General features: G+C 43.8%; 100 protein-coding genes and 1 pseudogene (1 of these 101 running past the window's edge). 50 read left to right on the top strand and 51 right to left on the bottom strand.

What is annotated here, in order from left to right; all coding sequences use genetic code 11:
• Positions 1-227: the 3' end of a low-specificity L-threonine aldolase gene (gene ltaE / locus A1QO_RS03135; protein WP_017041368.1), read on the top strand. Its footprint begins 778 nt before the window's first position; the window shows 227 of its 1,005 coding nt (coding positions 779-1,005); its start codon lies off the left edge, out of view; its stop codon occupies positions 225-227.
• A gap of 87 nt (positions 228-314) precedes the next feature.
• Here ltaE and A1QO_RS03130 read toward each other — a convergent pair whose 3' ends face one another.
• Together A1QO_RS03130 and A1QO_RS03125 are read right to left on the bottom strand one after the other, a co-directional pair.
• Entirely contained in the window at positions 315-809 is a 495-nt protein-coding gene (locus tag A1QO_RS03130) for an AAA family ATPase (RefSeq protein ID WP_017033549.1), read from the bottom strand.
• 146 nt (positions 810-955) lie between these two features.
• Positions 956-1,441 carry a hypothetical protein gene (locus tag A1QO_RS03125; RefSeq protein ID WP_017033548.1) on the bottom strand — a complete coding sequence of 162 codons (486 nt, stop codon included), beginning with the start codon at positions 1,439-1,441 and terminating at the stop codon, positions 956-958.
• Between the two features lie 501 nt (positions 1,442-1,942).
• On the opposite strand from A1QO_RS03125, the gene A1QO_RS03120 reads away from it, so the two are divergent.
• Positions 1,943-2,266: a c-type cytochrome gene (locus A1QO_RS03120; RefSeq protein WP_017041367.1), complete on the top strand. Its 324-nt coding sequence runs from the start codon at positions 1,943-1,945 to the stop codon at positions 2,264-2,266.
• 22 nt (positions 2,267-2,288) lie between these two features.
• Here the strand turns inward: A1QO_RS03120 and A1QO_RS03115 are convergent, their stop codons facing one another.
• Entirely contained in the window at positions 2,289-2,981 is a 693-nt protein-coding gene (locus A1QO_RS03115) for an aspartate/glutamate racemase family protein (protein WP_017037370.1), read from the bottom strand.
• A gap of 365 nt (positions 2,982-3,346) precedes the next feature.
• On the opposite strand from A1QO_RS03115, the gene A1QO_RS03110 reads away from it, so the two are divergent.
• The 3 genes from A1QO_RS03110 (at position 3,347) to A1QO_RS03100 (ending at position 6,853) form a co-directional block, all read left to right on the top strand.
• Entirely contained in the window at positions 3,347-4,894 is a 1,548-nt protein-coding gene (locus A1QO_RS03110) for a DUF1800 domain-containing protein (RefSeq protein ID WP_017041366.1), read from the top strand.
• 12 nt (positions 4,895-4,906) lie between these two features.
• On the top strand, positions 4,907-6,226 hold the full coding sequence (locus A1QO_RS03105) for a DUF1501 domain-containing protein (RefSeq protein WP_017041365.1): 1,320 nt from the start codon (positions 4,907-4,909) through the stop codon (positions 6,224-6,226).
• A gap of 375 nt (positions 6,227-6,601) precedes the next feature.
• Positions 6,602-6,853 carry a YgjV family protein gene (locus A1QO_RS03100; RefSeq protein WP_026026529.1) on the top strand — a complete coding sequence of 84 codons (252 nt, stop codon included), beginning with the start codon at positions 6,602-6,604 and terminating at the stop codon, positions 6,851-6,853.
• A gap of 105 nt (positions 6,854-6,958) precedes the next feature.
• On the opposite strand, the gene A1QO_RS03095 is transcribed toward A1QO_RS03100, so the two are convergent.
• The 3 genes and pseudogenes from A1QO_RS03095 to A1QO_RS03085 form a co-directional block, all read right to left on the bottom strand.
• Positions 6,959-10,114 carry an efflux RND transporter permease subunit gene (locus A1QO_RS03095; protein ID WP_017041364.1) on the bottom strand — a complete coding sequence of 1,052 codons (3,156 nt, stop codon included), beginning with the start codon at positions 10,112-10,114 and terminating at the stop codon, positions 6,959-6,961.
• Positions 10,115-10,125: 11 nt separating this feature from the next.
• Positions 10,126-11,262, bottom strand: a pseudogene (locus A1QO_RS03090) (efflux RND transporter periplasmic adaptor subunit).
• A 105-nt stretch (positions 11,263-11,367) separates the two neighbouring features.
• Positions 11,368-11,925, bottom strand: coding sequence for a GNAT family N-acetyltransferase (locus A1QO_RS03085; protein ID WP_017033540.1), 558 nt, complete (start codon positions 11,923-11,925; stop codon positions 11,368-11,370).
• A 168-nt stretch (positions 11,926-12,093) separates the two neighbouring features.
• Here A1QO_RS03085 and A1QO_RS03080 point away from each other — a divergent pair, with 168 nt between their 5' ends.
• On the top strand, positions 12,094-13,239 hold the full coding sequence (locus tag A1QO_RS03080) for an acyl-CoA desaturase (protein WP_017041361.1): 1,146 nt from the start codon (positions 12,094-12,096) through the stop codon (positions 13,237-13,239).
• 77 nt (positions 13,240-13,316) lie between these two features.
• Here A1QO_RS03080 and A1QO_RS03075 read toward each other — a convergent pair whose 3' ends face one another.
• From A1QO_RS03075 to A1QO_RS03060, 4 genes are all read right to left on the bottom strand, one after another.
• On the bottom strand, positions 13,317-14,273 hold the full coding sequence (locus A1QO_RS03075; RefSeq protein WP_017037376.1) for a glycosyl transferase family protein: 957 nt from the start codon (positions 14,271-14,273) through the stop codon (positions 13,317-13,319).
• A 196-nt stretch (positions 14,274-14,469) separates the two neighbouring features.
• A complete protein-coding gene (locus A1QO_RS03070; protein ID WP_017041360.1) occupies positions 14,470-15,090 on the bottom strand; it encodes a hypothetical protein in 621 nt (206 codons plus the stop codon).
• 194 nt (positions 15,091-15,284) lie between these two features.
• Positions 15,285-16,577 (bottom strand): alpha/beta fold hydrolase, encoded by a 1,293-nt coding sequence (locus A1QO_RS03065; protein WP_017041359.1) that lies wholly within the window; start codon positions 16,575-16,577, stop codon positions 15,285-15,287.
• A gap of 502 nt (positions 16,578-17,079) precedes the next feature.
• Complete coding sequence (locus A1QO_RS03060; protein WP_017041358.1) at positions 17,080-17,820, bottom strand: flagellar brake protein; 741 nt, start codon at positions 17,818-17,820, stop codon at positions 17,080-17,082.
• A 261-nt stretch (positions 17,821-18,081) separates the two neighbouring features.
• On the opposite strand from A1QO_RS03060, the gene A1QO_RS03055 reads away from it, so the two are divergent.
• Positions 18,082-18,552 (top strand): hypothetical protein, encoded by a 471-nt coding sequence (locus A1QO_RS03055; RefSeq protein WP_017033534.1) that lies wholly within the window; start codon positions 18,082-18,084, stop codon positions 18,550-18,552.
• Positions 18,553-18,653: 101 nt separating this feature from the next.
• Here A1QO_RS03055 and A1QO_RS03050 read toward each other — a convergent pair whose 3' ends face one another.
• From A1QO_RS03050 to A1QO_RS03040, 3 genes are all read right to left on the bottom strand, one after another.
• The gene (locus A1QO_RS03050; protein ID WP_017041357.1) at positions 18,654-19,271 is read right to left on the bottom strand and encodes a glutathione S-transferase family protein; all 618 of its coding nucleotides are present in this window, start codon (positions 19,269-19,271) and stop codon (positions 18,654-18,656) included.
• A gap of 15 nt (positions 19,272-19,286) precedes the next feature.
• Complete coding sequence (locus A1QO_RS03045) at positions 19,287-20,318, bottom strand: NADP-dependent oxidoreductase (protein ID WP_017033532.1); 1,032 nt, start codon at positions 20,316-20,318, stop codon at positions 19,287-19,289.
• Between the two features lie 114 nt (positions 20,319-20,432).
• Positions 20,433-21,026, bottom strand: a complete 594-nt coding sequence (locus A1QO_RS03040; RefSeq protein WP_026027066.1) for a TetR/AcrR family transcriptional regulator — start codon at positions 21,024-21,026, stop codon at positions 20,433-20,435.
• Positions 21,027-21,208: 182 nt separating this feature from the next.
• On the opposite strand from A1QO_RS03040, the gene A1QO_RS03035 reads away from it, so the two are divergent.
• Positions 21,209-21,553: a YajD family HNH nuclease gene (locus A1QO_RS03035; RefSeq protein ID WP_017033530.1), complete on the top strand. Its 345-nt coding sequence runs from the start codon at positions 21,209-21,211 to the stop codon at positions 21,551-21,553.
• Positions 21,554-21,655: 102 nt separating this feature from the next.
• On the opposite strand, the gene A1QO_RS03030 is transcribed toward A1QO_RS03035, so the two are convergent.
• Positions 21,656-22,123 carry a GNAT family N-acetyltransferase gene (locus A1QO_RS03030; RefSeq protein ID WP_026026489.1) on the bottom strand — a complete coding sequence of 156 codons (468 nt, stop codon included), beginning with the start codon at positions 22,121-22,123 and terminating at the stop codon, positions 21,656-21,658.
• Between the two features lie 250 nt (positions 22,124-22,373).
• Between A1QO_RS03030 and A1QO_RS03025 the strand changes: the two genes are divergently transcribed.
• A complete protein-coding gene (locus A1QO_RS03025; protein WP_017041354.1) occupies positions 22,374-23,681 on the top strand; it encodes a DEAD/DEAH box helicase in 1,308 nt (435 codons plus the stop codon).
• Between the two features lie 20 nt (positions 23,682-23,701).
• Positions 23,702-23,953 (top strand): hypothetical protein, encoded by a 252-nt coding sequence (locus A1QO_RS03020; RefSeq protein WP_017033527.1) that lies wholly within the window; start codon positions 23,702-23,704, stop codon positions 23,951-23,953.
• A gap of 114 nt (positions 23,954-24,067) precedes the next feature.
• On the opposite strand, the gene A1QO_RS03015 is transcribed toward A1QO_RS03020, so the two are convergent.
• Entirely contained in the window at positions 24,068-24,544 is a 477-nt protein-coding gene (locus A1QO_RS03015; protein ID WP_017041353.1) for an RDD family protein, read from the bottom strand.
• A 163-nt stretch (positions 24,545-24,707) separates the two neighbouring features.
• Entirely contained in the window at positions 24,708-24,956 is a 249-nt protein-coding gene (locus A1QO_RS03010) for a hypothetical protein (protein WP_017041352.1), read from the bottom strand.
• Positions 24,957-25,053: 97 nt separating this feature from the next.
• Between A1QO_RS03010 and A1QO_RS03005 the strand changes: the two genes are divergently transcribed.
• Positions 25,054-26,292 carry a DUF1611 domain-containing protein gene (locus A1QO_RS03005; protein WP_017041351.1) on the top strand — a complete coding sequence of 413 codons (1,239 nt, stop codon included), beginning with the start codon at positions 25,054-25,056 and terminating at the stop codon, positions 26,290-26,292.
• A complete protein-coding gene (locus tag A1QO_RS03000; protein ID WP_026027065.1) occupies positions 26,289-27,383 on the top strand; it encodes an alanine/ornithine racemase family PLP-dependent enzyme in 1,095 nt (364 codons plus the stop codon). The genes A1QO_RS03005 and A1QO_RS03000 overlap by 4 nt, the downstream gene beginning before the upstream one ends.
• Positions 27,384-27,399: 16 nt before the next feature.
• On the opposite strand, the gene A1QO_RS02995 is transcribed toward A1QO_RS03000, so the two are convergent.
• Positions 27,400-28,326, bottom strand: a complete 927-nt coding sequence (locus A1QO_RS02995) for a LysR substrate-binding domain-containing protein (protein WP_017037074.1) — start codon at positions 28,324-28,326, stop codon at positions 27,400-27,402.
• Between the two features lie 101 nt (positions 28,327-28,427).
• Between A1QO_RS02995 and A1QO_RS02990 the strand changes: the two genes are divergently transcribed.
• Complete coding sequence (locus A1QO_RS02990) at positions 28,428-29,681, top strand: D-amino acid dehydrogenase (RefSeq protein ID WP_017041349.1); 1,254 nt, start codon at positions 28,428-28,430, stop codon at positions 29,679-29,681.
• Between the two features lie 182 nt (positions 29,682-29,863).
• Here the strand turns inward: A1QO_RS02990 and A1QO_RS02985 are convergent, their stop codons facing one another.
• The 4 genes from A1QO_RS02985 to A1QO_RS02970 form a co-directional block, all read right to left on the bottom strand.
• Complete coding sequence (locus A1QO_RS02985) at positions 29,864-31,462, bottom strand: phospholipase D family protein (RefSeq protein WP_017041348.1); 1,599 nt, start codon at positions 31,460-31,462, stop codon at positions 29,864-29,866.
• Positions 31,463-31,641: 179 nt separating this feature from the next.
• Positions 31,642-33,261, bottom strand: coding sequence for a methyl-accepting chemotaxis protein (locus tag A1QO_RS02980; protein WP_017039804.1), 1,620 nt, complete (start codon positions 33,259-33,261; stop codon positions 31,642-31,644).
• Between the two features lie 346 nt (positions 33,262-33,607).
• The gene (locus A1QO_RS02975; RefSeq protein ID WP_017033518.1) at positions 33,608-35,761 is read right to left on the bottom strand and encodes a heparinase II/III domain-containing protein; all 2,154 of its coding nucleotides are present in this window, start codon (positions 35,759-35,761) and stop codon (positions 33,608-33,610) included.
• The gene (locus A1QO_RS02970) at positions 35,762-37,918 is read right to left on the bottom strand and encodes a heparinase II/III domain-containing protein (RefSeq protein WP_017041347.1); all 2,157 of its coding nucleotides are present in this window, start codon (positions 37,916-37,918) and stop codon (positions 35,762-35,764) included.
• Positions 37,919-38,227: 309 nt separating this feature from the next.
• Here A1QO_RS02970 and A1QO_RS02965 point away from each other — a divergent pair, with 309 nt between their 5' ends.
• From A1QO_RS02965 to A1QO_RS20545, 9 genes are all read left to right on the top strand, one after another.
• Positions 38,228-38,563 (top strand): cupin domain-containing protein, encoded by a 336-nt coding sequence (locus A1QO_RS02965; protein WP_017033516.1) that lies wholly within the window; start codon positions 38,228-38,230, stop codon positions 38,561-38,563.
• 32 nt (positions 38,564-38,595) lie between these two features.
• Positions 38,596-39,528 carry a sugar kinase gene (locus A1QO_RS02960; RefSeq protein WP_017033515.1) on the top strand — a complete coding sequence of 311 codons (933 nt, stop codon included), beginning with the start codon at positions 38,596-38,598 and terminating at the stop codon, positions 39,526-39,528.
• Between the two features lie 55 nt (positions 39,529-39,583).
• The gene (locus tag A1QO_RS02955) at positions 39,584-40,207 is read left to right on the top strand and encodes a bifunctional 4-hydroxy-2-oxoglutarate aldolase/2-dehydro-3-deoxy-phosphogluconate aldolase (protein ID WP_017039802.1); all 624 of its coding nucleotides are present in this window, start codon (positions 39,584-39,586) and stop codon (positions 40,205-40,207) included.
• Positions 40,208-40,702: 495 nt separating this feature from the next.
• On the top strand, positions 40,703-42,463 hold the full coding sequence (locus tag A1QO_RS02950) for a sodium:solute symporter family transporter (RefSeq protein ID WP_017037066.1): 1,761 nt from the start codon (positions 40,703-40,705) through the stop codon (positions 42,461-42,463).
• Positions 42,464-42,686: 223 nt separating this feature from the next.
• On the top strand, positions 42,687-44,765 hold the full coding sequence (locus A1QO_RS02945; RefSeq protein WP_017037065.1) for a DUF4962 domain-containing protein: 2,079 nt from the start codon (positions 42,687-42,689) through the stop codon (positions 44,763-44,765).
• 300 nt (positions 44,766-45,065) lie between these two features.
• Positions 45,066-46,403 carry an ABC1 kinase family protein gene (locus A1QO_RS02940; protein ID WP_017039801.1) on the top strand — a complete coding sequence of 446 codons (1,338 nt, stop codon included), beginning with the start codon at positions 45,066-45,068 and terminating at the stop codon, positions 46,401-46,403.
• 156 nt (positions 46,404-46,559) lie between these two features.
• Positions 46,560-47,492, top strand: coding sequence for a helix-turn-helix domain-containing protein (locus A1QO_RS02935; protein WP_241790386.1), 933 nt, complete (start codon positions 46,560-46,562; stop codon positions 47,490-47,492).
• A gap of 60 nt (positions 47,493-47,552) precedes the next feature.
• Positions 47,553-48,932, top strand: a complete 1,380-nt coding sequence (locus A1QO_RS02930; protein ID WP_017039799.1) for an amidase — start codon at positions 47,553-47,555, stop codon at positions 48,930-48,932.
• Between the two features lie 232 nt (positions 48,933-49,164).
• Positions 49,165-49,347, top strand: coding sequence for a hypothetical protein (locus A1QO_RS20545; protein WP_241790385.1), 183 nt, complete (start codon positions 49,165-49,167; stop codon positions 49,345-49,347).
• Positions 49,348-49,465: 118 nt separating this feature from the next.
• On the opposite strand, the gene A1QO_RS02920 is transcribed toward A1QO_RS20545, so the two are convergent.
• The gene (locus tag A1QO_RS02920) at positions 49,466-50,188 is read right to left on the bottom strand and encodes an NAD(P)-binding oxidoreductase (protein WP_017041346.1); all 723 of its coding nucleotides are present in this window, start codon (positions 50,186-50,188) and stop codon (positions 49,466-49,468) included.
• A 96-nt stretch (positions 50,189-50,284) separates the two neighbouring features.
• Here A1QO_RS02920 and A1QO_RS02915 point away from each other — a divergent pair, with 96 nt between their 5' ends.
• A complete protein-coding gene (locus tag A1QO_RS02915; protein ID WP_017037059.1) occupies positions 50,285-51,196 on the top strand; it encodes a LysR family transcriptional regulator in 912 nt (303 codons plus the stop codon).
• A 120-nt stretch (positions 51,197-51,316) separates the two neighbouring features.
• Here the strand turns inward: A1QO_RS02915 and A1QO_RS02910 are convergent, their stop codons facing one another.
• Positions 51,317-51,733, bottom strand: a complete 417-nt coding sequence (locus tag A1QO_RS02910; protein WP_017033510.1) for a GFA family protein — start codon at positions 51,731-51,733, stop codon at positions 51,317-51,319.
• A 62-nt stretch (positions 51,734-51,795) separates the two neighbouring features.
• Positions 51,796-52,188, bottom strand: coding sequence for a hypothetical protein (locus A1QO_RS02905; protein WP_017037057.1), 393 nt, complete (start codon positions 52,186-52,188; stop codon positions 51,796-51,798).
• Positions 52,189-52,350: 162 nt separating this feature from the next.
• Between A1QO_RS02905 and A1QO_RS02900 the strand changes: the two genes are divergently transcribed.
• On the top strand, positions 52,351-53,118 hold the full coding sequence (locus tag A1QO_RS02900) for a helix-turn-helix transcriptional regulator (RefSeq protein WP_017033508.1): 768 nt from the start codon (positions 52,351-52,353) through the stop codon (positions 53,116-53,118).
• 218 nt (positions 53,119-53,336) lie between these two features.
• Here A1QO_RS02900 and A1QO_RS02895 read toward each other — a convergent pair whose 3' ends face one another.
• From A1QO_RS02895 to A1QO_RS02880, 4 genes are all read right to left on the bottom strand, one after another.
• Positions 53,337-54,791 carry a lytic polysaccharide monooxygenase gene (locus tag A1QO_RS02895; protein WP_026027064.1) on the bottom strand — a complete coding sequence of 485 codons (1,455 nt, stop codon included), beginning with the start codon at positions 54,789-54,791 and terminating at the stop codon, positions 53,337-53,339.
• Between the two features lie 499 nt (positions 54,792-55,290).
• Positions 55,291-56,238: a bile acid:sodium symporter family protein gene (locus A1QO_RS02890; protein WP_017033506.1), complete on the bottom strand. Its 948-nt coding sequence runs from the start codon at positions 56,236-56,238 to the stop codon at positions 55,291-55,293.
• 363 nt (positions 56,239-56,601) lie between these two features.
• Entirely contained in the window at positions 56,602-58,725 is a 2,124-nt protein-coding gene (locus tag A1QO_RS02885; RefSeq protein ID WP_017041344.1) for a TonB-dependent siderophore receptor, read from the bottom strand.
• A 205-nt stretch (positions 58,726-58,930) separates the two neighbouring features.
• Positions 58,931-59,839, bottom strand: a complete 909-nt coding sequence (locus A1QO_RS02880) for an AraC family transcriptional regulator (RefSeq protein ID WP_017041343.1) — start codon at positions 59,837-59,839, stop codon at positions 58,931-58,933.
• A 435-nt stretch (positions 59,840-60,274) separates the two neighbouring features.
• On the opposite strand from A1QO_RS02880, the gene A1QO_RS02875 reads away from it, so the two are divergent.
• The 3 genes from A1QO_RS02875 (at position 60,275) to A1QO_RS02865 (ending at position 64,867) form a co-directional block, all read left to right on the top strand.
• On the top strand, positions 60,275-60,616 hold the full coding sequence (locus A1QO_RS02875) for an ArsR/SmtB family transcription factor (RefSeq protein ID WP_017033503.1): 342 nt from the start codon (positions 60,275-60,277) through the stop codon (positions 60,614-60,616).
• Positions 60,617-60,721: 105 nt separating this feature from the next.
• Positions 60,722-61,780: an ACR3 family arsenite efflux transporter gene (arsB, locus tag A1QO_RS02870; RefSeq protein ID WP_017033502.1), complete on the top strand. Its 1,059-nt coding sequence runs from the start codon at positions 60,722-60,724 to the stop codon at positions 61,778-61,780.
• 450 nt (positions 61,781-62,230) lie between these two features.
• Positions 62,231-64,867 carry a cellulose-binding domain-containing protein gene (locus A1QO_RS02865; protein ID WP_017041342.1) on the top strand — a complete coding sequence of 879 codons (2,637 nt, stop codon included), beginning with the start codon at positions 62,231-62,233 and terminating at the stop codon, positions 64,865-64,867.
• Positions 64,868-65,328: 461 nt separating this feature from the next.
• On the opposite strand, the gene A1QO_RS02860 is transcribed toward A1QO_RS02865, so the two are convergent.
• The 4 genes from A1QO_RS02860 to A1QO_RS02845 form a co-directional block, all read right to left on the bottom strand.
• Positions 65,329-66,372 carry a GMP reductase gene (locus A1QO_RS02860; protein WP_017039792.1) on the bottom strand — a complete coding sequence of 348 codons (1,044 nt, stop codon included), beginning with the start codon at positions 66,370-66,372 and terminating at the stop codon, positions 65,329-65,331.
• Between the two features lie 601 nt (positions 66,373-66,973).
• Positions 66,974-67,423 carry a PAS domain-containing protein gene (locus A1QO_RS02855; RefSeq protein WP_017033499.1) on the bottom strand — a complete coding sequence of 150 codons (450 nt, stop codon included), beginning with the start codon at positions 67,421-67,423 and terminating at the stop codon, positions 66,974-66,976.
• Positions 67,423-68,427, bottom strand: a complete 1,005-nt coding sequence (locus A1QO_RS02850; RefSeq protein ID WP_017033498.1) for a response regulator — start codon at positions 68,425-68,427, stop codon at positions 67,423-67,425. The genes A1QO_RS02855 and A1QO_RS02850 overlap by 1 nt, the downstream gene beginning before the upstream one ends.
• Positions 68,428-68,656: 229 nt before the next feature.
• Positions 68,657-69,118 (bottom strand): TetR/AcrR family transcriptional regulator, encoded by a 462-nt coding sequence (locus A1QO_RS02845; RefSeq protein ID WP_017033497.1) that lies wholly within the window; start codon positions 69,116-69,118, stop codon positions 68,657-68,659.
• 431 nt (positions 69,119-69,549) lie between these two features.
• Between A1QO_RS02845 and A1QO_RS02840 the strand changes: the two genes are divergently transcribed.
• Both A1QO_RS02840 and A1QO_RS02835 read left to right on the top strand, forming a co-directional pair.
• Positions 69,550-69,849 (top strand): DUF406 family protein, encoded by a 300-nt coding sequence (locus A1QO_RS02840; RefSeq protein ID WP_017033496.1) that lies wholly within the window; start codon positions 69,550-69,552, stop codon positions 69,847-69,849.
• 208 nt (positions 69,850-70,057) lie between these two features.
• Positions 70,058-70,657 carry a hypothetical protein gene (locus tag A1QO_RS02835; RefSeq protein WP_017033495.1) on the top strand — a complete coding sequence of 200 codons (600 nt, stop codon included), beginning with the start codon at positions 70,058-70,060 and terminating at the stop codon, positions 70,655-70,657.
• A 222-nt stretch (positions 70,658-70,879) separates the two neighbouring features.
• Here A1QO_RS02835 and A1QO_RS02830 read toward each other — a convergent pair whose 3' ends face one another.
• Positions 70,880-71,983 carry a 1-acyl-sn-glycerol-3-phosphate acyltransferase gene (locus tag A1QO_RS02830; RefSeq protein WP_017033494.1) on the bottom strand — a complete coding sequence of 368 codons (1,104 nt, stop codon included), beginning with the start codon at positions 71,981-71,983 and terminating at the stop codon, positions 70,880-70,882.
• Between the two features lie 178 nt (positions 71,984-72,161).
• On the opposite strand from A1QO_RS02830, the gene A1QO_RS02825 reads away from it, so the two are divergent.
• On the top strand, positions 72,162-72,776 hold the full coding sequence (locus A1QO_RS02825; protein WP_017039791.1) for a hypothetical protein: 615 nt from the start codon (positions 72,162-72,164) through the stop codon (positions 72,774-72,776).
• 81 nt (positions 72,777-72,857) lie between these two features.
• Here the strand turns inward: A1QO_RS02825 and A1QO_RS02820 are convergent, their stop codons facing one another.
• Complete coding sequence (locus A1QO_RS02820) at positions 72,858-74,219, bottom strand: alpha-amylase family glycosyl hydrolase (RefSeq protein ID WP_017037441.1); 1,362 nt, start codon at positions 74,217-74,219, stop codon at positions 72,858-72,860.
• A 295-nt stretch (positions 74,220-74,514) separates the two neighbouring features.
• Here A1QO_RS02820 and A1QO_RS02815 point away from each other — a divergent pair, with 295 nt between their 5' ends.
• Entirely contained in the window at positions 74,515-75,150 is a 636-nt protein-coding gene (locus tag A1QO_RS02815; protein WP_017033491.1) for a DsbA family oxidoreductase, read from the top strand.
• A gap of 175 nt (positions 75,151-75,325) precedes the next feature.
• Positions 75,326-76,246 (top strand): M14 family metallopeptidase, encoded by a 921-nt coding sequence (locus A1QO_RS02810; protein WP_017033490.1) that lies wholly within the window; start codon positions 75,326-75,328, stop codon positions 76,244-76,246.
• Between the two features lie 34 nt (positions 76,247-76,280).
• Here the strand turns inward: A1QO_RS02810 and A1QO_RS02805 are convergent, their stop codons facing one another.
• Together A1QO_RS02805 and A1QO_RS02800 are read right to left on the bottom strand one after the other, a co-directional pair.
• Positions 76,281-76,514, bottom strand: a complete 234-nt coding sequence (locus tag A1QO_RS02805) for a hypothetical protein (protein WP_241790383.1) — start codon at positions 76,512-76,514, stop codon at positions 76,281-76,283.
• 68 nt (positions 76,515-76,582) lie between these two features.
• Positions 76,583-77,680 (bottom strand): alkene reductase, encoded by a 1,098-nt coding sequence (locus tag A1QO_RS02800; protein ID WP_017037444.1) that lies wholly within the window; start codon positions 77,678-77,680, stop codon positions 76,583-76,585.
• 212 nt (positions 77,681-77,892) lie between these two features.
• Between A1QO_RS02800 and A1QO_RS02795 the strand changes: the two genes are divergently transcribed.
• Positions 77,893-78,816, top strand: a complete 924-nt coding sequence (locus tag A1QO_RS02795) for a LysR family transcriptional regulator (RefSeq protein ID WP_017039790.1) — start codon at positions 77,893-77,895, stop codon at positions 78,814-78,816.
• Between the two features lie 221 nt (positions 78,817-79,037).
• Here the strand turns inward: A1QO_RS02795 and A1QO_RS02790 are convergent, their stop codons facing one another.
• A complete protein-coding gene (locus A1QO_RS02790; protein WP_017039789.1) occupies positions 79,038-80,048 on the bottom strand; it encodes a metal-dependent hydrolase in 1,011 nt (336 codons plus the stop codon).
• A 295-nt stretch (positions 80,049-80,343) separates the two neighbouring features.
• On the opposite strand from A1QO_RS02790, the gene A1QO_RS02785 reads away from it, so the two are divergent.
• The 3 genes from A1QO_RS02785 (at position 80,344) to A1QO_RS02775 (ending at position 83,683) form a co-directional block, all read left to right on the top strand.
• A complete protein-coding gene (locus tag A1QO_RS02785; RefSeq protein WP_017039788.1) occupies positions 80,344-80,763 on the top strand; it encodes a VOC family protein in 420 nt (139 codons plus the stop codon).
• 605 nt (positions 80,764-81,368) lie between these two features.
• Entirely contained in the window at positions 81,369-82,700 is a 1,332-nt protein-coding gene (locus tag A1QO_RS02780) for an MFS transporter (protein WP_017041341.1), read from the top strand.
• Between the two features lie 101 nt (positions 82,701-82,801).
• Positions 82,802-83,683, top strand: coding sequence for a DMT family transporter (locus tag A1QO_RS02775; RefSeq protein ID WP_017037449.1), 882 nt, complete (start codon positions 82,802-82,804; stop codon positions 83,681-83,683).
• A gap of 53 nt (positions 83,684-83,736) precedes the next feature.
• Here A1QO_RS02775 and A1QO_RS02770 read toward each other — a convergent pair whose 3' ends face one another.
• A complete protein-coding gene (locus A1QO_RS02770) occupies positions 83,737-84,531 on the bottom strand; it encodes an AraC family transcriptional regulator (protein WP_017033483.1) in 795 nt (264 codons plus the stop codon).
• Positions 84,532-84,630: 99 nt separating this feature from the next.
• Here A1QO_RS02770 and A1QO_RS02765 point away from each other — a divergent pair, with 99 nt between their 5' ends.
• Positions 84,631-85,527 (top strand): DMT family transporter, encoded by an 897-nt coding sequence (locus tag A1QO_RS02765; protein WP_017039411.1) that lies wholly within the window; start codon positions 84,631-84,633, stop codon positions 85,525-85,527.
• Positions 85,528-85,557: 30 nt separating this feature from the next.
• Here the strand turns inward: A1QO_RS02765 and A1QO_RS02760 are convergent, their stop codons facing one another.
• The 4 genes from A1QO_RS02760 to A1QO_RS02745 form a co-directional block, all read right to left on the bottom strand.
• The gene (locus tag A1QO_RS02760) at positions 85,558-86,187 is read right to left on the bottom strand and encodes a LysE family translocator (RefSeq protein ID WP_017033481.1); all 630 of its coding nucleotides are present in this window, start codon (positions 86,185-86,187) and stop codon (positions 85,558-85,560) included.
• 202 nt (positions 86,188-86,389) lie between these two features.
• A complete protein-coding gene (locus A1QO_RS02755; protein WP_017033480.1) occupies positions 86,390-86,686 on the bottom strand; it encodes a Dabb family protein in 297 nt (98 codons plus the stop codon).
• A 39-nt stretch (positions 86,687-86,725) separates the two neighbouring features.
• The gene (locus tag A1QO_RS02750) at positions 86,726-87,115 is read right to left on the bottom strand and encodes a hypothetical protein (RefSeq protein ID WP_241790381.1); all 390 of its coding nucleotides are present in this window, start codon (positions 87,113-87,115) and stop codon (positions 86,726-86,728) included.
• Positions 87,116-87,225: 110 nt separating this feature from the next.
• On the bottom strand, positions 87,226-88,404 hold the full coding sequence (locus tag A1QO_RS02745) for a YcbX family protein (protein ID WP_017039409.1): 1,179 nt from the start codon (positions 88,402-88,404) through the stop codon (positions 87,226-87,228).
• A 260-nt stretch (positions 88,405-88,664) separates the two neighbouring features.
• Between A1QO_RS02745 and pyrC the strand changes: the two genes are divergently transcribed.
• Positions 88,665-89,702, top strand: coding sequence for a dihydroorotase (gene pyrC / locus A1QO_RS02740; RefSeq protein ID WP_017039408.1), 1,038 nt, complete (start codon positions 88,665-88,667; stop codon positions 89,700-89,702).
• Positions 89,703-89,840: 138 nt separating this feature from the next.
• On the opposite strand, the gene A1QO_RS02735 is transcribed toward pyrC, so the two are convergent.
• Complete coding sequence (locus A1QO_RS02735; protein ID WP_017039407.1) at positions 89,841-90,761, bottom strand: DMT family transporter; 921 nt, start codon at positions 90,759-90,761, stop codon at positions 89,841-89,843.
• 175 nt (positions 90,762-90,936) lie between these two features.
• Positions 90,937-91,137: a hypothetical protein gene (locus tag A1QO_RS02730; RefSeq protein WP_017033475.1), complete on the bottom strand. Its 201-nt coding sequence runs from the start codon at positions 91,135-91,137 to the stop codon at positions 90,937-90,939.
• A 469-nt stretch (positions 91,138-91,606) separates the two neighbouring features.
• Between A1QO_RS02730 and A1QO_RS02725 the strand changes: the two genes are divergently transcribed.
• Genes A1QO_RS02725 through A1QO_RS02700 form a run of 6 tightly spaced genes read left to right on the top strand, consistent with a single transcriptional unit; the run spans position 91,607 to position 98,528 of the window.
• Positions 91,607-92,563, top strand: a complete 957-nt coding sequence (locus A1QO_RS02725; RefSeq protein WP_017037823.1) for an AAA family ATPase — start codon at positions 91,607-91,609, stop codon at positions 92,561-92,563.
• 3 nt (positions 92,564-92,566) lie between these two features.
• The gene (locus tag A1QO_RS02720) at positions 92,567-93,508 is read left to right on the top strand and encodes a DUF58 domain-containing protein (protein WP_017041340.1); all 942 of its coding nucleotides are present in this window, start codon (positions 92,567-92,569) and stop codon (positions 93,506-93,508) included.
• Positions 93,509-93,988, top strand: coding sequence for a DUF4381 domain-containing protein (locus A1QO_RS02715; RefSeq protein ID WP_017033472.1), 480 nt, complete (start codon positions 93,509-93,511; stop codon positions 93,986-93,988). It abuts the gene before it with no gap.
• The gene (locus A1QO_RS02710) at positions 93,981-94,949 is read left to right on the top strand and encodes a vWA domain-containing protein (RefSeq protein ID WP_017033471.1); all 969 of its coding nucleotides are present in this window, start codon (positions 93,981-93,983) and stop codon (positions 94,947-94,949) included. The genes A1QO_RS02715 and A1QO_RS02710 overlap by 8 nt, the downstream gene beginning before the upstream one ends.
• Positions 94,942-96,831: a VWA domain-containing protein gene (locus A1QO_RS02705; RefSeq protein WP_017041339.1), complete on the top strand. Its 1,890-nt coding sequence runs from the start codon at positions 94,942-94,944 to the stop codon at positions 96,829-96,831. Before A1QO_RS02710 ends, A1QO_RS02705 begins: the two co-directional genes overlap by 8 nt.
• A 2-nt stretch (positions 96,832-96,833) precedes the next feature.
• Entirely contained in the window at positions 96,834-98,528 is a 1,695-nt protein-coding gene (locus A1QO_RS02700; protein ID WP_017039403.1) for a BatD family protein, read from the top strand.
• A 311-nt stretch (positions 98,529-98,839) separates the two neighbouring features.
• On the opposite strand, the gene A1QO_RS02695 is transcribed toward A1QO_RS02700, so the two are convergent.
• Entirely contained in the window at positions 98,840-100,963 is a 2,124-nt protein-coding gene (locus A1QO_RS02695) for a sensor domain-containing diguanylate cyclase (protein ID WP_017033468.1), read from the bottom strand.
• Between the two features lie 321 nt (positions 100,964-101,284).
• Here A1QO_RS02695 and A1QO_RS02690 point away from each other — a divergent pair, with 321 nt between their 5' ends.
• Positions 101,285-101,926, top strand: coding sequence for a L,D-transpeptidase family protein (locus A1QO_RS02690; protein WP_017041338.1), 642 nt, complete (start codon positions 101,285-101,287; stop codon positions 101,924-101,926).
• A 106-nt stretch (positions 101,927-102,032) separates the two neighbouring features.
• On the opposite strand, the gene A1QO_RS02685 is transcribed toward A1QO_RS02690, so the two are convergent.
• Positions 102,033-104,393: a Lon protease family protein gene (locus A1QO_RS02685; RefSeq protein ID WP_017033466.1), complete on the bottom strand. Its 2,361-nt coding sequence runs from the start codon at positions 104,391-104,393 to the stop codon at positions 102,033-102,035.
• A 225-nt stretch (positions 104,394-104,618) separates the two neighbouring features.
• Here A1QO_RS02685 and A1QO_RS02680 point away from each other — a divergent pair, with 225 nt between their 5' ends.
• The 3 genes from A1QO_RS02680 to A1QO_RS02670 all read left to right on the top strand — a co-directional run bounded on the left by A1QO_RS02680 (position 104,619) and on the right by A1QO_RS02670 (position 108,031).
• On the top strand, positions 104,619-105,113 hold the full coding sequence (locus tag A1QO_RS02680; protein ID WP_017033465.1) for a hypothetical protein: 495 nt from the start codon (positions 104,619-104,621) through the stop codon (positions 105,111-105,113).
• A gap of 378 nt (positions 105,114-105,491) precedes the next feature.
• The gene (locus A1QO_RS02675) at positions 105,492-107,219 is read left to right on the top strand and encodes an RluA family pseudouridine synthase (protein ID WP_017039401.1); all 1,728 of its coding nucleotides are present in this window, start codon (positions 105,492-105,494) and stop codon (positions 107,217-107,219) included.
• A 104-nt stretch (positions 107,220-107,323) separates the two neighbouring features.
• Positions 107,324-108,031, top strand: coding sequence for an SDR family NAD(P)-dependent oxidoreductase (locus A1QO_RS02670; protein WP_017039400.1), 708 nt, complete (start codon positions 107,324-107,326; stop codon positions 108,029-108,031).
• Between the two features lie 34 nt (positions 108,032-108,065).
• Here the strand turns inward: A1QO_RS02670 and A1QO_RS02665 are convergent, their stop codons facing one another.
• Positions 108,066-108,533, bottom strand: a complete 468-nt coding sequence (locus A1QO_RS02665; protein WP_017039399.1) for an ASCH domain-containing protein — start codon at positions 108,531-108,533, stop codon at positions 108,066-108,068.
• A 62-nt stretch (positions 108,534-108,595) separates the two neighbouring features.
• Positions 108,596-109,138 carry a GNAT family N-acetyltransferase gene (locus tag A1QO_RS02660; RefSeq protein ID WP_017039398.1) on the bottom strand — a complete coding sequence of 181 codons (543 nt, stop codon included), beginning with the start codon at positions 109,136-109,138 and terminating at the stop codon, positions 108,596-108,598.
• A 271-nt stretch (positions 109,139-109,409) separates the two neighbouring features.
• Between A1QO_RS02660 and A1QO_RS02655 the strand changes: the two genes are divergently transcribed.
• The gene (locus A1QO_RS02655; protein WP_017037816.1) at positions 109,410-110,036 is read left to right on the top strand and encodes an esterase/lipase family protein; all 627 of its coding nucleotides are present in this window, start codon (positions 109,410-109,412) and stop codon (positions 110,034-110,036) included.
• A gap of 11 nt (positions 110,037-110,047) precedes the next feature.
• Here the strand turns inward: A1QO_RS02655 and A1QO_RS02650 are convergent, their stop codons facing one another.
• The 3 genes from A1QO_RS02650 to A1QO_RS02640 all read right to left on the bottom strand — a co-directional run bounded on the left by A1QO_RS02650 (position 110,048) and on the right by A1QO_RS02640 (position 113,317).
• The gene (locus tag A1QO_RS02650; RefSeq protein WP_017033459.1) at positions 110,048-110,902 is read right to left on the bottom strand and encodes a mechanosensitive ion channel family protein; all 855 of its coding nucleotides are present in this window, start codon (positions 110,900-110,902) and stop codon (positions 110,048-110,050) included.
• A 167-nt stretch (positions 110,903-111,069) separates the two neighbouring features.
• Complete coding sequence (gene tdh / locus A1QO_RS02645; protein WP_017039397.1) at positions 111,070-112,101, bottom strand: L-threonine 3-dehydrogenase; 1,032 nt, start codon at positions 112,099-112,101, stop codon at positions 111,070-111,072.
• A gap of 19 nt (positions 112,102-112,120) precedes the next feature.
• Complete coding sequence (locus tag A1QO_RS02640) at positions 112,121-113,317, bottom strand: glycine C-acetyltransferase (RefSeq protein ID WP_017039396.1); 1,197 nt, start codon at positions 113,315-113,317, stop codon at positions 112,121-112,123.
• 369 nt (positions 113,318-113,686) lie between these two features.
• Between A1QO_RS02640 and A1QO_RS02635 the strand changes: the two genes are divergently transcribed.
• Positions 113,687-115,318: a methyl-accepting chemotaxis protein gene (locus A1QO_RS02635; RefSeq protein WP_017039395.1), complete on the top strand. Its 1,632-nt coding sequence runs from the start codon at positions 113,687-113,689 to the stop codon at positions 115,316-115,318.
• The last annotated feature ends 25 nt before the right edge of the window (positions 115,319-115,343 follow it).

Genomic DNA, 115,343 nt, shown 5'->3' with positions numbered 1-115,343 from the left:
AAAAAATAAATCAGCTTAATGGGTTTACGGTTAACGTAGAAAAGATTGAAACCAATATTGTTATTGCAAAACTTGCAGAACATATTGATATTCAGTCAATCGCTCAACAGTTAGAAAAACAAGGGATCCTGATTTCAGCGGGTAATCCTGTGCGCTTCGTGACTCATCGAGACGTTTCTTCTCAAGATATTGAGACATTAGTAGCAAAAATCGCCGAGCAGATATAAGTAATCTTGTCCCTAAAATTTATTATAAAAACAGACAAACTTGGAAATTGTCTGTTTTTATAAGTTGCGATTTATATTTAGTCACGATTAAGCGTTGACTTTACAGCCATATCTCAATTCTTGTTCATCAGGTACTTCAAACCTAGGTTCCATAAAATTAAACATAGCGTTTGTGACTTCAAAAGCATATACATCAGGGTCTTGCTCAAGATTCCGCTTATTAACACGTTGCCTACGTATATCTGTTGGTGCATCCAGATAATGGATTTCAGCATTTACCCCTAACGCCTTTGCCAAAACAACAAAATGCTGTCGTTGCGCTTTTGTAGTAAAGCCAAGGTCTAGGACAACCGCACCATCAAGGGTAAGAATTTGCTCACTGATCTCCCAGATTTGAACATAACACCGATTGATGCGTTCCATCATCCAATCATAATCCAGCGTAACCATATCTTTAGAGAATAAGTTTTGCATCCATGGATCAATTGAAAATCGTAGTGCATTGATTCCTTTACAAAGTGCGAGCGAATAAGTAGTTTTTCCTACCCCAGTAGGCCCGCAGACCATTATTAATCTAGCCATCGTATTGGGATTCCTTTTACATCGGTATTATTCGTCCACCTGACAGTGATAACCAGTAACTCGACTTATGGGGTATGTTTATCGACCCAATAGCTAAGCATAACCACCCCAGTAGAGCTAAACTACTGCCACTTTCAAATGTGAGGTTAGCACTCATCTGCACAGACCTCATTGCTATTATTGGGAATAACAACGGCTTGCTGGCCATAAGTTAACACCCTACCGCCCATTTTTTTTGCATACGCTTGAGCTTGTTGTTCCGAAGAAAACCACAAGTTCAGTGTCGCTATGTCATTACCGTTATGGACTGAATTTACGAAAGCTTGCTCTGGCCTTGTTAATAACACTGGTTTGTATTTTTCCCAACTTGTGTACCCAGCTTCAAGCGCTAATACCCTAAGAAAGTGCTTACGTTGTAGCGTGTTACGTTGATTAAATAGGCTTGAAATAGATTGGTCATGACAAGCACCAGACGCTTTTATTCGCCGTAAGATAGGTAAGGCTTGAGTTATAGACCCCGTCCTTGCTGCACGATGTAATACGCGAGCTTCTCGCAATAGGGTTTCAATTTGATGATTGGTTTTTTGCTGTTTCTTGGGTATTGACCCATGAGGTATTTTTCGACTATGCATACAAACTCCATCGAACTGTTGGCCTATCTCGTTGGGGGCCGATTCATAGAGTGAGTAAGTTTTCTTACACAACAGGTGGATTAACTTTCACGAGGAGGGCGTCCTGCAAACCCTAAAACAAGCATAACAATCTCATGCAGGAGTTGTAAATAACTTTTTTGTGGTAGCAATGCTAAGCAATATGATACTGATAAGCCGTACAATTTTAATGGCGAGGTTGAAGATGTTTTTCACGTAACATATTGACTGTATCGGCTTGATGCAGGTTTAAAAAACTCCGTTGTGATTATTATAAATCAATATATTAGAATATTTTTATCCAAGGTATTATCTGGTCAACCACGAATGGCACACCCACCAGAATCAGCGGCCCTTCAACTTCTAATGCAACGCTTAATATTGGGTCAAGTGGACCAATAATAAAAAATGACATAGTTGTATTGAGCTTCCCCTAGGGGGAGGCTTTATCATTGTTTTTTCTTACTAAAACGAACACCTAGAATGAAAAAACACTCTATTGCATTCCTTATTTTACTAAGCACTCCGACCCTTGCGAGTGATTTTGGTGACGCTTTTGGTGACGCAAAGCTTGGCAAGATCAAATCACCTAGCTGTATCTACTGCCATGGAACCAATGGGATCACAGACAATACCTCTTACCCTAACATTCAAGGACAGGACCCTACCTATCTCTTCAATGCGATGAAAGCGTATCAAAACGGAGAGCGGGCCGGTCCATTAGCAAGCATGATGCAAGCGCAGCTTCAAAAACTAACTGACGATGACCTAAAAGACATTGCCGTCTACTATTCTGAATCGCAGTGATATTTGATTCTGTAATACGTGTCTATGCCAATGCACGAATGACCGCTTGCTCTGCATGAATCGCGGCCGTATCGAACAACATAATGCTGTTATCTTGTTGCTGGATAAGCAAACCAATCTCAGTACAACCTAATATAACGGCTTGCGCTCCTTGCTGATGAAGGTCTTGCATGATGGTCTTAAAATCATGCTTTGTTCGGCCAGAAAAGATGCCTTTACACAATTCATTATAAATGGAATCGTGGACGAGACGTCTTTGCACACCGTTAGGAACAATCACCTCGATGCCATATTCTCGTGTTAAATACCCTTTATAGAAATCTTCTTCCATTGTGAAGGCCGTCCCTAAAAGGCCGACTTTTTTTATCTCATGAATTTGCAACTTTTGACCTGTAGCGTCTGCAATATGAAGCAAAGGGATGTTCACTTGAGATTGCACTTTTTCAGCCACTTTATGCATGGTGTTAGTACATATCAAGAAAAAGTCCGCTCCGGCTTTCTCTAGCACTTGAGCAGCGTTGGCTAACAGCTCAGACGCTTTGTCCCAATCGTTATTCGCTTGGTACTTTTCGACTTCAGAAAAATCGACACTCACCATAACTATGTTTGCAGAATGCAGCCCACCCAAAGCATGGTTAATACCTCGATTAATCGACTGATAGTAGGTTACCGTGGACTCCCAGCTCATACCGCCAATCATTCCTATAGTTTTCATTTAATTCCCTTTGATTCAAGCAAATACCGTTTCTATACCATCAGATTCATCGAGCCGTTGCAATTTGAACGGCATGACTTTTCGTCTCAAAAATAATAATCACTTAGAACAAGCGTTGTTTCTAGCCTAGTAGATAAATTCATACTTTTTATTTTTTGTCATTGAATACAGCCACATAGAGTAAGTATTTCAAGCTATCTCTACTGCAACAACATAATTCACTCACCTAACATACTAATTACTCTATAATTTATTTCGAAACGAATATTTAACTAAATTCTCAATAATAAGACAAATATTTCGTTGACATGGAAATTAGACCCTTACTAACAGAATATTGTACAACTGTACTAAGTGAGATTCAGATGATCAGAACTCAATCCATTTTCGGATGGTTGCTGACATGCTCTATATTTGTCAGTTTATCGGGAATAGGGACAATTAGAGCTGAAGAGCCCTTTCTTTCCGACAAGCAAGCTTATCGAACATTAGAACAAACCACGTTCGGACCCACACAAAATGATCTAAGCACAATACGATGGATGAACGTAGAAGGATGGATTGAGCACCAAACGTCATTACCAGCAACCTCCCACCATCAACTGTTTAGAACACCATTTCCTGGACAGGCACAGCGTAACCATAAAAACGCATGGTATCAAATTGCACTCTATTCGGATGATCAATTTAGACAAAGAGCGGCTTATGCGTTGAGCCAGATACTCGTCGTGTCAAGGGCTCATAAAAAACTGAGCTCTCGCTCTGAAGCATTAACTATTTACTACGACATCCTAGTAAACAATGCCTTTGGAAACTATCGAGAATTACTCGAAAAAACAGCTCTTCATCCTGTAATGGGCACTTATTTATCGATGAATGGCAGCAAAAAAGCGGATCTAAAACTGAATAGCTTTCCCGACGAGAACTTTGCTAGGGAGGTAATGCAGCTTTTCACCATCGGTTTATATGAACTCAATCAAGATGGCTCTATGAGGCAAAAAGATGGCGCTCCTATCCCTACATACACCCAGTCAGACATTGAAGAAGTTGCTCGTGCTCTTACTGGCTGGCGTCATGATGACTGGGCATTCACCAAACCGATGATCAACCTCAGTCAGTATCATGATACTGGCTCAAAAGAAGTGCTTGGATTTCATATTCCAGCGGGGCAAACCCCTTATCAAGATCTCTCTTCGGTGCTAGACATTTTATTCAATCATTCAAACACCGCGCCTTTTGTCTCTCGTTTACTGATTCAGCGCCTTGTCACTTCAAACCCTAGCCCAGAATACGTTGAGCGTGTTGCTGATGTCTTTGATGATGACGGCCATGGCATTCGTGGAAATCTGAAAGCCATTTTTAGGGCTATTATTCTTGATCAAGATGCTCAAAATGGGTCAGGAACTAAGATAAAAGAACCTATTATTGTTGCTACCCACTTCCATCGGGCTTTTGACGCTCAGCTCTCTTCAGAACGAATCAGTGATGCCAATAGAATCATGGTTAATGTCCATCAAGAGCCAGTCGGATCTCCTTCTGTCTTTAATTTTTATTCGCCCAATTACCAACCCGTAGGGCCACTGAGCGATTTCAATATGGTTGCTCCAGAAACGGAGATACTCACCTGGGCAAGTTATGTTGATTTAATTAACTACCTTAGTAGCTATGTAGGCTATAGGCCTAGTTATGATCTCAGCTTGCCGCTTAGTGATTTACAAGAAGTGGCCTATGACTCTAATAAACTCCTCAACCTTATAGATGCGCGCCTTTTTGGGGGAACGATGTCTGAACAGCTACGAACTTCAATTATTGATGGCCTTAACCTTCAACCTAAAGACGCAACCGCAACGACACGAATCTATCATGCTGTCACCATTTCATTGGCCAGTGATGAATTTTTTATTCAAGACTAGGGACGAACGATTATGAACATTTCCAGACGTTCACTACTAACATCATTTGGCGGAATGACTGTCGGTAGTCTATTGCCTAATGTATCAAGTGCGAATCATTCTGATGACTTTAAAGCCTTAGTCTGCATTTATCTCGCAGGGGGCAATGATTCAGTGAATACTGTGATCCCAACGGATCAATATCATTACGACGAATATAAACAGACACGCCCAGCTATCGCAGTCAGTGAGTCGAGCGTGGTTCCGATTACGCAAACGGCATTAGATAACCAAGGAAAAATCGTTCAGTTGGGCCTGCACCCTAAGTTAGCGAAACTCGCAAACCTATTTAATCAGCACCGTGCCATGGTGGTTCTAAATAGTGGCATACTAAAAGAGCCACTCACCAAGCAAGAAATAGAAAACAATATTAAGCCCTTACCCCCTCAACTGTTCTCACATAACTCGCAAACCTATGAGTGGGAAAAAGGAGCTGTTGGTTTTGCACCGCAGTTTGGTTGGGCTGGTAGAATGTTGGACGTATTGGGTAGCCACTCCGCTATAGCACCTCTTTACAGTATTACCAACAAAACCCTATGGCTTCGGTCGCTTCACCATCAACAAAACATACTAAAGCCTTCAGGAACAGCCCAAATTAACGCGTTAAAAAATACGAATATGGAAAGTAGCTACAACGCATTGACCACGGCTCCAAGTAATAACCCGTTCACACTGCACCTTCGTAACATGATGGGGGATGCCATGCACATCAGCCAGACGCTAGATGACCAAGTGAATTCAGTGTCAAACTGGCAAGGCTTTACCAACTCTAGCTTAGGTAAACAGTTTCAATTTGCCTATAAACTCATCAAAAGCCAGAAAGCACTCAATCAAGCAAGGCAAGTGCTCTACTTAAAACAATCCGGGTATGATTTGCATGATAATCAGTTAATTGATCATCCTCTGCTATTGGCTGATCTCGCCACTAACTTAATGGCATTTGATAACGCTATGTCAGACAATGGGCTAAGCAGCAATGTTACTTCGTTTACCACTTCTGAATTTGGTCGACGGTTGGCATCCAATGGTAAAGGGACAGATCATGGATGGGGGGGGCATCAGTTTATTTTGGGTGGCGCTGTTAATACAAGCGATGCAGTTGGGACATGGCCAGAAATAAGAGTCAATGGAGCTGACGACATTTCAAATGGCCGCCTTGTACCAACACTCGGCACAGATCAAGTCAATGCAACCCTCGCTAGATGGATGGGAGTCAACAATGAGAACGAATTGAACTATGTTTTCCCTAATATTCACCATTTCGCTAGCAGCAACCTTGGTTTTCTTAGCTAGCGTTTTATCACAGTGGTGTTTTTTAAAAGAGAGGGCTAAAACCATCATTAAGGCAGACAGTACTCTGCCTTAATGGGCTGGCATTTTAATCTCTTTTTCCCTTCCAAAATCAATCACCAAATGAATATGTTCCGAGCGACCCATCAGTATCAAGTGGTCATTTACAACATTGTTTCTTTCAATATTTTAGCAATTAAACGTTTGCGTAATCGCTAACCCTCTTGTTGCTAAATTTTGCGTCTTTCATCACAGTTTTCACTTTGCTATATTCTCGCTCAATGACATAACACCATTCGAGGCAGGGAGCTTCCTCAATTATCTCATGAAGAGAAGAATCGGTACCGAGTAACATCGGCAACATTGAGAGGATCACTAATGGAAATGAATATGGTAGAAATATTAGGGTATGCAGCGTCAATTATGGTCGCGATTTCACTGACAATGAAAGACATTGTTCGCCTACGCGTACTTAATTTTATTGGCTGTGGCTTATTTACTGCCTATGGCTTGATGATTGATTCTATGCCAGTGGTTATAACCAATGGTTTTATTGCGTGCGTGAACATTTACTTCTTAGTTAAGATGCAACAAGAGAAGAAGACCCAAACTCTAGAAAACGCGGCTTAAGTTGCAATTCGGAAGTGCCAAGTCAGAAATTACGACTTTATAGAAACGATTTAAATAAAAGAAGCGGCTTCTAGCCGCTTCTTTTGTCTCTACGATATCAAACCGCTAGTCTTCATCGTCTAACGGAATCAATTTGGTGCTGCCACCGTGAAACTTCTCTCGTTTACGTTGCACCATAGCAAAGAAGCCTGGAATCAATAACGTACCCGCAAGCAGCACACATAACAAACCACCAACCAATGATACACCCAGAGAGTTCTGACTCACATGCCCCGCACCAGAAGCAAATATCAAAGGAAAGATACCTAAGATAAACGACCAAGATGTCATGTTAACCGCTCGGAATCGCAGCGTGCCCCCTTTGACAGAAGCGTCATCAATCGATAGCTCTTTCTCTTCCCTTTCTTGTTTCGCAAACTCAACGATGAGAATGGCATTCTTTGCAGCAAGCGCTATCAGCAAGACCAACCCGATTTGAGCATACAGGTTGAGCGGAATACCCGTTAGTGTCAGTGCTATAAATGACCCTAGTGTGGCAATAGGAACAACAAGAATAATCGCTAATGGGATACTCCAACTTTCATATTGAGCAACCATGAATAGGTAGATAAAAATTAACGCGAGCACAAACGCATAAACAGCTTGGTTGCCAGCGAGTTTTTCTTGGTAGGCCATGCCCGTCCATTCATACTGATAACCTTGAGGCAGCATTTCCGCTGCAACACGTTCCATCGCTGCTATCGCATCACCACTTGAATACCCTGGCGCTGGCTGACCTTGAATCACTGCACTTCGGTACATGTTGTAACGCCACGCTACATCCGGTTCAAACACTTGCTCAGCCGTCACCAAAGTACTTAATGGGATCATTTCACCTTGAGCCGAACGAACATGAAAACGGCTGAGGTCGTCTATTCCTTTTCGGTATTCACTGTCTGCTTGCAACGTAACTTGGTAGTTTTTACCAAACATGGAAAAGTCATTAACGTATATCGACCCCAGGTTGCCTTGTAACGTTTTGAATACTGAACTCAATGGAATACCAAGTTGCTGAACTTTTTCTCTGTCAATATCAATACTGTAATGCGGAACATTGGCTCTAAACGTACTGAATGTATACGCTATTTCGGGTTGTTTATTCGCTTCTTGAATTAGCTCTCCCATCAGCGTAGCCAGATCCGTGCGGCTTCGTCCTAGCGCATCTTCTAGTACAAACTCAAACCCTGATGCGGCACCCATACCAGGAACAGCAGGAGGCCCCATGGCAAAAACAGAAGCATGAGGTAATTCCATCGCCGCGGTTCTATTGATTCGATTTGAGATCGCAAACGCTGAATGGTCACCTTCCAGTGCATTTCGTGTTTCCCAATCATGAAGCTTAATAAACAGCGAAGCACCATTCGAGGCCGCTGCCCCTGTCATAAACGCAAAACCGTTTGCGACCGTCACACCATCGATACCGGGTTCGCTGTCGACAATTTTAATCAAACTTTCTGTGACCGCTTCCGTCCTTGATAAAGATGCCGAATCAGGCAACTGAACGTTAACTAATAAAATGCCTTTATCTTCTTGGGGTACAAATGCCGTTGACGTTGTCTTAGAGAGATACGTAACGGAACCAATCGCTACAAGGAAAATAGCGACAACAACCAATGCTCTTTTCACTAAGAAACTGGCCACTTTTCCGTACCCTTGAGTAACGTGCTCCAGACCTCGGTTAAAGGCTTTGAACCAACTGGCGGTATTTCCGCCACCTTGCTTTAGTACAAGTGAACAAAGTGCTGGAGAAAGCGTCAACGCATTAATAGACGAAATGACCACTGAAATACAGATTGTCAGCGCAAACTGGCGATACATGATTCCGGTGATTCCTGGCAACATTGCGACGGGTATAAATACCGCTAATAATACCAATGTAGAGGTTAGAATCGGCCCAGTGACCTCTTTCATCGCCAACAAAGTGGCTTGACGAGGAGTAATAGACGGATCTTTAGCCATTATTGTATCAACGTTTTCAATAACCAGGATCGCATCATCGACAACAATACCGATGGCGAGTATTAGCCCAAATAACGTGACGGTGTTTATGGTGAATCCGGTCATTTGCATCACGGCAAACGTACCAATTAATGAAACAGGAATCGCTACCACAGGAATCAAAGTCGCACGGGCACTGCCTAAGAAAAGATAGGTGACCGCGATAACCAGAAGAATAGCTTCTATCAGTGTCTTAACCACCCCTTTGATCGATTCAGATACAAACAGGGTTGTGTCATAACTGGTTTCGTACTTGAGCCCTTCAGGGAAGTTACGGCTTAAACTATCAAGCAATTCCATGACCGCTTCGCCACTTTCTAACGCGTTGGCATCTGACTGTAGAGATAACGTGACGATAGAAGCATCTTGTCCACGGAATTTACCCGTGCCATCATAAAATTTCTTACCAAGTTCAACACGAGCCACATCTTTCAAATAGACCGTTGAGCCGTCATTATTCGCACGAAGTATCACTTGTTCGAATTCTTCAACGGTTTCTAGGCGACCTTTTGTCACCAGGTTGAATTGGACTTCCTGAGCTTGGCTATAAGGAGCCGAACCCACTCGACCCGCCGCTACTTGTACGTTTTGTTCCGCGAGTGCTGCTTGAACATCAGGAGTCGTTAGCTTTAAATTCGCCAGCTTTTCAGGGTCGATCCACACACGCATCGCGTATTCACCACCACCAATCACGGTGACGTCACTGATGCCTCTTACTCGTGTTAATTGATCTTTTACATTCAAGTTGATGTAGTTGATCAAGAACTGGTCATCATATCGACCGTCAGCCGAGTAGAAGTTGAGTACCATGAGCAGATCCGGTGAACGTTTCTTAACGGTGACACCCGTTGTACGCACCTGCTGCGGTAACTTCGCTTCAATTTGTGATACACGGTTTTGGACATTCACTTGAGCCATGTCTGGATCAGTACCGACTTCAAAAGTGACGTTCAAGCTATAAGAACCGTCGTTTGCGCTTTTCGAAGACATGTACAACATATTTTCAACGCCATTGACGGACGTTTCAATCGGATCCGCTATGGCTTGCTCGACATCTTCAGCACTGGCACCAGTGTAATATGCCGTTACGCTCACCGACGGAGGGCTTATTTTAGGGTACTCAGCAACGGGCAAAACCATCAACGCCATCGCGCCCGCTAAAGATAATATAATAGAGATAACCAACGCGAACTTCGGGCGCTGGATGAAAAACCGACTTAACATAATATGGTTTCCTATTCAGCGGTATCCGTTGATTCTGCTTGCTTATCTTGAACCTGTACTGGCATACCGTTACGAATTCGTTGCAAACCTTGAACTACGACTTGTTCATTTCCATTTAGCCCAAATGGAACAATCACACCCTCTGGTGTTTGTGCTCCAAGTTCGATATTTCTGCGTTCGATAACGTTACCTTCCGTCACTAGCATTACAAAATCGCCTTCTAAGTCCGACTGAACCGCTTTTCTAGGAATGGCAATCACTTGAACCGTGTTTTCAGCATGAAGCTCAACACGGACATGCTGGCCTGGAAATAATTTATGCTCAGGGTTGGGAATGAGAGCACGCATATCAATCGTACCTGTACTGGTGTTGATTCGGTTACCTAAATAATCAAGGACACCAATATGTTCAAATTTCGTTCCGTTTTCTAGCGTGATAGAAACATCGATATCTTTATCGTTCGCGCTCAGATTACCGCTGGCCGTTTCCAAACCAATACCAAGACGATCTCGTTCACTAACATTAAACGATGCATGAATGGGGTCTAGGCTCACTAGTGTCGTTAACACGCCTGATGATGGAGAGACAAGATCACCTTTACTGGCTTTACTGTCACTGATTCAGCCCGAGAATGGCGCCATAATTTGTGTGTAAGAAAGGTTAACTTGCGCAAGACGCACTTGAGCGGTGGCGGCTTCAACCATCGCTTGTGCGCCACGTAAATTAGCGCTGAGTGCATCAAAGTCCGCTTTAGAGATACTGCCTTTTGGTAATAGTCGTTTACCACGCTCGAAATCCAACTTGGCTTTTATTAAATCTGAGTCGGCTCGAGCCAGTTCCGCCTTTGACGTCGTGACCTTAACTTCAAACTGAGAAGGTTCAATAGTGAATAGCAGATCGCCTTCTTCTACCATTTGCCCCTCTTCGAAATGTTGAGATTGCAAATAGCCCGTAACTTGAGCAGTAATGTTGGTATCATCAACCGCCTCAGCTCGACCAATGAATGTCATACTTCCTCGGTGATCGATCATCTCGGCTGATTGAGTAATAACTAAAGGAAGAGAAGACGTTGATTTGGAAGAATCCGTGTCACACCCTACTAGAATTGCGGATGATAACAGCGTTGTTAACATGAGCGTTTTGTTCATAATGCCTATCACTATTTCCAATGAAATTTCGTTATGTCGAACATAACCATTGGTAATAGTAGATATGTCCGACTAATGTCAGTGGAAGTGACTTAAATTATTTCATTATGTAACTGTACAACCCTTAAGCAAATTTGCGGCTTGTTGATTAAGCGCCTTGGGTGACGACCAGCTATACACCAATTCAGGCACTTTATGGCCGCAAGGAGCATTCCACAAACGCTCATCTAGCTGAATGCCTTTTAACTGCTCATAGAATTCAATCGCCTGGTGATTTTCTGCCATCACTTCAAGGTAGATTCCACTTTTCGAAAAGTGTTGTTCACACCATTCCGTCACGGCATTAAGTAATTTTAACCCTACGCCTCTTCGACGATAGTTTTCATCCACATGCAGCGAGTCAATCATTGTGCCTTTTTCAAAGTCATGATTGCCAAACACACAGACAAAACCACACAGTAAGCCACCTTCTTCGATGAGAACAACGTGTTGATTAAAAGGAGGGTTGATTAACCTCGCTTGCCAAATGGCCAAACGTTCATCAAGAACGTCATGCTCTAGGTAATCCTCGCCTAGTATGCCATGGTAAAAACGACGCCAACTTTGTGCATGAAGAGTTGCTATTCGCTCATAGTCGGTATATTCCGCTATTTTAAAATCCATTTTTAGTTCCTTATTACTTCCTGTAAGGATATTAGCTTTGTTCATACTATGCATTTAGCTATTAAAAAGCCAAACATTCTGTTCACAATTTTTACACTCGACTATTTGACTTACACCTGTTCGCTGATATTCTAGCGTACAGTTGTTAGCCCAAAGGAATTTTTAACTATGTCTAAGAAAGACAAGCCACCATTAATCTGGCTCAATATCTTTATATTCACTTCCAGTCTCTTACTGGCGCTCATTGTCGCCCCTTGGTATGGATTCACTTACGGTCTAGGTATAGAGCATCTGATTTGGTTGGTTGTTTGCTTTAGTTTTTGTAGCTTATCTATCACCGCGGGTTACCATCGACTGTGGTCACATAAGACTTACCAAGCTCATTGGTCATTACGGTTAGTTTTTGCGATCGGTGGGGCTTTTGCTATGCAGAACAGTATCTTGCATTGGAGTTCTGACCATAGAATTCACCATAAGCATGTCGATAACAACGATAAAGACCCATACTCCGCGAAGAAAGGATTCTGGTTTTCTCATATAGGCTGGATGATCAGAGACTACCATGGCGACACCTATACCGATTACAGCAACTGCCGAGACTTGCAAAAAGATCCCATCGTCGTATGGCAACACAAATACTATGGCATTCTAGCCCTCGTAATGAATGTGGTTTTCCCAGTTTGCTTGGGGCTTATTTATGGCGATGTCATCGGTATGTTCTTAATCGTAGGAGCGGTACGATTGGTCCTTAACCACCACACCACTTTCTTCATTAATTCTTTGGCTCATCTTTGGGGTTCTCAGCCCTATACCGATAAAAACACCGCTCGCGACAGCGCTGTACTCGCATTCTTAACATTTGGCGAGGGCTACCATAACTACCATCATATATTTGAAAATGATTACCGTAATGGGATCGCATGGTGGCACTATGACCCAACAAAATGGCTGATTAAGGGATGTTCTCTCGTCGGTCTCACTCACCAGCTGCGCAAGGCTCCGCAATTGAAAATTGAAAAAGCCAAGGCAGCAATGTCTCTGCGTAAGGCGCAAAAAGCAATTGCATCATGGCCCGATCATCACAGCATCAACGACAAGCTTCAACGAGAGTTTGAAGCCTTGATTGCCAATATGAATGACTACTACTCAGTAAAAAAACAGCTGATTGAAACCAAGAAAGATGACATGGTGAAAAAGTATGAGTATTCGGTATTGAAGCTGCGTTATGAAGAAATCAAAAAGAACCTAGCTGAGCAAACCAACACTTGGAATTCGATGATTCTGAATGTGAATAGAAACGTTCGCTCATTCTAGTGAACCAACTCTACTTACCCATACAAAAATAGCCCTTTAACGGGCTATTTTCATTTTATGGTGATCTCAAACACAGGCTACTTCGCACGCTCACAATACCTTTGCCAGTATTGACTCGCTTCTGCTAGTGCTTTGGGTCTATCTGGCGTTTGTGCAAACAATATCGCTGCAAGCGTGGTGATGATTGTATTCGCCATCATTTCTTGATCTTCTTCCGGTGTATCAAAAATACAGCGTTCAGGCAGAGGTAACGTACTGATAAGATCCGCTTCCCAGTAGTAAGACTCCACGCCCTTCGGGGTGCTTAGCCAAACATTTTGGCTCACTTTAGGGTTGTATTCCGATTCACCCGATTGGCCTTTAAATGAAATCACGCTGTGGTTTGGCTCATCCACTTCATGTTCAATTTCTGCATGCAACTGTTGAAAGCCAGGATGGAAGCTGCCACGAATACCGATCTTACCCCCTCCTGGATTAAGCGCTCGAACCACTGTATTAATGGGCGTTCTTAAGCCATAACGTTTGCGCCAATCCAACATAATTTTGGCCTGTGGCGCATAGTGTTCTAAAGGTAAATAGCAAATCGATTCGGATTCAATCAACGCTTTCGCATGTGCCGCATCTTGTGCAACGGTAATGCCCAGTTCAACAAGGTAATCTTGAGCGTGCTCTCTATCCGTCGCATGGTCGGTGTAACCATGAACGAGAACTTTATATCCGTTGTCCGCCAAAATCCTAGCGGCCAATATATGCCAAGGTTTGCCCGCTGTTTTGCGTTTACCTGCGTAGCAGGGCCAATCGATGTCAGCGCCGACATTAGGGACCCGAGATTGAAACGCCTTAACAAAACCGGCTATCTCTTGCTTAGTTTCATTTTGGACTCGAATCAACATCAGCAACATCGCCATTTGATCATCGCCAATTTGCCCATCCAGATATTCATCCATGACGCGATACGCTTGATCTAACGTCAATGGTTTTCTTCCTCGCTCCCCTCTTCCCACAGTGCGAATACATTCCTGAATAGTACTCATAGAGATCCTTTCTTTTTAACAGCTTAAAATAATCGATGACGGATAGGCGCACAGTGTGACGTTTTCATATGGGATTTTCAATCACACCCTGTTATCGGGTGCGATTTTTATGGGTTTAAATTGGGTTCGACTTAAGTTCATTGACCTCGTTTACAACACAATACAGCAAAAAGATAAAAATCATGGGTGGATTGAATTACAAGTGCTTTTGGTACGTATCTGAGTTATCTTCACATTGTTCAAACCCAACTTCCATCAGGTAGTCTCTATGGTCAGGCGTTCTCGCTGTGGCTAACAAAACCTCAATACCTCGGCTCTTAATTGACTCTGGGTTAGATTGATAAAAGTATTGAGCCAGTTTCAAATCACGATACTCGGCCGTCACATAATCTAAACACACCGTAAAGGAGCCATTATCATGTTTTGTCCCGGCCAGAAGCCCAGCAATGGCATTGTTTCTAAGCATATAGAATGCTGTATTCGCACCACGTAATTCACTGGCCGTGGTTTGTCGCTCAATCTCGTTCATATAAGTTGCAACGAAATGATCAAAATATTCCGAATCAATAGTTGCTGAAACCAATTTAAATTGGTCTTTTGATCCTGCAAGCTGATAAAGGTAATAGACGTTAATGCAGGCTATCCCTAGATTCATCAGCATGGTTGGATAGGAATCGATGAAATAGGCAAACGCCGCAAACAACAAACAGCCGATAAAGTTAATCACTCGCAGCTTGACAATAGAGGCCATCGTGAGTGACACCAACACCACTAAAGATGCTAAATAACCAAACCATTCAACCCAATCAAATACCATTACATTATCCCTATGTATTTATTTTCTATAAAGATAGCACAACGCTGAATATCTCGATTCGATCTATCTAGCATTCTATTGATATAGGATGTTCGGCTGGTACGAGCCCACCTCGCCTTAAACGAGAACGGATTACTAACGGCTTTGATGGGCTACTTGTTACTTACTACTTACTACTTACTACTTACTACTTACTACTTAGGCAAATTATCGAGTGCATTGGCCATGGTAACTAAACGGTCAAGAATCTTTTCACCATCGACACCAATACCGTTGTGCTCATACTCGTTAGTAATCCAAACTTTAGACATTGGAATCGCTGCCAAGGTTTCTCTTGTATAGTCAAGTTCTACATACATGTCATCGGCATAGGCTACGCACGCTAAAGGGACGGTATTTTGGCTTAAAACATCGGGGTGGTATATCGCTTCCCAATCTTGTTTTTGTGCCAAGAGGTGCGCGGCATCTCGCAGCGGTTTTAATGTCTCTAGTTGATCAAACATCCACGGGTACACCATTTCTCCAGTAAACCAGAACCGATCACCAACTTGATAATTAAACGCACTATTTTTCTCACGAACCCGATGTGCAGACCAATTGGATGCAAACTCTTGGCAGTAAATAGATTCATGTAAAATCGCATAGATAGGGTTGGTCAGATAGCTTTGTTCTTGCTGCATTTGGTTCAAGAAGCCGTAACTCAGTTGTTTCTTGCCATTAACGTCAATAAACGCACTTTCTAACGTGTAATAAAGGGGTAAATGTGCGTCACCTCGGCCCAGATTAATGCCAATCAGCTGAAACTGTTCAACCGTAAACATTTGACCATTCGGTAATGTCACGTCATTTTCAATTAAATACTGTGCAATCTCACAACACTGTTGCTGTGCTTGGGGAAACTGAGCAAAAAATGCGTTGTTTTTATCGGTGACACGCTTGTAAGTCGCCTGGTAGACATCATACGCATGTCGAGAAAGAGAAGGAATACCTCCAGTAACATAACAGCGTAGCAAACTGTCTGGAAACATTGACAGATAAGTAAGCGTGCAGAATCCGCCAAAACTTTGCCCTAGCGTTGCCCACTGTTGAACGCCAAACTGCTGACGAATCGATTCGGCGTCACGGACAATGTTATCGGCTCTGAAGTGTGAAAGATAATCAGCCTGCTCAATTGGTGTTAAATGAGCAAGGGTCTCTTGATTGATCGGCGAGCTCATGCCTGTTCCTCGTTGATCAAGCAGTAAGACACGATATTCTTGAAGTGCACGCTTTATCCAGCCTGAGTCGCCACTTGCTCGCGGTGAAGGGAAGCCTGGCCCACCTTGAAAGTATACAAGCCAAGGTAGGTCTTGATGAACTTTCGCAAGATCGACCAATTCCCGTGCAAAAACCTGAATCTGTTCACTCTCCGTTTCTTGATAGTTGAGCGGCAATAAAAAGGTATGTTGTCGATAGAGTGTTGAGCCATCAATAAAGCTATTTTTCACGCGATGATCCTTGTTGTTAGTCTGATTGCTTCGGTCATTTTAGCGGATTTAACAGGTAAGGAGAAAACTACCATCGACTTTGGGCACTTATAAATTCGGGCGCCTACAAAACAGAAATGGCCTAAGAATACACTTAGGCCATTTCAAAAAAATATCACATCCCAGTACTATCCAAAAATATGTCCAAGCCAAATAGCGGGGCCAAATATGATAATAATATACGCCAGAGCCAATAATGGACTGATTTTACGTGGTTGTTTTCTAGGCATGGTTAGACGACACCATTGAGAGCATGACACCACAATCAGTGTCTACCTTACTTCAATACAATAGCGTCGATTCTAATCACCTAACCATTCAACTTCAACGATTTAGATCATCAGATAAGGCCTTAAAAAGTAACAGAGTATTTAATAGACAACAAAGAGGAAATTGCAGCCACATGTCAACCTATAAAAAGAAGGCTAGACACAATTAGACTTCATTAATGCAATAGGGTTGATTACTTTTTCCTATTGGCAAAGGCCAATTTGGTGCCATTGAACTTAAGGCGTGACAATAAGACTTTTACATTGGCTTGGCCCACATCATCAAATTGCAAACCATAGCGAGAGTAATGAGCTGAGCGTTGTAGGTTACAGATTTTGCCGATTAAAGGAGGGCATTTCGGCTGGTCAATCGTGTGGTGAAGATCGATAGCGATCGTATCCCCAACTTGAAAAGTCCGGCCTAAAGGAGGCGTAAAGAAACGGCAACCACTTTTCGAAAGGTCACGAATCTCACACTGCGTTTTGCTATCGCCTTGAACAACCGCCCCCATCAAATTAATTTCATAGCGCGCTTCTTTTCTCAATTGGGTAACCTGCATACCATTGGGAATAGAGATTGCGATCATGGCAAGTGGATCTTCGATGACATGTTGGATTTGAGACTTAAAGTGAATTTGTGCCCCTTCCCCTCTTGGGGATATCCCACGCACATTCAGTAAAAACCCAGTTTGAAAGAAAAAAGCAAGTTCATCTTTCGATACTGACGGTATCTCTATCAAGATCAGGTTGTCTGGGTGAGTACCTATAAACTGGGTCGTACAGCGAAACTTTCTTCCAATAGGCGTCGTCACGGTAATCGTCATTTCACTACCATGCTCAATCATCGCTAACGCGTCTGTGCTATTGAGTGTACTGACCGTGCTGTCTTGTTGTTTATTCGGATTCGCCGACGCTTTCGCTGTCTGGATACTCATCTAGCCTCCATGCGTCGATTGGTTTCACCGACTGATTATTATTCTCAAATTCTATTGATAAAATCACTATCATTCAACAATGGAATGTGATTTTTACTGTATTTTTTAAACATTTATGCAGTAACTCTTGATTTTAGATTCTGACTCTAAATTTTTTATTGGCTCATCATTGAAGGAACACATTCTAAGGATAAACATTGGTAAATTTGATCACAGTGGTTAGAATGCTGCTTCAATTTCTGTCTTATTAGTGACTTTCTTATGCTTCGTGATTATACCTTTAACTGCCTTGTCACCATGCCACGCCATGAACTTGAAGAATTTAGTGTTCGGATGATCAGCAAAATGGTACCCGAAGATGTCATGAGCGAACTGTTCACGTTCGAGCAAGAAGAAATCGACAGTGAAGAACGCATGATGTCAGCCCGTTTAGATGCAACACTTCGCATGAATGCCATTGCCCTTAGTGAAATTCAGCAAGCGTTTGATGACTCTGATAACGCCAAACAAAACAGTGAACGAATGACTCGTTTAGTCCTTTGGCATTTTTATGCCATTTCCTTCAATTTGGAACAAGCCATTACACTTGAAACGCATTGTGAACATGTTGAGACCTTGTTGAAAAAGACACCTCAAGACGCATTCGAGTGGGTCAAAACACTGACTGAGCTCTTACATACCTACGCCAACCTCAACGATAAGAAAACACTTAATACGGCAGAAGAACGCTAATCTAAACGACTCACCACACCGTGATAAAAAATGGCCTAAGTAAAACTTAGACCATTTTTTTAGTAAGGGATAACAATTACCGGACTCATTTTTCGCTGAACTTACGAATACTGGCTTTCAACTTGATCCGCTTTCGAGAACGCACTATGAGTGGCTAGCTGCTTGGCGTATCGTTTGAGATTGTTAAAATGCTCGATAGTGCCATTGGACACCAGATTTTCAACAATGAATGACATCATGATGTCTGCGCCCGTTAATCGCTCTTCAACCAAATAGGTTTTGCCTTCCAAGCTTTGATCAAAATAGCTCAGGACTTTCATTGTTTCCGCATCCGCGTAGTCTGCTAAAAAGTTGGTTTTACAGCCATCTTTCGTGACAAACAGCTTCAATAACAATGGCAGCATGGCTGAACTTTCCGCAAAATGTAACCACTGAGAGTACTCAGTGTATGCGCGAGTCCCTCTCGCTGGAGCCAGTTCCCCTTTCCCATACATATCAATCAGATATTCAGTAATCGCTCCTGATTCAGTGACAATCAACCCATCATCCTCAATCACTGGAGACTTACCAAGCGGGTGAATACTTTTTAATTCAGGCGGAGCCAAAAAAGTCACATTGTCTCGAAGGTAAGGCGTGACTATATAAGGTAATTTGAGCTCTTCCAGCAACCAAATAATGCGTTTTGAACGTGATTTGTTTAAGTGATGCAACGTAATCATAATGAATCCTTATTTTTATTTTGGTTGATTAACCTGAACAACGAGTTTGCCGAAGTTTTTCCCTTCTAATAAACCGATAAACGCGTCAGGTGCGTTCTCTAGTCCCTCAACCAAATGCTCACGGTATTGCATTTTTCCTTCGGCTAGCCAAGCGCTCATTTGTTGTGCAAACTCATTGTATCGATGTGCGTAGTCATCAAAAATGATGAAACCTTGCATCTTGATACGCTTAACCAGTAACGTCCCCATTAACAGTGACATACGGTCAGGTCCATCAGGTAATGAAGTCGCGTTGTACTGAGAAATCAGGCCGCACAGAGGGACACGAGCTCCTGTGTTGAGTAACGGCAGCACAGCATCAAAGACTTTCCCACCAACGTTTTCGAAATACACGTCGATGCCATCGGTACAAACCGCTGCTAATTGTTCTGCAAAATCCTCGGCTTTATGATCAATGCATTCATCAAAGCCCAAAGTTTCCTTTGCATAACGGCATTTTTCTTCACCACCAGCAACACCAATCACACGGCAGCCGTTAAGCTTACCTATTTGCCCTACCGTTGCACCCACTGCGCCAGTTGCCGCGGCCACCACAAGCGTATCACCCGCTTTAGGTTGACCAATATCTAGTAGGCCCATATAAGCGGTGAAGCCTGGCATGCCCATAATTCCTAAAGCAAAAGAAGGATGTTGAGGATCTTGCCCCAATTTGATCAGTCCTTCTCCATTCGACACCCCATAATCCTGCCAACCGGTGTACGCCAGAACCCATTCACCCACTGGAAAGTCAGTATGGTTTGACTGCTCAACCTGACACACGGTCGCGCCGACCATGACATCATCGATGTCAACAGGATCTGCATAAGATTTAGCCGCACTCATGCGTCCACGCATGTAAGGGTCTAGAGACAGGTAAATGCTGCGAAGTAACATTTCACCTTCACCAATAGTTGGTACTTCAGCATTTTCAATGCGAAAATCGTGCTGAGTAGGTGCCCCAACAGGACGAGAAGCCAGTACGATTTGGCGGTTAATAGGTTGAGTCATAGGTTGTTCCTTTTGTGTCATTATAAACCGGTCAAATTAGACCAGTCGTCTATTGTTATTTTCAAAAAATACCGCCCAAATTTTAGGCGGCATTCTCTTTTTTTAGTCGAAAGGTTATTTCAACAGCTGTTTTGTTATTGTCATGGCTTGCTCAAGACCTTCTTGGTTCTGAGTGAGCTTACTCATTAAGCTTGCACCAAGCCATTGATGATAAAGAGTTTGAGCCATCGAATGGCTATCTATTCCATTAACACTAGTATCAATTGAACCATCTTCGATACCACTTTGTATGCATTGACCCAAAGCAGCGATCACTTGAGTCGCCCCTTGTAATAAAGCTTCTCGCATTGAAGGGGATAAATCCGAGACTTCAGCACTGAGTTTTACCACCAAGCATTTATACGCGTTACAGCGACCATCTTCCACATTGAGCCACAAATCAAAGTAGCTCAGTAGCCTTTGTCGCCCACTGCCTTCACTGTGCGTTAATAGGTGATTTATCCGTTCAATATACTGGCTAAAATAGTCTTCGATTAACGCCTCACCAAACTGTTCTTTCGACTTAAAGTAGTGATAAAAAGAACCTTTCGGCACATCGGCTGTTTTTAACAATGTCGACAAACCAACACTGGTGAAGCCTTTCGCGACGAGTAACTGGTAACCGACATCCAAAATATGCTGTCGTGTATCGTTTGTTTTTGTATTCATACCGCAACTGTAAATCAAATTAGACCAGTCGTCTAGATCTAATTTCGAGCCATCGATACCCATTAGGGAAATGGGGCTTTGAAAAAATTGTGATACACTCATGCGATAAGATTTCGGTCAAAATACGAAGCTACATAATAAAGCAATATAAAAAAGTAATATAAAACAAGATAGGATGGGACATGTCATCAGATTACACTGGCTCTAGCGCCGCATATGCACGTAAAGAAAGTGGCTACCGCGATAAAGCATTGAAACTTTACCCATGGGTGTGTGGTAACTGCGCACGGGAATTTGTATATTCCAATCTTCGCGAGCTGACCGTTCACCATAAAGATCATGATCACACAAACAATCCAGAAGACGGAAGTAACTGGGAGTTATTATGCCTTTACTGTCATGATCATGAGCACTCCAAATACACCGATCATGACCGTTACGGCGTGGAATCGGAAGCGAGACTCGACGATCATGAGACTGCGACGCACAACCCATTTGCTGATCTTGCAAAAATGATGAAGAAATAACACTTCCGTACTCATACAGTCATTCATACAAAAAGCTCGCGATTCGTTACGAGCTTTTTAGTTCATATATGTCTTAACAAGCAACACGCTTAAAGCGAGCCATTAATCAATAGTGTGTTCCATCACAAAGTTCTTTAACTTTTGTCCCCTCATTTCCACGTACTGCTCTTGTATAACCGTGAAGCCAAAGCGTTCATAAAACGGACGTGCCGTAATGCTAACGTTTGAATAAAAACGTCTAACGCCACGTTGATTACCCGAAGCGAGGACATGAGTCATTAACGCTTTACCGACGCCTTGCCCTTGATATCCATGATGACAAAAGAAATGATCAATGAGCCCACAAGGTTGTAAATCCGCATAACCGACAATCACATCATCCATCACGGCCACAAAGGGGGTCAAACTTTTCATTCTCTGTTTCCAGTTCGCTGGCTCCTGCGAATCAGGTGCCCATGCCTCGACTTGAGCTTGAGAATAATCACGACGATTGATAACGCGGACCGTATTAAAAACGATCTCGAATAATGCGCTCGCATCAGAATCTTTATACTCTCTAATTACAATCAATCTACCTATCCCTTCGCCAAACCTCTCACTGTAAGCATCTTGTCTAAGTAACAATGTGATTTCCACCTGTTTCGATCGATTCTGAGCCTTTCAGTAAACAGACTTTGGGGAATGTCGACACCCTACACGCGTCCTACATGCTTCTTACTCGCATAAGGCGGCATGACTCTTTTGTTCATGACACTACTTAACAAGGCATAAATACGCTAAAATACTCGGCTACTATTTTTAGCCTGAGCCTCTTAACTTAATGACCACAGCCACAACGCCAGCCAACTTTAACCAACTTGGCCTTATTCAACCCTTGCTTGCTCGACTCACTGAGATGGAATATCAATCTCCTACGCCTATTCAAGCGCAAGCTATCCCAAGCGTGTTAGCAGGACGCGATTTAATCGCGGGGGCAAATACCGGCTCTGGTAAAACAGCAAGCTTTGCGCTGCCAATATTGCAAGATGTCTTCACTCAAAAGCAGGCTGGAAAGCCCTCTGGCAGCAATAAAGGCCATACTGGTGGGAATTATGTTACAGCCCTAGTGTTGGTTCCAACGCGAGAACTCGCGAAACAGGTGGCTGATAGTATTAAATCTTATGCCGTCCACTTTAACGGCGCGGTGAAAACCGTGGCTGTTTTTGGTGGTGTTTCCGCGAATACCCAAATGCTGGCATTGCGTGGCGGTAGCGATATTTTGGTCGCGACACCAGGCCGATTACTTGATTTAATTTCTAGTAACGCAGTCAAGCTCGACAGAGTAAAAACATTAGTATTAGATGAAGCAGACCGAATGTTGAGCCTTGGTTTTACTGACGAACTCTCATCATTACTCGACCTGCTACCTAAGAAAAAACAAACGCTCCTTTTTTCAGCAACGTTTCCAGAACAAGTACAAACGCTCACTCAAGAACTTCTTAACGACCCTGTAGAAATACAATTACAAAGCAGCGATGCAAGTACCCTAGTACAGCGCGTGTTTACCGTTAACAAAGGTGAAAAGACCGCCTTATTAGCGCATTTAATAAAGCAGCACCAATGGCGACAAGCACTGGTTTTTGTCAACGCGAAGAACAGCTGTGAACATTTAGCAGACAAGCTTTACAAGCGCGGTATAGAAGTCGACGTATTTCACGGAGACAAAGGGCAAGGTTCACGAACTCGCATACTTGAAGCATTTAAATCGGGTGAGATTGAAGTCTTAATCGCAACCGATATTGCCGCTCGCGGTCTTGATATTGAAAAACTGCCTGTAGTCATCAACTTTGATTTGCCAAGAAGCCCATCAGACTACATGCACCGTATAGGTCGAAGTGGCCGTGCTGGAGAAGTCGGTTTGGCGTTATCGTTGATTGATTATGAAGATTACCACCATTTCAAAATCATAGAAAAGAAGAACAAAATACGTCTTGAACGTGAACAGGTTGCCGGATTTGAAGTCGACGAAAGTATCGGCGAAGCTTGGTTAGCGGCCAATAAACCGATGGCCAAACCCGAAGGCTCCGGTAAGAAAAAACGCAAAAAGAAAGCCCAAGGCAATCAGGATGTGTGGCTGAAGAATTCGTAGCCCTGAAAATAGGATAAAGCATGTATCTCGTATTGTATTGCCATAATATTGGAATGACGGATTTCTCATTTTTTGAAACCGGAGACTTTGATAAAGAAGACGGCTACATCGTCCGCGGAAAATGGCCGAACGAACAGGCTTTCAGGCGTTACCTAACCACGGAACTTGGCGACCTGGCCAACTTTCATGTGATCGATTTAATTGCCGAAGGGCCACGAGCCGACTCCTATTCACAAGCCGATTTAACCGCTTTGGCCGCCACGTCAGCCTAATCTTATTTGGGTAAAAGCACGATACGTTAAATGCAAAAAGGCGAGCATCAACGCTCGCCTTTTAATACATAAAAATAGCCCAATAAAAATAAACCCCAGTAATTACTGAGCCTTCTATTCATATTCACGGCGTTTACTAAAGTTAACAGGGTCGATTCCTGCTCTCGGTGTTCTAACCACCACGGTTTTGGCGATCAAATCATGCCAACCTTGTTTTTTGCTGCTAAATGCAACCCATATGAAGCCAAGACAAAGAGGTATAATACTGACGTAGTAAGCTACGTATCGTAACGCTGATTTACCTGGCGTTAATGGCAATCCAGTGTCGGCATTCACAACTTGCAGTTTGAACGCAATTTTCCCTGGTGTTGCCGAACGATACACCCAAAACAGCACAGTGGCTATAAATGGCAAAACCCAACTGATCAAAAAATCCCAACCTCCAACGATGAAATCATCTGAGGTGAAAATATACTCTCCATATATCCAATACAACAACGGCATTGTAATGAGTAACAGCAATAACGTATCAATTAACGCTGCCCCAACTCTGACCCAAAAGCCAGCGTATTCCAACTGTTCATTTTCCATGGTTTATCAATACCCCGTTGATGTGATTGTTAAGATGGTCGCCTAACGACTGGTGTGTTCTCGATTTCGGCTTAGCTCTACAAAATCAAAATGGTGACGATACATCGACTAAACAACCGCTTTTTTATAAATTCGGATCAACATCAGACATAACAAAAGTCACTCACAGTCCAGCGGGCCGTTGTTGGTAATTCTTAGCAACCGGTTCATGACCACTTTGTATAATGCCATACTCAATGTCTTGGTCTTCTAATCTAGCTTTATTTGACCACTCTTTATATAAAGAAATGTATTTTAAACATTCTGATTCATGATGTTCAAACGTTATGCATCCAACCTCATTTCGAGTCGATTGTAGAATGCCCAATGATAAAACCCAACAAGAATCCAGTAAGTATGTTACGGTGATCATTCTCCCTACCGCTTAGTAGGGACTTCTTTTCCTTTCCGAACTCGCATCTCGGCACTCCTTAGTCGCCCTCCTAAGCCTTAAAGACAAGGCTGTAACCATGTCAACCACAACACAGAAATTAAGAAAAATCTTCCAACTGACTCGAACAGAAGAAACAGACATAGACAACCATTTATTATGCTCCAAGCCTTGGACGCCAATTCGTCATCAAGTCAATTCCATCCTGCCTACTGCGATTGTTTATTGCGAAGGTAACTTCGGGAAAATTGACGGAAAAACGGCAAATGGATTAGTCAGGCACTCACACAATTATCGAATCTTATCGATAATTGACAGTAGCTGCGCAGGTTTGGATTCCGGTGAAGTCCTTGATGATGCGAAAAACGGCATTCCCATTGTTGCAAATGTGGACGAAGCTCTACTTCAAGTCAGTACCCCGCCTGATTACTTCATTTTTGGAATAGCGCCATCAAGCGGGCTTTTATCTGATCGAGAAAAGTACATCATTTTAAACGCAATGTCGCTGAAGATGAGTATCGTCAACGGACTGCATGAGTTTCTAACAGACGACCCCATTTTTTTAGCAGCAAGCATAAAGAACAATGTCGAGATACTCGATATTCGCAAACCTAAAAATAAAGAAGAACTGCAAACCTTCAGTGGAAAAATACACCAAGTAAAGTGCCCAAGAATCGCTGTGCTGGGTACCGACTGCGCACTAGGCAAGCGCACGACCGCAACAATATTGGCTAATGAATTAAGACAAACTGGGCTGAATGTCGTCATGATTGCCACTGGGCAAACAGGCATCATGCAAGGCGCGCCCTATTGCGTGGCACTCGATGCCGTCCCTTCTCAATTCTGCGCGGGTGAATTAGAGTCAGTGATTGTCAAAGCGTACGAAACGGAGCACCCAGACATCATCATCATTGAAGGACAAGGAGCCCTAAGCCACCCTGCGTTTTCAACAAGTGCATTTATATTACGTGGCAGTTGCCCAACGGGCGTTATTTTGCAACATGCACCAAAACGCTCGCATCGTAGCGATTTCCCTAGCATGCCAATGCCTACATTAGCGTCAGAAATAAACCTTATCGAAACCTTTTCAGACACATCCGTTATTGGCATCACGCTTAACCACGAAGGGATGTCTTCTGATGAAATACTTACTGCAATCAGTGGCATTTCGAACAAGCTAGGGATACCTGTGACGGATGCGTTATCCCAGCCCACTGAACAACTTCTAGATATCATACTGTCAGCCTACCCTTTGTTGAACTGTCAGAAAATGTTAGTCCGTCAGCATGTTTCGAGCAAACCGGCAGCAAAAGGGTGAAGTACCCCAAATTAAACATCGACTGTTACAAAATCCATCACAATGCACTGCGCCTTATTTCTCAACTTGCTTTAAAGGGCATATCCGTGACGCCGGTTACGAAAGTCTTCCTAGGGCATCCTATTATCGCTAGAACGCTTGTAGATGCTGGGGCGACAATGTTTGCTGATTCTAGAATCGAAAACATCCAAAGAATGACGCAATCGGGTATTTCTGTACCGACAATGTTAATCCGCACGCCTATGCTAAGCCAAGTAGACAGTATTGTAAGAGGCTGTGATGTCAGCTTTAACACGGAAGTCATTGTCATTCAGAGGCTTGCCAAAGCCGCAAAGAAAGCCAACATTCATCATGGCATTGCTATCATGGTCGAACTGGGCGATCTGAGAGAAGGCATCATGCCAAATCGCGTTATGGGTTTTGTCCGTAAGATCATTTCCCTACCCAATATTATCATAAGAGGAGTTGGGGCGAATCTGGCCTGTCGTTATGGTATTGCTCCTGACGATCAAAAAATGGCGCTTCTGTCCAGCCTTGCCGATGAGATCGAAGCGACCTTTGGGATCACGCTCGATATTGTATCAGGTGGAAATTCGGCATCTATCAATTGGGCTCTTAATCATACCGGCAATACTCGAATCAATAACCTTCGTATAGGAGAAGCCATTTTCCTTGGTTGTGTTCCGTTAGATCAAAACCAAATTGAAGGGCTGCATACCGATGCAATCACATTAACCGCCGAAGTGATCGAATCTAAAACGAAACCTTCGTTACCCTGGGGCACCAGAAGCACGAACGCGTTTGGAGAGAAAGACTCGATTCCTAACAAAGGAATGGTTTCACAGGCCATTCTTGCTTTGGGTCGTCAAGATGTATGCGTGACAGGTCTTGGTGCACCACTAGGTATAACAATAACTTCATCTACCAGTGATCACTTGCTCGTTGAAACGTCAGACGTTCCATTATATGTCGGACAAAAGGTCACGTTCACTCTCGATTACAGTGCGCTTTTATCTTCTCTTTCCTCTCGGCATATCCTAAAAGTATTTAATAACCGCTTTGATTGTCGTCAACGTGCCATTTTTCATTAGCCCATTCCAATGGAATCTAAGCCTCCTTAAGCGTTGATTCAGACACTTGAGAGCGCACCCACTGAGTAAAGTACTGCGCTGCTGCCGATTGAGTATGAGCAATAAGAAAATACCCAGCTTCTGCATTAATCGTAGGAAACGGCGCAACCAGTCGGCCGCTAGATAACTCATCTTGGATCAAGGCCTCTCTTGCCATTGCAATGCCAACCCCAGCTTCCGCGGCTGACATCGCCATATCGGTTCGATTGAAGAAATGGCCTTTATCGACGGGTGTCGTTAGGCCATTTTTTTCCGCCCAATACTTCCATTCATGCTGTCTGATCGCTTCCGGCCAGGGCAGCGCATCATGCAACAAGGTAACGCTAGACCAGCTTGTTGATTCCATCGGCTGCCCTTTAGATAAATTGTGTTTATCCAAATAATGTCGGCTCATGACGGGAATCAGCTTTTCTTCTAACAACAGTTCAGCACGAGAGTCACGATAAGGTATCGGGCCATAATCGATCACAACATCGAAATCTTGCGAAGTATGGTCTACTAGGGCACCTTCCGCATAGATTTGTACCTGAATGTCTGGGTATAAACGATGAAACCCTTCTAGTCTCGGGACTAGCCATTTAAAAGCAAATGACGGTGTGAGTTTTAATCTTACTTCTGAAGAGCCCACGGAATGGGCTTGTAAACTCGCCAGCGCGGTATCAATATCTTGAAAGCTTGAGGACGCGACTCGGTGCAACAATTGCCCAGCTTCCGTCAAGGTGACGCCACGGGAATGTCGGTCAACTAATCGCACGCCTAGGTTATTTTCAAGTTGAAGAAGTTGTTGGCTAATTGCTCCTGTCGTTAAACACTTTGCTTTCGCTGCGCCGGTTAAACTGCCCCGTCTACCGACTTCAACAAACGTCATCAATGCGGAAGCCATATTGCTTTTCAGGTACTTCATTATCAGCCTTTAGAATTTCTATACACTGTTGTTAATTCTTATCGATTGTTAGCGATTTGTAAAACACACAAACTAGCGCCAACTGACAAGAAGGAAATGTAATGAAAGTAATTGTATTAGGTGGCGGTGTAATAGGGCTGACAAGTGCATGGTACCTCTCCCTTCAAGGACACTCGGTAACCGTTGTCGACAGACAATCAGAATGTGGGAAAGAAACCAGCTTTGCCAATGCCGGTCAGATATCTTACGGCTATTCATCACCGTGGGCAGCACCCGGAATCCCTATTAAAGCGATTCAATGGCTAATGCAAGAACATGCCCCACTCAAAATAAAACCAAGCCTTTCACCCGCGATGCTCTCTTGGGCAAGCAAAATGCTCAAGAATTGCAGCGCTTCACATTACAACACCAACAAATCAAGAATGCTGCGCTTGGCGAATTATAGCCGAACCTGCCTAGGTGAGCTAAGAACTCATACCGACATCCAGTATCAGGGCCGTCAACTCGGAACACTGCAAGTCTTTAGAAACTCTAAACAGCTTATCGCTATCGAGAAAGACATGGCTTTGCTTAAGAAGAGTCATACTCAATTTTCTTTGCTTGATACCCAAGGTTGCATCGAAAAAGAGCCCGCGCTCAAGCGAGTGAAAGATAAAATCGTGGGGGGATTACATTTACCTGATGACGAAACCGGAGACTGCTTTCTTTTCTGCCAACAGCTGGCTGAACTGGCTAAGCAAGCTGGCGTTCACTTCCATTTTGATACTGACATTCATTCCTTAACCCCAAAAAACGGGGCCATTGAATCGGTTGAAACCAGTATTGGCTCGTTACAAGCCGATCATTATGTTGTCGCTTGCGGGAGTTACTCAGCCAAATTGCTCGCCCCACTTGGCATTCAATTACCGACTTACCCCGTGAAAGGTTACTCGCTAACATTACCCATTGATCACGTTGAACATGCTCCACAGTCAACCGTTATGGACGAAACTTATAAAGTCGCCATTACTCGATTTGAGGATCGTTTAAGAATTGCGGGGACAGCCGAATTGACCGACTTCGACCTGTCAATTCCCGAAAAGAGAAAAGCCACCATTAATCGCGTAGTGAATGATCTGTTCCCTGATGTGAGTGATTTTGAGCAGGCTCAATACTGGACAGGCTTAAGGCCAATGACCCCAGACGGTACCCCTGTGATTGGAAAAACACCCATTAAAAACCTGTTCACTAATACCGGTCACGGTACGTTAGGCTGGACAATGGCGTGTGGTTCTGGGCAGTTAATCGCTGATATTATCAGCAGTAAAACACCTCAAATTGAGCACCATGATCTGAGTATGCAGCGCTACCTCTAAGCAAAAAACGTAATAAAAGTAATAAAAACTCAATAAACTGAGGGCTAGCTCGATAGTTTTATGCGGCCTAATACTTGTGCCTGCCCCGTACGCAGTATCTGTTAGTCAGCCCTCAATATTGAAATCCCAAACAATGTTGAAATCCAAAATATGGCTCATGGCTTAGATTTATGCCCTGATTTTTACAAGTATTTCTCAATCGGTAACAGCTGTAAAAAACGAGACTTCACTCGCTCCCATCGGCCCGTTTCTGGTTCGCTATCCCAACTTTCTGAACCAGAGTGCCAGCGTACTTCGCCACTCTCAAGATTTACGCGCCAACTGTGGTCTTCGTTCATCGTCTGATCCATCGCTTCTGCTAAGCGTTTAGCGAGATCTTTATTGTCGATCACGAGCAGAGACTCAGTATTAAGATACGTTGAGCGTAAATTAAAGTTAAATGAGCCGATAGTGGCTATTTTTCTGTCAAATACTGCTGATTTGGTGTGAAGCCCATAAGGCGCTGATGGCGCGCATTTAGACGAATCCCTGGTAGACATCTCACACAATGTGCTATCGGGCTTCAACTCATACAACTGGACACCACTTTCTAGTATATCTAACCGTCGACCCGCGTAGCCGGAATGGTTGGTGAGCAGATCATTTGATGCCATGGAATTGGTTAACGCTTTGATTACGACACCTTGACTCGTCAACATTTGTGACGTTTTTAGCTGCGACTCATCGAAGATCAAATAGGCAGACTCCAATAATATTTCGTGCTCTGATTGCTCAGCCAATTGGGCCATGAATCGCGCCGTCGCCTTTGGTTGGTTGGTGTTGGTTTCGTCAACAGGAACCGGGCGGTCCGACACATACTGAGCCTTAACCCAGCTCATTTGCTCCATTGTCTCGTTCAGCAACGTTTTCGCCGCCTTGTTTCCCTCTGGATTGTCGTCAGGTTTAGAATTGCCTTCAGGTAAGGCTGGATAGTCTGAATAGAGCGGCACTTCTATCTCACCAAAACCCGTAAGCTCAGCTAAATCTTTAGAATCATTCAGTTCAGCAAAATCAACGGTGGCTTCCCCCCCTAGCAAATTAACTGGGTACGACCAGTCGCTGTTCCAGTATTGGGCAAAACTATCCTCTATATCCGCGACCACAGCGCCCATGACCAGAGCGTCTCGGTCACGAAAGTTAATGTCATCAGAAAGGTCAAAATACTCATCGCCAATATTTCGTCCCCCCACAATTGACAGAGCCCCATCAACCGTGAATGATTTATTGTGCATACGGCGATTTAAGCGAGAGAAATCCCCCAATACACTCACCATCTTTGTTACGCCGCCACGACTTGGCGCTGGATTATAAATGCGGATCTCTATATCTGGGTGAGAATCGAGTGTGGTCAACAAGTCTTCTCGTTCATTCAGGTTGATATCATCCAACATCAAGCGAACTTTTACCCCACGTTCTGCCGCTGCCACCAAGCGGCTTGCCAAGTAACGGCCAGAAACATCGGAGTTCCATATGTAATATTGAATATCGATACTGTGCTCTGCAGTTTCAATGAGTGCTAACCTATGGGCCAATGCGTCCCATCCCGTATCAAGAACCGACACTGCACTCATTCCAATGTTGGGTTGCGCTAACTGGTAGACATCACTCATCTGAGACAATGTGCTGCTTTGCGGGCTAACCACCTGCACTGTTGAGTGAGACACTTTTTCAGGAAGTGATGCGCATCCGGTAAGGGTAGCGACGAAAAACAAAGTGACACGAATGTGTTGAAGCACAGCCATTGATAACATTTCCTTTCTAACTTGGAATGACCATTTCAAGAGGGTTCTTGTCATGATTTGAAGAGAGTATAACAAATAAGGTGGCTTCCTCTCTCTTCAGGTTCATTTATTCATTGGGAAACAAAAAGCGAGCCACATAGGCTCGCTGATCGATTAACAACTCACGTCTAAACAATAGTCTAAACAATAAAGTGTTTAAGCTGTTTACCAAGCGCCGTCGCTGTTTCATTTAGAGCATAGCTCTCAGAAGTTAAATGCTGAGCGCCCTGGCTGATTTCATCTGCTGCGTTGTGAATATTGGTCACCGTTGTATTTATCTCCCCCGTCACGGCCCCTTGTTGCTCTGTCGCAGTAGCGACTTGCATGATCATATCGTTAGCGTGGGAAACGAGCGTTGAGATTTGCTCTAATGCCACTTGAATTTGCTCTGTATTTTCTACACACACCTGGGTCTGCGTAGTACATTCTGACATCGATTGAACCGATCTCATGCTGCTCTCATCAAGCTTGTTAATGGTTTCTTGAATTTCGATCGTTGACTGCTGCGTTCGGCTGGCTAAGCTTCGCACTTCGTCAGCCACAACGGCAAAACCTCGGCCTTGTTCTCCAGCACGTGCCGCCTCAATAGCGGCATTGAGCGCCAACAGATTCGTTTGCTCTGATACACCTTGAATAACCTGCGTAACATTACCAATTTCATCGACACCCACTTTTAGCTCACCCACTCGAGCATCAGAGATTTGAATACCTTTTGATACATTATGAATTGATTCAAGTGCTTTATTCATTAACTGATGGCTAGATACCACCTGACCGTTAATTTCAGATGTGGACGTTGAAGCAGTTTCTGCATTATGGGCCACTTCATTGATGGTTGAATTCATTTCTTCCATCGCCTCAGATAACTGCGCTAACTGTTGGTGTTGATCGGTAATGGAGTGCGACCATTGCTCTGTGGCAGCCGCGATCGTGCCACTCATGGCAATGGACTGCTCTGTGCTTTCACTCGCCGTTTTTAGCGTTGATCTAATGGCTTGAGAAGCCGAGTGCAGTGCGGCTGATATTTCACCAATTTCATCTTTTCGAGTTATGGTGAAATCTTGAGTAAGATCCCCTTCTTCGAGCTTTTTCACTCTAGCGATCAAAGTACTTAACGGTTGGCAGATATCGTTGGCAATCATAATACCGAAAACAATAAGGAGCACCAAAACAACCGCAATTTTTCCTACCTGCCCGATAGTGTTCTCCATAAAACGTGACTCAATATCGAGAAGGTGAACCCCTGTCCCTATCACCCAGTTCCATTGAGTAAAGTTTTCTACGTAAGAGACTTTTTCCGAAGTTTCACCACTAGGGGCTACCCAAGCGTAAGTCAAGAAACCTTCCCCAACCCCACGACCAATCGTAGTCATTTCTAACCAATGCTGTTTTCCCGAAGCATCAGTGACCGATTGCATCGATTGACCCTCTTGAGTCTTACGCAGGGGGTGCATTATCAAGGTGTTATCAGTATCAACGATCCAAAAATAATTATTTCCCTCAAAGCGCATCGATTCCAATGCAAGCTTAGCTTCTGTTTGTGCTCGCTCTTGGTCATTGGGGTACTTGTTGGAATAGTACTGAACCAAACTCACCGCCGCCTTGACTTGCTCTTTCATCGCGGATTTCCGATCGGAAATATCCGTTTGATAGGTTTGATGCAAATGAAAAACCGTCGTCAATAACATCAGCGTAGCGGCAATAGCAACCAAGCCCATCAGCTTGGTTTTTACCTTGTATTTTTGTAATACGCTCATCATTTAAATTTCCTTAGCAATAGTATCTTTCGGCAGTGCAACGGGTAGTATAGTAGCTAAAACCATGACATATAGATATTTTGAATCTCATGGTTGAGACCTCATCCAATATGTTGATATCTAACCGTCAAAAAAAGAAAAATATCCCTCCTTTCTACCACTGCTTGGTACCAGTGCTTTCTAACATTGATTTCTAACATTACTTTCTAACATTGCTTGCTGCCATTACTTTCTAGTAACGAAAGCGATGTAAAAGCGGTAATGGAATCTGAATATAAAAAGCCGGATACTTCATATCAGCATCCGGCTATTTGCTTGCTATTCACTCAGTGCTTAGATTTGCCAGTGCTTAGATTTGAGCAAATGATCCTTCCCAGGTGAATGTTTCACCAGCAAATTCAACCGTATGTGTTGACTGTTGATTGGCTTCTACTTGGTTAGAAATACCGTAGTGGTAAGTGTTGCCTGACGTTGTTGCAAGTCGAATCACAGTGCCTACGCTGTTGTGACCAACAACAGTGACAGACTCAACTAAACCACGTGCATTAGTCGATTGCTCAAACTCTTCGTTGAAGTAGCCGTGAGTCTCTAGTACAGAAGCGAATACGTGATCTTTTGCCGTTTGACGGTGGATCATCGCAGGTTCGCTGCGTAGGTTGAAGTCATGGTCGTTTGCGCCTAGGCGAGCAAAGATAACTTCGCTGTCTGCCGCAGTTGCACTGGTTACTAACGAGTAGTAGCTGTTGTTTACTAGCCAGCTAACAAGAGAACTGCCTTCGACTTTACCTGAGCCTAGGTTCCATAGGTGTTGGTAGCCATCAGACTCACCCACAGGCTTAAGCGTGCTTTCTGTTTGGTATTCAAAGTCAGTGCGGATGATCTGACCTGTGTAGTGTACAGGTAGGTCGTACTGGTTCTCTTGCTCAGACTCAATGCGGTAAACATCAATCACCAGTGGTTTTTCAAACTCAGGAAGGTCAGCAAGAAGGATGCTGCGTTGCATCTCTGTGCCTTCGTAGTAACCTGAGATACGGCCGCTCATGCCTTGTAACTTAGCGTTGTCGATATTGAAGAAATGCTTCTGACCAAACTTAGACTCAGCCAATGCTGTATTGAAGTTGTTCTGTGTTTTCTGGTTCACGGTTACCGTGTTGTGAGCAACCGTCTGCTTACAATATGACTTGTTCTCTGGAATGTAACGACCCCCGAACTTAGGCTCTACGTTTACCCAACGACCGTAACCGTAGTCATGCAGTACTTCAACTCCACGGTTGAATACGCTTAAGTGCAGGCCATCGTAGTGACCATGGTCTAGTGCAGAGTGGTACTGGTGATCGCTGCCGTGTTGACCAAACCAAATCAGCGCCATGGTGTCGTCGTCTTGCGCATCACGGTGACGTAAGATGCCTAGACCACCTTTTTCACCTTCTGGGCCATCTGTGATGTATAGGCTGCCCCAGTTGAATGGCTTAATTTCATCAGCGGCATCAACAGCGTTAGATAGAGTCAGACCTGAGCTGTGAACCCATACATTTTGCTGGTGGTTGGCCATTGCAAGTAGCGTTTCAGCTTGCTCGTAACGGTGGAAACATACTGATGTTGCCATAACAACACCTTCATCGTTAATAGAGATTGTCTTTGATGAGTCATTACATGCAGGTAAAGAGCCGTCAGGGAACGCGGTCTTGAATACAGCGTAAGAGGTTGTCTTGATAACAGAGTCGTTGAATTCGTAAATGCCGATTTCTGGTTGACGACGCTCAATCGCTTCTGCGAATAGGTAGATTGGGCGTAGAGAGAAACGGTGGTAGTAAGGACCTTCCATGTAGTAGCCATCTGGCGAGAACAGTTGGTCAAGTTGTGCTAGGAAGCCGCCGCTGACTTTATCGAGTTTTAGACCATACATTGCTTTATCAACAGACTCTTGGTCATTGATCGCGTAACCACAGATACCTACAGCCGCTACTGCCCATAGGCCGTGGTTGTGCACGATATCGAAGTCGTGACCGTAAGTCACAACGAATAGGTCGATCATCTGCTTGAACAAGTCTGTTTCAATCAGTGTCTTTTGTTCGTCAGAAAGCGTGTGGAATACACAAGAGTATGCACAAGACGCGTAAAGCATCCACATGTTTTCGTTTAGCGTTTGGTGGAAGATTTTACCTGGAGGGTTAGTATCTTTACTGACGTTGCTCTCAAGAGTTGGGTACACCTTAGCGTATGCCGTTAGCATCTCTACGATGTAATCGCGATACTTCTGATCTTCTGTGATAAGGAACAGGCGACCCGCAATATCCATGTGAATGTAGTTTTGTTTGTGACGGTTGTGCTCGTAACCGCCACCTTCACCGTGACCTGGAACCTCGATACCCACTTCTGACATGTAAGCGTCGGCTTGCTTGATGTCACGAGCAAGTGCTTTACCCAGTAGGCTATCCGTGCCGAGTGCGCCACGAAGTTCTGCTGCTTCGTCGAAGTTAAGTAATAGTGGTTGATAGCTCATTTAAACTGTCTCCTGAGGGATAGCTTGGATTTCAACTGAATAGAAACCTGTCCAGTTGTAAGTTTTATCATTAATGATTATTTGATTATTAGTTGTCTCAGATGCATACGCATCGTTAGACAGTAGCAGAGTCACAAGAGATTTCTCGGTTTCAATCTCAACTGCGGATGCAGTATCTGTGTGACCCAGTACTTTAATGTTTTTAACCTTACCGCGTGCATTGACTGACTGTTCGAACTCTTCGTTGAAATAGCCATGTGTCTCCACCACAGAAGCAAACAATGGGGTATCGCCCTTGCTACGTAAGATAAAGGCAGGCTCGCTGCGAAGGTTAAAGCTTGGATCATTGGCACCAGTGCGTGTGAAGATCACTTCACCGTTATCATTCGAGCTTGTGCCTAACCAAGTGTAATAGGTGTTGTTTTGCAGCCAGCTCACCAGCGCCGTTTCGTTGGCGTTACCTGCACCGACTTTCCAAAGATGCTGATAGCCAGCGTCTGAACCTAGTGTTTCAAGGGTTTTAAATGTCTCGTACTCAAAGTTGGTGCGGATGATTTGACCTTGATATTGATGAGAGTAGTCATATTGATGTTCACCCTCACCCTTGATGCGGTATAGATCGATAAGTAGCGGCGCTTCAAGCTCATCAAGAGTGAGAAGGAATGCGCTGCGCTGAAGGCCAAAGCCATCGTAGTGCTCGTTGGCAAAAGCGCTCATACCTTTGAGCTTTTCATCACTCACTTGGAAGAAGTGTGGTGTACCACTAACGGAATCAGCGCGGTCTACATCAAAGTAGTTTTGGCAAGTTTCGTCAATCGTTATCGTGTTGTGAGCAATAGTTTGACGCGCATAGCCTGGATTTTCAGGTAAGTAACGGCCACCAAACTTAGGCTCAACATTTACCCAACGGCAGAAGCCATATTCACGCAGTACTTCTTGGCCACGGTTAAAAAAGGTAATGCCTAATGTATCAAAGTGGCCATGCCCCATACCGTGCATGCCATAGTTCATGACTAACTGTGTGACATCTCCATTTTTGTCCTGCATACGAACAAAGCCTTGTGCACCTTGGTCGCCATTGGGGCCTTCACTGAGTTCAACACTCGGCCAAAACGGCATGCCAATTTGACGTTCAGCTTGCGCTTTTTCATAAGCTTGGGACACTTTAAGGCCACATAGGTGCATCCAAACACCACCTTGGATCTTAGCCATGCCAAGGATATTGTCGTCGAGCTCGTAGTGCGCACCGTAGATGCCTACAGCAACCTGTACGCCAGCGTCGTTGATGCCCATGCTTTGTGATGAGTCGTTTAGCGCAGGGAAAACACCGTTAGGGTAAGCAGTAGCAAGTAAGGCTTGAACTGTATTACCCACTACGCCGTTTTTGTAGTTGTAGATGTCTACTTCTGGCATATGGCGATGAATGATCTCAGCAAAGAGAACTAACGGACGGATCGTGAAGCGAGAATAATATGGGCCTTCAAGGTAGTAACCCGAGGGCGCAAATAGGTTTGAAACTTGATCTAGGAAACCACTGGTCGCTTCGCGGTCTTTACCGTAAACCGCCATCTCAAGGTATTCAGGGCGATTGATGGCCACGGCACAAGCACCAACAGCTGCAACCGCCCAAACGCCATGGTTATGAATATGGTCAAAACGATGCGCGTATTTTTCAATGCTCATCTCAATCATAGGCACAAAAAGGCGGTCAACGATACGTTGGCGCTGTTCTTCGGTCATTGTTGAAGCAACACAAGAATAAGCAATACTAGAAAACAGTAGCCAGCCGTGTTCATTGAGGATTTGATGAAACAACCGACCTGTCGGATTAGTATTTTTTTGAATCTGGTAACCGAGTTCAAGATATTTGTCGGCATATTGATCGAGCAAGCTAACCACAAAGTCGGCGTACTTTTGATCTTTTGTAATCACAAAAAGGCGGCCGGCTATGTTCATATACGTGTAGTTATCTTTATGACGGTTGTGCTCATCGCTCCCACCATCGCCGTGACCAGGAACATCCAAGGGCAAACTCATAAATGATTCAAGGACTTCAATGTTCTTAGCGATCGCCTTACCCATTAAGGTAGGGCGCCCAACCTCTTGGTGAAGTTGCTCGATTTCCTCATTGGTAAACAAAATAGGTTGTGTCGTCATGGTTGCCATCACCGTCAAATTAGAGTGTTAGTACAATACCTGCTATAAAGTAATACAATATTACCGATATGAATAGTGCATCGTCACAAAACAATGATTAACGTCACAACAAGAACACCAAAACCTAACGAATAAAGATTTCACAGTACCAAATCACACTGTACCGATGGCTTTCTGAGCTAAATATTAGAGGCCTCACCTTGATGAACATCACACTATTTTAACTATATTGTATTACAATTGAATTTTATCTATTATGATACTTCACAATCAATATAGAACTCATAATCAGTTTTGGAGAACACCCGTATGAATCCTTTCTTTAATATTCAAGAGACCCCTTGGGAAGAAGTTGGCGGTGGTATTAAACGTAAGATCGTTGGTTACACCGACGAATTAATGCTCGTTCATCTTTGCTTTGACAAAGGCGCTATTGGTGCACCGCACACTCACGATATTCATGACCAAATTGGTTATGTCGTAAGTGGAAGCTTTGAAGCTGAAATTGATGGCGTGAAAAAAGTACTCAAAGCTGGCGATGCTTACATTGCGCCTAAAAACGTGATGCACGGTGCCGTTGCCTTAGAGCAAGACAGCATTCTACTTGATGCTTTTTCACCGCTGCGTGCAGACTTCTTAAAATAATCTAGCGCAATGTCAGTTGCTAAGGTACTTACATGAAATCATTCAATATCGCGGTCATTGGCGAGTGCATGGTGGAGCTACAAACTAAAGAAGAAGGGCTTAAACAAGCATTCGGCGGTGATACCCTTAACACCGCACTTTATTTAACACGCTTAACAAAAGACCATAACATTAAAACCAGTTATGTGACGGCGCTAGGGCAAGATTCATTCAGCACCAATATGCTTAACGCATGGAATGCTGAAGATATTGATACTCGCCTTGTCAACCGCATGGATGACAAACAGCCAGGCCTTTATTATATTGAGACAGATAATACTGGCGAACGCAGTTTCTTTTATTGGCGCAATGATGCAGCGGCACGTTACCTTTTTGATCAAGACAACGCTTCTACGCTCATTGACTCCCTTATGGAATATGACGCGGTGTATTTAAGTGGTATCACATTAGCGATTTTAACCGAGAATGGCCGTAACGTTCTATTCCATTTCTTAGAGCAATTTAAAGCGAAAGGTGGTCAGGTTTTCTTCGACAATAACTACCGCCCTAAACTGTGGGCGACTCAAGAAGAAGCACAAACTCAATACACTAAAATGCTAAGCCTAACCGATACCGCACTGCTGACCTTCGACGACGAGCAAGAGCTCTATGGCGACGATGATGTAGAGCAATGTATTGATCGTACAGCTCAAGCGGGTGTAAAAGAGATCATAATCAAGCGTGGTGGAGATGACTGTTTAGTTGTCGAAGGTGGCAATGCTTCTTACGTTTCACCAAACAAAGTGACATCAATTGTCGATACAACCGCAGCGGGCGATTCGTTCAGCGCAGGGTTCTTAGCAAAACGTTTGTGCGGTGGTAATCCACGTGAAGCGGCTTTTGCTGGTCATTGTGTCGCTGGTACTGTCATTCAGTATCAAGGCGCGATTATACCAATTGATGCAATGCCAGACCTTTCCTTATAATTTTTAGCTGGGCTGGGTTAAATACCTGGCCCCAAACAGACAAGAGAATACAGTCATGACAACACTAAATGAACAGTTAGCTAACCTGAAAGTCATTCCCGTTATCGCAATCAATAAAGTGGAAGACGCTATTCCACTAGGCCGCGCTTTAGTAGAAAATGGGATGCCTTGTGCTGAAATCACATTACGCACAGAATGTGCCATTGAAGCCATTCGTGTGATGCGTAAAGAATTCCCAGATATGCTGATCGGTTCTGGTACCGTGCTAACTAATGAGCAAGTTGATGCTTCTATCGATGCTGGTGTTGACTTTATTGTTAGCCCGGGTTTTAACCCGCGTACCGTTCAGTACTGCTTAGACAAGGGCGTTGCCATTGTCCCTGGCGTTAACAATCCAAGCCTCGTGGAGCAAGCAATGGAAATGGGCCTGCGTACTCTTAAATTTTTCCCTGCTGAGCCTTCTGGTGGTGTGGGTATGCTAAAAGCACTAACGGCCGTTTACCCAGTGAACTTTATGCCTACAGGTGGTGTGAGCCTTAAGAATGTAGACGAGTACCTTTCAATTCCTTCAGTGCTTGCCTGTGGTGGTACTTGGATGGTTCCGACAAAGCTTATGGATGAAGGTAAATGGGACGAGCTTGGTGAACTGGTTCGCGATGCAGTGAAGCACGTTAGTTAAACGTATTCCTTTCTCCTCATATTTGACAAACGAGCCAATTGGCTCGTTTTTATATATGGAAAATAAGCGAGATGACGAAATTTTTAATGTCCCTGACTCATCTTTTTCGAAACAAACTTTTTCTGAACTGCCTGCTTATGAGCACGCTGTTTTTAAGAAGCCTGTAACTAAATTTTTCTAGCACATAAACACATTGAGTGACTCAATGATAAAAGGTCCAGTGAGTAGCGCTTTCTGTCGACGCACTTTACTCACGAGGATACATACATAATATTGTAGTATTATACCTCTACCGCTCATTGTTAAACTTCGTCGCGTTATATGTTAAATCCTTTGCTGAATGACTTTAAATCCATCTATCTCGTATGATTTAGCTCAACCTTTTCCGTAAAAACATGAGAAACCGATCACGATTAAGGCTTATTGTAGTACAAATAAAATCAAATTGGAGTAATCTAGACAGCAGTTAATTATCAAACCTAAAAGGCTGTAAAAATGACTATCGAAACTCTTGTTGTTCTTGCCTACTTCTTTTTCTTAATCGCTATTGGTTGGATGTTCAGAAAATTCACAACATCAACCAGTGATTATTTTAGAGGGGGCGGTAAAATGTTGTGGTGGATGGTAGGTGCAACTGCATTCATGACACAATTTTCAGCATGGACGTTTACCGGAGCCGCAGGACGCGCATTCAGTGATGGCTTTGTCATTGTTATCCTCTTCTTAGCCAACGCATTTGGCTACTTCATGAATTACATGTATTTCGCACCGAAATTTCGCCAATTACGTGTTGTTACAGCCATTGAAGCCATTCGCCAACGTTTCGGTAAAGCTTCTGAGCAAGCATTTACTTGGGCCGGCATGCCAGACAGCCTTATCTCTGCAGGCATTTGGCTAAATGGTCTTGCCATCTTCGTTGCTGCGGTTTTCAACATTCCGATGGAAACCACCATCATTGTCACAGGGCTTGTTCTTGTCGCCATGGCGGTAACGGGTGGCTCATGGGCAGTTGTAGCCTCTGATTTCATGCAAATGCTTGTTATCATGGCAGTCACTATTACCTGTGCGGTTGCGGCGTACTTCCACGGTGGTGGCATTTCAAACATCGTTGCGAACTTCGATGGCGACTTCATGTTAGGTAATAACCTAAACTACGTCAGCATCTTTATTCTTTGGGTTGTGTTTATCTTCGTTAAGCAGTTCGGTGTAATGAACAACAGCATCAACGCTTACCGTTATCTTTGTGCAAAAGACAGTGAGAACGCTCGTAAAGCCGCTGGCCTTGCTTGTATCTTAATGGTTGTTGGCCCACTAATCTGGTTCCTACCCCCTTGGTATGTAAGCGCATTCATGCCAGATTTTGCTCTACAATATGCTTCAATGGGTGACAAAGCGGGCGACGCGGCTTACCTTGCATTCGTCCAAAACGTAATGCCAGCGGGTATGGTTGGTCTGTTAATGTCAGCTATGTTTGCTGCAACCATGTCTTCAATGGACTCAGGCTTGAACCGTAACGCGGGTATCTTCGTTATGAACTTCTACAGCCCTATCCTGCGCAAAGACGCAACTCAACGCGAATTGGTTATTGTAAGTAAAGTCACCACCATTGCTATGGGTCTTCTAATTATTAGTATCGGCTTATTCATTAACTCGCTGCGTCACTTAAGCTTATTTGACATTGTAATGAACGTTGGTGCTCTAATTGGTTTCCCTATGCTCATTCCTGTACTGCTAGGTATGTGGATTCGTAAAACACCTGATTGGGCTGGTTGGTCTACTCTCGTGGTTGGTGGCATCGTGTCTTACGCATTTGGTATTTCTATGCAAGCAGGACACATTGAAAGCCTATTCGGTTTAGAGCAAGAACTAACAGGCCGTGAATGGAATGACTTGAAAGTTGGCTTGAGCTTGGCTGCGCACGTTCTATTTACTGGCGGTTACTTCATGCTAACCACTCGTTTCTATAAAGGCCTAAGCCCTGAACGCGAGAAAGAAGTAGAGCAGTTATTCATTAATTGGAATACCCCTGTCATATCAGAAGGCGAAGAGCAACGTGATTTAGATACTAAACAGCGTTCAATGCTTGGCAAACTGATCAGCACAGCAGGTTTTGGTATTCTAGCAATGGCTCTAATTCCAAATGAACCAACAGGTCGTCTATTGTTCCTATTGTGTGGTTCAATTGTTCTAACGGTTGGTATCTTACTTATCAACGCTTCTAAGACTGGTGCTCGACAACTCGAAACAGCAAAATAGAGCACGCATAGTCTCACTTTATAAGCCCATGTATTCCCCCGAATCATGGGCTTTTTTTATTTTCAGTTCGGGCTTTACTTGGCATAGTCCACAGAAATTCATGTACCTTAAGTCTAAAAACCGCTCAAAAACACGACTTTTCTATCGCACCCAAACTTCATTTGTATTACAATAAGATGTAATGCAGTTGACCATTAATTTAATATTGAATAAGAGAGTAAGCATGAGTGATAACAAGCCTCTTGATGCAATTCGTAAGATGAAGCTGGAAAATGACACTTCCGCCGGCAACCTAGTAGACCTACTTCCTATCGAAGTACAAAAACGTGATTTCGATTTATCGTTTCTAGATACTTTGAGCGAAGAACGCCCTCGTCTTCTTGTTCAATCCAAAGATCTCGCTGAATTTAAAGCGAAAGTGCAAGCTGATGAATCACACTGCATGTTCGATGACTTCTTCACCAAGTCTACCGCTAAGTTTATTGATACCGCTCCTTATGAAGAGCCACAAGCGTATCCAGAAGAAACCGTAGGTAAAGCTTCTCTATGGCGTCCTTACTGGCGTCAAATGTACGTTGATTGCCAAATGGCACTGAACGCGACACGTAACCTAGCGATTGCTGGTGTTGTAAAAGAAGACGAACAGCTGATTGCGAAAGCAAAAGCTTGGACTCTAAAACTGTCTACTTACGATCCTGAAGGCGTGACGTCTCGTGGCTACAACGATGAGGCGGCTTTCCGTGTTATCGCTGCAATGGCGTGGGGCTACGACTGGCTACACGGCTACTTCACAGATGAAGAGCGTCAGCAAGTTCAAGACGCACTAATCGAGCGTCTAGACGAAATCATGCACCACCTACGCGTGACGGTTGATCTACTGAACAACCCTCTAAACAGCCACGGTGTACGTTCAATTTCTTCTGCTATCATCCCAACGTGTATCGCGCTTTACCACGATCACCCGAAAGCAGGCGAGTACATCGCATACGCTCTAGAATACTACGCAGTACATTACCCACCATGGGGCGGTGTCGACGGCGGTTGGGCTGAAGGTCCTGACTACTGGAACACACAAACTGCATTCCTAGGCGAAGCATTCGACCTATTGAAAGCATACTGTGGCGTAGACATGTTCAACAAGACATTCTACGAAAACACAGGTGACTTCCCGCTTTACTGTATGCCTGTTCACTCTAAGCGCGCGAGCTTCTGTGACCAGTCATCAATCGGTGATTTCCCAGGTCTAAAACTGGCTTACAACATCAAGCACTACGCAGGTGTTAACCAGAAGCCTGAGTACGTTTGGTACTACAACCAGCTTAAAGGCCGTGATACTGAAGCGCACACAAAATTCTACAACTTCGGTTGGTGGGATTTTGGCTACGACGATCTTCGCTTCAACATCCTTTGGGATGCACCAGAAGAGAAAGCACCCTCTAACGATCCACTGTTGAAAGTATTCCCAATCACGGGTTGGGCTGCATTCCACAACAAGATGACAGAGCGTGATAACCATATTCACATGGTATTCAAATGTTCTCCGTTTGGCTCAATCAGCCACTCTCACGGTGACCAAAATGCGTTCACTCTGCACGCGTTCGGTGAAACGTTAGCGTCAATCACTGGCTATTACGGTGGTTTCGGTGTTGATATGCACACGAAATGGCGTCGTCAAACGTTCTCTAAAAACCTTCCACTATTTGGCGGTAAAGGTCAGTACGGCGAGAACAAGAACACAGGCTACGAAAACCACCAAGATCGCTTCTGTATCGAAGCGGGCGGCAACATCTCTGATTTCGACACTGAATCTGATGTGAAGATGGTTGAAGGTGATGCAACAGCGTCTTACAAATACTTCGTTCCAGAAATCGAATCTTACAAGCGTAAAGTCTGGTTCGTTCAAGGTAAAGTATTCGTAATGCAAGACAAGGCAACGCTTTCTGAAGAGAAGGACATGACTTGGTTAATGCACACAACTTTCGCCAACGAAGTGGCAGACAAGTCTTTCACTATCCGTGGCGAAGTTGCGCACCTAGACGTGAACTTCATCAACGAATCGGCTGACAACATCACATCAGTGAAGAACGTTGAAGGATTCGGCGACGTAGACCCGTACGAGTTCAAAGATCTTGAAATCCACCGTCACGTTGAAGTGGAATTCAAACCATCGAAAGAGCACAACATCCTGACGCTTCTCGTTCCTAATAAGAACGAAGGCGAACAGGTTGACGTCACACACAAAGTAGAAGGTAATACACTGCTTCTTACGGTTGACGGTGAAACTGTCACCATTGAGTTGTAATTGCTCACTCTTTTAACACGATCATGCAGCCGAACTTGGCTGATGCAACTCCGCAGGTAAACTCAGCGGGTTAAGCTTCAAGGGGCTCTAGATAAAAATCTAGAGCCCCTTTTTACCTTTCTAACGATAAATCCATCTTCGCTTGTGATCAAAAGAGAGCATTCTCTCGTATTGATATACTGCATTCACCATAACTCTGTATCCTAAGAAATCGAGCATTCGGTTTTAATCGCGTGCCTTCAAACTGACCTAAATTTAAACGCTAGAAAGACTGACACCGCTAAATAAGAGAGTATGTTCATGTCGCAAAAAGAAAGAAGCTTACCGACTCATCGTCTGTCTCGGTTTAGTAAATTCGCATCACTGGCGACACGCGTTGCGGGTAATGTACTGACAGAAGGCACTAAACAAATCGTGAAAGGGAACCGCCCTACGACAAAAGACCTTCTTCTGACACCGAAAAATATAGCGCGCCTCACCGACCAACTTGCTCACCTTCGCGGCGCAGCAATGAAGCTTGGCCAAATGCTGTCGATGGACGCTGGCGACCTGTTAGATCCTGAGTTAGCGAATATATTAGCTCGTTTGCGCTCCGACGCCGACCCACTGCCCGCGAAACAGCTGAATCAGGTGTTAGAAGACGCCTTAGGCACCGGTTGGAAGAGCGAATTCATGGCCTTTAACTTTAAGCCTATAGCCAGTGCATCTATAGGCCAAGTACATCAGGCCTACAATGATGCCGGAGATAAACTCGCGGTAAAAATACAATACCCTGGCATTCGACAAAGCATCAACAGCGATGTTGATAACGTCGGTACACTACTAAAAATAGTCGGTCTTATCCCTGAGTCCGTCGATTATCAATCATTGCTCGAAGAAGCGAAAAAACAGTTACACGATGAAGCCGATTACGGCAGGGAAGCGGAATTCGCGATACGCTATCGCACTGCGTTGCAAGACCATGAGCACTTTGTGGTGCCACGAATTTACCCAGAAGTCTCATCAAATTCGGTGTTGGCGATGGCCTTCATTGACGGGCGTTCGATAGAACAAATTGAGAGTTTTGATCAACCGACACGCGATCTTGTGATGCACCGTTTACTCGAACTGATGTTCAAGGAGTTATTTGACCTTAAAATGGTTCAGACCGACCCAAATTTTGCGAACTACCTGTATCTTGAACACACTCAACAAATCGGATTGCTCGATTTCGGTGCCACTCGTGAGTACAGTGATCGCTTTAGTGATGGCTATCGCGATGCGTTCAGTGCGGTCGTCAATCACAATGAAGACGGCTTGAATAAGGCGCTCGAACAAATAGGGTTTTTCAGCGAAAGCATTGAACCCACTCAACGCAAAGCGGTTCTCGATCTGGTTAAAATGGCGTGTGAACCGATGCTAATCGACGAGCTATACGATTTTAAAACAAGTGAATTATCTCAACGATTACGAGAAGCCGGTACCATCTTAAGCATGGAGCAAGACTACTGGCATACCCCTCCAGCCGATGCCATTTTCTTACACCGAAAAATTGCCGGAATGTACTTACTTGCCGCGAGAATTGAAGCCAAGGTTAACATTCACCAACTCGTAGCGCCTTATGTCGCACTAAAAGAAAATCAGCATGAACTGCCGTGATAGTTCGATCTGTTCTCAGCAAGGTAAAGTTTGCGCCAAGCCAAAACTCTGAATGCCAATCAAAGACCCTATTTACACACCAGCCAAAGACAGGCTCACTGGGTGAGCTTGTTCCAATCATAAATGATTTCGTCAAATTCGAGTCGACCGAGTAGAATGAGAATTAATAAGTCGCACTGTTTTCCACGTATTATTCTGATTGAAGGCAATATGAGTGATAGAACCCGAAAAAAACTAGAGAAAGCCCTACTGTTTATTGAACAGAATATAGAGGAGAAGATTTCGGCAGATCAAATAGCGCAGCATGCGACGTTATCAATCTTTCATTTCCAACGGCTATTTAGTGCCTATTTAGGTGAATCTGTCAGCCAGTATCTGTTACACCGTCGTTTAGAGCTGGCTGCAAAAACCTTATCAGAACAACCTAACTTGGGGATTATCGAGATTGCATTGAAATCAGGCTTCGAAACTCATAGTGCTTTTTCTCGAGCATTTCGACAACATTTTTACGTTAGCCCGAGTGAGTTTCGCTCACACCCTGAACACGTTAGAATAGGGTTGGACGAGTCACGGCCTTTCCTAAAAACCATTGCCGCAAAGAATTTAGCGCCAAAGATTAAACTTAAAACTTTACCAACCTTGTTTTATCATTACAGCACAACGTTAGGAACGATAAATGGAACGTTTCTGAGTCAAGTTCTGCCAGCTGTTTCTAAGGAGTTCTATCGATTAGGTCAAGAGCCTCTACTGCACGGTTTAGCGAGTGCTTTCCCCTCTAGCCCACAAAATCTTAACGATGAACATGCTCTCGTCCTTTACGGCGCACTTTTTTATGAACCGAAAGACCATTTGCATACACCGCATTCAAGCCAAATTAGTCAGGGATTATGGGCCATATTTGAACATGTCGGTCATTACGATTACCTCTATCAGACGTGGAATCATGCTTTTCGTTCTTGGCTACCAAGCTCAGGCTATGAGCTCAGAGAGACTCTTCCTTTCGAACTGTATCTGACCTCTCCTGATAATACGCCCCCAGAAAGTTGGATAACACACATTTATATACCGATAAAAGATAGCAGAGATTGAACAGCCAAAAAGAGCGTATGCTGGTGCAATAGGTCCTAGATAATACATAAGGAACTATCTATGACCATTCACCATATGGCAGCTATTGAAGCTTGCGAAGCCCTGAAGAAAGGAAATATCACCGCTCAAGAAGTCAAGACACACTTACTAAGCCGAATTTCCATGCTTGATGACGAAATAGGTGCTTTTATTTATCAAGACCAAACTGCTGCATTAGATAACACCGAGTTACTCGCAGGTTTGCCCATCAGTTTTAAAGACCAATTTCACATAAATGCCCTACCTTGTAGCTTCGGCCTCAATAAAATAACATGCAGTGATTTCACTGCGCCTATCGTAGAAAAGCTGTTTGCCCAAGGCGCGACTTTACTGGGCAAAACTAGCCTTCCTCCTTTGGCCATGGATTTTCAAACTAATAACTCGATTCGCGGTTTTTGCAAAAACCCATGGAATCATGAGTACACGGTTGGAGGAAGTAGTGGAGGCGGTGCGGCGGCCGTTGTAACAGGAATGAGCTTCATTGATATAGGTACCGACTTGTCAGGTTCATTAAGAATCCCTGCAAGCTTTTGTGGTGTATACAGTTTATTACCAAGTGAAGGTACTGTAAGCAGTGACGGAATGCTGCTAACACCTAAGTTGGCTCTACATAATTTTGCACGTCCTGGCCCAATGGCTAGACAAGCAAAAGACCTAGCTTTAATGTGGCGAGCACTCAGTGGTCAACATGAGCCTAGTATTCAAAAATGCCTCAATTTGGCGTATTGGCTCGAAGCGGACGACATGCCCTTAGATACTGATATTCGCGATCGAATAACCCAAGTAATGACCAGTTGGCAACAAAAGGGCCATCAATGCGTGCAAGCTAAACCCAAGCACTTTAGTTTCAAAAAATCTTGGGAAACGTTTGGACGCATAATGGGACATGAAACGTCAGCATTCATGAACCCTCTTATACGGTGGTTGAGCGTGCTTTTCGGCAACCAGAGTAGAAAACGCTCTCCGAATTTTCTTAACAATGTAATGAAGGGCTATCGTAGAAATCCAGATGAGTACTCAAGCGCTTTGAAAGCCAGAGACAAAACGATCCTTGATTGCCAAAACTTTTTTAAAAACGTTGACGCTTGGATATTGCCCGTCACCTGTTGTACCGCGTTTAAACACATGGAACCGACATCAGAACGAGGTCCTAGCCGAGATTATAGCGAACCCATCAAGGTCAACGGACTAGAGGTAAACTATTTCGATGCCCTCACCGCTTTTACGACACCAATTAGCCTAATAGGTCATCCTGTCGTAACCATGCCAATAGGTTTGGACCGGAATGGACTACCTATGGGAATTCAGCTTGTCGGGCAAATGAACAAAGAGTCAGAATTGATATTAGTCGCTGAAGAGTTATCAAAGCACATCAAAATGCCTACTTGTCCAATCTTTTAACATGAGGCTGTAACATAATGATTTTAAAAAAAGATGAAATAACAATGGTATTACTCTCAAAATTAGACAACAAATATTGGGGACTATAATGCAGTATGATCTTGATGTGAGATCGGACCATAAAACATTGTTTTTATTGATACGAAGGATACTCATTGAAGACTTTAAGCTACTTGAAACAAGAAAGCAGAGAATAACTAGCTATTCAACTCCTAACGGTGGGGTTTGTCATATGAGGACGACTAAAAGTGGCGTTGACATCGGGTTTTTGAAAGGCATTCACATGATCGATACTTACAATAAACTGACAGGTACCGGAAAAGTGATGAGAGTTTTGTCTATCAAGGATGCTGAGCTAAAAATAATCATTCACTACCTCAGTCAAGCCATAAAAATCAGCACAACGACTCGATGATGTTTACTTTTTGACTGGCAATGGGCTGTTAGAAGCCACATTGTCAGTCTAGATTGATGGGTCTAAGTTCCTCGTTCTCGCTGTATGTTTTGACCATTATTAGTTAGAACCTTAGTTGCTAATCACTATCATAGATAACAGGGAATTTACTTTTCCATGCTTGCCATGTTTTAGGAGTCGATATCAACTCTGTCATAAAACGAGCGACATTTAAGCGGCTTGTATTTCGCGAATCAAATATAGGGTCATACTGTGGACATTGATGAATGACATACCCTGTTCGTTCTAAATCATTCGTTAGGCTATCTGGCCGAACCGCTACCCACTCAATGGATTTCGACGCCTTCACCACACTACTTTGCAAATAGGTCGCCGCTTGTTCGTTATCAACATGTGGAGGTAACACCACTCTCAAAAATGACATCATCACTTTATGCGCTCTAGATATTTTTTCATCGGCTAATGTATTTTGAAAGCCAGTCGTGCTCATCAGTATAAATTTGATTGGTCTCTCAGGTTGAGTTCTTTCAATCGCTTGACATATTCGCATTGTCGCATCGGTCACTAAACGCCTAGGCTGTCCAAATATACCCTTAAACGTTAAGTTGTGACCAAGACAAGAAACCACTGCCTCACACCCCAAAACGCACTCAGTTAGCTGTTCATCGATTAGATCCAACAAGTTAGCATGAACAACCTCCACATAGTCGCTAGTCGTTATGTGCAGCTGTAAATCATTTAACGAACGCACAATAATGCGAACCTCTCTATGTTGGCTGACTAATTCTTCAACAACCAACCTTCCCGTTGCTCCTGTCGCTCCAAGCACTAATGTCGTCATTTTCTTGTCCTTGCATGTGGTATCCCAAGACTTATGATATACATGTATTAATCACTAGTTAACCAACTAAATTAACATGAGGTTATACGTATTTGTATGAACTGGAAGTCAGTCTGTTTTGATTGGAATCGTACCCGTGCTTTTTTAGTAACGGCGGAAGAAGGCACTCTATCTGCTGCTGCAAAAGCTTTGAACATGACACAGCCCACCCTGAGTAGGCAGGTAGCCTCTTTAGAGCAAGAAATTGGTGTTAGATTGTTTGAAAGAGTTGGACAAAGGTTGGAATTGACTTCCAGCGGGATCGATCTTTTACAATTAGCCCGAAAGATGGGCGACGCAGCCAGTGATTTTTCACTTATGGCCAACGGGCAATCACAGCAACTAGAAGGTACGGTCGTGATTTCAGTTTGTGAATTAGACGCTGTATATCGACTACCCCGAATCATTGCCAAGTTAAGGAAAGTAGAGCCCAGAATCACAATAGAAGTCATAGTGAGCAATAAAGTTAGCGATTTGAATCGAAGAGATGCTGACATAGCCATTCGAAGTTTTTGCCCCACTCAACCCGACTTGATTGCTAGAAAACTCGGTGAAGAAACGGTGTGGCTATATGGGACCGAGGAGTATTTAAAATATTACACTGACGTCAATTCACTTAAAGAAATTGAAGATATACAAGTAATAGGTTTCAGTGACAGCAGTCTCATTAGCAACCAACTCAATCAACAGGGTTGGAATCTATCACCCGATAACTTCAAACTGTCGACTGACCACCAAATGATGCAAATAAGCCTTTGTAAGGAAAGTTTGGGGCTTATTTATCTCACTCAAGATGTGGGAGATCAGGAGCCAACATTAGTAAAAGCGCTTCAACAATTTGGCCCAACGATATGCTTACCCGTTTGGGCCGTCTGTCACCAAGAACTTAGGACCAACCGCAGGATTCGTCGCGTGTTCGATTTCATCTCTAATGAGCTTAAAGAATATCTCTCGCAAACGATGCCATGATCCTAAACAACGTGAATTCAATTTCAGAATAGAATAATAGTGAGCAAAAACTGCTCACTATTACTACGCTATTCCATGATCAACCGGCCGGTTTTCTACAAAACAAGTTCCTGTACGTATTTACACTTTGTCTGCAAAATAAGCCATTATCTCATCTGTTGTCATCTCTTGGGTTTCATTTGAAAAACAATAATAACTTGGCTTCCTATCAATGAAATACTGCATATCCATTTCCAATCCATTCAAATTTGGAAACAAACCTACCGGCATGTTGTACTCACCGGTTGCTTTCAGCTGATAAAAAAGATGGGTACCACATTCGGAGCAAAAACCTCTCAATGCCCAAGATGACGATTCATAGGTTTTGATGAAGTCATTACCTTCAATTTTTACTTTTGAGCCGCATTTCACCGCAAAGAAGGGGGCTCCACCCCATGTTCTGCATGATTGACAGTGGCACACCGTAAACTTCGGGTTAATGTCTTCAGCAACAATGTTTACAGCACCACAAAGGCAACGGCTTTCTGTTTGAGTCATTTACTTTACTCCTTGATTTATTTAACGATGTAAAAAGCGTCTTTTCTCAGCGCCCTTCGCCTCTATTTGGTCGTTGTTTCTGCTTCAATGTGCCCTATCGAACGATAGTGTGAAAAAATCGTCGTTTCCATGTCCATGATAGAAAACACTTGCTGAGCATGTGGGTCTTCCATCGCCTTTACGCTAGCCGATTTAGCGAGTTCCAAGCTTTCCCAAATCACGATGTCGGTCCAACGATTCAGCTCTTCACTGTAGAAATAACTTCGGCTTTGAAAGCCATCAAAATGCTTCACTATTGAATTCAAACTGTCCATCGCCTTCTGCTGCTCTTGATAACTGACCCCTGCAATAAATTGAGTGTTCACAATTTCAAATGTCGACGCAGCACTCACCGAAGAAGCTAGAACTGCTGTGGTTAAGCCCATTGTAGTTAAACCCGCTGTCAGTGTTTTCATTCTCATATTCCCTGTGTTGATGTTGCAATCGTTTATTTAAGAAGCGTTTTTTTAAGAAGCTATTAGTTATGAAGCTATTAGTTAAGAAACGTTTATTACTCCAAGTCGATGTATAGCGCAAAGTTGATGTGACGACGCTGTCTCAAAATGAAGTGAAATGCTATGCTACGTACAAATAAGACACTAAATGACACATTAATAATGCGCGGCTTTCAAAACAGGCAAGAAAGATTGGATAACCTGATTGGTCTTTTAGAAAACAAGAATCTTTGGACAGCTAAAGAGTTAGCCAATGAACTTGGGATTTCGGTTAGAAGCATATCTCGAGACATTACCTTGTTGCGCCAGCAAGGCTACGATATTGACGCAGAGCGAGGCACAGGGGGCGGCATAGCGTTGAGAGGAATGACTCGTCCCCCTCGATTTTTTTTAAGTGATGAAGAAATTTTAAATACTTTGATGGCACTCGCGCTAACCGACTCACTAAGGTGTCCCATATTAGGGGACAACATATCTAGCGTAAAAAATAAGCTCACCTTTTTTCTGAACAATGAACAACAGAAACGTATAAACCTTTTACGCCAGCGAGTATTGGTTGGTGCTATTGCTTCCGAGCCAGTCGCAAGTACAGTAACCAATACGCGTTATCCTTTTTTTAATGACATTAGCCAGGCATTTATACAGCAGAAAAAGCTCTCAATTCACTACATTTCAGAAAAAGGAAGTGAAACGCAAAGGTGCATAGAACCGCAATTTATACTGCTCAACTGGCCCGCTTGGTATCTTTTAGGGTGGGACTATTTAAGAGCCGCGCCTAGGTTATTTCGAATCGATAGAATAACTGACGCGGTTGTTGACAATGAGCGTTTTCGCCTCAGAAGCCCACGAAGTTTACTGGATGAATACGGAGATTACTTCGATAGTATGTAACGGGTGTTTTTTAAATAGACATGCTCTCAACCATTGCTTTCTTCAACTAGTACTTTCTACCACTAGTACTTCCTACAACTAGAAAGAGTATCCGTACCACTGTTACATTCTACAAAAGTGGCACCACATTAATACCATGTGGTGCCACTTATGTTTGCTTTGAGATGTCGCTTTGAGGTATCACTCAACCGCATTGAGCAAGAGAAAGTCGAGAACAACTAGTTTGCTGGGCGCCAAACTCCCCACTTGTCGTTTTTGTAGGTTGCTTCAGGGTTTTCACCTCCGCGAGACCACCATTGGGCTTTCCACGCTTGACCCGCATAAATAACTACATCTCCACCTAAATATGTTGTAGACGAATCCCAAGTTCCTGGTTCTGGTTCTGGTTCTGGCTCTGGCTCTGGCTCTGGCTCTGGCGTGACTCCACCATCATCTACAATAACTTCAAACGTGAACGTTTCAACACGCTCGCTGTCTATGGCACTCGCAGCAAATGACAATATGTCATTCGCGGTAATGGCCTTGGTATCAATGATAATTGAAGACGTCCCGTTATTTTGGATGTCGACAGTAGATCCCTGAGTCTGTGTAACGATTGCTGCTTCTCCTGTTACGATAACCACCTTGTCTCCGGCGTTAACAACGTTATCGCTGGTCACAAGCTCGTAAATATCGCCCTCTAACGGTTCAACACTACCGTCATCTCCTTTAAACAGGGTCAGTAATCCAGACTCACTGCCATCTTTTGAGTTGAAGAAGTTACGCGAAGGATCGTTTTGGAAATACATGTAATGCTGCATTTCTTCATGCCAATCACCAATGAATACGGCACCGTCCTTAAACTCTTTATGCCATCCGTTGATTTCAGAAGCCAGTAAGCGGGCCCAATCATTAGTGTTTGAATCATCAACGAGGAGATCGAAGCTACGCGCCACTTCACCGTATTGGTTAATAATATCGTACTTAACCGTATCCCCAGCTTTTGGCGTGCCAAATTCAGTTGCAACAAAGAGTTCACCCCTTATTAAATCAGGTTTCGGGGTAGGCTCTGGTGGAGGTGTATCACCACCGACGATAGTAATATCTGAACAATTGTAGAAACCTTCACCAACAGCATCATCACGCTGCCAACGTACAAATAGTATGGCGTCTCCACTGCGTTCTGAAGGTATCGTCACATTAATGCGGTACTTGCCAGCATTGACAGGGACATTTCCTTCCGTCTGTATAAGATCGAGATCTCCCCAAGCGAGTTGCTTGCTAAGGTCTGCATTCGGTTTGGTTAGATAAAACTCCCAAAACGAAGGGTTATGAGGTGCAGTAGCATTAAAGACATACTCAAAGGTTCCCGTTTTTAATTCTGTACGTTTCCAACCCGTGTGACTGGCTCCCATGCCACGCTTTTGGGCGTCATTGGCATAGCATAATGTACCATCCGGAATTGCAGCTTTTACCGCACTAAAACTATTGAAATCCGGAATGTTCTTAGCGTACTCATTACGTTGTACGAACGGATAAGTGCCTGAAATGTCTTTTGCTTGAGCACAAGCTTCATTAGGTGGAGTACCCGACCAAATTCCACCTTGTTCATAACAAATGTTCTGTCGGGCATTCGGAAATTCTGACCAGCCATGCGCACTTACCAAAGACGGTGCACTCGATAGAATAGCCATACCCACTGCTAATTTAAGAATATGATTCGTTGCTGCCACTTATTCACTCTCTATTGTTTTATTATCCCAAACGGCCCTAATGGTTATTAAGAGACCACCATGACTTGATTTTTTTTATAGTTTTGTACTAAGAAACAACAAGATATATTTATAATGTCTATCCACCACAGCCGGTATTTTATTGATAGGAATGAGAATCACAGTTATTGAGGAAAAGCATCTTCATAAAATGATGTTGCTTCTAATTATGAGCTTTTTTAATCAGTACATATCTTGAACAATCTAAAAAAGAAATGAGCACTGTGAAAATGATTTGCATAGAGAACAGGCAGTTAACATGCCTAAGCTTTATATCGGCTAATCCTTCGATTGAGCAAGCGAAATCGACTCACTTCATCTCCACTTCATCAATGGTACAACTCATCCCCCTATAAGATGCAAAAAGACCAGCATTCGCTGGCCTCTTCTATTGGCTAGAACACATTAATCCTAAAAACCACTATGACTCTAGAACGGGTTTGCTCTGCTCTTCTTCAGCTTGTTTTACTTTTCGAGCCCAAAGCGCTGCCACTACTGAACCTGAAAGGTTGTGCCAAATTGAAAAAATTGTTCCTGCTACAGCGGAAGCTGGCGTGAAATACTTCATTGCTAATGCCGTCGCTAAACCCGAGTTTTGCAAACCAACTTCCAATGCAACGGTGCGACAGGTTTTTTCATCGAAGCCAAGTAATTTAGGAACATAGAAACCAAACACTAAACCCAATGAATTGTGGAGTATTACAGCCAACGCGACCAAAGGACCAATGGTTGCCAATCTTTCAGCGTTTAATGCTACAACAATGGCAATAATCACCACAATGGCGACCATTGAGATCACTGGCAATACAGGTTCAACTTTCTTTATCGTCGACTGAAGTAAGACGTTAAGGATAACGCCGATGATCACTGGCGCTAAAACAATCTTAAGTAAACTCACCAACATGCTAGTCACGGGTACGTCGACGGTCTGCCCGACCAAAAGCTGAACCAAGAATGGTGTCGCCACCACGCCAACCAATGTTGATAATGCCGTCATGGAAATCGACAGAGCAACATCACCGCGAGCCAAATAGCACATTACATTAGATGCTGTGCCACCAGCCACCGAACCGACCAATACCATACCCACGGTTAATTCAGTATCGAACCCCATCGCGATACTAATCAGTAAAGCGGCAATTGGCATAACAGAAAACTGTAAAATCAGCCCAACACCAACAACAGGGAGCTTACTCAATACGCCCGCAAAATCACTGGGTTTTAACGTCAACCCCATCGTCAACATGATGATGGTGAGCAGCGGAACGATATAGCCTTTGAGTCCAACAAAAGCATCTGGTGTAGAGTAGGCAATAAATGAAAGCAGTAAAGCCCATAGCGGGAATAACTGGGTGACCATCCTGATCATGATGTTTCCTTAACTGTAACGATGAATAGAGATTTACACGCTAACGATATTCATTCAATAAATACATACCTAAGCCATAGATAGCGTCAAATTACTAACATAATTGCATAAAAATGCGAGGCGCACACATTTATAACCATTTAATTAATAATGCTTTTATTGTTTCATACCGACTTTTTCCAAAGTCGTTTGTGGCGTAGAACGAATAAAGGGGGCTTAGTTGGTCTAAGACTAGGTCGCCAACTCAAGTAAATTGGATGGTAAAAAGCGCAAGACCTAATGGGATGGTCCGCCTCACTCCGATTAGGCCTATTTAAAGCAGCCTAATTAAGGCTGCTTTAAACATTGATCCTCGTAACCTAGTTAAAATTCATAGTTCACGCTTAACTCTATAGACTGCTCTGCACCAAACCAGCAATTAGATTGGTCGTAACACGCATAATATTCTTCATTGAAGATATTGTTAACCGCTAGGTTGGCTGTAGCACCCGATAAAGTCTCACTCGCAGCGCCTAGGTCATAACCGACAGATAGGTCAACTAAGGTGTATGATGGTACTTTACCTTGAGTATTGCTCGCATCCATTTGCATTTCACCCACATAACGTGCACCAGCACTTAAGCGCGAACCCGCTAACATTCCAGTGAACACGTTGTAACTAGCCCACACGTTTGCAGTGTGTTCCGGCACGTAGATGGGTGTTGTGCCTTCTAAACCATTGCTAGAGTCTTCTGTGATTTCCATATCAACATAGGTATATGCTGCTGCAATATCGAAGTTTTCGGTCGCAAACCAACGTCCAGACAGTTCTGCACCTTTCGATACAACTTCACCCACTTGGATTTTTGGCCCATAAACGTTTGTTGGATCGGTCATCAACATATCTTGCTTAACAATGTGGAATAACGAAACAGTCGCTTCTTTAGACATATCGTCAGACAGGTACTTCACACCCATCTCGGCTTGCTGAGCATTTTCAGGATCGAACTCATTACCAGATTTATCAACACCAGGAGCTGGCTCGAAGCTAGTCGCGTAACTTGCAAATGGGGATAGTCCGTTATCAAACTGATACAAACCACCTAGACGATAAGTGACTTGCTTATGATCAGACTCATGCGCGTAGTAATCACTTTCTGATTTATAGTGGTCAAATCTTGCTCCGGCAATAAGCACTAATGCGTCTAGTCGAACCTGGTCTTGAAGATAAAAACCCAATTGACTAGATGTTGTATCATCTAGGTATTCGCCCGTTTTAGTCACATCACGACGATCTAATAGTTCGTTGTTGGGATTCAGTGGATCAAAACGATTAAAACCGCTGCCATTAGCGCTGTAGGATGAGTAGTTAACATTACCATCCAAATCTTGGTAATCTAAACCAAGCAACAGATTATGTTCGACTGAACCTACATCAACAATGCCGCTCAGTTGGTTATCGATGACAAAGCCTTTAAAGCTTTCATCTGTTGAGTAGAGAGCGCGAGATAATTGATTTGGCGTATTCGCATCGTAACTAAAGTGATACGTGTTTTCTTGGTACAGAGAGGCATCAGTGTAACGAGCATTTTGTAAAAAAGCCCAATTGTCATTGAAGTCATGGTTAATTTTATAACCCATCATCAACACTTCACGTTCAAACTTACTCCAGTTCTTATCCCCCATCGAAACCGAAGGATCACTCGCTTTCAATACCTCCAAAGGCATTGCAGAGTTGATGCCCATTGAAGGATCGTTTTGGTAATACAGGTTAAAGTTGATTTGTGTTTTATCACTTACTTGCCAATCAACAGAAGGGGCAATTAAGTAGCGCTCTTCTTCTGCGTTATCAACTTGGCTATCTTGCTTACGAGCAAGTGCGATCAAACGGTATGAAAAATCACTGTCACCAAATTGTCCCGCTGTATCGATCGATGCTTCTTGTAGGTTTCGAGAGCCTGTCGCAACGCCAACCTTAGTTGATTGTTCAGTTTGCGGTGCCTTAGCGATCATGTTCACCATACCACCCGGTGGCATCGCGCCATAAAGCACAGACGTCGGCCCTTTGAAGATCTCGACTTGTTGCATTGCGATTGGGTCAATCTGCGGCTGCAAGTTCCATCCATTCAATTGTTGAAGTGATAGACCATCATAGTAGTTAACATTATTGGTCTTAAAACCACGAATAGAGTATGAATCGAACATAGCGACTGATCCACCGCGGTTTTCAGTGACAACGCCAGGTGCATAACGTAGGGCTTGGTTCAAAGATTGAACACCTCGTTGCTCTAAATGCTCTTCATCAATGATCGTAATACCTTGAGGCGTTTCCTCTGGCTCGAGTGCTGATTTTGTGGCTGTATTACGATAAGCCTTGCCCATAATAGTCACAGTTTCTACATTCGAGCCTGCCGCAGTAATGGTTTCTTCGGCCAACGCTTGTGCTGAGAGTGCAGTCAGTAATGCAACAGCAAGTGATGAATATTTAAAACGTGTGTGAGTGGTCATAATTCCCTCGGTACCAATGCTTAATATAAATAGTAATGAATCTCATTTGCATTGTATGTATCTTTGAATGGGATAGTTAACAATTTGGTGCACGTTTCAAAACAACTTCTCTTGTTGTTTAAAAAGCAGGCCAATTGCTGATTTAAAATGCAATTAGCCAAATTGGTAAGTCAGATTTATAGGAGGAAAGTTGAAGTAGACACAGCTACAGCTTAACAACAGGAACCCAATATTCCATTTCAGCATTAGCAGCATAAGGTTGGTAACTCAATGGGTACACTTCCAGTTCGTAGCCATCCACACCACGATAGCCTGAACTTGGCAACCAGTTCAGCACAAACCAACTCAAGGTATGACGCAGATTCTTTATAGGACCACAATGCTTGACCACTGCGTAGGTTTGCTTTGGGACAGTCAGCACCTCTAATTTATCAGAGATAATGCTCGGCAGTTGCGGAATGGATATCGCATCATGGAGTTCAACGCCCGCCCAATAGTGGATATTGGTCCCATCGAAGTAAGACTGAGTAAGGTCGGCGACGCCAATAAATCGCAGTACGTCATCGTCTGGTAGAGTGAATTCTTGCTCCAAGCGAGACCAAAGTTGAGGGACTTTTTGTGCGAAGTCTTGTGTTAGGGAAAACAAACCACTGATCTCTGAGGTGACACCCTTAACAAGGAAAGACTCTCTTTCGTCAATGCGAACTTCAACAAAACTCAGAGCGCCCTTCTCTTCGGCACTCACGGTTTCAGACACTTGTATTGGTTTTCTCAGCCCACCCCTTTTGCCTGCTTTTCGATATTGGCTTGGGCTCACCCCAAACATTTGCTTAAAAGAACGGCTAAAGCTCACTTCTGAGTTAAACCCGAGGCCAACTGCAATATCTATCACGCGCTCTTTTCCATCAAGTAATTCTTCTGCAGCTTGGCTCAGCTTAAGCTCTCTTACATAGTTTGCTACGGTAAGCCCTGTTTCTGCTTGAAACACTCTTTGCAGTTGCCAACGAGACCAGCAGCTTTGTGTCGCGATGTCTTCCAACGATAACGCTGAACTAAGATTCGCGTGAATAAAAGCTAAAACGCGGCTGATGCGATCAAATGCGGATGTATTCATAGTTAAGCTTTCATCTTCTCTATATTTTGTATCGAAATATTTGTCTCACCAATGCTTTTATCATTTAAATAAGCTTTTATCACTCACAATAAGAGGCCGAATACGACTTATAGGTAAAGTAAAAGACATAAAAATCGAGTGAACGCTTCACTTTGTAGGGTTATCACTGGCTGCACCCTTTATGATAACCCTACTTATTCTCATTTAAAATCTATAGTACTTGGTTAGCGTCACTCCATAATCACTCGTAGCAGAACGACATCGGAAAATCTTCGCTTACCCGCATATGGGATCTCGTGTGTTGACAACCCATTTACGTCATCCTTATTTCAATTTATGGATTCTAGTGCTCAACTTAAACGCTTACGTTGATCTTTTTACACAATAGACTTACCATTAATCGTCTTTTAACGATTAATGCAGTAAAATATCCACATGAATAAAGTTTGCCTCACAACTGGTGGCTGTGTTCTACCAATCGAACATGGTGATGCTGAAGCTGAAACACAAATGGCAGCTTTGGCTAAAGCGCTTGCTCACCCGGCAAGAGTTCGTATATTGAGTATCCTTTCCACGTTAGAAAAATCGGGCGGCTGTTTGAACAGTGACTTGGTTAGCGAATTGGGTTTGGCTCAATCAACCGTATCAGAGCATTTAAGAATACTGAAGACCTCAGGCTTCATCACCGCTGAATCGATACCACCGAAGATGTGCTACCGCATTAATCGAGATAATATTCAACAATTTGAGACGCTGATCGACACCATTTTAAAATAGATTTATCGCGCTTAGTTTGTCGAATACCGAATAAACTAAGCGTATTTTTTTGCTTTCAAATATCGTTTTTCGACGATTAACGATATCAACCAAAGAGACAATATCATGAAACCAAAATTAGGTTTTCTAGATCGCTACTTAACGCTGTGGATCTTTATCGCGATGGGTCTTGGTGTACTGCTTGGCACCCTGTTCCCACAAATCGAACAATGGAACGAATCTATGTCGGTTGGCACGACCAACATTCCATTAGCAATCGGCCTTATCTTAATGATGTATCCACCTTTGGCTAAGGTTAACTACAACCTGCTAGGCACCGTGGTAAAAGATAAGAAAGCCATCAAACTATCTCTGATCATGAACTGGCTTGTTGGCCCGATTCTGATGTTTGTATTGGCGCTAACATTCTTAGGCGATCACCCAGGTTATATGGTCGGTGTCATTCTGATTGGTCTTGCTCGCTGTGTGGCGATGGTTCTGGTTTGGAACGATATCGGTGGCGGTAACAAAGAGTACGGCGCAGCATTGGTTGCTCTAAACAGTGCATTCCAAGTGGTGAGCTACAGCTTTATGGCTTGGTTGTTCATCAGCGTTCTTCCACCAGTATTTGGCTACGAAGGTATGTTGGTTGATATCTCGATGATCGACATTGCACACAGTGTACTTATCTACCTAGGTATCCCATTCCTAGCCGGTTTTTTAAGCCGTAAGATCCTTGTGTCGATGAAAGGCGAGCAATGGTACAACGATGTGTTCATTCCACGCATCTCTCCCATCACACTGATGGCACTACTGGCCACCATCGTTCTGATGTTCAGCTTAAAAGGCGAGATGATTGTTGAGTTGCCAATGGACGTATTGTTGATTGCGGTTCCACTGACTATTTACTTCACAGCGATGTTCTTCATCAGTTTTTTCATTGGTAAGAAGATAGGGATTGAATACGATAAGAACGCGTCCATTGCATTCACCGCGACAGGTAACAACTTCGAGCTAGCCATTGCAGTTGCTATCTCAGTATTCGGTATCAACTCTGACCAAGCGTTTGCGGGTGTTATCGGTCCGCTGATTGAAGTGCCTGTGTTGATTTACCTCGTGAACGTGGCGCTTAAGATGAAAGACAAGTACTACAACGGCCAAACCGTTAAATCTAGCATCGAGTAAAACATACCTTATGCCGTGGCCAAGGTAACGCCTGCATCATCAATGTTGGTTACATCCAATATTCTAAAATGATGATTGGAGTCACTTTGCTCATGGCCATTGGTCAGGTCAGGTCAGGTCAGGTCAGGTCAGGTCATTGTAACAACACTAGATATCGATACCCATGCGATTTATTTACATCAAGCCCACCCCGTTAGATTAAAAATAGCGGCTCTTTTTAAAGAAAAACATCCATTCCAGTTATTTTGCAACAATTACCAACCTCACAAATACTTTCAGTTCCTACGTGATATCTGCCGCATACGATGACAGATAATGTCATTTTTGCCGCTCAATACGTGTCTAACTGCTAACTTATTTTTAGGTGAATATTTATCGAATTAGATAGCACCTCGCTCGTAATTAACGTGTAACAAAACAGACAAATACAATAAAGATAAAGGGACATTTATGTTTAGGATGAACAAGCTAGCGGCTATTCTTGCGTGTATTGCGCTAAGTGGGCACTTGTATGCAGCAGAACCATACGATTCCACAAAGTCATATTCTGGCGGTACACAAGTGACGGTAGATGGACAAACGTATGAAGCGAAATGGTGGGTCAACGCAGGGCAAAGCCCAACAGACAACTATGCCAATGAATGGGATTCTCCATGGAAGCAGATTGGTGGCGCTACGCCTACACCGGATCCAGACCCTACTCCTGACCCAGATCCAACACCCGACCCAACGCCAGATCCTACACCTGAGCCTGAACCTACACCAGATCCTGAGCCTACACCCGATCCAAGCCCAGAACCGAACCCAACACCTGGGGTTGGTGTCTGTGCTGAGTTTAATGTGTACCCGAATTGGACCAAAGGCGATCATGCTTCAGCCGGTGATATCATGGTCAATGAGAACATTGCTTATGAAGCAAACTGGTGGACAACCTCGACACCTGGTAGCGATGGCAGTTGGGCGCTACACGTAAACTGTGACAATACCCCTCCAGGAAGCGCGCCATTACTGTCACTACCTAACCCAATGGATCCGGTAAGACTAGAAGTAAACGGCTGGCCAAATCATTTTGTTGCTGCTAGCCCTGCGACTTTTGGTGCGCCAGAAACGTTGGCGATCAACACTATCAGCAGCCAAGACATTGCTGATACCACGCTGTTAACGAATGCCTTCATTGCGCTCATTAATACCGTAGAACTTGCCGGTACAACCTCTATCGTACTGAGTGGAGAAGTGCTTGATGCCGCTGCAGCAGACAAAGGACAAGCAATAGGAGCCGTAGCAGTAAAAATGGCATTGAACGCCGCCCTTGATACAACCGGCGGTCAAATTGATATTGCGGATATAAACGCACTGACTGACGATGTTCAAGGTTGGGCCCAAGCTCATCACCTTGTCGTTTCCACTCTTGCCCCGCAAGCTACGTTCGGGTGGTCTTTAAGCATTGGTGACTTTGCTTATAATACGCATTCAGGCAAACGAGCCGTTTGGAATGCAGCCGCATCTTCAACATCTGATCTATTGTCGACCTTTGAGCTTTACAAAACCGCATCAACAACCAAAGCCGACTTTATCGCGTTTCATAAATCGAGCTCATCGCCAGCTTTAACCGATGAGCAATGGCATTACGCATTGGAATACGTGAAACAAGTGAGCGACTATACACAAGCACCGGCTCTACTTTCCTCTATTCCTACAGCTCAAGCAGCTGACTACTTTATGGGCAACACCTCAGGAGAAAGTCATATTCGTAAAGCAGCGAGCAGTAATGTGTTTGCTATTTTATTTGACACGGAAACCGCGGATTTATCCGATAAAATTGCTCGCTACCAACAAGCGACCGTGCCGCTGTATTACGTTGGTGAAAGCGTAACGAATGGCCCGTTAACTCGACTTGCTTCGCTAAATGCTGATTTGGAAGGTGCTGAGTCAGCAATGAATAATCAAGCCTTCCTATTTGAAACGCCACAATCACAGTGGATTCCTTCTACCGTGTATAAATGGGCCGACTTTTTAGCAGGCTTAAACTCAATGCACAATGTCGGTGTCGCTGGTAATACCTTCTGGTTACTCGACGATGCGGCCGATGAAGCAACCAACGCAATTTACGCTAAGGTGGCGATTGCGGCCTTCTTGTCTCAAAGTATGCAAGAAACCATTCGCTATAACGCTTGTGATGAAAATAACTGGTCGGAAGTAAGATACGGCGCGCCTGTAAACTACCCAATGACGGCAAGTTGTGGGCAACTGGATCAAAAATACGCCGATTATGGTATGGATCCCATCACTGGCGTTGACCATCCGTATTCTTGTCCTCGAGATCCTAAGATGGAAGTCAGCGCTATGACTAACGCCAAATGGTATGGCGCCCCTGCTCCTATCTTTGCTGCGCCAGACTCTGTACTTAAAGAGCAAGGTTTATTGGTTAACGGTAACGTAGGTCGTTGGACTAACGATGGGCACTGTATGGATGTACCGACCGTAATCGACACATCAAAACAAGTGTGGGAACGTGAAGACTGTAAAGTGTATGAAGACCAAAAAGCTGGGAAGTTCATTTGGGATGGGACCGATACTAACGGAACGGTAGAAGGTTGTGGCTGGTGGGGCCGTGGTGTCATTCAGACTACCGGACGCCAGAACTTTGGTACCTTGAATCACTTCATGGGCCGTTCGCATGTTGACCCAGAAACCATTGGTACCACAGTCAACGGAGTCACGGTAGAAGCACCACCAGAAAATCCACTCTATGCCGATCTCGATTTCTGTTCTAATCCAGGGCTTATTTGTAGCTCGGAAGAAAACCGAGAAATCAAATGGATTGCAGGTCTGTTCTACTGGGTAACATCGGTACAGGCTTATAACGACGAGGGTGGCACTTACGCTGGCTGGAATTACCACACCGAACTTAAAAACTACGTTGATGGTGGTCTACAAGGTACCGCATTTATTGATGCGGTATCAGGTATTGTTAACCGCGGTTGCCCCGACAGTACCTGCCCTGTCAGTGGTGAAGTTCATGCCATTAAAGAGCGCCAAGATAACTTTAAACTTGTATTGCAAACCCTTGGGCTAAACCCTCAATAATTGCAGAAACACAATATTAGAAACGCCTATTAAAACAGTAGTCGAATACAAATAGGTCGTATCAATCACAGAAAACACTGGCTCCCCAAACGGGAGCCATTTTCTTTTAGCGGTCTAGATATTTATCTTTATAGCTTTCTAGTTTCTTACAAATCCGTCGCTATGCCATAATGTCACTGGTTTCAGTAGCGTGAAGATCAGATATCAACTCTAACTAAGTGACCTAATTCACCGTACCACTACAAGAGTCAGTTTTGAGGCTCACAAAGCGTGATATGTTTTTTATTGACGAGTTTATAAGAATTCGTTTATTCATAATAAAACAACCATACCTGTAGTAAACTTACTTAAGTATTGTATACTTTATAGGCTACTTCAAGGTATGGTTGTTTTTATTTCAACGTATGCTTTCGTAAAATCAACATATGGTTGTTTTTACAAATCCCTTATCGATTCATAACTCACTCTTTACCGAATACGTTGTTCTCTTGCTCTTGTACACGGATGAACGTGGTACGCTTCGTTAGCTCTTTAAGCTTTGCTGCGCCTACGTATGTACACGTTGAACGTACGCCACCAAGGATGTCATTGATAGTGTCGTTTACGTCACCACGGTAAGGTAACAGTACGGTTTTTCCTTCAGCTGCACGGTAGTTCGCAACACCGCCAGAGTGCTTCGCCATAGCCGACTGAGAAGACATTCCGTAGAACTTCATGAACGTTTTACCGTCTTTTTCAATCAATTCACCGCCAGACTGTTCGTGGCCAGCTAACATACCACCAAGCATCACGAAATCGGCGCCGCCACCGAATGCTTTAGCCACATCGCCAGCACATGCACAGCCACCATCGCCAATGATCATACCGCCTAAACCGTGGGCTGCGTCAGCACACTCGATGATGGCTGATAATTGCGGGTAGCCAACACCAGTTTTAACACGCGTAGTACAAACAGAGCCTGGGCCAATGCCGACTTTAACAATGTCTGCGCCCGCTAGGATAAGCTCTTCACACATATCACCCGTAACAACGTTACCCGCAGAGATAGTCTTTGTTGGGAATTCAGCACGCACGCGCTCTACATACTCGACTAAGTGCTCTGAGTAACCGTTTGCGATATCAATACAAATAAACTCTAGGTCTTCGCTTAATGCTAAGATCTCTTTTGTCTTTTCAAATTCACGGTCAGAGGTGCCTGTAGAAACAAACACTTTATTTAGTGTTTCTTTATCAGCACCTTTTACAAACTCAGCCCATTGCTCAACGCTGTAGTGTTTGTGCATTGCCGTCATTACGCCGTGCTTAGCCAGCTCGGTTGCCATGTCGAAACTGCCCACTGAATCCATATTGGCAGCAATAACAGGAGTGCCCGACCATTGACGACCGCTATGCTTGAATGTAAACTCGCGGGTTAAATTTACTTGAGAACGACTTTTTAGTGTTGAACGCTTAGGGCGAAACAGTACATCTTTAAAGCCTAACTTAAGTTCTTGTTCGATACGCATTGTGTAAATTCCTTGATTTGTGAATACATGTTCCAGTGGGCGTCTAGCTTGCTTAACTTGGTACAGTCATCACAAAGCATAGTGCGTTGGTAACTCGTTGGCAGACGGTTTACCTTTCTTCGGACACAAAAAAACCGGAGCGTTGGCAGACGCTCCGGTTTTCAGCATTATAGGCTGCGATTTTTTTCCTGCAAGTCTGATAAATCAATTTTTTTTGTGTTACCTTATGTAGGAAAGCACCCACACAAATCAGACCCCTCACCCATCTTCTTTATGTTGTTTAATTTCAATGACTTACATTAAAATCAACCCAACTAATGTTGGTTTTTTGTACCTGTTTTTTCAACCATCTAACGATTCCATACGTTCCTCAGGTTCATTCCGTGAAGTAACGCACTCTTTCCCTGTCTGTTTTTTCATCGAATTTGTTTATCTATCAGTCAATCACGCGGGTTATTACACGCATAATTTTCCTTTTGCTCTATATCTGCACTTAGGATCTTCCCCTAGGTGCGCGTATTGCAATGTCGGATGGTTTATATTGCGATAGCCATCCATCAGTCAAAAACGTCTACTCGACGTCGTTTAATGTCATCACTTGTTACTTGCCATTTCGCGCTTCCAGAGAGGCTAAGGCTTCTGTCGTAGCATCTTGAATAGACAAAAACATCGACTTTATTTGACCTGTCGGAGAACGCATGGGGTTGAGCGTGACGTTTTGGTACATAAACGGAGACTGCTGAGTAACAGGGCGAACATTTCGGCAGTGAAACAGATAAGGCCGCTGTTGCCAGGTAATAAAGCTTCGGCAACCAAGATCGTACACAGGCTTGGTTTTTAGACGAAACCACTCTTCGGGTATTTCAGGAAACAGCTCAAACAGTGATTTTCCGATGGCATCGTGACCTTGAGTACCACTATGATGCGTCATAAAGCCGTTCCAAACTTGAACATTATAATCGCGATCAATAACAATGAGCCCCATATCGACGTTTTGCACCATGTCCACCATCCAGTGGAATTGTTCAAACTCTGCAGGAAGATTCAACATTAAAAGTCCTCCATTAGGTAGGCTAATTTATTGTCCAGTAACGGCAAGGATTCATCCACAAACATAAACAGGAGATCACAACGAATAGACGTGCCATCAATGCTATAACTGACTTCAAAGGTCATGGTTTTGGTAAACGAGCCGCTGGTCGAGTTGATGACCGAATCAATAGAGATATGCTGGCCAAGTAACACCGGAGAGCTTTGAAAGAAACGAACTTCTGACTGCTCACCTAACCCGTTAAGAAATGAACCCACCAATATATTAGAGACATCCATCAATAACTCTAACTCTTCGAGCTCTTCACTGTCGGCGGGAACTTTCATCAGCTTTTTCAGGTCTTCAACGCTGGAGTCACTGAGCAAAACCAAGGCTTCACCTGCAATACCTTCACCACTAAACCCCTGGCACACACCAGACACTTGATCATTGTCAGCGAGATCGCGAAGTGCCATATGAAGCTCACTCAGCTCAAGTATATTGACATTAGGGAGTGGTAAGTGGACAAACACATCGAAATGTCGCGCCAACGCATCAGCCGCTCGGCCAATAGAGACGTTAGCCACTTCCATGTAGATGTCTCGGCGACGTAAAATCGGCAGTTCAAGAGAAACTGGCGTTATAATTTGAGGCTGGACACGAGGGGCGACCAGTGTTTTTAACGTGTCATTAAGCAGCTTTTTATCGATCGGTTTTTGAATGAAGTCTTTCGCACCAAAAGCCATCACTCGCTCTTTGGCTTTGGGCTGAATATCACCCGAAACAACGACAACTGGAATGTCGTAACCGCGCTTTTGTATTTCTTCTAATGTACCGAAGCCATCTAACTCAGGCATGGTGAGATCGAGAAACATCAGCTTATATTCATTCTGCTCAAGCTTTTCTAGAGCATCCAGCCCATGAACGGCAAAAGTAATATCAGCATTAAGTGATGCAGGGAGAGAACGAGCCATCTGTTTTCGAGCCAAAGCAGAATCATCACAGATGAGAACGGGGTAAGACATGCGTTCACCTACTAGTTATAACCATCATTTAATTAGAGTGTAACAGATAGTTACCGCATTGCGGCCCGAATAGCCATATTTCGTTCTTTTCGTTGATTAAACTATCAACTTGGTACAAAAAATACTCACTAAAACCGGTGTATTCAATCAAGATGTTAAAATAGACGCTATAAAAAAGCATCCTACACTGAGGATGCTTTTCTGAATAATAGAAGGGTTTAGGGGGGCGTTATCGAGCCATTCTAATCAAGGACTTTCCGACAAGCCATTCGATTTCTCGACCGCTTGCTTCACCAAAATGCTCTTCTGTTACTTTATACAAACGAGTTATGCCATAATCAGCAAATTCGTGAGCACGCTCAACGGTCACTATATGATGGAAAAGCAGTCTTAAAATGGCAAGAAACTCTTTGTTATTTAAAGCCGAAATCCAGCTCTCTGAAAACAGAGATAGGTCGCCTGTGAAATCAAGGTGCTCGACAAAAATTTTAAAGATTCGACCATCGAGTGCGGCGGTAAAGTCGGTTTTTTTAGGGAAATGGTGGCTAATACCTGTGCGAGATACTCCAGTTTGCTGGCTTAACGTGGTGTACGACATATTGTCATAACCGAGTGTTAATAACTGGTCGACAACTGCATCCATAATTTTTTGGATGGTAATTTCAGTATCTTCTTTGCTACGCTTTGGCATGGTTAGAATCTTCTCTCTGTTAACTACTTAACTCAGCCTTGAGCTTAAGTAGGTTCAGCTATAAATATCGGATCGTTGCAGGTCGCATCGCCCAAATGGCTCATCAGAATCAAACCAACGTTAACGTTAGGTATAGAAACGATCAAATAGTATTGATATGCATTGCCAACAACTCATTGACCGGAATGATGTTACATATCCAAGCAATAGACAACTCAGGGTTAAAGGTTCTTGTGTATTTTTGCTGTTAGCTTACGTATTTATTCGACCGGGTTCACACTTTTTGGGGCCATTGTTCTCTATTTTAAGATTATACGCGTCATAAAACAGTATAGCATTCGGTTTCTTAATTGCTAAAGTCCATTCTTTTTTTGTGGATAGAGATCAAATTGATAGGTAGTATGTCGTGAGTTTATTTAGGAGAATATGTGATGAGCATTGATAAATTCAATAATGAAGTATGTGAAGCTTGCGGCAGTGCGGGTGAGATTGGTTTCATCATTAAGGAAGGAGATGATGTTTCCGAAGTCACTATCTATTCCAACGATCCCTCTCAACTTAAAGTCGAGCTAGACAAATACCTCGTGCTCGCAAAAGAAGTGTGTGCAAAGGTTGAATATGAAATATCAGATATTACTGACGAATCAAAAGAAGCCGTTGTGCGCTTTCAATTTGAAGTCAGTGCAGAAAAGCTGATTTTTGAATTGAAGACTCGCTCTCTTCGACGCTAACACCTGACTAAATGAGAGCCACCTTACTACTTAGAGGGTGGCTTTCTAATCTTGTTCTATTCATTCCATGTTGATTTCCCCTACTCTGGTCTTAAGCTTTCTTACCCACTTGTCCGAGTAAATATCACAGTTTTTTGGACTCACCATTGAATCGTTGAGCCATCCTAACGATACTGACCATTGAATCCGTTACGCTTGGCCCTTCTGCATGAAAGCTGTTTTCCTTTTCGTACTGCTGTTGTTTTTGTCTCCTATCACCTCTGGTGAGCCACTTGATCATTACCAAATTCTTAATCACTTAGATAACTACGGCAATCTCGATCTGCGCAATAAACCCTATACTTCACTCCCTGATGGCCTTGTAGTGAAAGGGAACCTGAACATTTCCAAAACATCAATCAAAAAGCTGCCAAATGGTTTAGAGATAAATGGGAGCCTTGAAGCCACCAACTGCGAGTTAAGCCGTATTCAGAAAGGAACGGCAATTAGAGGTTATGCGAACTTGCTTGGCTCAAAGCTCACTCGCTGGCCCGGTGGCGTGAAAGTGGGCGGCTACATCAACCTAACCGATACCCTTGTCGCGACCTTGCCGCCTAGGATGAGGGTTAAAGGGGATTTAAGCGTGATAAGAACCCCATTAGAGCAGTTACCTGAAGGGATTGTTGTTGAAGGCAGTTTGTTTATTGGCGGATCCGCTATCACTACATTTCCAGATACGATGACGGTGAATGGCAATATCTACCTTGGGGGCAATACCATCACTCAATGGCCTTCTAATCTTACGCTTGGTGGCGCAGTGGCTCGTTAAAACCAGCTGCTCATTCAACCCCAATAATCATTCAACCCTAATATTCGTTAAACCCTAACCATCAAGTAATACGAGATGAGGGTTATAGTCTGGTGTTTTTTAGGGTAAAGAATAGACAGTTTCATGCTGTCCTTATCGCTGCTGTTGCAACATCGGACAAACCAACTGATACAAAAAGAGATGCGCGATGGCATCTCTTTTAAATTGAGGTTCAGTTTCAATTTAGCTCTGGTTATGCACGGGGTTTGCGTAACTATTAAGCAAGTACTTATGCGCATCGAGAGGCAATTGTTCGAGCTTTTCCTGCAAGATTTTGCGCGTTTCCGGCCCGACATCGGCATCCATGTCTGCAGCTAATGAATTAATTGGAAACAGTTTGTAATTCTCGTGAATTTGACGATCTAACTCTGCGGCAAGTTCATCGGGTGTTTCGTATGATTGAGTGATGACATCACCAAAAGCGACATGAACCTTCCCTTTGTCACCCACAATGCCTTGAATGATACTTTCAATATCTTCAAACTCGCCTTTCTCATACTCACCATGAGTCGCTTTCGCGTAAAGTTCACGGGCTTTAGCAATGTCACATGGATCGTTCTCGTAAGAGATCGAAACTGGCACGATTCGGAGTGATTTAGCGTAGTCGCCAAAACTGATTTTTTGCTTCCTACCTTCAACATGGAACATTTTTAGAATCGCTGGATCGGTGAAATCGTTGCCGTCTTTTGCTCGGCCTTCTTTCTGTGCAATCCAAATCGAATTACCCGAATCCAGAGAATGCTTAATGTACCCCGAAAGAGTGCCAAGCATCTTCATCATTTCACGTGGGCCTTTTGCAGAACGCTTGACGATAAAGCTCTTATTGAGACGCATTAATTCCGTTGCACACGGCTTTTTCAATAAGTTATCACCTATCGCAATTCTTACTGTTTTATGACCACTTTCATTGAGACCATAGTTGACTAACGCCGGATCCATCGCGATATCTCGGTGGTTCGATACGAACAAATAAGACGTCTGTTTATCGAGTTTATCCAAACCGCTGAATGTGACACCCTTTGTTGTCGTCTTGAGTGTATTGACCAGGTACTTCTTCACTTCATTCTGAATGGCTTCAATGCTGTTCAATTTTTTCCATTTAAATTTCAAATACACTTTAACAAATGGGCTCATAACCGCCATAAACCAAGGCGCATGATTGGAAAAACGATGCTGAAGGATCGCACTGATGAATTCTTCATCATGAATTAAACGATCAAGTGCTGCGGGGATTTCTTCGTCATTGTAAGGACGAATATCTAGGTAAGGATCAGTATTTGAAGTCATTAGTTACTACGTAATAAAAAAAAGCTCGCCTATTCTACTCATAGTTACGTTGGTAATCAGCAATAGAGTTCTCAGAACCAAGAAGGTCTGACCAGATATTTGTGATTAGGCTTGCGTTCTATTGGCATTTTTTTCTAGAAAAGGTAATCTTGTCGCCCCAAACACTGAGGCCTAACCCATGCATTACGCGGTTCAACATCACATTGCCCAATACGATTTCTTAACCACGACCCCTCGTAGACAGGTAATCAAGCATCGCCTAATTCGTGTGCTCGAAGGCATGATGCTGGTCCGTTTGGGAAAAAATGAATACGCGGTAAAGCCGGGAGAATCCATTTGGATCCCACTCGATTGCTTAAATAGCCTCACTTTTTTTCCATACAGCCGTGTTCAATCTATCGATTTTTCTTCTCGTTTGGATCTTAAATTCCCAAAGAAATCCGGGCAAATCACACCCGATACGTTGCTCGCTTCGCTATTAGATCAGCTTGCACAAGATGAACGTTCACCAGAAGATGCCTATCAAGTAGCACTATTAACACTGGTTAAGTTTGAAGCAGTCAACCTAGCACCTGCATTAAAACTCGATGGATTTAGCCGTCTTATTTCCTCATGGCAACCACTGGAATCAACAACGTTAGATGCACAAATTCAAATAGCACTGCTCGTTAGAGAAGCGAAAAAACGATCCATGTCAGGGCAAAAAAAGGCACTCATTGTAGAACAGCTTTTCGCTGGAAGTGAGAATGAATGCGATCAAGTGGCGGCTCTCATTTTGGGCCAACCACTGTAACGCGTTCTTAGACCGAGGTGGCACAGAATAGCACTTACTCAGAAGTGAACTCACACAAAAGAGATCTCACTCATAAGGAACTCACTCAGAAAAGTGCTTAACGAGCATCATACTGCTGCAAGGATTTATCATCAGTGTTAGACGATTATTTTTCGCCTCGCTAACTTGCCCCGTAAGCCAATCACACCATGTGCCATCGACTGAAATCTCTACTGTACTTGCTCGCTTCGACTTGTTAAGAACCACAACGCCCTCTTCACCACGGCCAAAGATCAATACATCTTCACTGGCTTCGATTTTTTTCATTGGCTGACCATGCATGCGATTATAAAAGTCAATACGTTTGATAATCCGCAGGTCGTTCCAAATATCTTGCCAACGCGGAGCACCATTGCTGTCTTTAAATTGGCTCGTATCCAGATCACTGTAGATAAGCGGTGCACCACCATCACGCCCTAAGATGTAAGTGTAAGCGAGCCATTCGTTGTCTTCACTCATGACTAAGTTTTCAAACACGTCGTTGTTGGGGATGTCGTGAGTGATAGCAAAGGTGATCGCTCGACGCTTGGATAATGCTTGCCCAAAACAATAAGGATCCACCAACGATTTTAAGCTTCCGTTTGGTTGTAGTGCATCAAATACCGTCTGAAACAGTGGAAAGTCATACGCACCAAGGCGTGTTTCCTTTAAATATGGCTCTAGGAACAGTTCATACTCTTCACGCGTCGCGCCGCCATCGGTGATAATTTCACCGAAGATATGCACATCTTGCGTCATATCTTCGCTCCAAACCTTTTGAAGCTGTTTTAGCGTAATATGTTTCGCCGCATCAATCCGAAACCCTTTTACCCCTAGGTCTTTTAACGCTTGCAAATACTGTCGTTGTAGCTCAATCACACGCTCACTGTCTCTTAACGTAGGTAGCCCAGGATCCGATGGGCCTCCGGTGATACGGCCATTTTGTACTTGCCATTTATCGAACCAATCTTCTATTCCAAATGCTTCGATAAAATCATCTTGTGTAAACAGTGGTTCAGATAAGTCACCAAATAAACGAAGAGATTGATAGTGTTCTGCGTTGTCTTGATAGTGCTTTAAGTCTTTTTTGCTTGGGTATTGTAAATCGTTACGGATAGACGATTCATTTGCCATATGATTAAACACCACATCGACGTACACGTAGATATCGTACTTGGCTAAGCTTTCAAGCATGTCGATGAAATCGTGAGTATTTCCAAGCTGATTGTCGATAACTCGGTAGTCTTGAGGTTGGTATCTCTGCCACCATTTTGTGCCATTAGGTTGCTTTAGTGATTTCATCGGCGGTGAGATCAATACCGACTTATAACCGGCCTTGGCGATGGCTTCAGAGCGCTCTTTTACTAGAGCATATGGCCAATCAAATGCGTGTAAAATAACGTTCGCATAGTTCACGTTTTCCATACGTATTCAATTCCTTAAATGATGAGTGTAAGCGTGCAATAAGCCCATTATAAAGGCGTTTCTGTTGAATACCGTCCCCCTTTTTCCTCATCCCCATTTATCAGCAAAGGGGCGTAGGCCATTTTTCTGTCGTCTCAACCACCATTTGACCGCGGTTTTAATACAACGTGAGGATTACTCAGTTCTAATAACACCATCAATTTTGGGCATTCAGGGCACTTTTTAATAAAACAAATGGAGCCGTCACCTCTATACTCTATGGGAGAGTTGAAAGGAGAATGAAAAGGAGAGTGTAATGGCATTGCGTGTCGACATTGTTTCAGATGTTGTTTGTCCTTGGTGTGTCATCGGCTACCTAAGGCTAGAGCGCGTGCTTGACCGTCTCGCATTAAGTGACCATCTGGAAATTCATTGGCATCCGTTTGAGCTAAACCCAGCAATGCCATCAGAAGGCATGGACTTATACCAATATACCTTTGAAAAATACGCGATCACGAGTGATGCGAGTGAAAGTGCTCGTCAGTCGATTTATCAATTGGGTCTAGAGCTCAACTTTACCTTCAACTTTTCTCAGGACATGAAAATCTATAACACTCGCAAGGCCCACCAACTGTTAATGTGGTCGGCACAGTTTGGCCTGCAATACAGCCTTAAAATGGCACTATTTAACGCGTACTTTACTCAGCAGCTTGATATTAACTGCGCAGAGACGTTATGTAACATTGCTCGGTCAGTTGGGCTCAATGCCGATGTTGCCCAGCAGGTGATCAATGACGATAGCTGGAAACAAGCCGTTGCCGTCACAGAGCAACAATGGTTTGAGGCCGGTATCAACGCCGTTCCGACCTTCATCATCAATCAAAAACAAATTTTGGTGGGCGCGCAAACCGAAGCAACTTTAACCGACGTTATTAAAAATGCACAGTTATAAGTTGTAGATAGGTTAGAAAAATAAAGACGGCTGATAAAAATGCGAATAAACGGACATTAACGTTCAGTTAAAACACTTATCTATTGCTTCGTATTCATACTGTTAGTCAATAATGATTGCTCTCATTTCCTAGTCATCATAAGCTCATTCAAAATCAATAATAATAGGTAAAGTCATGACCCGCTCATCCACATATCACATCGGCACTCCCGGCCAGCCATGGGGCGACAAAGAACACACAGAATGGCGAGATCAAACCAGCATAAAACGCGAATACAGCCAAGATGTGCTCCCTAAGATTCAGGCCCTAGCTAAGCAGTTTGATGTCGAACAGTACGGCGCATTGTCGTATGACCCAGAACGATACCCACTCTTTTGCATCAAAACTCGCCAATGGGATGAGAACAAACCCACCGTGCTGATCACGGGAGGCGTTCATGGTTACGAAACCAGTGGTGTTCATGGGGCGTTGAAATTTGTTGAAACTCAAGCCGATTTTTACAGCCAGTATTTCAATATTGTTGTCGCTCCCTGTGTCAGCCCTTGGGGTTATGAAACGATAAATCGCTGGAATCCCAATGCGGTCGATCCTAACCGTTCTTTTTATGAAAACTCACCCTCTGAAGAGTCCGCTAACCTCATGGCAATGGTGAAAGGGTTAAACCGTGAACTTTACATCCATGTCGATCTTCACGAAACCACCGACAGCGATGAGACCGAATTTCGCCCAGCCCTCGCCGCTCGTGATGGTCAGCCATATATCGAAGGTTCTATTCCTGATGGATTCTATACCGTTGGTGATACAGAAAACCCAGCGGAAGAATTTCAGCGTGCGGTGATTCAGTCGGTTAAGCAGGTGACTCATATCGCTCCGCCAGATGAAAACAATCAGATTATTGGATCAGATGTTGTTCAACACGGCGTAATTAACTACCCATTGAAAGCACTGTCTCTTTGCGGTGGACTGAGTCATTGTCAATTTGGCACAACCACAGAAGTGTACCCTGACAGTGAAAAAGTGACCGACGAGGAGTGTAATCACGCACAAGTCGCGGCGATCATTGGTGCGCTTGACTACGGAATTGCTCAACTTTAATGCTTTTCGATTTACGCTTCTGTTTATCTTCGGGTCAGCATTGAGCCGACTCGACGATAGGCTTTTCGACACCAAGACTATAATGATCGTAATCAGCACCATCTCCTGTGAGCGTTGACGCCGTACCTTTAATATTTCCCCATCCTAGTTCACTTGCAGACAGGAATTTAAGGCCACCAACATTCGCTTGATGGCCTCCGACGTTAAGATGACCCCGCTCGTAATTAACGCCAACGTAAGTCTGTACATCCCGTGCTTGAGAAGCCATGGGGAAGCAGGCAATTATTGCTATAGCGATCACATTTATGTGTTTCTTGCTTTCTCTCCAATCGTGAATTAAATCTCGTTGAATGCTGGGTAGTCAATATAACCATGCGCATTTCCACCAAATAGAGTCGTATTATCGAGATCTGCGAGTTCATGGCCATGCTCCAAACGCGACACCAAATCAGGGTTCGATACGAATGGACGTCCGAAGGCAACGAGGTCAGCGTAGCCTTTGTTTAGCACTTCTTCAGCGCGTTCTTGGTTGTAACTGCCCGCGACAATGATTGTGTTCGTAAAGATCTCTCGCAGTTCGATTCGAAAGCGTTCAGGTATCATTGGTGCATCATCCCAATCGGCTTCTGATAAGTGCATGTAAGCAATATCACGAGTTTGCAGTTCTTTTGATGCTTCAAGGATTGTTGGAACAATATCAGGGCAATTCATGTCTTTAAATGTGATGAAAGGGGCAAGGCGAACCCCCACTTTATCTGCCCCAATGGCTTCGATCACGGCATCAACCACTTGAAGAAGAAAATGGATACGGTTACTTCGGGTGCCACCATAACTATCCATGCGCTGGTTTGAGTTGGTACGAAGGAATTGATCGATAAGATAGCCATTGCCGCCATGGATCTCTACGCCATCAAAACCTGCGTCGATAGCTCGTTTGGCTGAGTAAGCAAAGTCTTGAACAACTCGGTCGATATCAACCTGAGTCATCTCGCGGGGTTGCACGCAATCGACCATGCGGCCGTTTCCTTGCTCATCAGCAATCCAAACCTTCGTTTCAACAGGCGCTAGAGCAGAAGGCGCGACCGGTCGTTGTCCCTTCTGAAAGATTGGGTGAGAAACTCGGCCTACGTGCCATAACTGGCAGAATATTGCTGCACCTTGATCTTTTGCTGCTTTCGTTACGGCTTGCCAACCTTTCACCTGTTCATTGGTATAAACACCGGGCGTGAATGAGTACCCTTGTGAGTCATCAGAAATCTGAGTCGCCTCTGAGATAATAAGACCCGCGCTAGCGCGTTGTTGATAATAAGTCGCCATCATTTCATTGGGTATATTGCCCGGTTGACTTGTGCGAGCGCGAGTCATGGGGGCCATGACAACGCGATTTTTTAACCCTAGATCTTTTAAGTTTGTTCTCTGGAATAGTTTACTCATAACATTGCTCTTATTCTGCTCGGTTAATGTTCATTATTCGTTTACGGGTTGGCGTACTAGTCGTCATTATGTCCGTTTGATTTTCGTGAATCATACTGAGTTACCCTGTACAACCTCTCGTCCATGAGCACCATTATATTCCCTCGCCAAATTTTAATAATTAGCTAAAATATAAATACATTATTCATCTAGACTGAACAATAGGAGGAAGAGTGGATAAATTTTCTGATATGGCCATGTTCGTGAGCATTGTGAAACACCAAGGATTAGCCGCTGCGGGGCGTGAACTAGGCCTTTCTCCGGCAACGGTCACAGCAAGGCTACAGGCTCTAGAGGAAAGGTATGGTGTGAAACTACTAAATCGAAGCACAAGACATGTATCACTGACCGATTCTGGCTCACTGTATTACAAAGCCTGCCTTGAAATATTAGAGGATGTCGGTGAGGTAGAGAACCTTATTCAGAATGATGTGAAAGCGGTAAAAGGCACGTTAAGAATCGGAGCGCCAAAGGACATTGGTAAACAATATATTCTTCGTATAGTGAATGAGTTCTCTGAACAGTACCCAGATGTTGTGCCGTATCTTTATTTGAGCGATCAAGTATCCAATATTGCAGAGTCTGGGATGGATATTGCGATTCGATATGGAGAGCTTGCTGATAGCAGCTTGATCTCTCGACAACTGGCACCAAGTCAACGAGTGCTGTGTGCATCACAGGAATACCTAGCCAAACATGGAGAACCATTAACACCACAGGATTTGGTTCACCATAATTGCCTAGTCATGCTGAGCAGTGATGAAGAGTTAAAGACATGGCGCTTCAGGGAGAAAGACAAGAACACATCTATCACGGTAACCCCTAAGCGATTTTCAGATGATGGTGAAGTGATTAGAAGTTGGGCACTAGAGGGGGCAGGAATAGCACTGAAATCGATCCTAGATGTGCAAGCCGATATTAATAACCGACGCCTGATCACCGTACTTGACGGTTATATGAAGAATTTCAATACATCAACGTCAGTATCTAGCGCAAACTTGAATGTTCTCTATACCAGCAAGAAATACCAGCCCAAACGGATTCGATTGTTTTTAGACTTTCTGTTCAAGCGGTTCAATGAGTTAGTTAAAAATTGAGAAGCAAGCGTTTTCACCGAACACTTTCACCCCGTCGCAACCATCACCAAATGCTGATTATTCCTTTAACCTGGTCTCGAACGCTACGTTAGCCGTTTGATCTTGTTTACGAATATAGGCATTACCATGAGAGTTGGTGTAATGCTAAGTCATTAAAAAACTCGATATGCCACATTTACATTGCTCGGTCTATACCTTGGCCAAGCACTTACAAACCTAATTTAATCCATCGGTGCTGCTAACAGCATATTAAAAAAGAGCTGTCTGGAGCCTGGAGTATTGTCTCGGTGTGTTGTGTACTCTACGTGCGCATCCATATTAGAGATTGTTGATAGCTTGATGCTCCATAACGCATTAAGCTGGTTGGGCACGATTGAATATCTCACGTCGATGATGCGCATCTCGTCGGCTGGATCTTGCGCTAAATACCCATTGGAAAACCAACGGAAACGTTCAATATCCTTCGCTTGTTGCGAATTCGGGTCAAGCCATGGAAAGTCTCTACTGACGTTGAGCTTAGCAACGGATTCACCGGGGTATTTTCTTACTGATGCGCCCACTCTCACGGCATCTACATAGTAATATTCCTCGGTTTCGTAAACCACTTTCCACACCAAAAGATTAGCGAAACTTGGTTTTGCTTCTAACCGAATCGGTGCATGCTGCCGCTCTTTCGCTAATTCCCACCCAGCAGCTTCAGCTCTGTCCCTTTGCACCATTCCTAACGTCAGATAAATCATAACCCAAAGAAACGCAACCCGTGCAAGCCAAGGTGTTCGCTTAACCGTTGCAAAAATAAGTAGTATCAATATGGGTAGCGTGAATACAGGATCGATAATAGAAATGGTGTTCCAGGCATAACGCTCATTGGTTAAAGGCCAAAACAACTGGGTACCATACGTTGTGCAGGAATCCAACAACGCATGAGTGCCATAGCCCAGAGCGCAATATAACCAACTTTGCTTAAACGAAAGCCCACGCTGCTTTCCAAACAGATGATGTAAAACCAGAGCGCAAATCACACTACCAATATGGATAAATAAGAGTGAATGAGTAAATTGTCGATGGAACTCCAAAAACAGCAACGGATCACTTTGTGACCGAATGAGCACATCCAAATCTGGTGCCATTCCAGCGAGTAGCCCAAACACTCCGGCTATAACCAAGTGCTGTTTTTTGCTCGCTGATTGTGACAAAGAAGCACCCAGCACACCCTGCGTTAGAGGATCCATAATTAACTCATTGATAGTTCATGACTTAATAGTAGACCATAGGTCAATCTTCACCACAACACGAAGGGCAGTTCTTGCGTTTTGCCACCAGCCAGTAAAATTTGATTGACGACCTGTTCACCTTCTTTCCTGAAAAAATGGCCTAGCTAAAAACTAGACAACTCTTTCTAATCAGGCAAAAAACAATACGCTATCATTATTAATAAAAAATAGATCAAGAAAGTGCTTTACCTCAACTTAACTTAAGGTTTTATGCTGTTTCTATTGACTCAAAAGAAACCTTAAAGAGAGACGTATGATTAAACTAGAACATGTAAACTTAGTCGTTAAAGATATCCCTAAAATGCTGAAGTTCTATCAAGCGGTATTTCCTCATTGGACGGTGCGCGATGAAGGGCAGGGTGAGTGGTACGGTAAACCTCGCAATTGGCTTCACTTTGGTGATGAGTACCAGTACATAGCAATGAGCGATCATGGTGAAGGAGAAAATCGAAACTTATCAGGGCACCAAATTGGCCTTGCACACTTTGCTTATGAGACCAATAACATCGAAGCGGTAATAGAGCGTTTGACTCAAGCGGGTTTCCCAATCGCAAAAGATGGGGCTATTGAACCTTACCGAAAAAATGTCTATTTCGTTGACCCTGCTGGCTTTGAAATTGAGTTTGTCGAGTACTTAAGTGATGACCCTAAAAAACGAAATCTTTCACAATAAAAGAAGATGATGGGGTGATCAGATTATTACTCGATGACAGCTAACGCCTATCTAAACAGAAGTGGTTTTAAGAGTGAGATCTAGAATTTAGATTCCATTAAGTTTCATCTACTTTCCGGTGTGTCTGCAAGTAAAAAGTCGCCCATAATAGAGCGACTTTCTGCTGGCTTAGCTCGCTGCTCGTGAGAGCCCTAGGTATAAGCCTACGATGATCGCGACAATACTAGCTGATCCCATTAGTAGCACTGCAAATACAGTAAGGTCCATCTTAATACCCTGTTTTTAAAGATAATATTACACCAGCGAGCATTATATCGATAAACAAGTAGGGAGAAATGATTTTCAGGCCTGGGTTATTCTATTGTTACAATTTTTAATCTCACTCAGGTATGAAGAGCACATCAAGTTTAAATAGCCGTAATACTTGCTTGAATATTTATCAAATTCGTATTACAGAGTTGTTGACTGGAAGACATGAACCGATATGTACCTATAACAAGGTAGAACCTAAACCAAAAACTTAAGAGTTTTTGCAACAATACCATGATTTAAAAGCCTGTAGGGTATATACATAATGAGTGTATTGTCCCAAATGAAGAGAATTCATGACGCTCAAAGAGATCCTTAAAATAGATAATGTCCGCTACTTCTTAATATTTCGAAGTAGCTACTTTGCGCGTTTTTATTACCCTATATTCACCCTACTCTATTTAGATTACGGCTTAACCCTATCTCAATTTGCCATACTTAACGTGGTTTGGGCAGGCACCATTGTTCTTGCTGAAGTCCCGTCAGGGGCATTTGCCGACACTTTAGGGCGCAAGAAGCTCGTGGTGTTATCGTCAATTGTCATGTTTATTGAAATAGCCATGATCGCCGTGGTGCCTACTGGTAAACCAAACTTGGTATTCATCGTATTTATGATCAATCGAATATTAAGTGGATTAGCGATGGCGTTGGCCAGCGGTGCGGATGAGGCGTTAGCCTATGACACCTTAAAAGAGCAAGGCAAAGAAGAATTGTGGCCGCGAGTTTTACAAATCCAACTTCGTGTCGCTTCAAGTGTGGGTATCTTTGTCACGCTAATCGGGGCCGCTATGTACGATGTAGAGTTTATGGCTAGTGTTTTTCATCTTCTCGGATTAGCGGAACCAGAAAGCACCCAAGACCTAATGCGCGTTCCCGTTTATGCCACGCTATTCGTCGCCATGATCGCCATTTATTCAGCAATGAACATGCGGGAAGAGAAAAAAACACTGCCAACCGATCAAACCAAATTGGCAACAACCAGAGCCAGTCTGAAATTAACGGCCATTACGGCTAAGTGGGTGTTTGCTACGCCCTATGTGCTCTTCATATTGCTCTACTACAGCTTATTTGAACATACCTCGAGAATGTTCCTGACCATGAATAGCCAATACTATCTCGCCATTAATATTCCGATTATCTATTTCGGGCTTATCGGTGCTGGGATCAGTCTACTTAAAATCATACTTGCTGGACAAAGCCGCAAGTTAGCGGAAAGCATGCCGCCAAAATCCTTCATTGTGTTCATGGGGTTAGCGACCATGGCAACCTATTATTGGATCAGTTTGGGCTGGTCGATCTACGGGGTAATTCCGGCACTGGTGTTGATTTTTATCATCATGACAATGAACATTTTTATTAGTTATCATCTCAATAAAAAGACCGAATCACACAACAGAGCCACTGTTCTCAGCTTCAAGGGGTTGATGTTTAACCTCGGATACGGCTCTATCGGTATTTTATATGCTTACTACTATAAATTGGTATCTCAGAACTACACCACACAAGAAATTGAACAGAACCTCGATTTCTTGGCTTCACTGTCTTCGTTTTTTTATTACTTCACCTTATTGTTCATTTCAATCAGTGCGCTGTTCTATTTCAAGAACAGAAAGACGGCTATTTTTTGAGACTCCTGATTGTGTCGAATAACAACTGAAGCAAAGTAGAATCTTATCGCCCTATTTTTTGTTAACATCATCAATTAATTTACTTAACACACGGAAGCATTATGTCATTTGGTTGGATCGCTTTTACTCTGCTTGCTGCTTTCAGCCAATCTTGGCGCAACGCATTTCAAAGCAAACTAAGTGGCACAATGAGTGTGGCCGGTGTGACGCTGGCTCGTTTTATTTGGGCAGGCCCGATCGCGCTTATTTACCTCTGTGCACTCTATCAATGGCAACCTGTATCCGCACCTAACGTCTCGGGCGAGTTTGTTTTCTACATTATTGCAGCTGCCATTATGCAGATCATCGCGACCGGCTTAATGGTCATGCTCTTTAAGCTAGAAAATTATGCGATAGGAGCGGGGCTTGCCAAGTGTGAAGCCCCCGTTTCTGCTGTGCTTTCTGTGCTTTTTTTTGGTACCGCTTTAACGATCACAGGCTGGGTAGGGGTTCTTATTGGTACGTTAGGCGTGCTCATAATGAGTAGCTCTTCTGGCTGGCGAAGCTTATCTCCTAAGGTCTTTTTCTTAGGTATGACTTGCAGCACCGCATTTGCTTTAACATCGCTTTGGGTACGTGAAGCAAGCTTGAGTATAGGACTGCCCTTCCCTCACAGTGCAGCTTGGGTGCTATTTCTGGTTATTACACTTCAGACAGTGATTATCTGTACGTTTCTTTTCTTTAGAGAGCGAGACACGTTAAGGCAGATGTTCAAGAAATCAAAGTTGGTGGTAATGACGAGCCTAGCGAGTGTTATTGGCTCTCTTGGGTGGTTTAGTGCGATGTCACTTCAAGCGGTGCCTTACGTTAAGACGCTAGGGCAAGTCGAGGTGGTCTTTATGATTCTGATATCGTACTTCTGGTTAGGGCAACGCATTGCTCGCAAAGATCTTGCAGCACTCATCTTGATTTCTGTCGCTGCGGTCCTAGTGATGTGGCAGTAAGCTGAATGCACCACCAGCTCAGTACATCTCGCACTCCTCTGTAAACTGCTATATTAAAGAGCGAGCAATCGATTTTTGTACTGTTCAGGGGTTTGGCCCGAGTATTTCTTAAACATCGATATATAAGGGCTGGCTTGGTTGTACCCTAATGTTAGCGCGACTTCTTTAACGGAATGTCCTTTTCTCAACAGGTCCATTGAATACAAATACCTCACCCTTAGGCGCCATTCTGTAAAACTCATCCCAAGCTCAGATTGGCAATGGCGAGCCAATGTTCGCTCTGTGGTATGCACTCTTTCCGCCCATTGCCCCAACGAAGTAGTATCGGTTGGGTTGTGTTCAACAGAATCTAAAATAGTCGATAAGTACTTATTCGTTGAGGTAGGTAAAAAATGCCGTTCCGTTTCTTCAGTAGCCAGTTGATCGAGTAGAACTTGAATCAATCGCTTATCTTGCTCTGACTCTGCAACGTTAACACTACGTTGACGAAAATCATCGATGATCGAGGAAACGATGGGCGTTACTTTGATCAAGCTGGTGGATTTTGGAAAGCCATCGGTCAGCTCATGGGCGACATTTAACGAACAATATTCCAATGGTTTTCGATTATAGCTGCAGTGCTCGGCCCCAGCAGGCACCCAAATAGCAAGATGAGGCGGAGCCAGAAAACGAGTGCCTTCCGCTTCCATTTCTAAAATACCGCCACTGATCAATTGTACCTGACCCCATGGGTGGCTATGAACACGTGTTTCTGTGTTAGACAGAAACGCTTCAAAATTCATAAACACATCAGATGGTGCCCGAACAATAGATAAGGATTGATGAAGTATTCGAGCTGTTTTTTTCAATCTTGTCTTCCTATAACGCCAGTTGTCTTTTTGAAGATACATACAATCATACAGACCTGACACACTGGTTTCCACTGGTTATAATGCGATGGAGCTCACATGGTGTACTTACTTCCACTTTTAACTGTGTTGATCTGGGGTGGTAACTCGATTATCAACAAGATGGCTGCAACCGCCATTGAACCGAGCGCCATGAGCTTTTATCGCTGGTTCTTCGCCATGCTTTTAATGACACCTTTTTGCTTGCCAGCAGTGGTCCGTCAATGGAATACCATCAAGCCCTATCTCCCAAAACTCGCATTGTTATCACTACTCGGAATGGTGCTCAATCAATCGCTCGGCTACTACGCAGGACTCACGACTACGGCGTCGAATATGTCGTTGATTATCTCGTTGGTCCCACTTATTTCTGTCTTTATCAGTGTTCCATTACTTGGTAAATCCATCTCAATGATCAGTATTGTCGGCGGAATTATCTCGCTAACGGGGCTCACTTTTATGTTGGGCCATGGTGATATCGGGTTTTTCTTGCATCAGGATATTACCCAAGGTGATGGGTTGATGATCATTGCCGCCGTCATTTACGCCACTTATTGTGTTCTGCTTAAGCGTTGGAAAATGCCTTTTCGCAGCACAACACTGATATATTGTCAGGGGATCTTTGCCGTGATGATGTTAACGCCACTTTGGCTAACCAGCGAACAATTGCTGCCTACACAGGAATCTTTACCGTTGATCGCTTATGCCGCAATCGCAGCGTCTATTTTGGCCCCATGGATGTGGATAAAATCCATTGACATCATTGGTGCAGATTCAAGTGCCATGTTCATGAATTTGATGCCGGTCATTTCAGTGGGCCTAGCCACCTGGCTTCTTAATGAAAACATTCACAGCTACCACTTAGTCGGAGGGCTAATGGTGATTTCAGGAGTCATCCTTTCGCAGGTTAAGAGGCGTAACAAATCTATTGCAGTGAGTGGCCCGGCCGTGCCCTAAAGCAATAACCCTTTAAACACGAATACCCGATTAACTTGAACGAGTCGCGATAACCTTAATGCCTAACGCGACCATTGCACCACCTAAAACACGGTCGATCCAATGCCCATACTGTTTAAAGCGGCGGTTAATAGCAGGTCTTGAGAGAATACCAACTAGCAAGGAAAACCAGGCAAATTGAATCATCATGATCCACGCGCCATAAATAGCGATTTGGTAGGCAGGCATATCCGGAGAGAGTACGACAGTAAATAGAGAAACAAAGTAGATCGGCGCTTTCGGATTTAAGGCATTACACAGAAAACCAACACCAATACTTTTCCTTGCTGAATAGGTAGCAGGAGGAGTGGCATCCACTTCCATCGAATTCGTTGCTTTTGCTTTAAGCCCGTTAATACCCAGATAAATTAGATAACCTCCGCCCAGTATTTTTATGGCCCAAAGCGCATTAGATGAATTCGCAATTACCGTTGCTAGGCCAAAAGCAGAATACGTAATATGAATAGACAGACCTAATGCTATGCCAATGCTGCACATCAACCCTGCTTTTTTGCCATTTGATAATGTTTGTTGTGAAACGAGGACAAAGTCTGGCCCAGGTGATGCTGCTGCTAGCAAGTGAATCGATGAAATTAAAATTAAGCCTTGTATAAGATCCATTTAAATACCTCAATTAAAAATACGATAATAAAAAACACGATAGCGGCGAACGCTCGGTTCCACTTGAATCCTTATTTCATGATTCCTTAGCCTCAAACGGCCACAATAACAAATCCAAGTCCAGTTCCAATCCAAAAAAAACGCCATGTGTTGAGTGTCTGGCAACGTGTTTTTTAGTGCCATTTTTTCGGCGAGAACAAATTTAGAACGTGTAGTCAAAAACAACGATATCTTCTAACAACGGCCTAAACACTTGCTTCAACGCTTCATGCTCGGCATGTGGAAGGTAGTTTTGACGCCCCTCTTCATCAGCAAACGTCATCATCACTGAATGAGTATACCCCTTATTCTTGTCTTCGGGACTATCGTTAATACCCCATTCTACGGATACGACACCCTCTACTTTTTCAGGCATCGATTCAAACAAACCCTTAAGTTTTTCGATTTCTGAACATGGTGATGAATCTTTAAATTTAATCAGCAAGATGTGTCTAATCATCCATTTCCTCCTAGCGTATAACGCCCGGTTTAAAGCTTGTTAGCGCCGATTTTCAATGGCATTCATTAAGTTATCGGGATAATTCGTACCTAAGCTGACTGTCGTGCCGTTTTTAAGCTTAAGCTCAACAGCGGACAAACCTGATACGTTATATAACCAGCCTGTTGAGGTTAAACGAATACCAATGCCACTGTACCACTTGGTTTTAATTTTCTTCACTGCTAGAACATCTGAAAGTTCTAATGATTTTGTCCAGAACTTAGGACCAAAAAACCAAAGAATTTGGGTCCCTTCTATCTGTATTGTCAACGATGAAAAAAGAAGTGTTACTATGCCAATGATGACAAAAACAAACCCGATCGATTCGTCCGGTTTTGTATACGAAGCAAAGGCCAATAAAGCGAGTACCAGCCCCATAATAATGAGCATCGCAATGCCTACTTGGGTGTTTTTATACTGTATATCAAACTCTTTCTCTGCAACCAATAATTAAATGGAACTGTCCTTTGTGGGTATCCTAGCCAAGCCAGACTCATCAGTTAACTGATGATTTCACAATGGGTTTGTGGAACACAAGAACACGCAAATGCAATATTATCCAGGCCTTTACTCAGCTTTAATACGGGGACATCGGCGTGTTCGACTTTACCCGACTCGACAGATACTTTACACGCACCACATAGACCCACGCGACATTTACTGGCTATCTTTAAGCCTGCATCTTCTGCTTGCTCAAGTAACGTTTGCTGGTTGTTGCCAACAAAACTCTTTCCATTGACCGTCAATGTTAACGACTTAAATTCAGGTACTTTCGCTTGAAACAACTCATCGTCTAGATCGAATTCATCATCGAGATCGAGTTCATCTGCAACCTTTTCTCGCTTCGCTGGCGCTCTATCCGCATAGTCTTGGCGCTCCTGGTACTCTAATACTTCAACACGGTCGCTAGCGGTGATCACACCCTCATTTCTTGCGACCAAATTTTGGCCAAAGAAGACTCCGCCTTGTTCATCGGCCCTAAAGGTCATGAGCGTTTTAAGCGGCTCTTTAGAAGTTCTGAATGTGCCTTTTTTAGTGTCTACCGTAGTTAAAATACAACGTTCACAAGGCTTAACAATATCAAAGACTACTTCACCAATGCGTATCGTTTTCCAACAATCTTCAGCAAAAGGCTCCGTACCGCTAATAACTAGATTGGTACGAAATTGAGTCATTGAATGCACTTCAGAACTGCGCCTATTTAACTCATCTAAAGACGCTTGACTGATCAATAACACCGGATACCCATCCGCAAAGCTCACGTTGTGCCCTATTTTTTTACGCACACGATTAGACTGCTCACCGCAATACAATAGCTCGACATGTTGCCCAATAATGTCACTAAACCAATCGTTCGCTTTATCGGTGGTGGTGTACGCGGTGAAATTGTCTTTCCAAACCGTTGCCGGTGTTTCTTGCTTTTTAAACTCCGCATAACTGATTTTTAGTGGCTCTTTGCCCTCTGCGGTAAAGACAAATCCGTGCGGCAATAAGCTGGCTTTGACTTTCACCATTTGAGGGTGTTTTCTTGCCGTAACCATACTTCCATCAGCCATAGCAAGCATAAAACGACGGTCAAAACTGAGCCCTTGTAACTCGACCCAAGCACTGGATAGGGTGACTCCCCCAACGGATTTGACGGGATAAACGTTAATTTGAGAAAGATGAGCAAGTGACATGGACTACCTTTAGTTGTTTTGATTACCCCGAACTCAGGGTATTTATGATGACGTAACGGCGATGAAAAGTATAACGACATAGTCGCCTACCAAACAACGACTATCATCTCTGAATAGACTCAAATAACGAATAACATTGAGAAAAAACGTGAAATACATCCACTTTTCCACTATCATCCTGTCGCCTAGACGGAAGCGTTTGCGTTCGTTGTTCCGTTTGGGCTCCAATCACTCAACAACTCATTGGTGGGAGCTTTTCAATGACAACAATTACTATCACTCGTCCTGACGACTGGCACGTTCATCTTCGCGATGGCGACGTTCTTGCCGACACGGTTCGCGATATCAGCCGCTACAACGGCCGTGCTCTAATTATGCCGAATACTGTCCCACCGGTGACCAATACTGAACTGGCTATTGCTTATCGCGACCGCATTCAAGCTCAAAATCACAGTGAGCGATTTGAACCACTGATGGCGCTTTACCTAACAGACAACACAACCCCTGATGAAATTCGTAAAGCGAAAGCTTCTGGCGCGGTCGTTGCTGCTAAGCTTTATCCTGCCGGAGCAACCACCAACTCAGATTCAGGTGTGACATCGGCTAAAAATATCTACCCTGTTTTCGAAGCAATGCAAGAAGTCGGGATGTTGCTACTGATCCACGGCGAAGTGACCACTCACGATGTGGATATTTTTGACCGTGAAAAAGAGTTCCTAGACACGGTACTAGCGCCTATTGTCAACGATTTTCCTAACCTTAAAATCGTTCTAGAGCACATCACAACCGCTGACGCTGCAGACTTTGTAAACAATGCCAACGACAACGTTGCCGCAACAATTACCGCGCACCACCTCCTTTATAACCGTAATCACATGCTAGTGGGTGGTATCAAGCCACACTTTTACTGCTTACCTATTTTAAAGCGTGGCACTCATCAACAAGCGCTGATTGAAGCAGCCACAAGCGGTAGCAAAAAATTCTTCATCGGTACCGACTCAGCGCCACACACTAAAGAAAACAAAGAAGCAGCCTGCGGTTGTGCCGGATCTTATACTGCCCATGCTGCGGTTGAGCTTTACACTGAAGTGTTTGAATTAGAAGGTAAGATTGAAAACCTTGAAGCATTCACTAGCCATAATGGTCCAGATTTCTATGGGCAACCACGCAACAGTGATACGATCACTTTAGTGAAAGAAACATGGTCAGTCGCCGAAACGATGCCATTTGGTCAAAATACCGTGGTGCCAATTAGAGCGGGCGAAAACATTGAGTGGAAGGTAAAAGAGACGGTTTAAACCATCCGCTATTCTATTGTTAGCCCAACACCGTCCTACACAGGGCGGTGTTTCTATTTATAAATTAATAGCTCAATAATTAACAGCTCAGCAGTTTATAGCCCACCTGTTTACATCTCAGCCTTTAGTATGCCCCTTTTAATCTGCCTTTTTACCCCAGAATATCAATGCAATACCCCCAAGTATCATCACGCTGGTGACCATCACAGTGATCGACAACAACTCCCCAAGCAATATTGCACCTGCGACTAACGCAATGATAGGCACCGATAACTGGGCGACAGAAGCCTGTAAGACGGACAAGTTGGTTAGGGCCAAATACCAAATCACATAACCGATACCCGATGCAAAAACCCCAGACAGCAGTGCCCACAGAGCACCTTGTAGCGATATTTGTTCAATATTTAACATCCAAGGGGTAAGTATTAAAGTGAGAAAAGCCGCGCCTAAAAAGCTCTGTGTCATGCTCACTCTTGGAGAAGCACCGACTTTGCGTTTTCCTAATAACGTGAGTACAGCCCAACTGATGCCCGCCAAAACCATCATCAGTGCAGACTTCATATCTGGTGCCGATGCCGATGGCAGCATGAGAAAGACAAAACCAAGAATAGCGATCAATAAACCGCTCGATTCATAACGATTAAGCGAGTTTCCTTGATACAGATGAAAGGCGATCATCGTTAGCTGTACGGCACCAAAAAGAAGTAATGCGCCGGTTCCAGCGGCTAGCTCAACATAAGCATAAGAAAAACCAATCGCGTAAATAAACAGGGCCAAACCGCCAGAAAGTATTGCCTCTACACTCTCTTTTCCCGATGAAAATAGCGTGTCCTCTTGGCCAGAATGGGGCTTAATGCCCAGTTCCCTGTTCTCGATATTTCTGCTCTCAGGTTTTCGGTTCACCACGTGTATAAACAGTAGCGTGAACATGCCAGACAAGATGCGCAACACGGTAAAGGAGCCTGGATCGATCGCAAATTGCGCCAGTGCGAAACGGCAGAGCAATGAGTTCGCTGCAAATGCAACCATAGCGATGAATGTAATGAGGCCCGTTGACAATGAAAACTCCTATCTTTGTTCTTTCAAACGCATTAGACGACAACCTATGATGACCTGTTTTTCGCGAAAAAGCTTTCAAACCGAACAGATCTCAAACACAGCCAGAGCTTTCAAATAAAAAAAGCCCGTCGAAACGGGCTCTTATAATACGAGACAACGGGCTATTCATACCCAATTAGTGAATAGGTGCATCACTTTTTGCGTAGAACTGGCCAAAATGAGCTTCTAGAATTTCAGGGGTTAACTTACCTTCCGCCTCTAGCTTCTTTAACTCGGCAACCACATTTTTTTGTTCTTCCAGAGAAGGCAGTTTTGCCTCTGGTTCATCCGATGCTAGCTGAGACATTTGCTCTAGCTCTTTTTCAAAATCGCTCATTATTTCCACCTACCAAAGTTTTAAACTACAAAATTTTTCATCTAACAATCTTTCATCTAACAAAGTTCGACCTACGACAATACATACACGCAAAAGCCCTTCAGGAAACCTCTGCCCGGCAACATTTATACGCGTCGAACGGTACAAGATTCACTGATCACGAGTTTACCCATTCCTACGCTCTTATTCTAGCGTTGTGCGATAACTCATGACGGGTCGCCACCTAAATCCCATTTTTAATCGAACAAAATATAACCGTTAATTTTAAGAAAACGTCAAAATTGCTGCCCTGAGCCATTTTTCGTTGAATCAACTCTTGGAACCGACTCTATTGCCCCCATAATGTAATTATCTAATAATTAACATGTTCTATGTGGGTATTTTTCTGCAAGCGGTGATCACATAGTCAAGTTGATGGAACTAATTCCATTTTTGACTCACTAATTGAGAAATTAGGAGAACTCTATCAATGACCATACTAGCCATACAACAACTTCAGACCTACCTTGAAAGCCAAGTTATTGGGCAACCTAACCTAGTAAAACAGTTGTTAGTAGCGCTTCTAGCTGACGGGCATATTTTGGTTGAAGGTCCACCTGGCCTCGCTAAAACCCGTGCCGTGAAATCCCTTGCCGATTGCATAGAGGGTGACTTTCACCGAATACAATTCACTCCAGACTTACTGCCCGCAGACCTCACGGGTACCGATATATTTAGGCAGGAAACCGGCGAGTTTCAGTTTCAACCCGGCCCTATTTTTAATTCATTATTATTAGCCGATGAAATTAACCGAGCACCTGCAAAAGTTCAGGCGGCAATGCTTGAAGCAATGGCAGAAAAACAGATTACGGCGGGTAAGAATACGTACAAGCTGCCAGAGCTATTTTTAGTGATGGCAACACAAAACCCGATTGAACAAGAAGGCACATACCCTCTTCCTGAAGCCCAGCTTGATCGTTTCTTACTTCATCTTGATGTTGAATACCCAGATGCGGTAAGTGAGCTTGAAATATTAAGACTGAATCGTGGAGAAGCCAAGGGTGAGCAGGCCATCGCACCGCCAACCTTGAGCCAGAAAGATATTTTTTCAGCTCGGCAGGACGTACTGAATATTCATATGGCCGACAGCATTGAGCAGTACATCATTCGTCTTGTGATCGCGACACGTCATCCCGGTGATTATGACCAAACGCTGTCTCAGTGGATAGAGTTAGGAGTCAGCCCTAGAGCCACAATTGCACTTGATAGATGTGCTCGAGCACACGCCTGGCTTTCTGGTCGAGACTTTGTATCGCCAGAAGATGTACAAGCAATGGCATTCCCTGTGTTACGCCACCGCTTGCTACTTTCGTACCAAGCTCAAGCGGAAGGCATCCACCCGAATAAAGTCATTAATCATCTTTTGTCTCTTGTGGGTAGTGCATAAGCAATGGAAACGAATCACCGCGCCCTGCCAGATCAATTTAATGGCGCCACGCTGTCTCTAGAGGAGCTTATTTATTATAAGCAACACAGCATTCATTGGTTGTCACCGGCCAAGAGTCTGTGGGCTCAAATCGCGGGGCAACATCAAAGCCGAAAGCTCGGCAGAGGAATGGATTTTGCTGAAGTTCGCCAATATCAGGCAGGCGATGATATTCGCAGTATCGATTGGCGTGTCACCGCTCGAACCGGAAAAGCACACACCAAGTTATTTACCGAAGAATGTGAAAAACCCGTCGTACTCTACATTGACCTAAGCCCAAGTATGTTCTTTGGTTCAACGTTGCAATTTAAGTCAGTGCAAATGGGCCACATGGCGAGTTTACTCAGTTGGCTGTGTGTCGCCAATGGGGATCGTATCGGAGCAGTCATTGATACAGGTTACACTTTGATTGATGTTAAACCGACAGCTCGTGACCGCGGCCCATTAATACTGTTACAGAAATTGATTCAGGCTCATGAGCAAGGGCTGGACAATCAAACAGAACCGCTGGGTGATCGACTTTCGTCAATGGCTGATGGGCTCCACGCTCTTCATCGCTTGTGTCCCAAAGGCAGTGAAATCATTTTGCTGAGTGATTTTGTGCGTTTTGATGAGCCATGTGGATCACTATTAAAACGTTTACGACAGCACAACTTACTGCGAATGGTGCACTTTTCAGATCCACTCGAATACGGTGAAACGTCTTTTCGTGGTGTAGAAAAAGTATCGGACAAGCGCCGTTCACAATGGATCGATTTCTCGTCTCGGAAAAGTCGTGACAGTATCAAAAGCAAGTACAATCAACATCTAGAGGGCTTAAAGCAAGCCAGCGAATCACTCGGCATTTCGCTTACCTCTATCTCAACTAACCAACCACTACTCAATCAACTATCTGGACATCTCTAAATGAAGGATTCATCTAGCTCGGCCCTATTGCCACTGAACGACTTACAACTTCCGCCGGTCCCTTCATGGTTTCCCCTAGCTTGGGGTTGGTGGGGTTCAGCGCTCGCTATCATCGCAGTAATTGCTTTGATTTTGGGGCTTATTAAGTGGAATAAAAAGCGCTTAGCGCCCAAGCAAACGGCCTTAAAACTGCTAAAACAGGGTCAAAACCAGCAAAACCCTTCAGATGCCATCGAGCTCGTCCGCCAAGCCGCCCTTTGTTACTTTCCTCGCGAACAAATTGCTCACCTTACGGGTCAAGAGTGGTACGCATTCTTAGATTCTCATTTATCATCACCCACTTTTGTACCCAATGCCAACCATTGGCAACAAGCGTTGTACAAAAAAGAATCGATAGAAGAGCCTCAGCTATTAATTGAGCACTGCTACCAATGGGTCAATGAAGCGCTGCCGCCAAAACGAGGACGCAAGCGTGGCTAGTCTCGAGTTTGTGTGGTGGTGGGCCTTTTTATTATTGCCTTTACCATTGATCATTAATCGTCTTCTCCCCCCCGTAAAAACGGCGGTACCAGTACAATTGCCCTTTTTGCCGAGTTCAAAAGGCCAAGCCGCCCCAAAGCAAACGTTACTGCGCGCACTTGCTGTGGTTGTCTGGATCTTCTTGTTAACTGCACTCGCTCGTCCCGTTTGGTACGGCGAGCCCGTCACTCATCAGCCCGAACATCGTGATTTGATGCTCGTCGTCGATCTTTCAGGTTCAATGGCCCAAGAGGACATGAGACAAGGTGACCAATTTATTGACCGGTTAACGGCGGTAAAAAACGTTCTCACTGACTTTATAAATAAACGAACCGGTGACCGAATGGGTTTGGTTGTTTTTGCCGATCACGCTTACTTACAAACGCCTTTGACCTTAGACAGGCAAACGGTCTCTCAGCAACTCAATCAGACCGTGCTTGGATTGATTGGCTCGAGTACCGCAATAGGCGATGGTATTGCCGTCGCGACCAAAACATTTATCGATAGTGACGCCCCACAACGGGTAATGATTTTGCTCAGTGATGGAAGCAACACCGCGGGTGTACTGGACCCAATGGAAGCCGCTGAGATAGCAAAACAGTATGGCACCACAATTTATACCGTGGGTGTTGGCGCTGGTGAAATGGTAGTTAAAGAGTTCTTTATGACTCGCAAGGTCGATACCGCCCGTGATCTTGATGAAGAATCACTAAAAAGCATTGCTCAACTCACCGGCGGCCAATATTTTCGATCTCGTGATACTCAAGATCTAGCATCAATCTATGACACGATCAATGAACTGGAGCCAGTCAGCGAAGCGGTGCAAACCTGGCGGCCTCAAACAGAATGGTTCGGACTGCCACTGTCCATTTCGCTGCTTTTATGTTGTGTCGTCATCGTATTAAGGAGGGGTTTTGTCTAACTTCACATTCCTTTATCCATTCTGGTTATTAGCCTTAATTCCTGCCGCCATCTTGGTCGGCTGGTTATACAAATACAGCACGACAGGCTCACTGATTGCCCCTCACCTTGCAAAGGCAATCGGGCTTGACGCCAAACCGCGTAAACGCAACCTCATATACCTCATTGCTCTAGGTTTGTTGAGTGCCATTATCGCGCTTGCAGGCCCTAGTTTCTATTCCGCTGAGCGGCCAGTATTTGGTAATGGCGGGGGAAGAGTCGTGGTCATGGATATGTCATTGTCGATGTACGCCAGCGACATTAAACCGAATAGATTAACCCAATCTCGCTACAAAGTGACCGACTTACTCAATAGCTGGTCGGAAGGCACAACGGGGCTAGTAGCCTATGCAGGTGATGCGTATACGGTGAGCCCAATGACGACCGACAATCAGACATTATTGAACCTGCTGCCCAATCTTTCACCTGACATCATGCCATTTTCAGGGGCCAACGCGGCCGCAGGGGTACAACTTGCCATTGAGATGATGCAAAACTCGGGGCTGAATCAAGGTGATATCATATTAGTCGTGGATGATATTGATGACGATGAGAAAAACGCGATCACTCAACTGTTAAGCCACACCCCGTGGCGATTGAGTATTTTGGCCGTTGCCACTCCAGCCGGTTCGCCGATTCGATTAAGCGACGGATCCTTAGTCAAGACAGGCAACGGTAACACGGCTATCGCGCAATCCAACTTTACGAACATGAAAGCACTCGCTCGAAATGTTGATGGTGTCTTTACTGGCATACAAGCCGATAGTAGCGATATCGATATTATTAGTGCCTACAGTGCTCGCGTAGAAGCCAGTGCCTCACTGGGAAAACAACAGCTTGAAGAACGCGTGAACAGTGGTTACTGGCTCATTTTACTGTTAGTGATTCCAGTCAGTTTACTGTTCAGACGTGGCGTTGTTTTTACGCTAGTGGCCATCATTTTTTCGCTCACCCAACCTAATCTAGCCTACGCTAACCCTTGGCTAACCGACGACCAAGAAGCGTTCAAATTGTATCAAAATCAACACTATCAGCAGGCAGCTGACGCGTTTTCAAACAAAGAATGGCGTGGCGTGGCAAAATATCGTGCTGGCGATTTCGAAGGAGCGATCAAAGAATTTGAGCAACTTGAAAGTGATAACGCTCGTTACAACCTAGCCAATGCGCATGCTCAACATGGTGACTATCAAAAGGCCATCGACGGCTATAATCAGCTGATCCAGGATGGAAAACTTGTTGACCAAGCCAAAGAGAACTTACGAATTGTAGAACAAGCTCAGCAGCAGCAGAAAAATAGTGGCGAAGAAGGTGAAAACCAACCAGATAGCAGCGACGACAATACCCCCTCAGACGAGCAGCAATCATCAAGCGATTCTTCTCAATCCGAACAAGACCCGTCGTCAGGCAATGACCAGAAAAATGAACCGCAAAGTAATCCGCAAGGCAAGCAGCAAGACAAGCAAAAGGGTGAGAGTGCCAACAATCAAGACGATCAAGCCGACACGGACGAACAAGCTAACTCAGACAAACAAGACAAAACCGCCGATTCGGATGCGCAGTCTAATGACGAAGCCAGTAATAAATCCAGTGATGAAGCGAGTAATGAAGCAAGTGATCATCAAGATACACTGAATCATGATCTTAAATCAGAGGCACAAGATTCCAAGCCAACCGATAACGGCACAGCCACGGCAAGGCAAGATAACCAACAAGCGGTCGACCCGAATATTCGCAAATTAGAGCAAGTGGAAAGTGCTCGCGACCCTAGCCGACTGCTGCAAGCGCAAATGGTATTGCAGGCCAAGCAAAAACAACCTCCTAAAGACTCAGGTAAGAAGTGGTGAAGATGAAATCTACCCTATCTCGTTTCTCGTCAAAAATCGTGTCAACATGCGCGTTAGTTACGCTGCTATTGATTAGCCCTCACAGCCTTGCCGCTAATGTAATGGCAAGCGTGAGCAGCAATAGCGTAACAAAAAATGAAGTGTTTCAGCTCAAAATCGTTGCCGATGAAAGAGTGTCACAAGATGACATTGATTTAAGTGTTTTGGAAAAAGACTTTTTCATGGGGAGGCCCAGCTTTGGCACTTCAATCAACATCATCAATGGGAATAAAAACACCCGCAGTGAATGGAATGTCTCTTTAGCTGCGCAAAAACTCGGAACCCTGACGATTCCTAGTTTTACGATTGCAAGCGCAAAGACTCAACCTATAAATATCCAAGTAAAAATGGATAAGAACCAGCCAGAGGCAAGTGATTTTATTGAATTACAGTCGTCCCTTTCGAGAGAGACCCTCTACCCTAAAGAAAGTGCACTGTTGAATTTTCGACTGATAATTAAAGCGGACCCAAGGCGCTTACAAAATGCGCATATTATTCAGCCAACAGTGGATGGTATGAGCATTGAACTTGCAGGTGAACCCAACCAATATCAAAGCGTACTCGATGGCGTTGAGGTCACCATCGTTGACCAGCAATATCGCATTGAAGCGTCCAATTCAGGAGAATACAACGTCGTCGGACCCGCTTTCACAGGAACAGTGATTCACGGTAATGATCGTACCGGCACGACTCAGATGATCAATGCGGACACGCCCGCAGAACGCTTTGCCCTGTCGGTGCTGCCGATCCCTGATAATTATTCTGGTGAATGGCTACCCACGAACGAGTTAGTACTAGAGCAGCAATGGCTTGACGAGGACGGTCAGTTGATTGACACCCCAAGTACGTGGAATGCCTCGAATGCCCAGAATAGCGTAAGCACCTTGAAAACCAAAGTTGGCAATGCACTGACCCGTATTGTCACTTTGAAAATAGAGGGGCTCAACCCGAATCAGTTCCCCAATTTGTCCGTTGATTACCCAACCTCATTTCGCGTTTATGATGAAAAACCTCAATTCTCGCAAGATGAATCTGGCAATACAGTAATGACGCTTAAACAGGTGTTGATACCTCAAACAGTGGCTGATGAACAACTTTCTGACATCAGTATCCATTGGTGGAATAGCAGACAACATCAACAGCAGACAGCGCAGGTTCCAGGTTTAAAAATTTCGGTCACTGAAGCGAACAATACCAATACCAGTGAAGTCATCACACCCGCAGCGGAATTACCTAAGACCGTCAGTATCGTCTATGATCGAGGGATATGGCCCTACTTAACCGTTTTGTTTGCGGTATTTTGGTTGGTTTCGTTGGGCGTTATTATCCGAATGAAGAAACAAGCGAATCAAGCCGAACATAGAAACGACAATGTGGCCGTCAGCGACAGTTCAAACTTAGAGGCATTGAAACAGGCGATAGGCACACGTGATGCTATAAAAAGCCAGTTTTACCTGTCCCGCTGGCTACAAGAGCAAGGGTCGCTAACCGAAGATGAGTCAGAATCTATCGAACACTACTCGTCCAAACTTGGGTCAGCGTATGCTCAAATCAACCATCAAGAGATCTCAAAGGAAGAGTACAAAACGCTCTTTTCCTTGATGAAAAAAATCGAAAAGAGACAAGCAAAGGCTGTAGATATCCTTACTAAGCTCTAACCTAAACGCGGCTATTTGTTGAAATACAGTTAATTGAAATGCAGTTAACTGGAATACAGCTTGGCGAATACGATTTAGCGACATGCCGTTTAGTAACATACCGTTTAGCGGCATGTAGCGGCATTAAGTCTAGAAAATGACGAGAGGGGACTGAAATCAGAGTTTAAGTTACCTCTCTTTACTTTGCAGACAACAAAACGGCTCAGAAGGCCGTTTTATTGTCAGAAGTGCATTAACGTCATTCGTTCAAACTAGAGCTGACACATCGACTTTAACGCTTGTTTATACGGGCGTGTCATTTACATTGTGTATCATTTCACCTTTTCATGATGATCCATAATACTCATTACGCAATTTCGCCCTTCCTCTTTTGCTCGGTATAACGCTTTATCCGATTCACCGTACAACAAATCAAAGTTAAATTTATCGGTGTCCAGTTCCATAACAGTGTAACCAATGGAAACCGTTAATACATCCTGAGTTGGGCTGGGCTTATGAGGGATAGATTCCATTTCAATATCTTCACGAATGAGTTCCGCCAGTACTCGTACTGATTCGATGCTTTTATTGGCCACTAACAACACAAATTCTTCGCCACCGATTCGGCAGAAAACTTCATCGTCATGCTGGGTATATCGTTTCAAAATGTTCCCCACACGCATTAACGCAATGTCGCCCTCTAGATGACCATAATGATTATTAAACAGCCCAAAATGGTCGATATCTAACAAAATTAAACCATATTTTGTTTTGACTTGTTTTTGCGCCAAACATTTGCTTTCCATTAGGTGCTCTAACATCCGACGATTGCCGAGCCGTGTTAGAGGGTCCATTTTAGACAATAACTCGAGCTTCTCATTCGCTTCTTCCAGCTGCTTCGTTCTACTTTTCACCTGCTGCTCAAGACTCGCATTCAGCTCGTGAATCGCCTGCTGAGCACGGGTTCTTAATAGGACCTCTGTCAGGTTGGAGGCAAACATGCGTACCACCTCACGCAACTGAGAAGTAAGCGGAGTTCGCTTCAAAAGGTTATCCGCTGCGATAAATGCGATGGGCTCGCCGCTGTTACTCGTTAGCATGGTCATTGCTGTCCAGCCAAACCCCACAATATTAAAATCGTGGTAAATGGGCACCGACTCTTCAAACACCACTTCATTTGGGCTCTGACGTGCCAAATTGACAATCGTACGATCATGAGTTGATGAACGATAATAGGATTCATCAACCACATTACCCTGTATATCGGTTCCCCACGTCCCTTGCATGTAGCTGCACTCTGAATCAGTAAGGAAGACCGCAAGCCGATCAATGCCCAGTCGATTGATTGCGAACATAACCGCAGATTTACACACTTCACTGGTTTTCATGCATCGTGACAATTCAACCATACTGGCATGCAACATGCGGACATTCTGCTCTTGGCGCTTACGGATGTATATCTGCGAGAGGTGAGAACCAAAGGCTTCCAGTGCCTGTTTCTGATAGGAGGTAATTGGCATCCGGTTGATGAAATTGTCCACCGCTATCCAACCAATGGTTTCGGTTCCATCACGCAAGACCAGCATACCATTCCACCCTTGGCCTACCACCTTACCAGCGGTATACAAGGGCGCTTCTTCAATTAATACAACGGTACGATCTTCGTCAAACAGAACTTCAATATACTCATCTTCAAGCTGGTGCAGATCGTATTGAGTATGATGTTCACTGACGGTTTTCCCTTTTTCATTAGTCCCATAAGTCCCGCTAAAGCAGCGCTTTTTCATATCGAGGAGCATAAAAACAGCACGATCAAAGCCAAGATCCTGCCTGACAGACTCAACCGCAAATTTGTAGAGGTCATCTAACGTTTCTGGTGCCGACATATTCATCGCCACTTTTTGAACCAGTTTCATGTTATCGATAAACGCTTCACGCTGTTTAAGTTCATCAATATATTTAGCTTCTTTAATGTCTCTTTGCTTAAATTCTTGAGAAGCATCCCGTTCAGCTCGAATGCACTGCCAGCGCGAGGCAATAATAATTAAACAGTCAAACTGGCTCTTCTGGTCCAACTCGGTAAATACGCTTCCATCTACCCCTTCTAGAATAAGATATGTTCTCGCAGAAGGATGGTTGTCTAACATGAAGATGTAAGAATCGCCCCCCATGAGTGAAATAGGGTCCCAATTGCAGGTATTAATAGCTAGAGGTAACAAGCTATCAGACGTGTCAAACTGCGCTGCCCAACCCCAAAAGCTGCTCGGGTAATGAGAAAAATCGAGACCTTGAGATTGAGAATAAAGAGGCTTTGGTCGATCACCGGGCTTTGGCTCATTGACGATACTCATCGCTTTAGGTTGTATGAGTTCATCTAAATAGCTAAATAGGGTATGAGCCAGATACCGATTACTTCTCGCTGATGATATCTGCTTTAAGAGCGCTCTTTGAAACATAATCTAAGCCTTATTTTTATTTTATGCTTCTATAGTCGCGGTCTCCCCTTATGCAATCAATCCATCACCGCCTTCACTGTTAACTCGGCCGCAAAATGACTATTTTGAGTTCAACATTCATGAGACAAACGACATTTATATGACATTGTTTCCAATGTTCTTCACCTTTCACGGTTGCATTTTTATTTATTTTCCAGAAAAAATAAATTCCGTTGTCTCGTTTGTCGAATTCATATGGTGAGTTTGATGGTATTTCAGTGCCCCAAAAAAGCCAAAATTGTCTATAATCATTAGATTCTCACCGGTTCATTCATGGTATCCATGTCTCGTATATCAATCTCTCTTAATTCGGCGCTATTGACAGTCATCATGACCTTGCTCGTATTACTCATGACACCACCCGTTTCTGGTTCAATACAACTGACGAGTTCTGTGATGATTTCTGGTCCAGATAGAGCAGATAGAGCAGATAGAGCAGATAGAGCAGATAGACTGAAAAGTGTAGATAAATCGAAAAGAGTAGAAAGTTCGAGAAACAGTACGATCGATCTGGTGAAAGTCGATAAGTCGAAGCGCAGAATGTACCTGTTGAAAGATGAGACTGTCATTCAAGAATTTCGCATTGCTCTCGGTGCTCGCCCAAAAGGACATAAGCTATGGGAAGGCGATCAAAGAACGCCCGAAGGGCTGTACAACCTCGATTTCGTTATTGAACATTCGGCTTTTTATCGCTCTATACACATCGATTACCCCAACCAGAAAGACATTGAATGGGCCCGCTATAAAGGTATTAACCCAGGTGGGAACATTAAAATTCATGGTCTAAAGAATGGTGATCGTAGAAAACCAGAATACGTTCAGAGTTTTGATTGGACCAATGGTTGTATCGCCATCACCAATGCTGAAATGGATGTTTTTCTCAGTTTAGTGGAATCGGGGACTCCGATTTTAATTGAATGGTAAGCTAATGGAAAAAATCAGGGGCGACGATGAGGGCACCCCTTTTAGTTGGATGGATGAATTTGCCCTAGACAGCCATCATTAACACTCTATCTACCTAATGCATTATTCACTTCCGTAACGCATTCAGTTTAGCTTGGGCAATACCATAAATAGTATCGATGGGGTAGCTGCCTTCATCACTCGCTACACCCGCCACTTTTCCAGTGAAGATTTCAATCGCTTCAGTGACATGCTCGATGGCCCAAATATGGAATTCACCTTTGTCGACGGCTTTAACTATGTCCGGTCTTAACATTAAGTTATGCATGTTAGAACGAGGGATCACGACCCCTTGCTCATTGGTGCGCCCCTTAATTTTACAAACATCGAAAAACCCTTCTATCTTCTCATTCACTCCACCAATTGGCTGTGACTCGCCAAACTGGTTCATTGAACCGGTAATGGCAATGTCTTGGCGGTTAGGTTGCTTAGAAAATGCCGAAACCACTGCACAAAACTCAGCCATGCTGGCACTGTCACCATCGACACCACCATAGGATTGCTCAAAGGTAATGTTTGTCGTTAGCGGTACCCTAGCCGTTTTGCCGAATACTGAAGAGAGATAAGCCGTTAAGATCATCACCCCTTTGGAGTGAATACTTCCACCAAGGTCAACGCTTCTCTCTATATCAATCACTTCTCCATCGCCATATGCCGTAGTCGCAGTGATTCGGTTAGGGGCACCAAACATATGATCACTGGTGCTAAGCACCGACAACGCATTGACCTGTCCAACGGCTGCACCCTCTGTTTGAATGAGTGTAGTCCCATTAATGTAGCTTTCCATAACGCTATCTTGGAGTCGGCTAACTCTCATTATCTGATTACTCAACGCCTCTTCGACATGACTCGCTCGAATCATGTTGGAGTTAGCTTGGCGAGCAACGTAATTGGATTCGCGAATTAAATTTGCAATGCTCGCTGAGTGAAGAGATAGCTTAGTTTGGTCGCCTGACAAGCGCGAGCTATGTTCAATAATTCTTGCGATGGCTTTACGATCGCAATGAAGCAAGTTGTTATCATGAATGATGCTCGAAATGAACCTTGCGTAATGCAGTTCAGCTTCTGAGGTGCGCTTCATTTCATCTTCAAAATCAGCAGTAACCCGAAACAGTTCAATAAACTCTGGATCGTAATGTTGCAGCAGTTGATACGTACGGTGGTCGCCAAACAGGATAATTTTCACATCAAGCGGAATCGGCTCTGGATCGAGTGATACCGCTCCGGTTAACGTGACCTCTTTTTCTAGCGAGGTGAAACTTAACTGCCTTGAGCGTAATGCCCGTTTAAGCCCTTCCCAAACATAAGGCTGCTCTAGCACTTTTTGTGCATCCATCATTAGCACGCCACCATTGGCTTTGTGCAAACTGCCAGGCCGAATCAACGAGAAATCGGTAAATACGGTTCCTTTGAATGTGGCTGTTTCTATATAGCCAAAGAGTGAGTGATAATTCGGGCTCTCTTCAACCACAATGGGGAAGTCCTCTCCTGAACGGCTAACCAGAACGTTCACTTTGTATCGTCTCGGAAGCTTTTTATCTAATGAAGCGGTGGCCATTTCACCTTGTTCGACGGCTTCATCTAAGAAAATATCGGCATTTTCAACAATGTCTTTTTGTAAGTCGGTGAGGTATGACTTGATCATGGAATAACCATTGTAATCAAGCTTCAACTGCTTAATGAAGTGGGTAATGACATCCAATGTCACTTCGTCGTTCAGCTTTTTAATTTTTTCACTGTAACCCTCTTCCCATTCAGTGAGTTGACGAACCATTGATCGCAACTCTATTTCCAATTCATCGATGCTGGCTCCGAACTCTTCTTGATCTTTCTTGCTGAGCTCGTCGAAAGATTCTTCAGTGTGTAATTCCTCCCCATCCATCGCAATAAACTGATAGTCGCCCTGTGTGGTTAAGGTCAGGCTAATGCCCTTTTCTTTCGCTTCCTTACCTATTTTGTCGAGCTCAACTTGTTGTTTATCTGCCAATTGATTTTTAAGTTTTTCAGCACGAGAGATGTACATTTCATTGTCGAACGCTAAAGGCAATGCATTGACTAACTTGGTCATTAGCTTTTCTATGTCTTGCTTTAATTTTGCTCCGACTCCACAAGGTAATTTAAGCACTTTGGGTGTGCGGATATCTTCAAAATTAGCCACATAACACCAGTCAAACATGGTGTCTGAATCATGTTTGTGGCGGTTTAAATAGCGCAAAATCATCGTGCGCTTGCCCAACCCATTTTGGCCAATCGCGTAGATGTTATAGCCTTTCTCTTTGATAGACATGGCAAACTCTACGGCTTTCTGGGCTCTTTTCTGACCGACGATCTCGTCAATGGGAGCCAGTTCTTTGGTCGATTTGCAAGGCAACTGCTCTAATAGAGCCGTGTTATAAAGTTGCTCAGTGTTCAATCTTTGAATCGCCATCACTACCTCCTTGGTAATTATTGCTCTGGTACTTAAATCAGTTTAGATGCATTTCATCGATTTTTTAGTGACTTAGACCCAAATCGAGTTTAAGTGGACAAATATCCACCAATCTCATGTCATTAGCTCCTCCTCTAAATAAATCCTTTCAATTATGAATTTGGCACTTGTAAATGATAATGAATTTCATTTACAATAATTTATCTCGCTGAATAAAGGATTATGATGAATATTCAACAATGTTGGAGGACCTTCCAAAAAGCCCAGCAATTATTGGAACAAGGGCACTGGCCAGAAGCACATTGTCTATTGGAAGATGTACTTCATTATATTCCTTTTCATATTAATGAAGCTCTATGTAAAGAAGAGGTGGAAGTGTGCCAGTTTATCGCTCTCATCTCGACGCTAAGGGATGCATCCATCGCGCAATCCCAAATATTACTCAAAATGGGGCGTCAACAATGTGCATTCGAGGTACTCAACCAGAGCTATTGTGAGTTCCAGTTCATCTCGATTGAAGAGTGCCCGTTGATATTAAAAGCACTCAGTGTCTTGAATAAGTACAGTGATGACCTTGTATTACATATTGGTCAATTATGTGTCTCTCAACGCAGTGCTACTTGGATGCTAGAGTTCGATACCTTACAAAAGTCGCATCACTACTTTAACCAAATTCGCACCGCATCGGGCCGGCAAACTCACTGCCACACTTTAAATTAATAAAATAGGCAGTTTATCAAAACTACGCCTATACTTAATGACATACAGTTTTTCGGTTTGGCCGCCGGAGTACAAGCGTTGCAAGGAAGCAGCGCTTTTCTTTATGTTCATTATCGAAACGGCGATCCCTAATCAACTGACTTATCAGATTTACAATGTAAACCCAGCCCAGAAATCGCTCCAAAACTTCTCCCGCCCTATCTATCATGGTGTTTACTTTGGGTGCATTTTTCTAAATTGAGTGAATGTAAGTGTTATTACCGCAGCATAATTCACTTCTGTACAGCCTGTTATCCCCTAGGTAAAATGCGCCCACATCGATGAAGGGCTGTCTCTCATTCTTCTTGACCTTTGTATTGCGACGTATGAGCACAAAAAATGAATCCGCAACCAGTATTGGCAAACAAGCTATCGTCTTTTAAACGTTCAATAGACCACTTACCACGACCAAAACGCTTTACGTTTCCCTATTACTATACGCCTCATCCACTTGCTGTCACTGCGATGAGTGAATTGCAACACTATTTAGCAACACAGAAAGAATGGAAACATGATTTTTCTGATCAAGGGAAAATGTTTGCGGTTTTAGTGGTCGAAACCCAGCAAGGGGAACTTGGGTATTTATCCTCTTTTTCTGGATCTAGTGTGCGCTCTAAATTACCTGACGAAAGTGACATTCCAAATTTCTTCGTTGACCCTATTTATGACCCTGGTGTTGACACGAATTCTCAAGCTCAATGGATTGAAAAAAAGAACACACTGGATACGCATATTCTCTCGCTAACGGACAACCCGGTATTTATAGAAAGAAAAGCACGATATACAAGCATGAAAGCCCACGCTGAGACTGAAATTACTGACGGTCAAACCGCTTTAGTATTGAATAAAGCTAAGCGTAAAGAACGGCGCAAAGAAGCCGAATTGCGCCTCGGTAACGATCTTGATGAACAGCAATTGAAAGCGATCATTCACGAATTAGGTCGCCAAAGCAGTAAAGAAAAACAAGAACTAAAACTGATTAAAAATAAATGGAATCAATTGCTTGATGAGCTAATTCCGCTTATTCAAGATACCGAAACCGAGATTAAAAACCTACAGCAAAAACGTCAACAAGTCATAGCGCGGATTGCAGATGAAAAGCACAAATCCTGTCGATTCTTAAATCGTGAAGGTGAGTTAAAAAGCACGTATGACCTGTTCAATCTAGGCCGATCGAACCAAAAAAACGAAGCTAATGATCAAAAAGCCCCCATAGCGGGCTCGAGTGAAGAAAACCTGCCTAAATTACTGCAAACGGCTTTTCAATATGGATTGACACCTTTAGCTTTGGGAGAGTTTTGGTGGGGCGCATCGCCTTACCATCAAATTCGCCAACATAAAAACCTCTACCCCGTATGTCAAAGTAAGTGCTTTGAAATTTTGGAACACATGCTCGAAGGGATTGAAACCGATGAAAGTCCCCTAAAACAAACCCCTTCTTTAAATAAAGAGCTTGAAATCATCTACGAAGATGATGTGCTCGTCGTGGTGAATAAACCAGCCGAGTTCTTATCGGTATCGGGAAAGTATATTAGCGACTCTGTTCATGCACGTATGCAAGTTCGTTACCCTAACGCCACTGGGCCACTGGTTGTTCATCGATTAGATATGTCGACCTCTGGGTTGATCATTTTCGCGCTCACCTCAGAGGCAAACAAACACGTTCAGCAACAGTTTATTAATCGCTCTGTAGTGAAACGTTATACTGCACTGCTTGAAGGACTCCTGAACCAAGGAAGTGGGACAATCGCACTTCCCTTGCGCGGAGACATAGAGGACAGGCCAAGACAGATGGTGTGTCATCGTAGTGGCCGCAACGCGCAAACTGACTATCAAGTTATTGAAACAATCGGTCACCGAACCAAGGTTGATTTGTACCCCAAAACAGGTCGAACCCACCAACTTAGAGTACATTGTGCCCATTCATCAGGTCTTAATACGCCGATTGTCGGAGATGATTTATACGGTTTCAAAGATAAGCGCTTATACTTGCATGCGGGGTATCTGAAGCTGCGCCACCCAGTCAGTCATGATCTTATCGAATTTACAGCGCCCTCGGATTTTTAATGAATCGCCCTATGATGGGAAGACACGTCACTTTGATACTCAAACTGCCTTTTTGTATGTACTATAGTGATCAACACGCCCTAACCATTATGGAGATCTGACCTTTGAACATACTGATTATTGGCGGCTCCGGTGGTATTGGTTTGGCGCTCATCGAGCACTTTTTATCCTCCAATAACACCCAGACTGTCTACGCGACTTATCGCAACGCTCAACCTAATATTTCGGCCCCTAACCTGAATTGGCATAAAGTCGATGTCACGGCTGAAGGTGATATAGAAGAGCTAGCGAATGCGATCCCAAAATTGGATGTTTTGGTCAACGCGGTTGGTGTGCTAACCGGGCCAGAGCATTCACCTGAAAAAACCATCAATGCTTTTGATGTGGATTTCTTTAACCAGAATCTATCGATTAACACCGTCTCAACGCTGTTATTAGCTCGATACTTCGGCCAACACCTTAAATCAAAGTCATTGAGCCATTTCGTCTCTCTGTCCGCCAGAGTGGGTAGCATTGAAGATAATCAACTGGGGGGATGGATTAGCTATCGGTGCTCGAAAGCCGCTTTGAATATGGCGATTAAGACCATTAGTATCGAGTGGCAACGGAAAAAGCATAACTGCTGTATGTTTGCTTTCCACCCAGGGACCACTGACACGTCACTTTCTAAGCCTTATCAAAAAAACGTGCCCGAACACAAGCTGTTCACTCCCCAATACGTCGCGGCTCAGTTAGCTAGCATGATAGAAACAACGACATCAGAAGATACTGGCAAGTTTTATAGCTTCGATGGCAAGGAAATACCCTGGTAGTTAAGTTCTGGTGAGTCATCGACCGTTTTAGAGACTACTCAGGGTAAACTTTAACGAATCGCTCTAATACTAAATTCGAGGTTTCATTGAATTCGACACCCACCTCTTGCGCATATTTTGAGAAGAAATTAATATGCGCAGCACGCCAGCATTCGTAGCTACCATCGCCTTCTCCTTCTGACTCGGCGAATTCTCGAGTCACTTGATTAAACGGGCATATCGAAACTTCCGTCATTTTTACGATACAAACTGGCTCTTGTTTCCAGTTAAGCACGACCGTTAACAGTCCGACTTCTGGTAAAGGCTCATTTTCAGCCTCATACCCTGCTTTTAGGCTGCAGGAAGCGCGCTTTATTCCAAGGCTAATTAAACGGGCACATTCATTTGCATTGTATTCATCGGCGCAATAGTGTTCCGCAATAGCCTTGCATGATTTGAGTTGTTCGGTTGGGGTCAACGTTGATAGGTATTGATCCAAATAAGCCTGTTGTACTGCGTTCATTTCTATTCCTAATAATCCAGTAAGCGGTTAACGATGGTTAGAGCATCATCATACCCACGATATTACTCACTCTTCACTTGCCATTCATGGCTCAGAACGGCTAGTACAACCGTATCCCACCATTGCTTTTTAAAGAAACGATGCTCACGAAAACAGGCTTCTTGCTTCATGCCAAGCGACTGACATAAATGGATAGCTGCTCTGTTTTTACTGATGGTTTCTGCATAGATCCTGTGGACACCCAGCTCAGAAAAGCCATAACTTGCGAGGGCGACGGCCGCTTCCTTGATCAGCCCTCGACCTTGATATTCTCTACTCAGCCCGCAACCAAAAGATGCTTGATTGTCTGGCTCCAAACGCAGGCACACTGTCCCAATAAACAGACCACTCTCTTTGTGCTCTATCGCCAATTGAAACGACCGACGTGGATTCTCTGCCGCTTGCTCGATGAACAGCGCTGTTAGCTGGCGGTATTTTTCAGGACCGCAATCTGACTCATCGTAAAAGCGTTGATACTTAGGGTCTTGAGAAATAGCGATAAAGGCGGCTTCATCACTTTTTTTCATATCACGTAGCAATACATGTTCTGTCTCTAGCTTAAACACCACTTCTCCTTTGGGGCTTTGTTTTTCAATAGTTTACTGCGCCTTCCATTGGTGTAGTGAATGTAACATATGTTTTGTAATCTAGGTGTTTGTCATGGCGCTATTTGTGAAATGACTGTTTATAAAATGACTCCCCGTAACGGCTCAATATCGAATTGATTCACAACACTATTTGAGAAGTTCATTAAAAATAACTCCCCATTTCCATTCAATTTTTGTTAGGTTGGCTAAAAGCTCTAATCTCATGTCAACAATTAGCAGGAGTGGATCAATGAAAATAGTCTTTCTGCACGGCCTTTACATGCATGGTATTGCCCTGCTTCCATTAAGTCAGCGCCTAGATAAGCTGGGCTACCACACGGATGTACTTAGCTACAATTCGCTTAACATAAACGCAGAAAACGTTTTCAAACAGATTGATGCGCTTCTTGACCCTTTCGAAACCAATATACTGGTAGGCCATAGCCTTGGCGGGTTGATGATCAAACATTACCTGACAAGCCGAAAACCATCTAACGTTCGAGTTTCACACGTCATCGCGATTGGTTCGCCTATTCAAGGGGCTTCGATTGCTGAAAAAATTTCAGAATTAGGTCTAGGCGCGATTTTAGGGAATTCGACTAAGCATGGGCTGGAGAAACATAACGATACTTGGGATTTCCCGCAAAAACTAGGGTGTATCGCGGGAACTCAATCAATAGGTTTAAGGCCAATACTTTTGGGGAGTGAAAAGTTGTCGGATGGAACCGTCACCGTTGAGGAAACAAAAATCAACGGTTTGACGGATCACGTTACCATCAACAGTAACCACACTAGCTTGCTTTACAGCAATGTCATACCGAATCAGATAGATCACTTCATTCAGTTCAATGCTTTTAACAAGACCAGTAGAAAATAAATAGACAGCGATTAAGCTGGATCACCTGTGTTTATTTCAAAACGCTGGTGATATTCTTTCATAAAATCTTCTCGAATTAGTTGCTCTAAATGTGAAGCACGTTCAGTTGGACAAAAGATCATATAATGAACAGACTGCTCACCAGTTGGCATACTACTAATATGAATATGTGGCTCCGGACCCGGTAAGTCAACGCCCGCTCGTTTTTCAATCACGATATTATATCGGCGCGCAACTTCAATAAAATCTAAACAATGCTCGTCGACCTTTTCCGTAAGCCCTTCAATCATCGGATATAAGTTAACAAAGTCTTGCACGACGATGGAAAAGCTGTGGTATACATATCGTTTCATAAAGTTAAGGTTCTTCACTGGGAACGTAAAGAACATGCTATTGGGCAAGGTGGCGGTTTTACCTGTGTAGTGATATTGACCATGGTGCAAATCAATCTCTTGGATAACAGTAGCCATTAAGTTGTGCTCAATTACCTCACCACTTATTTTTCCAACTTCTATCCAGTCACCAATACGAAACGACCGTGAACTGGCACGCTGAATTGACCCGGTAAAACAAAGAATAATCTCTTTTGAAGCAACCACAATAGCCACAGCAATCGCCGTTACCGATAAGGCAAACTCCGCGATTTCAGATTGCCATAGCATGAATATTAAAATAACAAAGGCCGCAAAGGCCCCATTTTTTGTCCGTGACATCCAATTACGCTGTTCTTCTGAAAGGAACAAGTCATCGCCGCGAATACCTGACAAAATTAGGCGACGAATCATGATAATCAACAGCAAGATCAGAGCACTAGTTAGGCCTTTGTGACCCAGTAAAAAATTAATAACGAGGTAAACCTTTTCCACCCTCTACTCCTTAATTGTAGAGACAAACGCTGTAACGCATATTAAATGAGTTACGGACTCATTACACACTGATTCTAGCCATCAAAAAGAAAAATGGTGAATTCGAACAAAAAAGCCGAGCATAGTGCTCGACTTTTCCCTTACTGCCTAGACTGACTTAACCAAGGCTATTCCCAATCTAGGATGACCTTACCAGACATTCCAGAGCGCATCATGTCGAAGCCTTTCTGGAAATCGTCCACTTTATAGTGGTGCGTGATGATTGGAGACAGGTCTAAGCCTGACTGAATCAAAGATGCCATTTTGTACCAAGTTTCGAACATCTCACGGCCGTATATACCTTTGATCACCAGGCCTTTAAAAATAACCTGATTCCAGTCTACTGCCATGTCGGATGGTGGAATACCTAGTAGAGAGATCTTGCCGCCGTGGTTCATGTTAGTCAGCATGCTGTTGAACGCTGATGGGTTGCCCGACATTTCTAAACCAACATCGAAGCCCTCAGTCATCCCGAGATCAGCCATCACGTCTTCTAGCTTATCTTCCATCACGTTAACAGCGCGAGTTACGCCCATTTTCTTAGCCAGATCTAGGCGGTATTCGTTTACATCGGTAATGACCACGTGGCGAGCCCCAACGTGTTTTGCTACTGCTGCAGCCATGATACCGATTGGGCCAGCACCAGTAATTAGCACGTCTTCGCCAACTAGGTCGAAAGAAAGTGCTGTGTGTACTGCGTTACCAAACGGGTCAAAGATTGAAGCTAGATCGTCAGAGATTTCTGCAGGGATCTTAAATGCGTTGAACGCAGGAATCACAAGGAACTCAGAGAACGCACCAGTGCGGTTAACACCAACACCTGTTGTGTTACGACAAAGGTGAGTACGGCCGCCACGACAGTTACGACAGTGACCACATGTGATGTGACCTTCGCCAGATACACGGTCGCCGATTTCAAAACCACGAACTTCTTGGCCAATGCCAACAACTTCACCCACGTATTCGTGACCTACTACCATAGGTACTGGGATTGTGTTTTGTGACCACTCATCCCAGTTGTAGATATGTACGTCAGTACCACAAATTGCGGTTTTCTTAATACGAATAAGAAGATCATTATGACCCATTTCAGGTTTTTCAACCTCGGTCATCCAAATGCCTTCTTCAGGTTTTAGTTTCGATAGTGCTTTGATTTTCATAATTATTCCTCTCGCCTGATTAAGCGATGATCCCCATGTCTTTACCGACTTGGATAAAGGCATCAATGGCCGTATCGAGTTGCTCGCGGCTGTGCGCTGCTGACATTTGGGTACGAATACGTGCTTGTCCTTTAGGAACAACCGGGAATGAGAACGCGACCACATAGATGCCCTTCTCTAGCGCTCGCTCAGCGAACTCAGCCGCGACTTTTGCATCACCCAGCATAATGGGGATGATCGCGTGATCAGCACCGCCCATCGTAAAGCCAGCCGCTTCCATACGAGTACGGAAATGTGCTGCGTTTTCCCACAGCTTAGTACGTAAGTCGCCAGACTCTTTAAGAAGATCAATGACACGGATAGAAGCTGAAACAATCGCAGGCGCAACTGAATTTGAAAATAGGTATGGACGAGAACGCTGACGTAGCCAGTCGATCACTTCTTTCTTACCAGAAGTGTAACCGCCTGAAGCGCCACCCATGGCTTTGCCGAGTGTTCCGGTAATGAAATCAATGCGATCGATGACGTCATGATGCTCATGAGTTCCTGCACCATTTTGGCCCATGAAGCCCACTGCGTGAGAGTCATCAACCATTACTAGTGCATCGTACTTGTCTGCAAGGTCACAGATAGCAGGAAGGTTAGCCACTACGCCGTCCATTGAAAAAACACCATCAGTGACGATCAATGTATGACGAGCACCCGCTTCTTTCGCTTCGATTAAGCGCTGCTCTAGTTGCTCCATATCGTTATTTGCGTAGCGAAAGCGCATTGCTTTACAAAGACGCACGCCATCAATAATTGACGCATGGTTCAATGCATCTGAAATGATCGCATCTTCTTTACCTAAAATTGTTTCAAATAAACCCGTATTCGCGTCAAAGCAAGAGGTATAAAGAATCGTGTCTTCTTTACCTAGGAACGTAGATAGTTTTTGCTCTAGCTCTTTGTGTGAATCTTGAGTGCCACAAATAAATCGAACCGATGCCATGCCAAAGCCATGTTCATCCATACCCGACTTTGCCGCGTCGATTAATGCAGGATGATTAGCCAGACCCAAGTAATTATTGGCGCAGAAGTTAAGAACCTCTTCCCCAGTAGAAATAGAAACAGAAGCCTTTTGAGCCGAAGTAATCACACGCTCAGACTTATACAGTCCTTCTTCTTTCACTTCGTTAATTTGATTTTGGATTTGTTGATAAAATGACGATGACATCAGCACTATTCCTTACTCGTTCTTATAGTTAAACAAGCATAGTTGTTTATTGTAGGGGTTTGACATATTGGCCATGTCAAACTAGCTCGTCATAGTGTAAACCAACTCTATCTCGACCATTATCCCGCAACATGGAATAGCATTCGTGAACTACAGGCACATATAGTGTTAAAAAATGGTGTTGAAAGCTGGTGTTGAAAGTTGGAACAAACTTCATAACTTACAATCATTAATCTTTTCGATAGAAAATTTCTATGAAAATCAATACTCTTAATTGGTGAATATTGATCTCATTATCTATAATTTACCTAAATAGCGTGCCATACTTACTCATATGCATCACATTCATCATACTTACGGAATAACCTCATGAATCGTTTATCCATTTCCCAGAAAATTAGCATTCCATTATTCACGATATTGGTTGTTTTTATTGCTTCTACTCTTCTCTCTGTTATTCAGGCAAATAAGCAAGAAGACCTCAACACCCTATTAAACCAAAACGTTCAACCTGCAATGGGCAGTTTAGAAAATGCATATCGAGATTTGTATCAGGTAACAGTGGCGGCCCAAGGGATTGCGCGAAGTCAATCGAGCAGCGAAGTTCAGTACCATATCGCGGAGTTTAAAGATAATGCCTATAAGGCTGTGCCGAGGATGAGAAAGGTACAGAACCTTTTTGATATTGGCTTTTTACCAAAAGGTGGAGAATCCGACCTCAAGGAATTAATTACTGCTACGGAACGTTGGATAAAGTTATACGAGCCAATGATCAATCAGCCAGATAACGCTTCTGATTACCTGTCTAACAATGAAGACAAGATTAACGCAGAATTTAAAGCGATGCGAAGTAGCCTTAAGGCGATCAGTAATCAAATAGAAGAAAAACAGAACATACTTCGCGACGATGTGAAAAGCTCGATCACATCTGCAAAACTGACCGTAGAGACTGGCCTAGTTATCGCACTTATCGCGGGCGCTATCGCTTTTTGGATGATCAAACGATTCGTCATTACCCCGCTTAGAAGTATTGAAAAAGCGATGGCCGAGATTGCACAGGGCGATGGTGACTTATCGAAGCGCCTGGAAGTAACCAGCCAAGACGAACTAGGCCGCGTCGCAAACTCGTTCAATCAATTTGTCGGGAAGATTCATGTGACGGTTGAAGAAGTCATTATCTCTTCAAATGCAGTTCGTGCAGATATGGAAAACATTAAGTCCCTCACTCAAAGCATTGCTCTATTTAGCTCCAATCAACAACAAGAAAGTGAGCTTGTGGCCACTGCAGTACATGAGATGCAAGTGACCAGTTCCACAGTGAGTGACAATGCCAATGATGCCGCTCAAGCAAGTAGCAGTGCAAATAATGAAGCAGACCAAACCAGTGCTATTTTGGGCCAAACGGTCGAATCAATGAAAAGCCTCTCTACTGAAATAGACAATGCTAGCCAAGTGATTCATACATTAGATACCGACGTAGGCAACATCGTATCAATACTCGATGTTATTCGTGGCATTGCTGATCAAACCAATTTACTGGCTCTCAATGCCGCGATTGAAGCAGCACGAGCTGGTGAGCAAGGAAGAGGATTTGCGGTCGTTGCTGATGAAGTTCGTTCACTGGCGAGCAGAACACAAGAAAGTACCGGTGAAATTCAATCCATGATTGAAAAACTGCAAGAAGGGGCAAAGCAAGCCGTAAATGTGATGGAAGCAAGTAAGGAAAGCAGTAACGCCACTATCGATACAGCAGGATCCGCTGCGGAATCATTGGATAAAATTCGTCATTCCATTGCACAAATGAACGAAATGAACACACAAATTGCGTCGGCTGCGAGCCAGCAATCTAATGTCAGTAATGAAGTCAATGAGAACGTTCAGCGCATCGCTGATAATAGCTACCAAATGGTTGAGATGGTCAACAGCGCAGATAATGCCTGCATGAGCTTATCGGAACAATGCCAGAAGTTGGATAGCCTGGTTGCTGAGTTTGAAGTCTAAGCTCTAAGCTCTAAGCTCTAAGCTC

Source organism: Vibrio genomosp. F10 str. ZF-129 (assembly GCF_000287055.2).
GTDB lineage: Bacteria > Pseudomonadota > Gammaproteobacteria > Enterobacterales > Vibrionaceae > Vibrio.
This window is presented reverse-complemented; position numbering and strand designations above follow the sequence as displayed.

Excerpts from the sequence above, each read along its gene's own strand:
- A1QO_RS03025 (WP_017041354.1), top strand. The coding sequence starts at position 22,374 with ATGACCACAGCCACAACGCCAGCCAACTTTAACCAACTTGGCCTTATT.
- arsB (WP_017033502.1), top strand. The coding sequence starts at position 60,722 with ATGAAACCAAAATTAGGTTTTCTAGATCGCTACTTAACGCTGTGGATC.
- A1QO_RS02665 (WP_017039399.1), bottom strand. The coding sequence starts at position 108,533 with ATGAACGCAGTACAACAGGCTTATTTGGATCAATACCTATCAACGTTG.
- A1QO_RS03060 (WP_017041358.1), bottom strand. The coding sequence starts at position 17,820 with ATGAGTATCCAGACAGCGAAAGCGTCGGCGAATCCGAATAAACAACAA.
- A1QO_RS02935 (WP_241790386.1), top strand. The coding sequence starts at position 46,560 with ATGAGAATTAATAAGTCGCACTGTTTTCCACGTATTATTCTGATTGAA.
- A1QO_RS02675 (WP_017039401.1), top strand. The coding sequence starts at position 105,492 with ATGAATCCGCAACCAGTATTGGCAAACAAGCTATCGTCTTTTAAACGT.
- A1QO_RS02830 (WP_017033494.1), bottom strand. The coding sequence starts at position 71,983 with ATGACTTCAAATACTGATCCTTACCTAGATATTCGTCCTTACAATGAC.
- A1QO_RS02920 (WP_017041346.1), bottom strand. The coding sequence starts at position 50,188 with ATGACGACATTAGTGCTTGGAGCGACAGGAGCAACGGGAAGGTTGGTT.
- A1QO_RS03095 (WP_017041364.1), bottom strand. The coding sequence starts at position 10,114 with ATGTTAAGTCGGTTTTTCATCCAGCGCCCGAAGTTCGCGTTGGTTATC.
- A1QO_RS03075 (WP_017037376.1), bottom strand. The coding sequence starts at position 14,273 with ATGAGTACTATTCAGGAATGTATTCGCACTGTGGGAAGAGGGGAGCGA.
- A1QO_RS02700 (WP_017039403.1), top strand. The coding sequence starts at position 96,834 with ATGAAATCTACCCTATCTCGTTTCTCGTCAAAAATCGTGTCAACATGC.
- A1QO_RS02900 (WP_017033508.1), top strand. The coding sequence starts at position 52,351 with ATGCTACGTACAAATAAGACACTAAATGACACATTAATAATGCGCGGC.
- A1QO_RS02905 (WP_017037057.1), bottom strand. The coding sequence starts at position 52,188 with ATGAAAACACTGACAGCGGGTTTAACTACAATGGGCTTAACCACAGCA.
- A1QO_RS02725 (WP_017037823.1), top strand. The coding sequence starts at position 91,607 with ATGACCATACTAGCCATACAACAACTTCAGACCTACCTTGAAAGCCAA.
- A1QO_RS03100 (WP_026026529.1), top strand. The coding sequence starts at position 6,602 with ATGGAAATGAATATGGTAGAAATATTAGGGTATGCAGCGTCAATTATG.
- A1QO_RS02635 (WP_017039395.1), top strand. The coding sequence starts at position 113,687 with ATGAATCGTTTATCCATTTCCCAGAAAATTAGCATTCCATTATTCACG.
- A1QO_RS02785 (WP_017039788.1), top strand. The coding sequence starts at position 80,344 with ATGATTAAACTAGAACATGTAAACTTAGTCGTTAAAGATATCCCTAAA.
- A1QO_RS02875 (WP_017033503.1), top strand. The coding sequence starts at position 60,275 with ATGAATAAAGTTTGCCTCACAACTGGTGGCTGTGTTCTACCAATCGAA.
- A1QO_RS02960 (WP_017033515.1), top strand. The coding sequence starts at position 38,596 with ATGAAATCATTCAATATCGCGGTCATTGGCGAGTGCATGGTGGAGCTA.
- A1QO_RS02750 (WP_241790381.1), bottom strand. The coding sequence starts at position 87,115 with ATGCTCATTATTATGGGGCTGGTACTCGCTTTATTGGCCTTTGCTTCG.
- A1QO_RS02865 (WP_017041342.1), top strand. The coding sequence starts at position 62,231 with ATGTTTAGGATGAACAAGCTAGCGGCTATTCTTGCGTGTATTGCGCTA.
- A1QO_RS02855 (WP_017033499.1), bottom strand. The coding sequence starts at position 67,423 with ATGTTGAATCTTCCTGCAGAGTTTGAACAATTCCACTGGATGGTGGAC.
- A1QO_RS02995 (WP_017037074.1), bottom strand. The coding sequence starts at position 28,326 with ATGAAGTACCTGAAAAGCAATATGGCTTCCGCATTGATGACGTTTGTT.
- A1QO_RS02655 (WP_017037816.1), top strand. The coding sequence starts at position 109,410 with ATGAAAATAGTCTTTCTGCACGGCCTTTACATGCATGGTATTGCCCTG.
- pyrC (WP_017039408.1), top strand. The coding sequence starts at position 88,665 with ATGACAACAATTACTATCACTCGTCCTGACGACTGGCACGTTCATCTT.
- A1QO_RS02760 (WP_017033481.1), bottom strand. The coding sequence starts at position 86,187 with ATGGATCTTATACAAGGCTTAATTTTAATTTCATCGATTCACTTGCTA.
- A1QO_RS02840 (WP_017033496.1), top strand. The coding sequence starts at position 69,550 with ATGAGCATTGATAAATTCAATAATGAAGTATGTGAAGCTTGCGGCAGT.
- A1QO_RS02680 (WP_017033465.1), top strand. The coding sequence starts at position 104,619 with ATGAATATTCAACAATGTTGGAGGACCTTCCAAAAAGCCCAGCAATTA.
- A1QO_RS02765 (WP_017039411.1), top strand. The coding sequence starts at position 84,631 with ATGGTGTACTTACTTCCACTTTTAACTGTGTTGATCTGGGGTGGTAAC.
- A1QO_RS02695 (WP_017033468.1), bottom strand. The coding sequence starts at position 100,963 with ATGTTTCAAAGAGCGCTCTTAAAGCAGATATCATCAGCGAGAAGTAAT.
- A1QO_RS02825 (WP_017039791.1), top strand. The coding sequence starts at position 72,162 with ATGCATTACGCGGTTCAACATCACATTGCCCAATACGATTTCTTAACC.
- A1QO_RS02720 (WP_017041340.1), top strand. The coding sequence starts at position 92,567 with ATGGAAACGAATCACCGCGCCCTGCCAGATCAATTTAATGGCGCCACG.
- A1QO_RS02975 (WP_017033518.1), bottom strand. The coding sequence starts at position 35,761 with ATGAGCTATCAACCACTATTACTTAACTTCGACGAAGCAGCAGAACTT.
- A1QO_RS02685 (WP_017033466.1), bottom strand. The coding sequence starts at position 104,393 with ATGGCGATTCAAAGATTGAACACTGAGCAACTTTATAACACGGCTCTA.
- A1QO_RS02845 (WP_017033497.1), bottom strand. The coding sequence starts at position 69,118 with ATGCCAAAGCGTAGCAAAGAAGATACTGAAATTACCATCCAAAAAATT.
- A1QO_RS02820 (WP_017037441.1), bottom strand. The coding sequence starts at position 74,219 with ATGGAAAACGTGAACTATGCGAACGTTATTTTACACGCATTTGATTGG.
- A1QO_RS02940 (WP_017039801.1), top strand. The coding sequence starts at position 45,066 with ATGTCGCAAAAAGAAAGAAGCTTACCGACTCATCGTCTGTCTCGGTTT.
- A1QO_RS02755 (WP_017033480.1), bottom strand. The coding sequence starts at position 86,686 with ATGATTAGACACATCTTGCTGATTAAATTTAAAGATTCATCACCATGT.
- A1QO_RS02880 (WP_017041343.1), bottom strand. The coding sequence starts at position 59,839 with ATGAATACATCCGCATTTGATCGCATCAGCCGCGTTTTAGCTTTTATT.
- A1QO_RS03040 (WP_026027066.1), bottom strand. The coding sequence starts at position 21,026 with ATGAATACAAAAACAAACGATACACGACAGCATATTTTGGATGTCGGT.
- A1QO_RS02640 (WP_017039396.1), bottom strand. The coding sequence starts at position 113,317 with ATGTCATCGTCATTTTATCAACAAATCCAAAATCAAATTAACGAAGTG.
- A1QO_RS03020 (WP_017033527.1), top strand. The coding sequence starts at position 23,702 with ATGTATCTCGTATTGTATTGCCATAATATTGGAATGACGGATTTCTCA.
- A1QO_RS02950 (WP_017037066.1), top strand. The coding sequence starts at position 40,703 with ATGACTATCGAAACTCTTGTTGTTCTTGCCTACTTCTTTTTCTTAATC.
- A1QO_RS02990 (WP_017041349.1), top strand. The coding sequence starts at position 28,428 with ATGAAAGTAATTGTATTAGGTGGCGGTGTAATAGGGCTGACAAGTGCA.
- A1QO_RS03110 (WP_017041366.1), top strand. The coding sequence starts at position 3,347 with ATGATCAGAACTCAATCCATTTTCGGATGGTTGCTGACATGCTCTATA.
- A1QO_RS02885 (WP_017041344.1), bottom strand. The coding sequence starts at position 58,725 with ATGACCACTCACACACGTTTTAAATATTCATCACTTGCTGTTGCATTA.
- A1QO_RS03050 (WP_017041357.1), bottom strand. The coding sequence starts at position 19,271 with ATGATTACGTTGCATCACTTAAACAAATCACGTTCAAAACGCATTATT.
- A1QO_RS02910 (WP_017033510.1), bottom strand. The coding sequence starts at position 51,733 with ATGACTCAAACAGAAAGCCGTTGCCTTTGTGGTGCTGTAAACATTGTT.
- A1QO_RS03070 (WP_017041360.1), bottom strand. The coding sequence starts at position 15,090 with ATGGTATTTGATTGGGTTGAATGGTTTGGTTATTTAGCATCTTTAGTG.
- A1QO_RS02715 (WP_017033472.1), top strand. The coding sequence starts at position 93,509 with ATGAAGGATTCATCTAGCTCGGCCCTATTGCCACTGAACGACTTACAA.
- A1QO_RS02810 (WP_017033490.1), top strand. The coding sequence starts at position 75,326 with ATGACCCGCTCATCCACATATCACATCGGCACTCCCGGCCAGCCATGG.
- A1QO_RS03035 (WP_017033530.1), top strand. The coding sequence starts at position 21,209 with ATGTCATCAGATTACACTGGCTCTAGCGCCGCATATGCACGTAAAGAA.
- A1QO_RS02860 (WP_017039792.1), bottom strand. The coding sequence starts at position 66,372 with ATGCGTATCGAACAAGAACTTAAGTTAGGCTTTAAAGATGTACTGTTT.
- A1QO_RS02805 (WP_241790383.1), bottom strand. The coding sequence starts at position 76,514 with ATGGCTTCTCAAGCACGGGATGTACAGACTTACGTTGGCGTTAATTAC.
- tdh (WP_017039397.1), bottom strand. The coding sequence starts at position 112,101 with ATGAAAATCAAAGCACTATCGAAACTAAAACCTGAAGAAGGCATTTGG.
- A1QO_RS02890 (WP_017033506.1), bottom strand. The coding sequence starts at position 56,238 with ATGATCAGGATGGTCACCCAGTTATTCCCGCTATGGGCTTTACTGCTT.
- A1QO_RS02775 (WP_017037449.1), top strand. The coding sequence starts at position 82,802 with ATGTCATTTGGTTGGATCGCTTTTACTCTGCTTGCTGCTTTCAGCCAA.
- A1QO_RS03080 (WP_017041361.1), top strand. The coding sequence starts at position 12,094 with ATGTCTAAGAAAGACAAGCCACCATTAATCTGGCTCAATATCTTTATA.
- A1QO_RS03085 (WP_017033540.1), bottom strand. The coding sequence starts at position 11,925 with ATGGATTTTAAAATAGCGGAATATACCGACTATGAGCGAATAGCAACT.
- A1QO_RS03015 (WP_017041353.1), bottom strand. The coding sequence starts at position 24,544 with ATGGAAAATGAACAGTTGGAATACGCTGGCTTTTGGGTCAGAGTTGGG.
- A1QO_RS02930 (WP_017039799.1), top strand. The coding sequence starts at position 47,553 with ATGACCATTCACCATATGGCAGCTATTGAAGCTTGCGAAGCCCTGAAG.
- A1QO_RS03045 (WP_017033532.1), bottom strand. The coding sequence starts at position 20,318 with ATGACTCAACCTATTAACCGCCAAATCGTACTGGCTTCTCGTCCTGTT.
- A1QO_RS02970 (WP_017041347.1), bottom strand. The coding sequence starts at position 37,918 with ATGACGACACAACCTATTTTGTTTACCAATGAGGAAATCGAGCAACTT.
- A1QO_RS03120 (WP_017041367.1), top strand. The coding sequence starts at position 1,943 with ATGAAAAAACACTCTATTGCATTCCTTATTTTACTAAGCACTCCGACC.
- A1QO_RS02745 (WP_017039409.1), bottom strand. The coding sequence starts at position 88,404 with ATGTCACTTGCTCATCTTTCTCAAATTAACGTTTATCCCGTCAAATCC.
- A1QO_RS03055 (WP_017033534.1), top strand. The coding sequence starts at position 18,082 with ATGCTTCGTGATTATACCTTTAACTGCCTTGTCACCATGCCACGCCAT.
- A1QO_RS03115 (WP_017037370.1), bottom strand. The coding sequence starts at position 2,981 with ATGAAAACTATAGGAATGATTGGCGGTATGAGCTGGGAGTCCACGGTA.
- A1QO_RS02690 (WP_017041338.1), top strand. The coding sequence starts at position 101,285 with ATGTCTCGTATATCAATCTCTCTTAATTCGGCGCTATTGACAGTCATC.
- A1QO_RS02790 (WP_017039789.1), bottom strand. The coding sequence starts at position 80,048 with ATGGATCCTCTAACGCAGGGTGTGCTGGGTGCTTCTTTGTCACAATCA.
- A1QO_RS03125 (WP_017033548.1), bottom strand. The coding sequence starts at position 1,441 with ATGCATAGTCGAAAAATACCTCATGGGTCAATACCCAAGAAACAGCAA.
- A1QO_RS20545 (WP_241790385.1), top strand. The coding sequence starts at position 49,165 with ATGAGGACGACTAAAAGTGGCGTTGACATCGGGTTTTTGAAAGGCATT.
- A1QO_RS03010 (WP_017041352.1), bottom strand. The coding sequence starts at position 24,956 with ATGATCACCGTAACATACTTACTGGATTCTTGTTGGGTTTTATCATTG.
- A1QO_RS02915 (WP_017037059.1), top strand. The coding sequence starts at position 50,285 with ATGAACTGGAAGTCAGTCTGTTTTGATTGGAATCGTACCCGTGCTTTT.
- A1QO_RS02985 (WP_017041348.1), bottom strand. The coding sequence starts at position 31,462 with ATGGCTGTGCTTCAACACATTCGTGTCACTTTGTTTTTCGTCGCTACC.
- A1QO_RS02980 (WP_017039804.1), bottom strand. The coding sequence starts at position 33,261 with ATGATGAGCGTATTACAAAAATACAAGGTAAAAACCAAGCTGATGGGC.
- A1QO_RS02835 (WP_017033495.1), top strand. The coding sequence starts at position 70,058 with ATGAAAGCTGTTTTCCTTTTCGTACTGCTGTTGTTTTTGTCTCCTATC.
- A1QO_RS02780 (WP_017041341.1), top strand. The coding sequence starts at position 81,369 with ATGACGCTCAAAGAGATCCTTAAAATAGATAATGTCCGCTACTTCTTA.
- A1QO_RS03005 (WP_017041351.1), top strand. The coding sequence starts at position 25,054 with ATGTCAACCACAACACAGAAATTAAGAAAAATCTTCCAACTGACTCGA.
- A1QO_RS02965 (WP_017033516.1), top strand. The coding sequence starts at position 38,228 with ATGAATCCTTTCTTTAATATTCAAGAGACCCCTTGGGAAGAAGTTGGC.
- A1QO_RS02945 (WP_017037065.1), top strand. The coding sequence starts at position 42,687 with ATGAGTGATAACAAGCCTCTTGATGCAATTCGTAAGATGAAGCTGGAA.
- A1QO_RS02955 (WP_017039802.1), top strand. The coding sequence starts at position 39,584 with ATGACAACACTAAATGAACAGTTAGCTAACCTGAAAGTCATTCCCGTT.
- A1QO_RS02730 (WP_017033475.1), bottom strand. The coding sequence starts at position 91,137 with ATGAGCGATTTTGAAAAAGAGCTAGAGCAAATGTCTCAGCTAGCATCG.
- A1QO_RS03105 (WP_017041365.1), top strand. The coding sequence starts at position 4,907 with ATGAACATTTCCAGACGTTCACTACTAACATCATTTGGCGGAATGACT.
- A1QO_RS02800 (WP_017037444.1), bottom strand. The coding sequence starts at position 77,680 with ATGAGTAAACTATTCCAGAGAACAAACTTAAAAGATCTAGGGTTAAAA.
- A1QO_RS02895 (WP_026027064.1), bottom strand. The coding sequence starts at position 54,791 with ATGGCTATTCTATCGAGTGCACCGTCTTTGGTAAGTGCGCATGGCTGG.
- A1QO_RS02850 (WP_017033498.1), bottom strand. The coding sequence starts at position 68,427 with ATGTCTTACCCCGTTCTCATCTGTGATGATTCTGCTTTGGCTCGAAAA.
- A1QO_RS03130 (WP_017033549.1), bottom strand. The coding sequence starts at position 809 with ATGGCTAGATTAATAATGGTCTGCGGGCCTACTGGGGTAGGAAAAACT.
- A1QO_RS02815 (WP_017033491.1), top strand. The coding sequence starts at position 74,515 with ATGGCATTGCGTGTCGACATTGTTTCAGATGTTGTTTGTCCTTGGTGT.